Origin of the sequence: Proteus vulgaris (assembly GCF_023100685.1) — a bacterium.
Taxonomy (GTDB): Bacteria; Pseudomonadota; Gammaproteobacteria; order Enterobacterales; family Enterobacteriaceae; genus Proteus.
This window is the reverse complement of sequence record NZ_CP090064.1, coordinates 3,859,379-3,974,721: the sequence shown is the minus strand read 5'-3', so window position 1 is coordinate 3,974,721 and position 115,343 is coordinate 3,859,379. Positions and strand designations below refer to the sequence as shown.

General features: G+C 36.8%; 101 protein-coding genes and 1 pseudogene (2 of these 102 running past the window's edge). 64 read left to right on the top strand and 38 right to left on the bottom strand.

The window, feature by feature from the left end; translation table 11 throughout:
* Nucleotides 1-1,421, top strand: partial view of a bifunctional isocitrate dehydrogenase kinase/phosphatase gene (gene aceK, locus LW139_RS18820; RefSeq protein WP_166539880.1) — the 3' portion only. The gene continues 301 nt to the left of window position 1, outside the view; the window shows 1,421 of its 1,722 coding nt (coding positions 302-1,722); its start codon lies off the left edge, out of view; the stop codon is at nucleotides 1,419-1,421.
* A 75-nt stretch (nucleotides 1,422-1,496) separates the two neighbouring features.
* Here aceK and LW139_RS18815 read toward each other — a convergent pair whose 3' ends face one another.
* From LW139_RS18815 to iclR, 3 genes are all read right to left on the bottom strand, one after another.
* The gene (locus tag LW139_RS18815) at nucleotides 1,497-2,138 is read right to left on the bottom strand and encodes a bifunctional 4-hydroxy-2-oxoglutarate aldolase/2-dehydro-3-deoxy-phosphogluconate aldolase (RefSeq protein WP_166539988.1); all 642 of its coding nucleotides are present in this window, start codon (nucleotides 2,136-2,138) and stop codon (nucleotides 1,497-1,499) included.
* 77 nt (nucleotides 2,139-2,215) lie between these two features.
* Complete coding sequence (gene edd / locus LW139_RS18810; RefSeq protein WP_247850379.1) at nucleotides 2,216-4,072, bottom strand: phosphogluconate dehydratase; 1,857 nt, start codon at nucleotides 4,070-4,072, stop codon at nucleotides 2,216-2,218.
* A 305-nt stretch (nucleotides 4,073-4,377) separates the two neighbouring features.
* On the bottom strand, nucleotides 4,378-5,214 hold the full coding sequence (gene iclR / locus LW139_RS18805) for a glyoxylate bypass operon transcriptional repressor IclR (RefSeq protein WP_166539882.1): 837 nt from the start codon (nucleotides 5,212-5,214) through the stop codon (nucleotides 4,378-4,380).
* A 253-nt stretch (nucleotides 5,215-5,467) separates the two neighbouring features.
* Between iclR and metH the strand changes: the two genes are divergently transcribed.
* Complete coding sequence (gene metH / locus LW139_RS18800) at nucleotides 5,468-9,145, top strand: methionine synthase (RefSeq protein WP_166539883.1); 3,678 nt, start codon at nucleotides 5,468-5,470, stop codon at nucleotides 9,143-9,145.
* A 133-nt stretch (nucleotides 9,146-9,278) separates the two neighbouring features.
* Nucleotides 9,279-9,857 carry a hypothetical protein gene (locus LW139_RS18795; protein ID WP_208105138.1) on the top strand — a complete coding sequence of 193 codons (579 nt, stop codon included), beginning with the start codon at nucleotides 9,279-9,281 and terminating at the stop codon, nucleotides 9,855-9,857.
* A gap of 45 nt (nucleotides 9,858-9,902) precedes the next feature.
* Here LW139_RS18795 and LW139_RS18790 read toward each other — a convergent pair whose 3' ends face one another.
* The gene (locus LW139_RS18790; RefSeq protein ID WP_247850378.1) at nucleotides 9,903-10,688 is read right to left on the bottom strand and encodes a hypothetical protein; all 786 of its coding nucleotides are present in this window, start codon (nucleotides 10,686-10,688) and stop codon (nucleotides 9,903-9,905) included.
* A 141-nt stretch (nucleotides 10,689-10,829) separates the two neighbouring features.
* Nucleotides 10,830-12,209, bottom strand: coding sequence for a lysine-sensitive aspartokinase 3 (gene lysC / locus LW139_RS18785; protein WP_166539885.1), 1,380 nt, complete (start codon nucleotides 12,207-12,209; stop codon nucleotides 10,830-10,832).
* Nucleotides 12,210-12,474: 265 nt separating this feature from the next.
* Between lysC and pgi the strand changes: the two genes are divergently transcribed.
* The 3 genes from pgi to ubiA all read left to right on the top strand — a co-directional run bounded on the left by pgi (nucleotide 12,475) and on the right by ubiA (nucleotide 15,735).
* Entirely contained in the window at nucleotides 12,475-14,121 is a 1,647-nt protein-coding gene (gene pgi / locus LW139_RS18780; RefSeq protein ID WP_247850377.1) for a glucose-6-phosphate isomerase, read from the top strand.
* Between the two features lie 221 nt (nucleotides 14,122-14,342).
* Complete coding sequence (gene ubiC / locus LW139_RS18775; protein ID WP_166539990.1) at nucleotides 14,343-14,852, top strand: chorismate lyase; 510 nt, start codon at nucleotides 14,343-14,345, stop codon at nucleotides 14,850-14,852.
* Between the two features lie 28 nt (nucleotides 14,853-14,880).
* A complete protein-coding gene (gene ubiA, locus LW139_RS18770) occupies nucleotides 14,881-15,735 on the top strand; it encodes a 4-hydroxybenzoate octaprenyltransferase (RefSeq protein WP_109408451.1) in 855 nt (284 codons plus the stop codon).
* Nucleotides 15,736-15,837: 102 nt separating this feature from the next.
* Here ubiA and plsB read toward each other — a convergent pair whose 3' ends face one another.
* Nucleotides 15,838-18,321 carry a glycerol-3-phosphate 1-O-acyltransferase PlsB gene (gene plsB, locus LW139_RS18765; RefSeq protein ID WP_227336119.1) on the bottom strand — a complete coding sequence of 828 codons (2,484 nt, stop codon included), beginning with the start codon at nucleotides 18,319-18,321 and terminating at the stop codon, nucleotides 15,838-15,840.
* 130 nt (nucleotides 18,322-18,451) lie between these two features.
* On the opposite strand from plsB, the gene LW139_RS18760 reads away from it, so the two are divergent.
* The 4 genes and pseudogenes from LW139_RS18760 to LW139_RS18745 all read left to right on the top strand — a co-directional run bounded on the left by LW139_RS18760 (nucleotide 18,452) and on the right by LW139_RS18745 (nucleotide 20,268).
* Nucleotides 18,452-18,823 (top strand): diacylglycerol kinase, encoded by a 372-nt coding sequence (locus tag LW139_RS18760; protein ID WP_006536373.1) that lies wholly within the window; start codon nucleotides 18,452-18,454, stop codon nucleotides 18,821-18,823.
* 127 nt (nucleotides 18,824-18,950) lie between these two features.
* Nucleotides 18,951-19,562 (top strand): transcriptional repressor LexA, encoded by a 612-nt coding sequence (lexA, locus tag LW139_RS18755; RefSeq protein ID WP_072070935.1) that lies wholly within the window; start codon nucleotides 18,951-18,953, stop codon nucleotides 19,560-19,562.
* A 160-nt stretch (nucleotides 19,563-19,722) separates the two neighbouring features.
* Complete coding sequence (locus tag LW139_RS18750; RefSeq protein ID WP_247850376.1) at nucleotides 19,723-19,977, top strand: type II toxin-antitoxin system RelB/DinJ family antitoxin; 255 nt, start codon at nucleotides 19,723-19,725, stop codon at nucleotides 19,975-19,977.
* 85 nt (nucleotides 19,978-20,062) lie between these two features.
* Nucleotides 20,063-20,268, top strand: a pseudogene (locus LW139_RS18745) (type II toxin-antitoxin system RelE family toxin).
* A 46-nt stretch (nucleotides 20,269-20,314) separates the two neighbouring features.
* On the opposite strand, the gene zur reads toward LW139_RS18745, so the two are convergent.
* Nucleotides 20,315-20,845 (bottom strand): zinc uptake transcriptional repressor Zur, encoded by a 531-nt coding sequence (gene zur / locus LW139_RS18740; RefSeq protein ID WP_166539889.1) that lies wholly within the window; start codon nucleotides 20,843-20,845, stop codon nucleotides 20,315-20,317.
* A gap of 342 nt (nucleotides 20,846-21,187) precedes the next feature.
* Complete coding sequence (ssb1, locus tag LW139_RS18735) at nucleotides 21,188-21,715, bottom strand: single-stranded DNA-binding protein SSB1 (RefSeq protein WP_088494417.1); 528 nt, start codon at nucleotides 21,713-21,715, stop codon at nucleotides 21,188-21,190.
* Between the two features lie 252 nt (nucleotides 21,716-21,967).
* Here ssb1 and uvrA point away from each other — a divergent pair, with 252 nt between their 5' ends.
* The 3 genes from uvrA (at nucleotide 21,968) to LW139_RS18720 (ending at nucleotide 28,214) form a co-directional block, all read left to right on the top strand.
* Entirely contained in the window at nucleotides 21,968-24,802 is a 2,835-nt protein-coding gene (gene uvrA, locus LW139_RS18730) for an excinuclease ABC subunit UvrA (protein ID WP_109408444.1), read from the top strand.
* 666 nt (nucleotides 24,803-25,468) lie between these two features.
* Complete coding sequence (locus tag LW139_RS18725; RefSeq protein ID WP_166539890.1) at nucleotides 25,469-26,800, top strand: amino acid permease; 1,332 nt, start codon at nucleotides 25,469-25,471, stop codon at nucleotides 26,798-26,800.
* Nucleotides 26,801-26,864: 64 nt separating this feature from the next.
* Nucleotides 26,865-28,214: a serine dehydratase subunit alpha family protein gene (locus tag LW139_RS18720; RefSeq protein WP_247850375.1), complete on the top strand. Its 1,350-nt coding sequence runs from the start codon at nucleotides 26,865-26,867 to the stop codon at nucleotides 28,212-28,214.
* A 104-nt stretch (nucleotides 28,215-28,318) separates the two neighbouring features.
* Here the strand turns inward: LW139_RS18720 and LW139_RS18715 are convergent, their stop codons facing one another.
* Genes LW139_RS18715 through dnaB form a run of 3 tightly spaced genes read right to left on the bottom strand, consistent with a single transcriptional unit; the run spans nucleotide 28,319 to nucleotide 32,110 of the window.
* Nucleotides 28,319-29,515 carry an aromatic amino acid transaminase gene (locus LW139_RS18715; protein ID WP_247850374.1) on the bottom strand — a complete coding sequence of 399 codons (1,197 nt, stop codon included), beginning with the start codon at nucleotides 29,513-29,515 and terminating at the stop codon, nucleotides 28,319-28,321.
* 53 nt (nucleotides 29,516-29,568) lie between these two features.
* Entirely contained in the window at nucleotides 29,569-30,660 is a 1,092-nt protein-coding gene (gene alr / locus LW139_RS18710) for an alanine racemase (protein WP_109408441.1), read from the bottom strand.
* A gap of 40 nt (nucleotides 30,661-30,700) precedes the next feature.
* Entirely contained in the window at nucleotides 30,701-32,110 is a 1,410-nt protein-coding gene (dnaB, locus tag LW139_RS18705) for a replicative DNA helicase (RefSeq protein ID WP_166539893.1), read from the bottom strand.
* A 210-nt stretch (nucleotides 32,111-32,320) separates the two neighbouring features.
* On the opposite strand from dnaB, the gene LW139_RS18700 reads away from it, so the two are divergent.
* On the top strand, nucleotides 32,321-33,304 hold the full coding sequence (locus LW139_RS18700) for a quinone oxidoreductase (RefSeq protein ID WP_166539894.1): 984 nt from the start codon (nucleotides 32,321-32,323) through the stop codon (nucleotides 33,302-33,304).
* Between the two features lie 67 nt (nucleotides 33,305-33,371).
* Here LW139_RS18700 and dusA read toward each other — a convergent pair whose 3' ends face one another.
* Nucleotides 33,372-34,406 (bottom strand): tRNA dihydrouridine(20/20a) synthase DusA, encoded by a 1,035-nt coding sequence (gene dusA / locus LW139_RS18695; RefSeq protein WP_247850373.1) that lies wholly within the window; start codon nucleotides 34,404-34,406, stop codon nucleotides 33,372-33,374.
* Between the two features lie 363 nt (nucleotides 34,407-34,769).
* Here dusA and cbrC point away from each other — a divergent pair, with 363 nt between their 5' ends.
* From cbrC to LW139_RS18565, 26 genes are all read left to right on the top strand, one after another.
* Complete coding sequence (gene cbrC / locus LW139_RS18690) at nucleotides 34,770-35,360, top strand: PF03691 family colicin E2 tolerance protein CbrC (RefSeq protein WP_166539896.1); 591 nt, start codon at nucleotides 34,770-34,772, stop codon at nucleotides 35,358-35,360.
* Between the two features lie 169 nt (nucleotides 35,361-35,529).
* Entirely contained in the window at nucleotides 35,530-36,816 is a 1,287-nt protein-coding gene (locus LW139_RS18685; protein WP_166539897.1) for a S8 family serine peptidase, read from the top strand.
* A 520-nt stretch (nucleotides 36,817-37,336) separates the two neighbouring features.
* On the top strand, nucleotides 37,337-38,452 hold the full coding sequence (gene potA, locus LW139_RS18680) for a spermidine/putrescine ABC transporter ATP-binding protein PotA (protein ID WP_109408434.1): 1,116 nt from the start codon (nucleotides 37,337-37,339) through the stop codon (nucleotides 38,450-38,452).
* Entirely contained in the window at nucleotides 38,436-39,296 is an 861-nt protein-coding gene (potB, locus tag LW139_RS18675) for a spermidine/putrescine ABC transporter permease PotB (RefSeq protein ID WP_109408433.1), read from the top strand. Before potA ends, potB begins: the two co-directional genes overlap by 17 nt.
* Complete coding sequence (gene potC, locus LW139_RS18670; protein WP_247850372.1) at nucleotides 39,293-40,072, top strand: spermidine/putrescine ABC transporter permease PotC; 780 nt, start codon at nucleotides 39,293-39,295, stop codon at nucleotides 40,070-40,072. Before potB ends, potC begins: the two co-directional genes overlap by 4 nt.
* A 114-nt stretch (nucleotides 40,073-40,186) precedes the next feature.
* Nucleotides 40,187-41,230, top strand: coding sequence for a spermidine/putrescine ABC transporter substrate-binding protein PotD (gene potD, locus LW139_RS18665; protein ID WP_227336115.1), 1,044 nt, complete (start codon nucleotides 40,187-40,189; stop codon nucleotides 41,228-41,230).
* 160 nt (nucleotides 41,231-41,390) lie between these two features.
* A complete protein-coding gene (gene yddG / locus LW139_RS18660) occupies nucleotides 41,391-42,305 on the top strand; it encodes an aromatic amino acid DMT transporter YddG (protein WP_166539899.1) in 915 nt (304 codons plus the stop codon).
* 229 nt (nucleotides 42,306-42,534) lie between these two features.
* Nucleotides 42,535-43,809 (top strand): bifunctional O-acetylhomoserine aminocarboxypropyltransferase/cysteine synthase, encoded by a 1,275-nt coding sequence (locus LW139_RS18655; protein WP_109408466.1) that lies wholly within the window; start codon nucleotides 42,535-42,537, stop codon nucleotides 43,807-43,809.
* A gap of 121 nt (nucleotides 43,810-43,930) precedes the next feature.
* On the top strand, nucleotides 43,931-44,419 hold the full coding sequence (locus LW139_RS18650) for a hypothetical protein (RefSeq protein ID WP_247850371.1): 489 nt from the start codon (nucleotides 43,931-43,933) through the stop codon (nucleotides 44,417-44,419).
* Nucleotides 44,420-44,723: 304 nt separating this feature from the next.
* Complete coding sequence (locus LW139_RS18645) at nucleotides 44,724-45,311, top strand: TetR/AcrR family transcriptional regulator (RefSeq protein ID WP_088494441.1); 588 nt, start codon at nucleotides 44,724-44,726, stop codon at nucleotides 45,309-45,311.
* A 26-nt stretch (nucleotides 45,312-45,337) separates the two neighbouring features.
* Nucleotides 45,338-46,195 carry a transcriptional regulator gene (locus LW139_RS18640; protein WP_166539901.1) on the top strand — a complete coding sequence of 286 codons (858 nt, stop codon included), beginning with the start codon at nucleotides 45,338-45,340 and terminating at the stop codon, nucleotides 46,193-46,195.
* Complete coding sequence (locus LW139_RS18635) at nucleotides 46,195-46,713, top strand: FidL-like protein (protein WP_166539902.1); 519 nt, start codon at nucleotides 46,195-46,197, stop codon at nucleotides 46,711-46,713. The genes LW139_RS18640 and LW139_RS18635 overlap by 1 nt, the downstream gene beginning before the upstream one ends.
* A 760-nt stretch (nucleotides 46,714-47,473) precedes the next feature.
* Nucleotides 47,474-47,752, top strand: a complete 279-nt coding sequence (locus tag LW139_RS18630) for a BMC domain-containing protein (protein WP_004249182.1) — start codon at nucleotides 47,474-47,476, stop codon at nucleotides 47,750-47,752.
* 20 nt (nucleotides 47,753-47,772) lie between these two features.
* Entirely contained in the window at nucleotides 47,773-48,057 is a 285-nt protein-coding gene (locus LW139_RS18625) for a BMC domain-containing protein (RefSeq protein WP_006536329.1), read from the top strand.
* 14 nt (nucleotides 48,058-48,071) lie between these two features.
* Nucleotides 48,072-48,350: a BMC domain-containing protein gene (locus LW139_RS18620; RefSeq protein WP_006536328.1), complete on the top strand. Its 279-nt coding sequence runs from the start codon at nucleotides 48,072-48,074 to the stop codon at nucleotides 48,348-48,350.
* Between the two features lie 73 nt (nucleotides 48,351-48,423).
* Nucleotides 48,424-50,091 (top strand): acetaldehyde dehydrogenase (acetylating), encoded by a 1,668-nt coding sequence (locus LW139_RS18615; RefSeq protein ID WP_109408428.1) that lies wholly within the window; start codon nucleotides 48,424-48,426, stop codon nucleotides 50,089-50,091.
* A gap of 26 nt (nucleotides 50,092-50,117) precedes the next feature.
* Complete coding sequence (locus LW139_RS18610) at nucleotides 50,118-50,381, top strand: EutN/CcmL family microcompartment protein (RefSeq protein WP_036934514.1); 264 nt, start codon at nucleotides 50,118-50,120, stop codon at nucleotides 50,379-50,381.
* Nucleotides 50,382-50,388: 7 nt separating this feature from the next.
* Nucleotides 50,389-51,537, top strand: coding sequence for a 1-propanol dehydrogenase PduQ (locus LW139_RS18605; RefSeq protein ID WP_166539904.1), 1,149 nt, complete (start codon nucleotides 50,389-50,391; stop codon nucleotides 51,535-51,537).
* Between the two features lie 56 nt (nucleotides 51,538-51,593).
* On the top strand, nucleotides 51,594-55,022 hold the full coding sequence (cutC, locus tag LW139_RS18600; RefSeq protein ID WP_166539905.1) for a choline trimethylamine-lyase: 3,429 nt from the start codon (nucleotides 51,594-51,596) through the stop codon (nucleotides 55,020-55,022).
* Nucleotides 55,023-55,122: 100 nt separating this feature from the next.
* The gene (gene cutD / locus LW139_RS18595; protein WP_109408425.1) at nucleotides 55,123-56,073 is read left to right on the top strand and encodes a choline TMA-lyase-activating enzyme; all 951 of its coding nucleotides are present in this window, start codon (nucleotides 55,123-55,125) and stop codon (nucleotides 56,071-56,073) included.
* 13 nt (nucleotides 56,074-56,086) lie between these two features.
* The gene (locus tag LW139_RS18590; RefSeq protein WP_166539906.1) at nucleotides 56,087-56,590 is read left to right on the top strand and encodes a BMC domain-containing protein; all 504 of its coding nucleotides are present in this window, start codon (nucleotides 56,087-56,089) and stop codon (nucleotides 56,588-56,590) included.
* A complete protein-coding gene (locus tag LW139_RS18585) occupies nucleotides 56,590-57,234 on the top strand; it encodes a phosphate propanoyltransferase (protein ID WP_247850370.1) in 645 nt (214 codons plus the stop codon). The genes LW139_RS18590 and LW139_RS18585 overlap by 1 nt, the downstream gene beginning before the upstream one ends.
* A gap of 17 nt (nucleotides 57,235-57,251) precedes the next feature.
* Nucleotides 57,252-57,950 carry a hypothetical protein gene (locus LW139_RS18580; RefSeq protein WP_247850369.1) on the top strand — a complete coding sequence of 233 codons (699 nt, stop codon included), beginning with the start codon at nucleotides 57,252-57,254 and terminating at the stop codon, nucleotides 57,948-57,950.
* Nucleotides 57,951-57,985: 35 nt separating this feature from the next.
* Nucleotides 57,986-58,402, top strand: coding sequence for a DMT family transporter (locus LW139_RS18575; RefSeq protein WP_166539909.1), 417 nt, complete (start codon nucleotides 57,986-57,988; stop codon nucleotides 58,400-58,402).
* 83 nt (nucleotides 58,403-58,485) lie between these two features.
* Complete coding sequence (locus tag LW139_RS18570; RefSeq protein WP_004245856.1) at nucleotides 58,486-58,812, top strand: DMT family transporter; 327 nt, start codon at nucleotides 58,486-58,488, stop codon at nucleotides 58,810-58,812.
* Between the two features lie 203 nt (nucleotides 58,813-59,015).
* Nucleotides 59,016-60,344 carry a protein-tyrosine phosphatase family protein gene (locus LW139_RS18565; protein WP_247850368.1) on the top strand — a complete coding sequence of 443 codons (1,329 nt, stop codon included), beginning with the start codon at nucleotides 59,016-59,018 and terminating at the stop codon, nucleotides 60,342-60,344.
* A 71-nt stretch (nucleotides 60,345-60,415) separates the two neighbouring features.
* Here the strand turns inward: LW139_RS18565 and LW139_RS18560 are convergent, their stop codons facing one another.
* The 5 genes from LW139_RS18560 to LW139_RS18540 form a co-directional block, all read right to left on the bottom strand.
* Complete coding sequence (locus LW139_RS18560) at nucleotides 60,416-60,715, bottom strand: helix-turn-helix domain-containing protein (RefSeq protein ID WP_166539911.1); 300 nt, start codon at nucleotides 60,713-60,715, stop codon at nucleotides 60,416-60,418.
* Nucleotides 60,687-61,061: a type II toxin-antitoxin system RelE/ParE family toxin gene (locus LW139_RS18555; RefSeq protein WP_247850367.1), complete on the bottom strand. Its 375-nt coding sequence runs from the start codon at nucleotides 61,059-61,061 to the stop codon at nucleotides 60,687-60,689. Before LW139_RS18555 ends, LW139_RS18560 begins: the two co-directional genes overlap by 29 nt.
* Before the next feature lie 181 nt (nucleotides 61,062-61,242).
* Entirely contained in the window at nucleotides 61,243-64,320 is a 3,078-nt protein-coding gene (locus tag LW139_RS18550) for a MexW/MexI family multidrug efflux RND transporter permease subunit (protein ID WP_247850366.1), read from the bottom strand.
* Between the two features lie 12 nt (nucleotides 64,321-64,332).
* Entirely contained in the window at nucleotides 64,333-65,439 is a 1,107-nt protein-coding gene (locus LW139_RS18545; protein ID WP_166539914.1) for an efflux RND transporter periplasmic adaptor subunit, read from the bottom strand.
* A 45-nt stretch (nucleotides 65,440-65,484) separates the two neighbouring features.
* Nucleotides 65,485-65,907, bottom strand: coding sequence for a DoxX family protein (locus LW139_RS18540; RefSeq protein WP_166539915.1), 423 nt, complete (start codon nucleotides 65,905-65,907; stop codon nucleotides 65,485-65,487).
* A 110-nt stretch (nucleotides 65,908-66,017) separates the two neighbouring features.
* Between LW139_RS18540 and soxR the strand changes: the two genes are divergently transcribed.
* On the top strand, nucleotides 66,018-66,467 hold the full coding sequence (gene soxR, locus LW139_RS18535; protein ID WP_088494455.1) for a redox-sensitive transcriptional activator SoxR: 450 nt from the start codon (nucleotides 66,018-66,020) through the stop codon (nucleotides 66,465-66,467).
* Here soxR and LW139_RS18530 read toward each other — a convergent pair whose 3' ends face one another.
* Genes LW139_RS18530 through LW139_RS18500 form a run of 7 tightly spaced genes read right to left on the bottom strand, consistent with a single transcriptional unit; the run spans nucleotide 66,468 to nucleotide 70,565 of the window.
* Nucleotides 66,468-66,905: a hypothetical protein gene (locus LW139_RS18530; RefSeq protein WP_166539916.1), complete on the bottom strand. Its 438-nt coding sequence runs from the start codon at nucleotides 66,903-66,905 to the stop codon at nucleotides 66,468-66,470. It abuts the gene before it with no gap.
* Nucleotides 66,895-67,566, bottom strand: coding sequence for a type III secretion protein (locus LW139_RS18525; RefSeq protein WP_166539917.1), 672 nt, complete (start codon nucleotides 67,564-67,566; stop codon nucleotides 66,895-66,897). The genes LW139_RS18530 and LW139_RS18525 overlap by 11 nt, the downstream gene beginning before the upstream one ends.
* Entirely contained in the window at nucleotides 67,547-68,104 is a 558-nt protein-coding gene (locus tag LW139_RS18520) for a type III secretion protein (protein WP_247850365.1), read from the bottom strand. The genes LW139_RS18525 and LW139_RS18520 overlap by 20 nt, the downstream gene beginning before the upstream one ends.
* The gene (sctJ, locus tag LW139_RS18515; RefSeq protein WP_166539919.1) at nucleotides 68,082-68,855 is read right to left on the bottom strand and encodes a type III secretion system inner membrane ring lipoprotein SctJ; all 774 of its coding nucleotides are present in this window, start codon (nucleotides 68,853-68,855) and stop codon (nucleotides 68,082-68,084) included. Before sctJ ends, LW139_RS18520 begins: the two co-directional genes overlap by 23 nt.
* A 2-nt stretch (nucleotides 68,856-68,857) precedes the next feature.
* Nucleotides 68,858-69,145, bottom strand: a complete 288-nt coding sequence (sctI, locus tag LW139_RS18510) for a type III secretion system inner rod subunit SctI (protein ID WP_247850364.1) — start codon at nucleotides 69,143-69,145, stop codon at nucleotides 68,858-68,860.
* Between the two features lie 21 nt (nucleotides 69,146-69,166).
* A complete protein-coding gene (gene sctF, locus LW139_RS18505; RefSeq protein ID WP_109408410.1) occupies nucleotides 69,167-69,433 on the bottom strand; it encodes a type III secretion system needle filament subunit SctF in 267 nt (88 codons plus the stop codon).
* Between the two features lie 49 nt (nucleotides 69,434-69,482).
* Nucleotides 69,483-70,565, bottom strand: coding sequence for a hypothetical protein (locus LW139_RS18500; RefSeq protein WP_247850363.1), 1,083 nt, complete (start codon nucleotides 70,563-70,565; stop codon nucleotides 69,483-69,485).
* A 279-nt stretch (nucleotides 70,566-70,844) separates the two neighbouring features.
* Between LW139_RS18500 and LW139_RS18495 the strand changes: the two genes are divergently transcribed.
* From LW139_RS18495 to LW139_RS18415, 17 genes are all read left to right on the top strand, one after another.
* On the top strand, nucleotides 70,845-71,600 hold the full coding sequence (locus LW139_RS18495) for a helix-turn-helix domain-containing protein (protein WP_166539922.1): 756 nt from the start codon (nucleotides 70,845-70,847) through the stop codon (nucleotides 71,598-71,600).
* Nucleotides 71,584-73,302 carry a type III secretion system outer membrane ring subunit SctC gene (gene sctC, locus LW139_RS18490; RefSeq protein WP_166539923.1) on the top strand — a complete coding sequence of 573 codons (1,719 nt, stop codon included), beginning with the start codon at nucleotides 71,584-71,586 and terminating at the stop codon, nucleotides 73,300-73,302. The genes LW139_RS18495 and sctC overlap by 17 nt, the downstream gene beginning before the upstream one ends.
* Before the next feature lie 4 nt (nucleotides 73,303-73,306).
* A complete protein-coding gene (sctW, locus tag LW139_RS18485) occupies nucleotides 73,307-74,395 on the top strand; it encodes a type III secretion system gatekeeper subunit SctW (protein WP_247850362.1) in 1,089 nt (362 codons plus the stop codon).
* A gap of 22 nt (nucleotides 74,396-74,417) precedes the next feature.
* Nucleotides 74,418-76,511, top strand: a complete 2,094-nt coding sequence (locus tag LW139_RS18480) for an EscV/YscV/HrcV family type III secretion system export apparatus protein (protein ID WP_247850361.1) — start codon at nucleotides 74,418-74,420, stop codon at nucleotides 76,509-76,511.
* A 9-nt stretch (nucleotides 76,512-76,520) separates the two neighbouring features.
* Complete coding sequence (locus LW139_RS18475) at nucleotides 76,521-76,934, top strand: type III secretion protein (RefSeq protein ID WP_166539926.1); 414 nt, start codon at nucleotides 76,521-76,523, stop codon at nucleotides 76,932-76,934.
* 2 nt (nucleotides 76,935-76,936) lie between these two features.
* Nucleotides 76,937-78,238, top strand: coding sequence for a type III secretion system ATPase SctN (sctN, locus tag LW139_RS18470; protein ID WP_247850360.1), 1,302 nt, complete (start codon nucleotides 76,937-76,939; stop codon nucleotides 78,236-78,238).
* Entirely contained in the window at nucleotides 78,222-78,683 is a 462-nt protein-coding gene (locus tag LW139_RS18465; protein WP_247850359.1) for a type III secretion protein, read from the top strand. The genes sctN and LW139_RS18465 overlap by 17 nt, the downstream gene beginning before the upstream one ends.
* Nucleotides 78,664-79,554, top strand: coding sequence for a hypothetical protein (locus LW139_RS18460; protein WP_166539929.1), 891 nt, complete (start codon nucleotides 78,664-78,666; stop codon nucleotides 79,552-79,554). The genes LW139_RS18465 and LW139_RS18460 overlap by 20 nt, the downstream gene beginning before the upstream one ends.
* The gene (locus LW139_RS18455) at nucleotides 79,551-80,477 is read left to right on the top strand and encodes a FliM/FliN family flagellar motor switch protein (RefSeq protein ID WP_247850358.1); all 927 of its coding nucleotides are present in this window, start codon (nucleotides 79,551-79,553) and stop codon (nucleotides 80,475-80,477) included. The genes LW139_RS18460 and LW139_RS18455 overlap by 4 nt, the downstream gene beginning before the upstream one ends.
* Before the next feature lie 3 nt (nucleotides 80,478-80,480).
* Nucleotides 80,481-81,140, top strand: a complete 660-nt coding sequence (locus LW139_RS18450; RefSeq protein WP_166539931.1) for an EscR/YscR/HrcR family type III secretion system export apparatus protein — start codon at nucleotides 80,481-80,483, stop codon at nucleotides 81,138-81,140.
* Nucleotides 81,140-81,394 carry a type III secretion system export apparatus subunit SctS gene (gene sctS, locus LW139_RS18445; protein ID WP_166539932.1) on the top strand — a complete coding sequence of 85 codons (255 nt, stop codon included), beginning with the start codon at nucleotides 81,140-81,142 and terminating at the stop codon, nucleotides 81,392-81,394. Before LW139_RS18450 ends, sctS begins: the two co-directional genes overlap by 1 nt.
* Nucleotides 81,395-81,397: 3 nt before the next feature.
* On the top strand, nucleotides 81,398-82,171 hold the full coding sequence (sctT, locus tag LW139_RS18440) for a type III secretion system export apparatus subunit SctT (protein ID WP_166539933.1): 774 nt from the start codon (nucleotides 81,398-81,400) through the stop codon (nucleotides 82,169-82,171).
* On the top strand, nucleotides 82,164-83,219 hold the full coding sequence (locus tag LW139_RS18435) for an EscU/YscU/HrcU family type III secretion system export apparatus switch protein (RefSeq protein ID WP_247850357.1): 1,056 nt from the start codon (nucleotides 82,164-82,166) through the stop codon (nucleotides 83,217-83,219). The genes sctT and LW139_RS18435 overlap by 8 nt, the downstream gene beginning before the upstream one ends.
* 134 nt (nucleotides 83,220-83,353) lie before the next feature.
* Nucleotides 83,354-83,869, top strand: coding sequence for a SycD/LcrH family type III secretion system chaperone (locus LW139_RS18430; protein ID WP_166539935.1), 516 nt, complete (start codon nucleotides 83,354-83,356; stop codon nucleotides 83,867-83,869).
* Nucleotides 83,862-85,967: a type III secretion system translocon subunit SctE gene (gene sctE, locus LW139_RS18425; RefSeq protein WP_166539936.1), complete on the top strand. Its 2,106-nt coding sequence runs from the start codon at nucleotides 83,862-83,864 to the stop codon at nucleotides 85,965-85,967. The genes LW139_RS18430 and sctE overlap by 8 nt, the downstream gene beginning before the upstream one ends.
* Nucleotides 85,968-85,983: 16 nt before the next feature.
* Nucleotides 85,984-86,832 (top strand): type III secretion protein, encoded by an 849-nt coding sequence (locus LW139_RS18420; RefSeq protein WP_166539937.1) that lies wholly within the window; start codon nucleotides 85,984-85,986, stop codon nucleotides 86,830-86,832.
* Between the two features lie 2 nt (nucleotides 86,833-86,834).
* Nucleotides 86,835-87,893 (top strand): IpaD/SipD/SspD family type III secretion system needle tip protein, encoded by a 1,059-nt coding sequence (locus tag LW139_RS18415; RefSeq protein ID WP_166539938.1) that lies wholly within the window; start codon nucleotides 86,835-86,837, stop codon nucleotides 87,891-87,893.
* A 102-nt stretch (nucleotides 87,894-87,995) separates the two neighbouring features.
* On the opposite strand, the gene LW139_RS18410 is transcribed toward LW139_RS18415, so the two are convergent.
* The 6 genes from LW139_RS18410 to LW139_RS18385 all read right to left on the bottom strand — a co-directional run bounded on the left by LW139_RS18410 (nucleotide 87,996) and on the right by LW139_RS18385 (nucleotide 94,691).
* On the bottom strand, nucleotides 87,996-89,942 hold the full coding sequence (locus tag LW139_RS18410; RefSeq protein WP_247851237.1) for a TonB-dependent receptor plug domain-containing protein: 1,947 nt from the start codon (nucleotides 89,940-89,942) through the stop codon (nucleotides 87,996-87,998).
* Nucleotides 89,943-90,211: 269 nt separating this feature from the next.
* Nucleotides 90,212-91,066 carry a ModD protein gene (modD, locus tag LW139_RS18405; protein ID WP_166539939.1) on the bottom strand — a complete coding sequence of 285 codons (855 nt, stop codon included), beginning with the start codon at nucleotides 91,064-91,066 and terminating at the stop codon, nucleotides 90,212-90,214.
* The gene (locus tag LW139_RS18400; RefSeq protein WP_166539940.1) at nucleotides 91,063-91,887 is read right to left on the bottom strand and encodes a class I SAM-dependent methyltransferase; all 825 of its coding nucleotides are present in this window, start codon (nucleotides 91,885-91,887) and stop codon (nucleotides 91,063-91,065) included. Before LW139_RS18400 ends, modD begins: the two co-directional genes overlap by 4 nt.
* Nucleotides 91,874-92,668 carry an ABC transporter ATP-binding protein gene (locus tag LW139_RS18395; RefSeq protein ID WP_166539941.1) on the bottom strand — a complete coding sequence of 265 codons (795 nt, stop codon included), beginning with the start codon at nucleotides 92,666-92,668 and terminating at the stop codon, nucleotides 91,874-91,876. Before LW139_RS18395 ends, LW139_RS18400 begins: the two co-directional genes overlap by 14 nt.
* Nucleotides 92,665-93,663, bottom strand: coding sequence for a FecCD family ABC transporter permease (locus LW139_RS18390; RefSeq protein ID WP_166539942.1), 999 nt, complete (start codon nucleotides 93,661-93,663; stop codon nucleotides 92,665-92,667). The genes LW139_RS18395 and LW139_RS18390 overlap by 4 nt, the downstream gene beginning before the upstream one ends.
* Entirely contained in the window at nucleotides 93,660-94,691 is a 1,032-nt protein-coding gene (locus LW139_RS18385) for an iron ABC transporter substrate-binding protein (protein ID WP_166539943.1), read from the bottom strand. Before LW139_RS18385 ends, LW139_RS18390 begins: the two co-directional genes overlap by 4 nt.
* 231 nt (nucleotides 94,692-94,922) lie before the next feature.
* On the opposite strand from LW139_RS18385, the gene gntR reads away from it, so the two are divergent.
* From gntR to LW139_RS18365, 4 genes are all read left to right on the top strand, one after another.
* Nucleotides 94,923-95,918 (top strand): gluconate operon transcriptional repressor GntR, encoded by a 996-nt coding sequence (gene gntR, locus LW139_RS18380; RefSeq protein ID WP_109408387.1) that lies wholly within the window; start codon nucleotides 94,923-94,925, stop codon nucleotides 95,916-95,918.
* A 289-nt stretch (nucleotides 95,919-96,207) separates the two neighbouring features.
* A complete protein-coding gene (gntK, locus tag LW139_RS18375) occupies nucleotides 96,208-96,762 on the top strand; it encodes a gluconokinase (protein ID WP_166539944.1) in 555 nt (184 codons plus the stop codon).
* Nucleotides 96,759-98,096 carry a gluconate transporter gene (gene gntU / locus LW139_RS18370; RefSeq protein ID WP_088494488.1) on the top strand — a complete coding sequence of 446 codons (1,338 nt, stop codon included), beginning with the start codon at nucleotides 96,759-96,761 and terminating at the stop codon, nucleotides 98,094-98,096. Before gntK ends, gntU begins: the two co-directional genes overlap by 4 nt.
* 150 nt (nucleotides 98,097-98,246) lie before the next feature.
* Complete coding sequence (locus LW139_RS18365) at nucleotides 98,247-99,185, top strand: methyl-accepting chemotaxis protein (protein ID WP_166539945.1); 939 nt, start codon at nucleotides 98,247-98,249, stop codon at nucleotides 99,183-99,185.
* Nucleotides 99,186-99,251: 66 nt separating this feature from the next.
* Here LW139_RS18365 and LW139_RS18360 read toward each other — a convergent pair whose 3' ends face one another.
* From LW139_RS18360 to LW139_RS18330, 7 genes are all read right to left on the bottom strand, one after another.
* The gene (locus tag LW139_RS18360) at nucleotides 99,252-100,484 is read right to left on the bottom strand and encodes an SGNH/GDSL hydrolase family protein (RefSeq protein ID WP_109408384.1); all 1,233 of its coding nucleotides are present in this window, start codon (nucleotides 100,482-100,484) and stop codon (nucleotides 99,252-99,254) included.
* Nucleotides 100,459-101,661, bottom strand: a complete 1,203-nt coding sequence (locus tag LW139_RS18355) for an SGNH/GDSL hydrolase family protein (protein ID WP_166539946.1) — start codon at nucleotides 101,659-101,661, stop codon at nucleotides 100,459-100,461. The genes LW139_RS18360 and LW139_RS18355 overlap by 26 nt, the downstream gene beginning before the upstream one ends.
* Nucleotides 101,648-103,066 carry an MBOAT family O-acyltransferase gene (locus LW139_RS18350; protein ID WP_166539947.1) on the bottom strand — a complete coding sequence of 473 codons (1,419 nt, stop codon included), beginning with the start codon at nucleotides 103,064-103,066 and terminating at the stop codon, nucleotides 101,648-101,650. The genes LW139_RS18355 and LW139_RS18350 overlap by 14 nt, the downstream gene beginning before the upstream one ends.
* Before the next feature lie 163 nt (nucleotides 103,067-103,229).
* Nucleotides 103,230-104,024 (bottom strand): protein bax, encoded by a 795-nt coding sequence (locus tag LW139_RS18345; protein ID WP_109408381.1) that lies wholly within the window; start codon nucleotides 104,022-104,024, stop codon nucleotides 103,230-103,232.
* Between the two features lie 275 nt (nucleotides 104,025-104,299).
* Nucleotides 104,300-105,454 carry a DUF4056 domain-containing protein gene (locus tag LW139_RS18340; protein ID WP_247850356.1) on the bottom strand — a complete coding sequence of 385 codons (1,155 nt, stop codon included), beginning with the start codon at nucleotides 105,452-105,454 and terminating at the stop codon, nucleotides 104,300-104,302.
* Nucleotides 105,454-106,596, bottom strand: coding sequence for a BamA/TamA family outer membrane protein (locus tag LW139_RS18335; RefSeq protein ID WP_166539949.1), 1,143 nt, complete (start codon nucleotides 106,594-106,596; stop codon nucleotides 105,454-105,456). The genes LW139_RS18340 and LW139_RS18335 overlap by 1 nt, the downstream gene beginning before the upstream one ends.
* On the bottom strand, nucleotides 106,596-107,594 hold the full coding sequence (locus LW139_RS18330) for a hypothetical protein (protein ID WP_166539950.1): 999 nt from the start codon (nucleotides 107,592-107,594) through the stop codon (nucleotides 106,596-106,598). Before LW139_RS18330 ends, LW139_RS18335 begins: the two co-directional genes overlap by 1 nt.
* Before the next feature lie 356 nt (nucleotides 107,595-107,950).
* On the opposite strand from LW139_RS18330, the gene LW139_RS18325 reads away from it, so the two are divergent.
* Nucleotides 107,951-108,406 carry a regulatory protein RecX gene (locus tag LW139_RS18325; RefSeq protein WP_109408377.1) on the top strand — a complete coding sequence of 152 codons (456 nt, stop codon included), beginning with the start codon at nucleotides 107,951-107,953 and terminating at the stop codon, nucleotides 108,404-108,406.
* 4 nt (nucleotides 108,407-108,410) lie between these two features.
* Here LW139_RS18325 and LW139_RS18320 read toward each other — a convergent pair whose 3' ends face one another.
* Nucleotides 108,411-109,283 (bottom strand): LysR family transcriptional regulator, encoded by an 873-nt coding sequence (locus LW139_RS18320; protein ID WP_166539951.1) that lies wholly within the window; start codon nucleotides 109,281-109,283, stop codon nucleotides 108,411-108,413.
* Nucleotides 109,284-109,702: 419 nt separating this feature from the next.
* Here LW139_RS18320 and LW139_RS18315 point away from each other — a divergent pair, with 419 nt between their 5' ends.
* Nucleotides 109,703-115,343: the 5' portion of a neuraminidase-like domain-containing protein gene (locus LW139_RS18315; protein WP_247850355.1), read on the top strand. 1,226 nt of this gene lie beyond the right edge of the window; the window shows 5,641 of its 6,867 coding nt (coding positions 1-5,641); its start codon is at nucleotides 109,703-109,705; the stop codon falls past the right edge of the window.

Genomic DNA, 115,343 nt, shown 5'->3' with positions numbered 1-115,343 from the left:
TTAATTCCGTTTATTGTCGTCTGTTTCACCATCGTGAATTGAATAAAAGAAATCTTTTTGTTTTTTCATCACAACCGGCTTATCGCTTTACGCAAGCCCCTCGACCATTATCAAAGCAGTTTGTTATTCAAAGTGATTTACCGACATTACTGCAAGACATCTTATCGCGCTTACCTTTACGGTTGCCGTGGCAAAATAAGCAACGAGATATTAATTCAATCTGTAATGTGCTAAATGCCCAGTTTTCTTCTTTGCAGTTACGTAATGCGGTATTTCATATTGCAAATGAACTCTTTTATCGAAATAAAGCTGCGTGGCTAATAGGTAAAATTGTTATTGATAATCAATATATTCCGTTTCTATTACCTATTCATAATATTGAACAACAATTGTTGATTGATACTTGTTTGATAACCGCAGATGAAGCCAGTATTGTCTTTGGTTTTGCCCGTTCTTATTTTATGGTTTATGCGCCATTTCCTGCGGCATTAGTTGCATGGTTAAGAGATATATTACCAGGGAAATCTATCGCTGAGCTTTATATGTCTATTGGATGTCAAAAACACGGTAAAACAGAATACTACCGCGAATACCTTGCTTTTATGAATTTTTCATCGGAGCAATTTATCGAAGCACCAGGAGTAAAAGGTATGGTGATGTTGGTGTTTACGTTACCAACGTATGATCGTGTTTTTAAAGTGATCAAAGATAAATTTGCGCCACAAAAAACGATCACCGCTGAGCGTGTAAAAGAGTGCTATCAATTAGTTAAAGAGCACGATCGTGTAGGTCGAATGGCAGATACTCAAGAATTTGAGAATTTTGTGGTCGATAAAAAAAGAATTAGCCCTGAGTTAATGGCTGTCTTTGAACAGGAGATCCCAAATAAATTGGAAGATCTTGGCGATAAGCTACTGATCCGCCATCTTTATATGGAACGCAGAATGACGCCTCTCAATATCTATATGGCGCAATGTAATGATAATCAACTCAAAGCTGTCGTCGAAGACTATGGCCAAGCATTAAAAGAACTTATCGCGGCGAATATTTTTCCTGGTGACATGTTATTTAAAAACTTTGGAGTGACTCGTCATCATCGTGTCATTTTCTATGATTATGATGAAATTAGCTATATTACAGATATGAATTTTCGGGCGATCCCTCCGGCCCGCTATCCTGAAGATGAATTAGCCAGTGAACCTTGGTATAGCGTTGCGCTTAATGATGTTTTTCCAGAAGAATTTCGTTATTTTTTATGCAGTGATAAACAAGTCTGTCGTTATTTTGAGGCTCAACATCATGATCTTTTATCACCAGAATATTGGCAACAACAACAGCAAAGAATTAAAGTAGGGTATATTGAGGATGTTTACGCTTATGCCCAAACTAAGCGATTTGCTTATCGTGATCAGTCAGGATAAAAAAGGTTAAAAACAAAGATAGGCATAAAGGGGATACCTATCTTTATTGAGCTAAATATGTTTTTATTGCAAAAATTAGCGCTGAGCGCCAGCAACGGCTTCTCTAGCTAATTCAGTAATACGCTGGAAATCACCAGCTTTAACCGCATCATTAGGCACTAACCAAGAGCCACCAATACAAAGTACGCTTTCTAGCGCCAGATAATTACGGTAATTATCTGGTGAAATACCTCCGGTTGGACAGAAGCGAACTTTTGAGAATGGTCCTGCAATTGCTTTTAATGCCTTAACACCCCCGTTGGCTTCAGCAGGGAAAAACTTAAATTCATTTAAGCCATAACTCATACCGAGCATTAGCTCAGAAACTGTTGAAATACCAGGAATTAAAGGGATCGTTCCAGCTACTGCAGCTTTGAGTAGCGCTTCTGTTAACCCAGGGCTAATAGCAAATTGAGCGCCTGCTTCAGTAACTTGTGCTAACTGTTGTGGATTAATCACGGTTCCTGCACCCACAATGGCTTCTGGGACTTCTTTCGCAATACGGCGAATAGCTTCAATAGCGCAATCTGTACGTAATGTGACTTCTAAAACTTTTACGCCACCTGCAACTAATGCTCTGGCAACAGGTACAGCTTCATCAATATGATTAATAACAATAACAGGAACGACAGGCCCTGATTTTAGTACAGACTCTGCACTTGTATTCCAATGATTCATCATTTGTATTTCCTAATTAGAAAATGGTGAGCAAATGAATTAAATCTGCTCTTCGTTAGGCATTAGACTTGTTGCTATTAAAAATCAATACAACAAGCACCTTGTTCAGCTCCGGATAAATGACGACGCAAATTCACAAATAGTTCACGGCCACAGCCTATGTCGTTCGCACTTAAATCAGGCATCTTGTCTTGGCGAGCATTGAGCGTTTGTTCATCAACAAGGAGTGTTAACTCACCTGTTTTACCATTAACACGAATGATATCACCATCGTGCACTTTGGATAATAAACCACCATTAATAGCTTCAGGAGTGACATGAATTGCGGCAGGTACTTTACCAGATGCGCCTGAAAGTCGGCCATCGGTAACTAATGCTACTTTGTAGCCTTTATCCATTAACACCCCTAGTGGTGGCATTAATTTATGTAATTCTGGCATACCGTTGGCTTGTGGCCCTTGATAACGCACAACCACAACACAATCTTTATTTAGCTCACCGGCTTCAAATTTAGCGGCAATATCATGTTGGCTATTAAACACCACTGCAGGGGCTTCGATAATTTTATTTTCATCAGGTACGGCTGAAGTTTTCATTACAGCTCTGCCTAAATTACCTTGCATCACTTGTGTACCACCATGTGATGAGAATGGTGTATTGATATCAGCAATGACATCTTTATCTAAAGAGCTTGTTGTACCTTCGCGCCAATCAAGTTTACCCTCATTTAACCAAGGTTCTAAGGTATAACGCTCAATGCCAAATCCTGCAACAGTATTAACATCACGATGAATTAAGCCTTTTTTCAGTAGTTCGCGAATAATCAGTGCGATACCCCCTGCTGCTTGAAACTGGTTGATATCGGCAGGGCCATTAGGATAAATACGAGCAATCAGTGGCACAACTTGTGAAAGTTCAGAGAAATCATCCCAATTAATGATAATGCCAGCCGCGCGTGCCATTGCAACTAAGTGCATTGTTAGGTTAGTTGATCCACCCGTTGTTAATAGAGCAATAATGCCGTTTACAATGACCTTCTCGTCAACTAATTGACCGATAGGGAGGTAATTACCTGAGTTTTCAGTAAGGCGTACTATTTGGTTAGCCGCTGCATCCGTCAATGCATCACGCAAGGGGGTATCTGGATGAACAAAAGAAGCACCGGGTAAATGTAACCCCATCATTTCCATGACCATCTGATTTGAGTTCGCTGTACCGTAAAAGGTGCAGGTGCCAATACTATGGTAAGACGCTGCTTCGGCTTCTAACAATGCATGACGATCCACTTTACCTTCAGCATAAAGTTGGCGAATACGCACTTTTTCTTTATTGGGTAAACCACTCGTCATTGGGCCAGCAGGAACAAAAATAGCAGGAAGATGACCAAAAGAGAGTGCTGCCATTGTCAGTCCAGGAACAATTTTATCGCAGATCCCTAAATAGAGTGCACCATCAAACATATTATGAGATAAACCGACAGCCGCTGACATCGCAATCACATCCCGACTCAGGAGTGATAGTTCCATCCCATCTTGACCTTGAGTTACACCATCACACATAGCAGGAACACCACCTGCAACTTGCCCTACGGCACCAACAGCATGTAATGCCTTTTTAATTTTCTGGGGATAATTTTCATACGGCTGATGAGCTGACAACATATCATTGTAAGCAGTGATAATGGCAATATCATTATGAACCATATTTTTCAGGCGATTTTTATCATCAGCCTGACAAGCAGCGAAACCATGAGCCAAATTACCGCAAGCTAATTGAGCACGATGTACTGTTTGGCTTTTTGCAGCTTCGATTTTTTTCAGATAAGCACGACGAGTCAATTGTGAGCGAACAATAATGCGCTCTGTTACCTGTTTTATAGTCTCGTTAAGCGGAACAAAGTCGTTCTGAATTGGGTTATGGTTTTTAGGGTTCATAATGATGCTTCCTTTATTCACACAGGGTGATGAGCGTTACTATCGGCTATGAATAGAGCGTATTTTAATTTAGCTATAGTATTTGTTACCGGTAACATTGTTACGGGTAACAAGAAGAGTTGCAATACTCTTAATGCGTCTTAAACAACATCTGTGATCAACATCAATTTTTTTAGGTGATAAATAACAGTTTTTTAATATTTAACGAATATAAAGCCGAAACTCTGCCTTTTTAAAAAGCTGAATCGGTTTAATTAGGGAGTTCCTTCCTCATTGTTTGGTAACGAGGAAGGTGAAAGATAGGATCAGCTTTTTATACCACCATATTCACGGCTAATTTGTTTTGCGGCTTTGATAACCATAGCGCCTAATTCAGTGATACGTGAATCAGTCATTCTAGAAACAGGGCCTGAAAGTGAAATTGCAGCAAAAGGCTGGTGGTGTTCATCATAAATACAAGCACCAATACAGCGTAAGCCTAAAGCATGCTCTTCATCATCGAAAGAAAAACCTTGTTTACGAGCTTGATCCAAATTTTCTTTTAAAGAAGAAGGGAGTGTTCTGGTGTGAGGTGTATAGGCCATTAAGCCTTTTTTCTGGAGTAGCGGTAGCAATTTATTTTCTGGCAACGTCGAAAGAAATGCTTTACCAGCACCTGAAGCATGCATCGGTAATTTACCACCAATAGGAGCCGACATTCTCATTAGTGCATTACATTGCACTTGATCGACAATCACGGCATCAAATTCAATTTGGTCAAGAATAGCCAGATTGACGGTTTCACCAGAATCTTCCATCAACTGGCGCAAAATAGGATGCACCATTACTAAAAGATTACGAGTTTGCAGAAAGCTACTGCCAACAATAAAGGCGTGTGTACCAACAACCCACAATCCTAAATCTCCAACTTGACGGACAAAACCATGTTGCTGAAGTGTCGTGAGTAAACGGTGTGTTGTGGAATTAGGCAATCCAGCTTGAAAGGCGAGATCTGTTAGGGCGATACCCCCCGGAGATTCGGAAATATATTCCAATAATGTCAGTCCACGGCTTAATGACTGAACGGGGCCTCCTTGTGCAGTACTTTGAGTGGCAGTTGTTTTCGTCTTACGCGCTTTTTTATTTGTAGGGGAAACTGTCATGCATACACTCCAGAAATGCTATCCATATTAATATCTATTATGAACTATCTCGCATAATAAAACTCCTCCGATCACTGCATTTTTCAAAACAAAGTGTGTGATAAGAAATATTTATTAAAAGCATTTATTACTGAGTGAAAATCTCTCATCTTCGTCTTAGAAATCTTTCTAAAAAGATATGGTAGGATAAAAAAACAACGAAAGAAAAATAAAGAAATAAAAATAAAAACATTCTCGATTAAGAGGAAGTAACGTGGCAAACATAAAACAACAACTGGTAGAAGCATTAGAAAAACGTATCTTAGTACTTGATGGTGCAATGGGTACAATGATCCAGCAATATCAACTGACAGAAGCTGATTATCGAGGTGAGCGTTTTGCTAATTGGGGTTGTGATGTTAAAGGAAATAATGACCTTTTAGTGTTAACACAACCCCAGATTATTGCAGATATACATGATGCTTATTTTCAAGCGGGTGCTGATATTGTTGAAACCAATACCTTTAACTCAACGTCCATTGCGATGGCTGATTATCAGATGGAGTCGCTCTGTTTTGAGTTGAATGAAGAAGCTGCAAAATTAGCAAAAATCTGTGCAGATAAATGGAGTGCTTTAACACCTGATAAACCACGTTATGTTGCTGGTGTTTTAGGACCAACAAATAGAACGGCGTCCATATCTCCTGATGTTAATGATCCTGCATTTCGTAATGTTTCATTTGATAAGCTGGTGGATGCTTATCGAGAAGCGATTCGAGGACTAATTAAAGGCGGTGTCGATTTAATTATGGTCGAAACTATTTTCGACACATTAAATGCGAAAGCCGCTATTTTTGCGATTAAATGTGAATTTGAAGCGCTAAATATTGAATTACCTGTGATGATCTCAGGCACCATTACAGATGCTTCAGGAAGAACTTTAACGGGGCAAACAACAGAAGCGTTCTACCACTCATTACGTCATGCTGATGCACTCTCATTTGGTTTAAACTGTGCGTTAGGCCCTAAAGAATTACGCCAATATATTCAAACACTTTCGCAAATTTCTGAAGCCTATGTCAGCGCTCACCCTAATGCGGGTTTACCTAACGCATTTGGAGGTTATGACTTAGATGCTCAAGAAATGGCTGAGCAAATTAAAGAGTGGGCGCAAGCTGGTTTTCTCAATATTGTGGGGGGATGTTGTGGAACAACACCTGCACATATTCTTGCAATTTCACAAGCAGTAGAAGGTATCGCACCAAGAGTATTACCGACTCTTAAGAAAGCGTGTCGCCTTTCAGGTTTAGAGCCTTTAGCGATTGATGAGAACTCATTGTTTGTAAATGTGGGGGAACGAACTAACGTAACAGGCTCGGCGAAATTTAAGCGCTTGATAAAAGAAGGCAATTACCAAGAAGCATTGGATGTTGCACGTCAGCAAGTTGAGAATGGTGCTCAAATCATCGATATCAACATGGATGAAGGCATGCTAGATGCGGTTGAAGCCATGACACGTTTTCTCAATCTTATTGCTGGTGAGCCTGATATTGCCAAGGTTCCGGTGATGATCGACTCTTCAAAATGGGAAGTAATCGAAGAGGGATTAAAGTGTATCCAAGGCAAAGGAATTGTTAACTCAATTTCAATGAAAGAGGGAGAAACACCTTTTCTTGAACATGCTAAATTAGTGCGTAAATATGGTGCCGCTGTCGTTGTTATGGCGTTTGATGAAGTGGGGCAAGCGGATACTCGAGAGCGTAAAATCGAAATCTGTCGTCGAGCTTATCAGTTATTAACAGAGCAAGCCGGTTTTCCTCCTGAAGATATTATTTTTGATCCTAATATTTTTGCAGTCGCGACAGGCATTGCTGAACATAATAATTATGCTGTTGATTTTATTGAGGTCTGTGCAGATATTAAATCTCAATTACCTTATGCTTTAATATCTGGCGGGGTGTCTAACGTTTCATTCTCATTCCGGGGTAACGATCCTGTTCGTGAAGCTATTCACTCTGTTTTTCTTTATTACGCCGTAAAAAATGGCATGGATATGGGGATTGTGAATGCAGGGCAACTTGCTATTTACGACTCATTGCCAGATGAACTGCGTAATGCGGTTGAAGACGTTATTTTAAATCGCCATGAAGAAAGCACAGATAATCTATTAGCATTGGCAGAGCGTTATCGTGGAACGAAAAATGATGAACAAAACCATCAACTTGCTGAATGGCGTCAATGGGATGTAGAAAAACGCTTAGAGTACGCCTTAGTTAAAGGGATCACTGAATTTATTGTTGAAGATACGGAAGCTTGTCGTCAACAAGCATCAAGCCCAATTGAAGTTATTGAAGGACCATTGATGAATGGTATGAATACAGTGGGTGATTTGTTTGGCGAAGGGAAAATGTTTTTACCTCAAGTAGTGAAATCAGCAAGGGTGATGAAACAAGCCGTTGCTTATCTTGAACCCTATATTCAAGCAACAAAACAAGCAGGTACTTCCGCAGGTAAAATTTTACTCGCTACTGTAAAAGGGGATGTTCACGATATTGGTAAAAATATTGTCGGAGTTGTTTTGCAGTGTAATAACTATGAGATTATCGATCTGGGGGTAATGGTACCTTGCGATAAGATCCTGCAAACGGCGATTGATGAAAAAGTTGATATTATTGGTCTTTCAGGTCTGATTACTCCGTCACTTGATGAAATGGTGAATGTGGCTAAAGAGATGGAAAGGCGAGGTTTTTCGTTACCATTAATGATTGGTGGTGCAACAACGTCTAAAGCCCATACAGCTGTAAAAATAGAACCAAATTATAGTCATCCTACTGTTTACGTGCAGAATGCATCACGTACGGTCGGTGTTGTTGCAGCTCTATTATCTGAAACACAAAAAGCGGATTTTGTTGCAAAAACACGGCGCGAATATGAAGTCGTACGCCAGCAATACGCTAGAAAAAAACCACGTACACCACCGGTCGCTTTAGACATTGCGCGATCCAATGCACTTAAAATTGATTGGCAAAATTACACGCCACCCAAACCGAACCAACTTGGTGTGCAAGAAATTACTGCAAGCATTGATGTGCTACGTGAATATATCGACTGGACGCCTTTCTTTATGACGTGGTCTTTAGCAGGTAAATATCCTCGTATTTTAGAAGATGACGTGGTCGGTGAAGAAGCGAAACGGGTATTCGCTGATGCGAACGCGATGCTGGATAAGCTAAGTCATGAAAACTTACTCACGCCTAAAGGTATTATGGGGATCTTTCCTGCTAATCGTTTGGGTGATGATATTGTTATTTATCAAGATGAAAGCCGACAACATGAGTTATTGCACAGTTGCCATTTGCGCCAGCAAACAGAGAAAAAAGAGTTTCCTAACTACTGTTTAGCCGATTTTATTGCGCCAGTGGAAAGTGGTGTTCCTGATTATTTCGGTGCTTTTGCTGTAACTGGAGGGCTAGAAGAAGACACGCTCGCCAATGCGTATGATAATGCCCATGATGATTACAATAAAATTATGGTGAAAGCGTTATCGGATCGTCTTGCTGAAGCTTTTGCAGAATATCTTCACCAACAAGTGAGAACAAAAATTTGGGGCTATAGCCCTGATGAAAATCTCTCTAATGACGAACTTATTCGAGAGAAATATCAAGGAACGCGACCTGCGCCGGGATATCCTGCTTGTCCTGAGCACACAGAAAAAGCGAAAATTTGGCAATTACTTGATGTTGAAAATCGCATTGGGATGAAACTAACAGATGCTTATGCCATGTGGCCTGGTGCTTCAGTATCGGGTTGGTATTTTAGTCATCCTGAAAGTAAATATTTCGCGGTTGCTCAAATTCAAAAAGATCAGGTTGAAGATTACGCAAAACGTCGAGGAATGAGTATAAGAGAAGTTGAGCGTTGGTTAGCGCCTAATTTAGGATATGAATCTTAGTTTGTTTTTATTTTTAGATCTCAATAATGTAATAAATAGTGAGGGGATAGTAATATCCCCTTGTTATTTTCACTAGTCGATCCCATTAAAGATGTTTAAGCTGTAAACCTGTATCAGAAAAAAGGACATTACAATGAACTATACTTTGTACCTTCAGAAAACCCCACCTGCTGGCGCTGAAGTGCCATTTCCTTCTTTGGCAAAAGGAAATTATCCATTAAGTGAAGTTTTAATTAATGCTTTTTTAAATCTGATGCAATTAACAGGAAGTTTAGATACAGAGGCAATTTTAGACGAAAAAGTATTTGATAATATTTGGCTAAAAGCAGAAATGACGCCTGCACGAATCGAAGAAGTGGGGGATTATCTTTATCATAAAATTCCTACTACTCCAGAGCCTGTTGAAGAAGAAATTGTGTTATTTAAGCAGGCGATGAAAGAAGAAGAAGCGTTATTAGCCAAAGAGAGTGAGAAAGAAGGCAATATTCCTATTTGTAAATTTGCCACTAATGATGGTTGGATTGTGACACCTAAAGAGTGCGAAATAATTGCAGCTACACTTACCGCTAAATTGCTGGAAGATAACCGAGTTTTCGTTGAAAAAATTGCAAATATGTCACATCTTGCTCATCGTTCTTTAGAAATTGCTTTAATTGATTTTGGTAAGTTTAATCAATTTGCTAAGAAATATGGTGGTTATCGGGTTTATTAATTTATTAGAAGCTAGGCTTCTAGAAAAAGAAGCCTAGATTAAATATTAAAATTTAAGATAAGTAGTATTTATTTTTTCTATGCATTCTTTATGATTTGTTATTAATTCTAATATTTTATTATGATCTTTTAATTTGTCACTATTTTCTAATATAGATATATAATTTAAAGTAATTGTACATAGTTCATCAATGGCTTTATTTAAATTTTCATTATACTTCTTGGCTTTACTTGTTTCTTCTTCAATTTTCATTCCTATTTTTTTTTGTGATGTATTGTATTTAATTAAGCTTGAGAGAATTGTATTTTGGTCATCATATTCATTTATTTTCTTTTCGAGTTCTGGTGTTTCATCTAGTTTGTCTTTAAGGTTTTGAAAATAACTATCTAGAACTTTTATTGTTTTTTTTATTTTGGTGTGATTTTCTATGATTTTATCAGATAGTTTCATAAATTCCTTTGTAAGCTGAATTTCTTTATTTGTAGTATTTATGTCTATTCTTTTTAATATATCTGAATAAAGGCTAATAGCTGAATGGTCTTTTTTCTTTTCTCTATGATGTATATCAATCATAGAGGAAAGGCTATCCTTATCGACTAATTCTAGATTGTATATGGCATCTATGTTTTTAGAAATAGGACGCTTATCTTCTATATATTTTAAAAGAGAGAGCGTGGTATCGAGAGGAATATTCAGCGTAACTGAATTATTGTGCAAAGAATTAATTTCTTTTTTTATATCTGTAAGAATACGAGTATGAGGCTTATTAGTGCTAATTTTATTACTTATAATTTCACTTATACTCATGCTGCTATTACTGACTTTATGCATTTTTTAATACTCCATTAATAGAATTAGGCTTTGATTCTAATTATTATTAAATGAAGTTCTTTAAAGCTTGCACCTTTTCAGCAATAAAGGTTGAATTTTGAGAGAGATAAAAATTTTATCTCTCTTTTCAATGTGAATGTGTTAAAACAAAGTATCATGCAATTTACGCACAATATTATCCGCATCTTTGCCATCAACTAATAAACATAAATTATGAGTACTTGCACCGTGGCTAATCATACGAATATTGTAATTTTCTAATGTGCCGAAAATCTTAATACCTAAACCATTTACCTGTGAAAGAGAGTTACCAATCACGGCAACTAACGCCAGATCTTCTTCTACTTCAACACGGCATAATGCAGAAAGCTCGGTTAATAAGGCATTTGTTAATAAACTGCCTGATGAATTTGTTGTACCTGTTGTATCAAGGGTTAAAGCAATACTGACTTCAGATGTTGTTATCACATCAACCGAAATATGATGGCGCGATAAAATGGTGAAAATTTCAGCCAAGAAACCACGCGCATGAAGCATTTTCAGGCTATGTAACGTGAGCAATGTTTGCTTTCTACGCAGTGCAATCGCACGGAATACAGGTGGATTTTCTGTTTGTGCACAAACTAACGTACCGCCTTCTTCGGGCGCTTTACTTGAGCCAACAAATACCGGAATGCCACTACGAACAGCAGGCAATAATGTAGCGGGGTGTAATATTTTAGCGCCAAAGGTTGCCATCTCTGCCGCTTCATCAAAGGCGATTTGATCAATACGATGCGCCTCTGGCACTATTCTTGGATCAGTGCTGTAAATGCCTGGTACATCCGTCCAGATATCTACACGAGACATTCCTAGTGCTTCACCAATCAATGCAGCCGTATAGTCGCTACCACCACGACCTAGAGTTGTGGTTCTACCTTTTGGCTCTTGACCAATAAAGCCTTGTGTGACAATAACTGTTTCATCTAGACGAGGCTGAAGAAGGCTTTGTGTGAGTTCGGTTAATTGCACCATATCAGGCTCAGCGTGACAAAATAGATCGTTCGTTTTCATCACTTTTCTGACATCAAACCAATCCGCTTGTATGCCATTTTCACGCAGTAACTCAACGAAAAGTAAGGTTGACATTAATTCACCATGACTTACAAGTTCGTCTGTTAATGCATCAGAAGTAGCTAACGTGGCCGCTTCAGAGAGCATCTCAATATTTTCAAGCAGGCGGTTTATTTCTTGGGAAATAATTTCTGGCTGAGAGAGTTGATTGATAATCGCGTACTCAATATCGCGGACTTGTGAAAGTAAAGCTTCTCGTTGTGAAGGCTCAGTGCCTGCTGCAAGTTCAATCAGTAGATTAGTGACTCCTGCAGATGCGGAAAGAACGACGACACGAACTGACTTTTGTTTCAGGATAATATCTGCACATTTTTCCATTGCTGAATAGTTAGCAACACTCGTGCCACCAAATTTAGCGATAGTGTATGGTGATGATGAAGATGAAGGCGTAGCAGTATTATCAGTCATTGTCGTATTCCTTTAGGCAAAAATGAGATGTTGGACACAATTAGGAATATCGGTTATTAAGTAGAGAGTCAATGCAGAGTGAAGAATAATCAATTTAATTAATAATCAGCACCACATTATCGGTTTTACCTATGTAAGTAATTAGTACTAGATTTGTTGATTGGTTTTGACCAATATCATCAAATGAGAAAGAATTGACTGTAACTATTAAATGTCAGGCTACAATCTGAGAATATTGGATTGTAATCTTAAGAGAGTATTGTGAATGAAAAATGTAAACCCAACTCAAACCCTAGCTTGGAAGGCATTAGAAAACCATTTTTCGGTTATCAAAGATACCGATATGAAAACGCTTTTTGCTCAGGAACCATCACGCTTTGAGCAATTTTCAAAAGTATTTTCAGACCAAATTCTAGTGGATTTTTCAAAAAACCGTATTACGAAAGAAACATTAGATAAATTGCAGGCTTTAGCGAAGGAATGTGACGTAGAAGGTGCGATAAATAGCATGTTTACGGGTGAAAAAATCAACCGTACTGAAGATCGTGCTGTATTGCATACTGCATTACGTAATCGTAGCAATACTCCTGTCATCGTTGATGGCAAAGATGTTATGCCAGAAGTTAACGCAGTACTGAATAAAATGAAAAAATTCAGTGAACGTATTATTAGTGGTGAATGGAAAGGTTATACAGGCAAAGCAATCACTGATGTTGTAAATATTGGTATCGGTGGGTCCGATCTCGGCCCTTATATGGTAACAGAAGCATTACGCCCATATAAAAACCACCTTACTATGCATTTCGTTTCGAATGTCGATGGTACTCATATTGCCGAAACACTAAAAAAATGTGATCCCGAAACTACATTATTCTTAATTGCGTCAAAAACATTCACGACACAAGAGACCATGACAAATGCGCATTCAGCAAGAGATTGGTTCTTAGCATCAGCGAAAGAGAGTGTTTTTGTCGCTAAACATTTCGTCGCGTTATCTACGAATAGCACTGAAGTTGAAAAATTTGGTATTGATACTGCCAATATGTTTGAGTTCTGGGACTGGGTTGGCGGTCGTTATTCATTATGGTCAGCAATTGGTTTATCTATCGCGTTATCTGTTGGTTATGACAACTTTGAGCAATTATTGGAAGGTGCTCATGCTATGGATAACCACTTTAGAACCACTGATGCTGAAAATAACATCCCAACAATCCTTGCACTGATTGGCATTTGGTATAACAATTTTTTTGGCACAGAAACTGAAGCGATTCTGCCATACGATCAGTACATGCATCGTTTTGCTGCTTACTTCCAACAAGGTAATATGGAATCAAATGGTAAGTATATTGATCGCGATGGAAATAAAGTCAATTACCAAACGGGACCTATTATTTGGGGTGAACCAGGTACAAATGGCCAACATGCGTTTTATCAACTGATCCATCAAGGTACAAAAATTATCCCTTGTGATTTTATTGCACCTGCAATTAGTCATAATCCATTATCAGATCACCATGCAAAATTGATGTCTAATTTCTTTGCTCAAACAGAAGCGCTCGCTTTTGGTAAAATTCGTGAGCAAGTTGATGCTGAATTTGCGGCAGCAGGAAAAGATCCTAAAACCATGGGATATGTTGCACCTTTCAAAGTATTCGAAGGTAATCGCCCAACTAACTCTATTCTGTTAAAAGAAATTACGCCTTATTCATTAGGTGCATTGATTGCAATGTATGAACATAAGATCTTTGTACAAGGTGTTATTTTCAATATCTTCACGTTTGACCAATGGGGTGTTGAATTAGGTAAACAGCTGGCTAACCGCATTCTTCCTGAATTAAAAGGTAAGGAAAGTGTTAACAGCCATGATAGCTCAACAAATAACCTGATTAATCGTTACAAAGCATGGCGTTAATCGAATAAATTGAATATAAGTAGTCGGTTAGATACAAAGGAGGTTTTTATGGCCTCCTTTATTTTTTGAATGCTTCGTGCTCAATCTGATTTTCTTTTAACGCTTTTTTAGATTATTTATGCGAAATGTTATCAGCTTTTAACTTCCCTTAGTCACATCATGATATCCTTATGTATCATGACTCACACAAGCTAGGATCATCAACGCGTGATGATGAAATAATGTTCAAAAAATCAATAATTACCCCTGCTCCTATCCATTGGTTGCCCAGTGAGGAACATGAAAATATTAAAGAAAGTACATTAAGTTGGTTAATGGAATTAGGCTCAATGACGCGACGCTTTGAACAGCATTGTCAAAAAGTTACAGTGATGCCTTATCAAGAAGGATTTGTTGAGATTATTGAGCCTGCTGATGAAAAAGCATGTTTACCTGAAAGTCAGCGTTATTGGTTAAGAGAAGTGGTATTGTGTGGTGATAATGTTCCTTGGTTATTAGGGCGAACATTAGTACCAGAAGAGACACTGACAGGTGAAGATAGAAAACTGGTCAATTTAAGAACCGTTCCTCTTGGACGTTATCTGTTTCAGGAAACAACCTTAAGCCGTGATTTCATTCATATCGGGCAACAAAATGGATATTGGCTACGCCGTTCTCGTTTCCAGCTTTCAGATAAACCTTTATTATTAACCGAGGTGTTTCTACCTGCATCACCAGTGTATGAGAAGTAATTAGGGGGAGCTAAAATTGGAGGGAAGTATGACGCACAATAAATGGCAGGCATATAGCCGTTTAATGCGTATAGATAAACCTATCGGAGCGCTATTATTACTTTGGCCAACTTATTGGGCTTTATGGATTGCGGCTAAAGGTTTTCCTGATTGGCATATTCTGATTGTCTTTACTATTGGCGTGTTCTCTATGCGTGCCGCTGGGTGTGTAATAAACGACTTTGCTGACAGAAAAATTGACGGCAGCGTTGAACGAACTAAAAATCGACCATTACCTAGTGGGGCTGTGACAGAAAAAGAGAGTAAAATTTTATTTATTGTATTGGTTATCTTGTCATTTGGATTAGTACTTACACTCAATACGATGACAATTTGGCTCTCTGTGGCAGGACTTGCACTAGCATGGTTCTACCCCTTTGTTAAACGCTTTAGTAGTCTACCTCAGCTTATTTTAGGTATGGCCTTTGGGTGGTCAATTCCAATGGGTTTTGCTGCTGTTTCTGAAAGCTTACCATTAGTATGTTGGCTATTATTTCTTGTTAATATTGTCTGGTCGGTGATTTACGATACCCAATATGCGATGGTTGACCGCAATGATGATATAAAGATTGGCGTAAAATCTACTGCTATTTTGTTTGGTCGTTATGACAAAATTATTATCGGTATTTTACAACTGATGATGTTGGCGCTACTCGTGGGTATTGGTGTTCTGCTGAACATGAAAGGTATCTATTATTGGTCGATATTACTCATTACCGCGCTCTTTATCTATCAACAAAAACTGATTGCAGAGCGTGAAAGAGCACCTTGTTTTCAAGCTTTTATGAATAATAATTATGTTGGTTTCGTTTTATTTGCGGGTATTTTATTTAGTTATTTTTAAGATAAATAAGCGCTGAAGTATTCTCTATCATTGAGTAGAAACAAAAAGGGATAAGCAATGCGCTTATCCCTTTTCTATTGCGGTCATGGCGTTATTTACTGATTATTCATCAGCTTTAGGCTCATTTTTTTCATTCATTATCTGTGCTGAATTGTTATCTTCAGTGACACCGACACTCTCAATGGTTAAGCGAATTTCTGGTGACATTAATTTTGCAATCACTTGGTAAAGGGCTGATGCATCTGCTTTTAGGATATCTTCGTTATCGTTGAGATAGCCTTCTTCACGCAGTGTTGAAACTAAGGTAGAGAATACTGCTTTATCAAAAAACTCAGGTGCGTTGATGCCATGTAATACAGAAAGACGTTGTGCCAAGATACGGCTCTCTTTTTCCAATAATGCACGACTAATTTCAGGAGCAAAATTGAGTAAAGACAGCGTAATGCCATAACGTTGTAATGTTTCTCTGACACTAGCCGCTAAAAGCTGTAATGGACGAATACGAGCAGGATTAATGCGTAGTAAGCCATCACTATCACAACAGATTAGACGCTGACGACAAAGTTCTGCGATCAAGGTATTAATGACTTCAGGTAGCTCTTCTTTCTCATAGCGAATAAATAACTCTGCTTTAATTAGAGGGAAGATTAATTCAACCTGTTTCATTAAATCATCACGATGGATTTTTTCATGATGCAAGATGATGCTAGCAATTAACGATGGAGTAATCATTAAATGGATCGTGTTATTACGGTAATAAGTCATTAATACCGCGCTTTCACGAGGAAGCACCACAATATCACCCAAACTATCTTTTTCGACTAAGAATTTATCTGATTGCAGAGCGTGTTCTAATAACGCCTCAGCATTTTTATCAGACACAATCATGTCAGTCGAATAAGGCACATTACGTAATAATTGCAGATAACAATCGACTTGCTCTAACAGCTGTTCTCTAGTGAGTGCTCGCTGACGTGATGCTAACAGTGCCGTTGAGACCAAGTTAATTGCATTAATTGAGGCTGCATTATTGATATGAACCATAATATTGTCAGCTAATGCGCTTACAGCTGGATTTAACCAACTTGGGCGTTGTGGCTCAATGGGATCAATATCATCACGCCACTGTGGAACCGCTTGATTTAAGTACTGTGCAACAGAGATAGGTTCACCAAAGTTAACATAGCCTTGGCCAAGATTACGTAATTTACGTAAACCCCTCACCATCTGCATAAAACCTTCTTTCTCTTTTGTTGCGCCACGTAATTCTTTGGCGTAGGTTGCCACTTCCATAACGTGCTCATACCCAATATAAATAGGAACAACAGAGATAGGGCGTGTTTCACCACGTAACATTGCTTGTACTGTCATTGAAAGTGTTCCTGTTTTAGGATCTAACAATCGACCTGTACGTGAGCGTCCACCTTCAACGAAATATTCAATAGAGTAGCCTCGTGTAAATAGCTCACCTAAATATTCACGGAAAATGGTGGAGTACAGCTTGTTACCTTTAAAGGTTCTTCGGATAAAGAAAGCCCCTAAACGGCGGAAAATTGGACCTGCTGGCCAGAAATTAAGGTTAATACCCGCGGCTATATGTGGAGGAACTAAGCCTTGATGATAAAGCACATAAGAAAGCAGTAGGTAGTCCATGTGGCTACGGTGGCAAGGTACATAAACAATCTCATGTCCATCTTGTGCGAGCTTACGTACACGTTCGGCATTATAGACGTTGATACCTTGATAGAGCTTATTCCATGTCCAACTTAATACGCGGTCACTAATACGCACAGCTTCATATGAGAAATTAGCTGCGATTTCTTCCATGATATCAGTAGCATTTTTGCGCGCTTTATCCAGTGAGATTTTTTTCGCTTTTGATTCATCTTCAATTGCTTTTTCAATGGCTTTCGATGAAAGCAATTTATTGAAGAGGTCTTGACGTGCTGGTAATTTTGGGCCAACAGCGGCTAAACGCTGGCGAGAAAAATGAATACGCGCAACGCGTGCGAGTTTTCGGGCTATACTGGTGTCAGTACCGTGTTCGTTCGCCATTTCACGCATTGATACCGTGGGTGAAAAACGAACAAAGCTATCACGACCTAACCAGAGGATAGCGATAAATTTTTGGATACCATTAAGCACACGTAAATGTGGTACGCCATTATGACCTTCACGGCCAGGAGAGCGACCAAACATCACGGAAACCGGTAACATCTCGATATCAAGGTGTGGATTATTACGATGAGCATCAAGATAAGCGTGGAATGTTTTCACGGAATCTTTACGAGGATCGGGCGAGTAGTAACGGAATACTCTTGGGCCGTCATCAATAAAGACATACGCAGGGAGCTTCGTACCGCCTATCTCAATAGGTTGCAGTGGATCAGGCAATCCTAAAGATAAACATTGCTGTCTTAATGTCAGTAAGTCTGCCTTTGAATGATAAGGCAGCACATAAAGGAAAGATCGCGACGTATCCAACCCTAACTCAGTGATAGGATCAGTCGGAACTCGTTTACTTTTTACCAGTAATTTTAGTGGTAAATTCAATGTGTTATAATATAGTTTACGCCAAGCTGACATAAATAGTTGTAGCCTCTTATTAGCAATACTTCGAAAGCATAACAGAAAGTCTTTCGTAGATCTGTGGTGCTGTGACAATATTAATAGAGAAAAGTGGCAAAATAATCGTTTGTTTTCGATAGAGTTTATTATGGCTAATCAAAATAAAGGTCTTACCCGAATCATCAAAGCTGGTGGCTATTCATACAAGGGCATTCGTGCCGCTTGGATTAATGAAGCTGCTTTTAGACAAGAAGCAATTGTGACCTTGGTTGCAATTATCCTTTCATTTTTCATCGATGTCAGTGGTCTAGAGCGCATTTTACTCATTGGTTCCGTTGTATTGGTTGTGATCTTGGAACTGGTAAATAGTGCAATAGAAGCGGTTGTCGATCGAATTGGATCTGAATACCACGAATTATCAGGACGTGCAAAAGATATGGGTTCTGCTGCCGTTCTCATTGCTATTATATTGGGATTATTTACTTGGGTAACCATTCTTTGGGGACATTTCTTCGCATAAAGTTAAAAAATTCGATTTTTGTCGAAAAATAATCTAAAGATGCGTGTTTTATATTCATTTAAGGTTTCAAATCGTCATATACCTGTATATACTCACAGTCTGACTGTATAAACAAACAGGGGGCGGAATGAAAGCATTAACTGCAAGGCAGCAGCAGGTTTACGATTTGGTTCGTGATCACATTTCGCAAACGGGTATGCCACCAACACGGGCTGAAATAGCTTCCCAACTTGGGTTTCGCTCACCAAATGCGGCAGAAGAGCACTTAAAAGCTCTTGCTCGTAAAGGCGTGATAGAAATTATCTCTGGTGCATCTAGAGGTATCCGTTTGCTGATGGAAGAAGAGCCAGAAGGACTGCCATTAATTGGGCGAGTTGCTGCTGGTGAACCACTTTTAGCACAAGAGCATATTGAAAGCCATTATCAAGTTGACCCAATGCTATTTAAACCAAGTGCAGATTTTTTATTGCGCGTTAATGGTATGTCGATGAAAGATATCGGTATTATGGATGGCGACTTACTTGCTGTGCATAAAACACAAGATGTTCATAACGGGCAAGTGATTGTGGCACGTATTGAAGATGAAGTGACAGTAAAACGCTTTAAGAAAAGTGGTAATAAAATTGAACTTCATGCAGAAAACCCAGAGTTTTCACCTATCATCGTCGATTTACGCGAACAAAGCTTTACTGTGGAAGGTTTAGCAGTAGGGGTTATTCGTAACGGCGAATGGCTGTAATTTGTACCAAAGTAAGTCAATACAACTTATTTTAAAAAGATGCAGATGATGTGTAAAAACACAAAATCATCTGCATTTTTTATTTCTAATTTGTATAAAAAAACACCACCGCACTACAAATGTAATAACAATATGATGTGTTTTAATTGCGGAGGTGCTTATGACAACGATACAAGTTAGAGTAGACAATGAGCTCAAAAAAGAAGCTTATCAAGTATTTGAAAAAATGAACCTGTCTCCTTCAGATGCCATAAGATTATTTCTACGTTATGTTTCTGAAAATGAAAAATTACCTTTCTCAGAAGTTTCTGTCGTTGTTGGGGAGCTGGATGAAGATGGGGATATTTTAGCTGTTGTACGTGAACGTTTGAAAAAACCAAGTAAACGTATAAAAGTTAATATTGATGATCTTTAATATTGAGTTTGATAAGCGTGCCTTGAAAGAATGGCAGAAACTCGATCAAAGCATTAAATAGCAGTTTAAAAAGAAATTAAAAAAATTGCAGGAAAACCCTTATATCCTTATATAGAGTCAGCTCGCTTAAAAGGTGATCTCACGGGTTGCTATAAGATTAAATTACGAGCATCTGGTTTTCGATTGGTTTACCAAGTTATTGATTCTGAAGTTGTGATTTTAGTTATTGCTGTTGGTAAGCGAGAAGAGAGTAAAGCTTATTCATTAGCTAAAGTGAGAATTCAAAAGTAGAACACGTATTAGCCAGCATTTAGCTGGCTTTTTGTATTTTATAAGCTCAGCGTGGCTTATAGTCACCAGTTTTTTTCTGCTTAAGATTATCATCCATACTGTGGTCATGATGACAACCTTCAGGGTGTGTACACTCTTGAGCTTCGTAGCACAGTGAACACAATCCATGAATTTCGATGACGCTATGTCGTAAATGAAATCCACTCTCTTTTGCTAGTAATGAAATCGCATCTTCGATTTTATGACTATTTTTTTCTGTGACAGATAAGCAACGGTCACAAATTAGCATGACTGACGTATGTTCAACATCATCAAAATGATGACAAAGTACATAACTGTTGGTGGATTCTATTTTATGGATAAATCCTTGCTCAAGTAAAAATTCTAACCCGCGATAGACTGTTGGTGGTTTGGCTTGTGGCTCAACTTGGCGTAATAAATCCAATAAATCATATGCGCTGATAGCAGAAGGTTGCTGCATTATCAGACGTAATACTGCCAGACGTTGTGAAGTCAGGCGAACACCTCGTTTCTGGCAGATCTTTTCTGCCTGAGCGAGCAATTTCTCTTCATTCATGGGGATAAGATGCTCTCAGACGTTGTTAATAACACAGATCCTATCATATTTTTCAAGAGTAAACCTTTGTGTAAAGTGGGGTTTTATGAAAATAACTGTGGTATTACGCTCTTTTTTTAAAGAGAACTGTTGTTAGATAAAAGAACATGTTTTCTTTCAATAATATAAAGAAAGTGTCTTTGAAGAGAGATAAGCACATAACAATTTACTGCGTAAAGCGAATTTATTCTATGTAAACAAGTTGGCTTACATGGGGATATAGCTTTTTGATCATTAGCAACAAAAAACCCAGCCTAAGCTGGGTTAATTTTTTAGATGGTTTTAAATAATTTGTTCTGAACCTTAGAATGGAATGTCGTCATCAAAATCCATTGGTGGTTCATTGTTTGGTGCAGGTGCTGCTGCGGGTTGTTGTGCTGGGCGAGATTGCGCACCACCGCTAAATTGTTGTGATGCTTGTGGCTGTTGTGGTTGGCCCCAACCGCCTTGACCACCTTGTGAAGGTGCGCCATCTTGACCACCACGGCCACCTAACATCTGCATTGAGCCACCGATGTTAACGACAACTTCAGTGCTATATCTGTCTTGACCACTTTGGTCTTGCCATTTACGTGTTTGTAATTGACCTTCGATATACACTTGTGAACCTTTACGCAGATATTCGCCTGCAATTTCAGCTAATTTGCCGAAAATTACCACACGGTGCCACTCGGTTTTTTCTTTCATTTCACCGGTTTGTTTATCGCGCCAGCTTTCTGATGTTGCCAGTGTTAGGTTGGCAACTGCACCGCCACTTGGCATATAACGGATTTCTGGATCCTGCCCTAAATTACCGATAAGAATAACTTTGTTTACGCCTCTGCTCGCCATGTGAGGTACTCCTGCGAAAGTAAATTTTTTGAAATCATAAGCGAATAAGTTTATCACGTACGCTAAAATTTGAATATGACGTGTGATGAATTTCTCAATTGTGAACATTGTCGATATTTTTTTGTCTCAAAATGACAGGTTTACATCATCATTCAATTTCACTATATATACTGTATATCCATTCAGTTAACTTTGTGTCATAATTATCCGATTATTTCTTTTTCGGCGACTCTCTCAATCCGGGATATATTCATGGATAAAATCGAAGTACGGGGCGCTCGCACCCATAATCTAAAAAATATCAATTTGGTCATTCCTCGCGATAAACTTATTGTTATTACGGGACTTTCAGGCTCAGGTAAATCCTCTTTAGCCTTTGATACGCTTTATGCAGAAGGACAACGACGTTATGTTGAATCACTTTCTGCTTATGCTCGTCAGTTTCTTTCGTTAATGGAAAAACCTGATGTTGATCACATTGAAGGTTTATCTCCCGCTATTTCGATTGAACAAAAATCTACATCACATAACCCACGTTCAACGGTGGGAACAATTACCGAAATACACGATTACCTACGTCTCTTATTTGCGCGCGTTGGTGAACCTCGTTGCCCTGATCATGATATTCCATTAGCCGCACAAACGGTCAGTCAAATGGTTGATAATGTGCTTGAACAGCCTGAAGGTAAGCGTTTAATGCTGTTAGCACCAGTGGTGAAAGAGCGTAAAGGTGAGCACATTAAGCTACTGAATAATCTTGCAGCTCAAGGTTATATTCGCGCGCGTATTGACGGTGAAGTGTGCGATCTTTCTGATCCACCAACATTAGAATTACAGAAAAAACATACCATTGAAGTGGTAATTGACCGTTTTAAAGTACGTGACGATCTCGCTCAACGTCTAGCGGAATCTTTTGAAACCGCGTTAGAACTTTCAGGTGGTACTGCCGTTATCTCTGATATGGATGATAACAATGCAGAAGACATTATTTTTTCTGCGAATTTCGCGTGTCCTGTTTGTGGCTACAGCATGAGCGAGTTAGAACCTCGTTTATTCTCTTTTAACAACCCTGCAGGAGCTTGTCCAACCTGTGATGGTTTAGGTGTGCAGCAATTTTTCGATCCCGATTTAGTGATCCAAAATCGAGAGATCTCTCTTGCTGGTGGTGCGATTAAAGGATGGGATCGTCGTAATTTCTACTATTTCCAGATGCTACGTTCACTGAGTGAACATTATCATTTTGATGTTGAAGCACCGTTTGATTCCTTGCCAGATAATATCCAAAAAATAGTTTTGACTGGCTCAGGTAAAGAAAATATTGAATTTAAATACACTAACGACCGAGGCGATGTTGTTGTTCGTCATCATCCTTTTGAAGGTGTACTAAATAATATGGAACGCCGTTACCGCGAGACAGAATCAAGCGCGGTGCGTGAAGAACTTTCTAAGTACATTAGTAACCGTCCTTGTGCATCATGTGGTGGTACGCGTTTACGTCGTGAAGCTCGCCATGTGTATGTTGAAAATACAACATTGCCTGAAATTGCAGATTACAGCATTGGTCATGCCATGACCTTTTTCCAAAACTTAAAGCTCAGTGGGCAGAGAGCGAAGATTGCAGAAAAAGTGTTAAAAGAAATTGGCGATCGACTGAAGTTTTTGGTCAATGTTGGCTTAAATTACCTCACACTTTCTCGTTCAGCTGAAACATTATCTGGTGGTGAAGCACAGCGTATTCGCTTGGCGAGCCAAATTGGTGCTGGGTTAGTGGGCGTTATGTATGTATTAGATGAGCCTTCTATTGGATTACATCAACGAGATAACGATCGCCTACTTGAAACATTGATCCACTTACGTAATTTAGGTAATACCGTGATCGTTGTTGAGCATGATGAAGATGCTATCCGTGCAGCAGATCATGTTATCGATATTGGCCCTGGTGCAGGTGTTCATGGTGGTGAGATTGTTGCTCAGGGGACACTTGAAGATATCATTAATAATCCGAACTCATTAACAGGTAAGTTTTTAAGTGGTGAGCGCCGTATCGCTATTCCAGAGCAGCGTGTTCCGGTTGATCGAGAAAAAATGCTGACCATTCTTGGTGCAAAAGGTAATAACTTAAAAAATGTAAATCTGAAATTACCAGTAGGTTTATTTACCTGTATTACGGGGGTATCAGGTTCAGGCAAATCAACGCTTATCAATGATACGTTATTCCCTATTGCGCAACGCCAATTAAATGGTGCCACAACTATTGTGCCTGCACCTTATTTAGATGTTGAAGGTTTAGAGTATTTCGATAAAGTTATTGATATTAACCAAAGTCCAATTGGCCGAACTCCTCGTTCAAATCCCGCAACCTATACTGGTGTTTTTACACCTATTCGTGAGTTATTTGCGGGGGTTCCTGAATCTCGTACTCGTGGTTATACGCCAGGTCGTTTCAGTTTCAACGTAAAAGGTGGGCGCTGCGAAGCTTGCCAAGGTGATGGTGTATTAAAAGTTGAAATGCACTTTTTACCGGATGTTTATGTTCCTTGTGATCAATGTAAAGGTCAGCGCTATAACCGTGAAACTCTTGAAATTAAATACAAAGGGAAAAATATTCACGAAGCCTTGGATATGACTATCGAAGAGGCAAGAGAGTTTTTTGATGCTGTTCCTGCGCTGGCTCGTAAGTTACAAACATTGATTGATGTTGGGTTGTCTTATATTCGTTTGGGGCAATCAGCGACCACATTATCAGGTGGTGAGGCACAACGGGTTAAGTTAGCGAAAGAGTTGTCAAAACGTGGCACAGGGCAGACACTCTATATTTTAGATGAACCCACAACAGGACTTCACTTTGCTGATATTGAGTTACTGCTTGAAGTTCTTCATCAGTTACGTGATCAAGGTAATACGATTGTGGTGATTGAACACAATCTTGATGTGATCAAGACTGCAGACTGGATTGTCGATCTTGGCCCTGAAGGCGGAAGTGGTGGTGGTCAAATTTTAGTGTCAGGCACACCAGAGCAAGTTGCGGAATTTGAAGGCTCACATACCGCAAGATTCTTAAAGCCAATCCTAGAGCGTGGTTATTAGTACTAGGCTGTTTATTCCATTATAATCTAAGCGCTACAGATAATAAACTCTTTATTGTTTGTAGCGCTTTTCTTCTAGAAAAGTAAATCTATCATAAATGATAGAATTTAATTCTATTGAAAAAAGTATTCTCTTTTCACCATTCACTTCCTTATATATTTTTATATTATTAATTCTCATTTTTATAAAAAAATAGATTAAATAGTTATTCATGCTGTTTTGTAACGTAATTTTAACCAAATACGATACAACAAAGCTAAATAGAAAAGATTATCATAGTATATCGTGATAGACAGCACAGTTTATTTGGTGATTTGTTTCAATTGTTATACTTGACTATTATTGTATAACAATAAGTGTTTTGCTTTATTAATCAAATGGTTGTGTGTTTCTTGGGGTTACAATAGAGGGAAGGTTATTATTTACTATGCTCTTTGAACAGATAATCCTACTTTTCTCCTTCAGGGAGAATTATTTTCCAAATCATTTCAGGCTATCACGATTTATAACAACTTTTTTCTCCGTAATATTCCCTATCATTTACCCATAATAAATAACGCCTGCAAAGAATAAGGTTATTTTGATATCGCAACGTTAGATAGAGCTTTTTTACCCCCAAAATTCGTTTTGCTATTAACAATTACAATATAAAAAGTGAGTACTAATATGGAAACGGCTTCCTCAAAAACAGAGACCACAAGCTATCCCGCAACTAGTGCTGGCGCTCGCCGCGCAGGTATGACTGAACAAGAATGGCGTGCGGCTATTAAATTCGACGGCAATGATGTGGGCTGGGTTATCATGAGTATCGGTATGGCTATCGGTGCAGGTATTGTATTTTTACCTGTGCAGGTAGGCCTGATGGGATTATGGGTTTTCCTATTATCTTCGATCATTGGTTATCCAGCTATGTACCTTTTTCAACGCTTATTTATTAATACGTTGGCTGAATCTCCAGAGTGTAAAGACTATCCAAGCGTTATTACCGGCTATCTCGGTAAAAACTGGGGTATTTTATTAGGTGCACTCTACTTTGTGATGTTAGTTATTTGGATGTTTGTTTATTCAACAGCAATCACTAATGACAGTGCTTCTTACTTACAAACATTTGGTGTTACTGAAGGTTTGCTATCAGAAAATCCATTTTATGGTTTGATCCTGATTTGTGCCTTAGTCGCTATCTCTTCTCGTGGTGAACAATTACTGTTTAAAGTATCAAGCTTTATGGTACTGACTAAACTGTTTGTTGTTGCAGCATTAGGGATCTCCATGATTGGTATGTGGCATCTTTATAATGTGGGCGCATTACCACCAGCAGGACGTTTAATTAAAGAAGCTATTATCACTTTACCTTTTACACTGACTTCAATTCTGTTTATCCAAACATTAAGCCCAATGGTTATCTCTTACCGTGGTCGTAATAAAAACCGTGAAGTTGCTCGTCATAAAGCGTTACGTGCAATGAACATCGCTTTCGGTGTGTTGTTCTGTACTGTTTTCTTCTATGCAATCTCATTCACATTAGCAATGGGCCATGATGAAGCCGTTAAAGCCTACGAACAAAATATCTCAGCATTAGCGATTGCGGCGAAATTCTTCCCTGGCGGTTGGGTAACAGTTGTTAGCGTTATGCTCAATATTTTTGCCGTAATGACTGCATTCTTTGGTGTTTATTTAGGTTTCCGTGAAGCGACACAAGGGATTGTGATGAATATTCTGCAACGTTATATCCCTACTGAAAAGATTAACCAAAAATGGGTACAAAACGGCATCATGATTTTCGCCGTACTACTAGCATGGGCAGCCATCATCCTTAATGCGCCAGTATTGAGCTTCACTTCAATTTGTAGCCCAATCTTCGGTATGGTGGGTTGTCTTATCCCTGCATACTTAGTGTACAAAGTACCTATGTTACACAAATACAAAGGTGCGTCACTATACCTGATTATCTTTACCGGTTTACTGCTCGTTATCTCTCCGTTCTTGGCATTCTCATAGTCGCCAACTTCGGTTCTAGTTAGACGTTGTTGTAAAAAACTAAATTAATCCAAGGTGTTAGATTATGAGCAAGAACAAGAATTCTCATTTATGGTCACAGTTCGTTCGCCAGTTACGTGAAGGTGTTAAACCTGCAGTGGGTTGTACAGAGCCAATTTCATTAGCACTGGCAGCGGCAAAAGCAACCGCACTTTTAGGCGAGCCAGTTGTTCGTGTTGAGGCTTGGGTTTCACCAAACTTAATGAAAAATGGAATGGGCGTAACCGTACCTGGAACGGGAATGGCTGGGCTTCCTATTGCAGCCGCACTGGGTGCTACGGGTGGCGATCCTGATGCAGGACTGGAAGTCTTGCTAAAGGCTTCCACGGAAGCAGTTGCTCAAGCTAAAACACTGGTTGCTGAAGGTAAAGTCACTGTTGGTGTGAAAGCACCATGTGAAGATGTTCTTTATTCTGAAGCAAAAGTGTATGGTCAATCTGGTTATGCCATTGTCAGTATTGCAAGAGAGCATACACATGTTGTTCGTTGTGAATGTAATGGTGACGTTGTTTTTGAGGAAGATAAAACAGCGTTTGCCAATAATTGTGAATGTACTGATGAAAAACCTTTTACTGATGTTTGTGCCGAAGATATCTATAACTTCGCACTTAATGTGCCTGTGAATGAAATTGAGTTTATGCTCAATGCTGCCCATTTAAACGGTGCATTATCAGAAGAAGGGCTAAAAAACACCTATGGATTAGCAATTGGCCGTACATTAATTCTGCAACAAGAAAAAGGTTTGTTAGGTAAAGATTTACTTAATGAAATCATGATCAGAGCATCAGCTGCTTCTGATGCTCGCATGGGTGGTGCGGTATTACCTGCAATGAGTAACTCAGGCTCAGGTAATCAAGGGATCGCGGCAACATTACCAGTTATGGTTGTTGCTGAATTTATCCATGCTGATGATGAAACTTTATTGCGTGCGTTAGTTTTATCACACTTAATGGCGATTTATGTCCATAGCCATTTTCCACCGCTTTCTGCTCTTTGTGCTGCAACCACAGCTTCAATGGGGGCAGCGGCAGGAATGGCATGGTTACTGACTAAAGATTTCACCACAGTGAGTATGTCTATCAACAGTATGATTGGTGATATCAGTGGCATTATCTGTGATGGCGCATCAAATAGCTGTGCAATGAAAGTATCGAGTAGTGCAGCGAGTGCTTATAAAGCCGTATTAATGGCGATGCAAAATCAAAGTGTTGCGGGTACTGATGGTATTGTCAGCGATGATGTTGATAGCTCAATTGCAAACCTTTGTGCATTAGCCAGTCGCGCAATGCAATATACGGATATTCAAATTATTGAGATTATGGAAGAAAAAGCACGCCGTAATGCTGGGGAAAAGAAACAGGCTGTCAATATATAAAAGGTCAAAACCTAAAATGACAGTGAAAGTTATGATGTAGTAAAAAGAAATACCTGCTTATGAGAATAGGCAGGTATTTTTTATCACAAAAGAGTGTGAGTAATTTAAATACTTACAGCTGCAAAAGCTTGGGCGATGCGCTGAACATTACCTGTATTGACACCAGCCATACAAACACGACCTGTACCAACAAGATAAATACCAAACTCTTCTCTTAATCTATCAACTTGTGCTTGTGTAAAACCGGTATAACTAAACATGCCACGTTGTGTTAATAAGTGATCAAAGTTCTTTTCGGGTAATGCTACTCTCAAGGCATTAACTAAAGTGACTCTCATCTCTTTAATACGATCACGCATATGTGCCACTTCTTTTTGCCATTGTGCTGTTAGCACTTGGTCTGAGAGCACTTTATTAACAATTTGTGCGCCGTAATTTGCTGGGCTTGAATAGATGCGACGTACACCTGCTTTTAGTTGACCTAACACATGTTCGCATTCAGTGGCATTATTACAAACAATGGATAAACCGCCCGCACGTTCACCGTAGATCCCAAAGATTTTTGAAAACGAATTACTGATAAGTATCGGTAATCCTGCTTTCGCCATAGTACGAATAGCATAAGCATCATCATCTAAGTTTTCAGCAAATCCTTGATAAGCAATATCTAAAAATGGAATTGCTTGGCGAGATTTTAATACTTCGGTAACTTGATCCCATTGATCTTTAGTCAGATCGGAGCCTGTTGGGTTATGGCAACAAGGATGCATCAATACAATGCTTTTTTCAGGCAGTTTTTTAAAGCAATCTAATAGTGCTTCAAATTTTACGCCTTTGGTTTCAGGATCAAAGTAAGGGTAGTCATTCACTTTGAAACCTGAACCAGCAAAAATAGAACGATGATTATCCCAAGTTGGATCACTTATCCACACTTCTGATCCTGGGAAATAGCGATGCAGAAAATCAGCACCCACTTTTAATGCACCTGATCCACCTAATGTTTGGATTGTGGCAATTTTTTTTTCTGCAATTAGAGGATTATCTGCACCGAAAAGAAGATCTTGAATTTCGCTACGATAAGGCGCTAGCCCTTCCATTGGTAAATAAAGTGTTGCTGTGGGTGTCATGGCATTGAGTTGCTGGCGTGCAACTGACACTGTTCCTAAAATAGGGGTTTTGCCTTCTTCATCATAATAAAGACCGATGCTTAAATTAATTTTATCCTGACGCAGGTCTTTGTTATAAACATCCATCAATGAGAGAATGGGATCTCCCGGAAACGCTTCAACCTGTTGAAACACGGCTTCTTCTCCAATCACTTTTAGTGTGTCATAGGGATACAATATCGTGTGTATTATTGTTCGTCTAGGTATTCCATGATGACGCGCGAGGTTAATTTTGTAATCAACTCATAGGCGCTAATACCACTATATTTGGCAATTTCTTCTACGGGCAGCACATCTCCCCATAAAATAGCTTCATCACCAACACTATCAATCAATTCAGTCCCCAAATCGACGCTGATCATATCCATCGAAACACGACCCACAATAGGCACTTTTCGACCATTAATCCACACAGGAGTACCTGACGGCGCACTGCGAGGATAGCCATCACCATAACCAATGGCGATAACTCCAAGATAAGTGTCTTTTTCACTTACCCATGTGCCACCATAACCAACTGGTTCACCCGCTTTATGTTTACGAACGGCGATCAGACTTGTTTTCAGTGTCATTGCCGGGGTTAAACCAAAGTCTTTGCCCGTTCTTTCATCACCAGTCGGAGAGATGCCATAAGTGATAATGCCAGGGCGAACCCATTGATAATGAACTTGAGGCCAAAATAAAATACCAGCAGAAGCTGCGATAGACTTATCACCGGCTTTATCTTGAATGAAATCTTGAAATAGTGAGATTTGTTTTTGTGTTGCTTCAGGAACATCAGGTTCATCAGCGCGACTAAAATGGCTCACAATATTGACAGGTTGTTGTACATTCTTGCAGGCAGAAAGTCGTAAATAAAAAGCTTGTGCATCTTCAGGGCGTATACCTAAACGGTGCATACCAGTATCGATTTTCATCCATACTTTTACGGGTTCATCTAAATTGGCTTGTTCTAAAGCTTCCAATTGCTCTTGGCTGTGAACAACGGTTTCAATATGGTTGACGACCAAAATAGGTAAATCAGCAATATCAAAAAAACCTTCTAATAAGAGGATGGGTTTTACAACTCCCCCACTTCGTAAGGTTAATGCCTCACCAATACGTGCAACACCAAAACAATCAGCATTATCCATTAAGGTATACGCTGTTTCTAATAACCCATGACCATAAGCGTTTGCTTTCACGACAGCTATCAGGTGGCTATGTGGGGCATAGTCTCTCACATGCTGAAAATTGTGACGCAGAGCGCGGCGATCTATCACTGCGGTTGCCGCTTTCATATTATTTCAATACTTCCTCTAATTAAATCAAGGTTAGTGATTATTCATCGTCGTAAGCAGGGCCAGCATAGCTATCAAAGCGCGACCATTGACCGTTAAAGGTAAGTCTGACTGTACCAATTGGACCATTACGTTGTTTACCGATGATAATTTCTGCAACACCTTTTAAATCACTACTTTCGTGATAAACCTCGTCACGATAAATAAACATGATAAGGTCAGCATCCTGCTCGATAGAGCCCGATTCACGTAAGTCGGAGTTAACAGGGCGCTTATCAGCACGTTGTTCCAAACTACGGTTTAACTGTGATAGTGCAACCACGGGAACTTGCAGTTCTTTAGCTAATGCTTTTAATGAACGCGAAATTTCAGCAATTTCTAATGTTCTATTTTCAGATAATGAAGGTACTCTCATTAGCTGTAGGTAGTCAATCATGATAAGGCTTAAACCGCCATGTTCACGATAAATTCGACGAGCGCGAGAGCGCACTTCCGTTGGTGTTAAACCCGATGAGTCATCAATATACATATTACGTTTTTCAAGCAAGATACCCATGGTGCTTGAAATACGCGCCCAATCCTCATCATCAAGCTGGCCTGTACGAATTTTTGTCTGATCGACACGAGATAATGATGCCAACATACGCATCATAATTTGGTTACCAGGCATCTCTAAACTAAAGATAAGTACGGGTTTTTCTTCTGTCATTGCCGCATTTTCACATAAGTTCATGGCAAATGTGGTTTTACCCATCGAAGGACGTGCCGCGACAATAATTAAATCTGATTTTTGTAATCCTGCGGTTTTTTTATCAAGATCTTGATAACCACTTGAAACCCCGGTGACACCATCGTGAGGTTTCTGATAGAGCTGTTCTATTTTTTCAACAGTTTCTTCTAAAATTGCCTCTATTGCTTTCGGGCCTTCATCTTTGTTGGCACGAGTTTCAGCAATTTGGAACACTCTTGATTCAGCAAAATCGAGAAGATCTTCACTGGTGCGTCCTTGAGGATCAAAACCGGCATCCGCGATCTCGTTGGCAACTTTTATCATATCGCGAACAACCGCACGTTCTCGGACAATATCGGCATAAGCGTTGATGTTCGCCGCACTTGGCGTATTTTTAGAAAGTTCTGCTAAATAAGCAAAACCGCCAACACTGTCTAACTCGGCATTTTGCTCTAATGCTTCTGATAGTGTAATTAGGTCAATAGGTTTACCTAATTCCAGCAAGCGTTGCATTTGCGAGAAAATAGTACGATGAGGTCGGCTATAAAAATCTTCTGAGGTAACACGCTCAGAAACATTATCCCAACGTTCATTATCTATCATCAGACCGCCTAACACGGACTGTTCTGCTTCCAGCGAATGGGGAGGTAGCTTTAATCCCTCCATTTGTCGGTCTTTGATATCAGACATCAGTTTGTCAGTGGTCTTATTTCTGGCCATAAATCCTGCATAAAATCGAAAAAGTGTCAGTCAGTGTATGAGAGCGAGTTGATCTTCCCTGTTTATTTTTACAGCAAAAAAAGATCAATTCGTTCTAGTATACGCTAACCCAATTATCTGTGCCTTGTAGAAATAGCTATCCTTTGTCATTATCTCTAAAGGTCTTTTGCGCTCGTTTATTTAACCTCTCATCCTACAAAGGAGATAGTAATGGCTAAACGTATTCAATTTGCAACTCATGGCGATGCAGATGTTCTTGAGTTAGCAACATTTACACCTGCTCCTCTTGGTGATCACGAAGTTCAGGTTGCCAATAAGGCAATTGGTATTAACTATATTGATACTTATGTGCGTAGTGGGTTATATCCTGTAAGCCAATTTCCAAGCGGATTAGGCACTGAAGCTGCGGGCATTATTATCAAAACAGGCGCTAAAGTGACTTCACTAAAAGAAGGGGACCGAGTTGTGTACGCTCAATCTCCGCTAGGGGCTTATAGCGATACGCATAATGTACCAGAAAATAAAGTGGCGCGTCTGCCTGATAATATCTCATTTGAACAAGCCGCAGCTTCTTTTCTAAAAGGATTAACGGTTTATTATCTTTTCAATGAGACCTATAAATTACAAGCGGGTGAAACCTTTTTATTCCACGCAGCAGCTGGTGGCGTTGGTTTAATTGCAAGTCAATGGGCTAAAGCCATTGGTGCAAAAATGATAGGTACAGCAGGCAGTGATGCAAAGGTTGCTAGAGCAAAAGCCGCTGGTGCATGGGAAGTGATTAACTACCAAACAGAATCAATAGTTGAACGTGTATTAGCGTTGACTAATAATCGAAAAGTGCCAGTTGTTTATGATTCTGTTGGTAAAGCGACTTGGTTAGACTCGTTAGACTGTTTGCAACATCGAGGTTTAATGGTGAGTTTTGGTAACGCATCAGGTGCAGTAACGGGTGTTGATTTAGGTATTCTGAATAAAAAAGGTTCTTTATATGTGACGCGCCCATCCATTTCGGGTTATATCACAACACGCGAAGAGCTAGATGCTGCAAGTGACGCGCTATTTGCATTAATTGGTAGCGGTAAAATTGATGTCAGTGTGCCAGATAATCAGAAATTTGCATTAGCGGATGCAAAAGAAGCACATTGTTATCTTGAAAGCCGACAATCTCAAGGTTCAAGCCTACTTATTCCTTAATTATTGTTTGTAAGATTTAAAACCTGTTTAAAATAATTTAGACAGGTTTTAAATATTTATTTTTTAATTATTTTTCAGTCACAAATTTAAGGGCATTTTCTAATACAGATAAATCAGCACCTTGCTTATGAGCATTTTCACTTAAATGACGACGCCATTGTCTAGCGCCTGGAATTCCTTGGAAAATCCCCAACATATGACGAGTCACATGTCCTAAATAAGTACCTTGTGAGAGTTCTTTTTCAATATAAGGATACATTGCTTTTACGGCAGCAACTGCATCAGCAATAGGCAATTGATTATCAAAAAGTTCATGATCAACATGCGCTAAGATTGACGGGTTTTGATAAGCCTCACGGCCAACCATAACACCATCCATATATTTTAAGTGTTCCTTAGCTTCTTCTAACGATTTAATTCCGCCATTAATCGCCATGGTGAGATGCGAGAAATCACGTTTTAATTGATAAACACGGGGATAATCTAAAGGAGGAACTTCACGGTTTTCCTTTGGACTTAAACCTGATAGCCATGCTTTACGAGCATGAATTATAAAAGTATCGCAATTATTATCGCGACTAACAGTATCAATAAAGTCACATAAAAATTCGTAGCTATCTTGGTCATCGATCCCAATGCGCGTTTTTACTGTGACAGGGATATCAACCACATCACGCATCGCTTTCACACAATCTGCGACGAGTTGTGTATCTCCCATTAAACAAGCACCGAATCGCCCATTTTGTACGCGATCTGAAGGACAACCTACATTTAAATTAATTTCATCATAGCCACGCTCTTGTGCCAATTTTGCACATTGCGCTAAAGCTTGAGGATCGCTTCCGCCCAATTGTAATGAAACGGGATGTTCTTCTTCACTGTATTTTAGATAGTCGCCTTTACCATGAATAATGGCACCTGTTGTGACCATTTCAGTATAAAGCAACGTATTTTTACTTAATTGACGAAAGAAATAACGACAATGACGATCAGTCCAGTCGAGCATTGGCGCAACAGAGAAGCGGTTTAGTGGGTAATTGCCTTGAATTCCCTGTGTTTGCTTGTTTTCTAGTGTTTTATCAGTTGGTGTGTTTTCGTGCATTATAACCCATTTTAGTGTAATTTCTTGTTATCAGGACACCAGTGAGAACACCAAATTTTGGTGTCTTGCTGAGAGTGAGAGAGGATTTCTATTTAGTTAATCTTCTTTGAGTTAGCTTAATTATATAAAGAAAGAAATAATTGTCTCTATCTTATTTAACTGTTGTTGGTTGCCTTACTGAATAAAATCATCAACCCTTTTAGGTAACGCTTTCATTTAGTGAGAGTTATATTTTTCACCAGACTCGTGAGAACCCAAAATATCATCATGATCAAGCATGGATCGTAGAGAAGCAATGCGATAAATTTCTTTATTCTTATGATTTCGAAAATGAATAGCAAAAAAATAAAATAGGAAAATATAATGCCAACAGAAAAAAAAGCATTACCTTATTTCAAATATCATCCTGAACCGATAAAAACAGGTGCTTTTATTACAGATGATACCGTTATATGTGATTGTTGTGGAAAGGAAACGGATATCTATTATGGTAGCCCTTTCTACTCAGAAGGAGATATTGATGCACTATGCCCGTGGTGTATTGCTGATGGTTCTGCAAGTGAAAAGTTTGATGGTGAATTTCAAGATATTGCAAGCATTGAAGGCGGAGAAATTCTCTATGACGAAGAAGGGGAGTATTGTGGTTCTACTTTACCTCCTATAGATAAAAACAAACTCGATGAATTAACAAAACGAACGCCTGGTTATCATGGCTGGCAACAAGAATATTGGTTAGTACATTGCGATGAACCTTGTGCCTTTATTGATTATGTAGAATGGGACGATATCAAAGATAAATTAGAACAATTTGCTTCTTTAGAACAAGATATTCAAGACATTGGTTTTGAACTTTCTGATTTATCAGAGCGTTTATGGGATGATGGTGGATGCCAAGGTTATTTATTTAAATGTTGTTGTTGTGAAAAGTTACGTCTACATATTGATTTTAGTTAATAAACATCATTCAAATAATATTAAGTCTATTTAAGTCTATTTTTATTAGAGGATAGGCTTGATATTTTTTTATAAAACACTCTATTTATATTATCTCTATTAAAAATGGAAATAGTCACTGCTCAATATTTTACGCTATAAAGCAAAAATAAAAAGAGGAGCATTGAATATGAACATTAAAAGAAAAATCCTTATAAAATTTAAAAATCCTGATTATGATAATAAAAATCTGTCATGTCCTACTTTCCATGAAAAGCATCGTTCTTTATTATCTGATATATCCTTGGTTCCTGTTATTTCTTCTATCCATCAATTACCTCCTAAAAATAATATTAATTCTATTTCAATAAGCTTTAATGACTTAAACAAATACTATTACATTAAATTACCGGATAATAATCAATATTCATTAGAGAATGTCATCAAAATATTAAAACAGCATCCTGATATTGAATATGTGCAATCTGTACCGATACAACCCATTGAACCTCCTAATATTACACCTGATTTTACTCAGTATCAGCAATATTTAGATGATCCAGAAAGAACAGCCAATATTAATAAGATTATAGGATTGGGGATTTTAGGTGCATGGAAACAAGAAGCATATGGCCAAGGTATACAAGTTGCCGATATTGAATGGGATTTCAATCTATCTCATCATGATTTATCAACTGATAATATTACACCATTACTCCCTTTTAATGAAAAAACGAGTCAGGCAGATCACGGTACTGCGGTTGCAGGATTAATAATGGGAAAAAAAGATGGTAAAGGGATCACTGGGCTAGCGTATAAACTCGATATGTTTTATGCCATCTCTGAATTAACTTGTGGACGTATTGATGCGATCATCGCGAGTAAACGCATACTACATGCTGGTGATATTGTTTTATATGAAATGCAGACAATCTGCGAGCATCAAGCTTATGTCCCCGCTGATTATGAAATGCATATTTGGGAAGCGACACGCGCACTAACAGATGCCGGTATTATTGTGATTATGGCTGCTGGTAATGGTGGTGTTGATCTTGATTTACCTGCTTATGAAAGTTACCGCCAACGTCATGACAACAATTCCATACGTGTTGGCGCTGGTTCACCTTATACATTAAATCGCTTACCTTTTTCAACGCATGGTTCACCCATTCATGTACAAGCATGGGGTGAAGATGTTGCAACAGCAGGTTATGGTGATCTCTTTCGAAGTGATGATAATCATACTTATACCGCCAGTTTTAGTGGAACTTCGTCTGCCAGTGCATTGGTGGCGGGGGCTGCTGCCATGATCCAATCCTGGTATAAAGGCAATACAAATAGAGTGTTAACACCAGTACAAATGCGTGATTTATTAATTAGAACAGGTACTTTCCCATTATTAAAGGACAAGATTGGTCCATTACCCAATGTAAATAATGCAATTTTATACTTAAAAAAATTAATAAAATATCATTGAAAAAACAGTTATCGACAAAACACCTTCTACTGTTTGGGAGGTGTTTTCTAATAAATATCATAATGATTAATAAAAACTTTTATTAGAACTACGTGGGTTTTAGAGCCGTTATCATGCTTTAGTTGTCGAAAAAAAGCATTGAACCAGTCAATATCCTTTTCTGTTTTTATAGAAAAATAGGCCAATTAGCTGACTTATAATAGAAAAATTATTTAATCATAAATTTAGTCGATTTATAATATTTATATAGATAAGTAGCATTCTGATTTTATTAATTTTTTACTAGAAAACAAAAAAGCCTGATTTATGAGGAAAAACTTAAATATGAATAGTTTTTCACTGTTTATGCGCCTTTTTGCTTTCAATTTCGCGCCACTGCGTTTATCATTTTCCGCTTGTACTATACATACGGCGTTGCTGGTTTTGGGCTTCTGTGGAGCATAATGCTCCGGCAGCTCACACAGTCTTTTCCAGTGGCGGTTCTATCTGCATTATTCTTCGGGATAGAGTATTACCTTAAATGACTGAGAAAACATCTCTGACACCAGTTGTCGAATTAAAATCCTTAAGTAAAGGTTTCGACGGAAAACAAATTATTTCCCGCCTCGATCTCACTATCAACCATGGCGAGTTTTTAACCATCCTTGGTCCTTCGGGCTGTGGTAAGACGACGGTTTTGCGTTTAATTGCGGGTTTAGAAGACGTTGACGATGGGCAAATAATTCTTGATGGGCAAGATATTACGGATATCCCAGCAGAACAACGTTTTGTAAATACGGTTTTCCAAAGTTACGCACTTTTCCCTCATATGACTGTTTTTGAAAACGTCGCATTTGGTCTACGCATGCAAAAAACGCCTGCTGAAGAGATTAATGTTCGCGTTGAAGAAGCCTTGCGTATGGTGCAACTTGAAGATTTCGCCCAACGTCGTCCTGCACACCTTTCTGGTGGACAACAACAACGTGTTGCGATTGCGCGTGCTGTTGTGAATAAACCAAAGGTCTTATTGCTTGATGAATCATTATCTGCACTGGATTACAAATTACGTAAACAGATGCAAAATGAATTAAAAGCCTTACAACGTAAATTAGGAATAACCTTTATTTTCGTGACTCATGACCAAGAAGAGGCGCTGACTATGTCAGACCGGATCGTGGTGATGCGTGAAGGGCGTATTGAGCAAGATGGGACACCACGTGAAATTTATGAAGAGCCAACAAACCTGTTTGTTGCGCAATTTATAGGTGAAATTAATATCTTTGATGCGCGTGTTCTTCATCGTATTGATGAGGCGCGTATTCGTGCCGATGTTGAAGGTCATGAATGTGATATTTATACCTCATTGCCTGTAACTCAAAATCAGCAACTCAAAGTATTGCTTCGACCTGAAGATCTTCGTGTTGAAGAAATTCATGATCTTGAAAACCTTCCTGGTCTGATTGGTTATGTTCGTGAACGTAACTATAAAGGCATGACGCTAGATTCTGTTGTTGAAATGGAAAATGGCAAGGTGGTGATGGTCAGTGAGTTCTTTAATGAAGATGATCCAGATGTTGATCACTCGTTAGACCAAAAAATTGCAGTGACTTGGGTTGAAAGCTGGGAGGTCGTGCTGGCAGATGAAGAAAACACGTAAACTATTTCAAAACATCGTAATTACCGGTGTTGTGGGTTGGTTGATGGTGTTCGTCTTCTTGCCGAATATCATGATCATTGCGACCAGTTTTTTAACGCGTGATGATGCTAACCTTGTCGAGATGGTCTTTACACTCGATAACTACTATCGCTTATTTGATCCTATGTATGCAGAAGTATTATTGCATTCAATCAATATGGCGGTGGTAGCAACATTAGCTTGTTTATTATTAGGTTATCCTTTTGCTTATTTCCTTGCAAAAATGCCTAAGAAAATACAGCCATTAATGTTGTTTTTATTGATTGTGCCTTTTTGGACAAACTCGCTTATTCGTATTTATGGATTAAAGATATTCCTAAGTACTAAAGGTTATTTTAACGAGTTTCTGTTGTGGATTGGGATTATTGATAAACCACTCAGGATTATTTATACCCCAGAGGCCGTTGTACTGGGACTGGTTTATATTTTATTACCTTTTATGGTACTACCGTTATATTCCAGCATTGAAAAGTTAGATAAACCTTGCTTAGAAGCAGCGCGCGATTTGGGTGCTAATAAATTTCAGACCTTTATCCGTATTATTATTCCATTAACGATGCCGGGTATTATTGCGGGTTGTTTGCTCGTAATGTTACCTGCCATGGGCTTATTCTTTGTTGCTGATTTAATGGGGGGGGCGAAGAATTTATTAATTGGTAACGTAATAAAAAGCCAATTCTTAAATATTCGTGATTGGCCTTTCGGTGCGGCAACCAGTATTTGCTTAACATTGGTGATGGGATTAATGCTGTTTGTGTATTACCGAGCCGTGAAGCTACTGCATAAGAAGGTAGAAATAGAATGATAGGACGGTTATTGCGTGGTGGATTTATGTCCATTATTTACGCGTATCTTTATATCCCGATTATCATTCTGATAGTTAACTCTTTTAACTCATCGCGTTTCGGGATTAATTGGAAAGGATTTACCACAAATTGGTACGCCATTTTATTTAATAATGACAGCCTGCTTCAAGCGGCTGGACATTCATTAACGATGGCGGTCACTTCTGCAACATTTGCGACATTGATTGGCTCATTAGCGGCGGTTGCACTCTATCGCTACCGTTTTCGTGGCAAAAAATTTGTCGGTGGTATGTTGTTTGTTGTCATGATGTCACCTGATATTGTAATGGCAATTTCATTACTTGTGCTGTTTATGATCCTTGGTGTTTCATTGGGATTTTGGTCGCTTTTATTTTCACATATTACATTTTGCTTACCTTTTGTTGTAGTAACGGTGTACTCACGATTAAGTGGATTTGATGTGAAAATGTTGGAGGCTGCCAAAGATTTAGGCGCGGGTGAATTTACTATTTTACGTAAAATCATTATGCCATTAGCCATGCCAGCAGTGGCTTCAGGTTGGTTATTAAGCTTTACGTTATCCATGGATGACGTGGTGGTTTCTTCTTTTGTGACGGGACCAAGCTATGAGATTTTACCATTGAAAATATACTCAATGGTGAAAGTTGGGGTTTCACCTGAGGTGAATGCGCTTGCAACCATCCTTTTAGGTCTATCCTTAGTATTAGTGTTAATTAGTCAGTTAATCTTAAGAGACCGAACTGGCAAAGCATAATGACATGTATTAGTGCGAGTTTCTCGCACTTTTTGGGGTCTTGATGACCAATCTGTTGGAGGTAGGCTAGCTGCCTATTTGATATTAACGCATCAACCACTGAAGGAAACATAAATGAAAAAGTGGTCCTCTGTACTTGCTGCCAGCGTAATGGCATTAAGTATCGGCACAGCATCGGCTGATGATGGTAAGACATTATATTTCTACAACTGGACGGAGTATGTGCCGCCTGGTTTGCTTGAACAGTTTACGAAAGAAACTGGGATTAAGGTGATTTATTCCACCTATGAATCCAATGAGAGCATGTATACCAAGTTAAAGACCTATAAAGAAGGTGCTTATGATTTGGTGGTTCCTTCCACTTATTTTATTTCTAAAATGAGCCATGAAGGAATGCTGCAAAAAATCGACAAATCAAAATTAACGCATTTTGATAATCTCGATCCTAGCTTATTACATAAGTCATTCGACCCAGAAAATGATTATTCCATCCCTTATATTTGGGGTGCGACCGCTATTGGTATTAATAGTGATGAAGTTGATGTGAGTAGCATTACTTCATGGGCTGATTTATGGAAACCTGAATATAAAGATAGTTTGTTATTAACGGATGATGCTCGTGAAGTTTTCCAAATAGCATTATTAAAACTAGGTTATTCAGGCAACACGACCGATCCTAAAGAGATAGAAGAAGCCTACAAAGAGCTACAGAAGCTGATGCCAAATGTGTTGGCTTTCAACTCAGATAACCCAGCTAATCCTTATATGCAAGGGGAAGTTAATTTAGGGATGATTTGGAATGGCTCTGCATTTATTGCTCGTGATGCTGGTGCGCCGATTGAAATGGTGTGGCCAAAAGAGGGCGGTATTTTCTGGATGGATAGCTTAGCTATTCCTGCTAATGCTAAGAATGTCGAAGGAGCTCATAAACTTATCGATTTCTTATTACGCCCAGAAATAGCAGCCAAAGTGGCGGAAAATATTGGTTATCCGACACCAAATCTAGCCGCACAAAAATTACTGCCAAATGTGATCACTAAAGATAATTCTCTTTATCCAACAGAAGAGATTATTAACAAAGGTGAATGGCAAAATGATGTGGGTGATGCAACCGTATTATACGAAAGCTATTACCAAAAATTAAAAGCTGGACGCTAATCGCGTTTGAGTATAGTTCTGAGCCACCTTTAAGGTGGCTTTTTTATGGTGAAAAAAACGCATTTTTATTTAAGGATATAAGTTGAATTTATTTGTTGAAAGCGTAAAGGTAATTAACACTTTTTATTAGTGAGTGAATAAACTTAATTGAAGGCACAAAATGATATCTAGCGCATCAAAAGGGACGTTATATGGCATCGTTGCTATTTTTCTTTGGAGCACTATTGTTGGTTTAATTCGTAATATCAGTGAATATTTTGGCCCTGTTGGAGGTGCCGCACTGATTTATACCACAGGAACCGTGTTTCTTATTTTGATCTTAGGTGTACCTAAACTATCACTTTTTCCTAAACGTTATCTTTTTTGGGGAGCGCTATTATTTGTTACTTATGAAGTGTGTTTATCCTTGGCATTAGGATTTGCAACAGATAGAACACAAGCCATAGAGTTAGGAATGGTGAATTATTTATGGCCTAGTTTTACCTTAGCGCTAGCTGTCATAGTTAATAAACAGCGATTCTCTATTTTACTGATCGTAGGATTATTATGTTCATTTAGTGGATTAGTCTGGGTTGTTAGTGGGGATAATCCTCTAACTATCGAAGGCTTATGGAAAAATATCCAAAGCAATCCATTAAGCTATATATTGGCGTTTTCAGGTGCCATTTTATGGGCGTTTTATAGCAATTTAACTCGTCTTATTTCTGGTGGGAATAATGGTATTGTGCCTTTTTTCTTATTAACGTCACTTGCGTTATGGGGGCAATACCTATTTTCAACGCCAGTTGAATGGATTATTAATACAAAAAGTATCACGCTTTTGTTAATCACGGGTGCAGCAATTGGGCTTGCTAATGCAGCATGGACAATCGGTATGATCAGAGGCAATGTGACTTTGTTAGCCACACTTTCCTATTTTACCCCTGTTATTTCTACTGCATTTTCCTCAATATTATTGTCTACCGCACTTTCTTTCTCATTTTGGCAGGGTGTAATGATGGTAACTGGTGGCTCTTTAATTTGCTGGTTAGCGACTCGTCAAAAAAAGATAAAAGTGATAAAAACAATAAAATAGAGAGAAAAACAAGATCCTTAACTCAAATATCACAGTGAAAAGCGGCGTTTTGCATTATTGGCGGTATGGTACTTTGGTCGTATTAATCTAAGTTGAAATTTTTTCACTATACGACAGAGACGATATGCGCTTATTTATATGACTTATATACTAAGAATGCTTACTTTGATTTAAGTTATTTAAAATATAAGTAATACGATAAGAACAAATGCAACAAAAAGGGATTGCTATGAAACTTGAGACACTTTCTGTTCACGCCGGTTATTCACCTGATCCAACTACAAAAGCGGTAGCTGTACCTATTTACCAAACCACATCTTACGCATTTGATGATACACAGCATGGTGCGGATCTCTTCGACTTAAAAGTACCTGGTAATATTTATACCCGCATAATGAATCCAACCAACGACGTATTAGAAAAACGAGTTGCAGCATTAGAAGGCGGGATCGCAGCAGTTGCAGTAGCATCGGGTATGGCTGCTATTACTTACGCTATTCAAACCATTGCCCAAGTGGGTGACAATATTGTTTCTGTCGCTAAACTTTATGGTGGTACTTATAATTTAATGGCGCACACTTTCCCTCGTATTGGTATTGAAGCGCGTTTTGCTCCCCATGATGATATTGCTGCATTAGAAGCATTAATTGACGATAAAACAAAAGCGGTATTTTGTGAAACCATCACAAATCCAAGTGGAAATATTGTAGATATTCAAGCATTGGCTGATGTTGCTCACCGTCATGGTGTACCTTTAATTGTTGATAATACGGTTGCAACACCTTATTTGTGTCGTCCTTTTGAACATGGCGCAGATATTATTATTCACTCGTTAACTAAATATATTGGCGGTCACGGTAATTCAATTGGTGGTATTGTTGTTGACTCTGGTAAATTCCCTTGGGCAGAACACAAAACACGTTTTGAAATATTAAATACGCCAGATGTTTCTTATCACGGAGTAAATTATGTTGAGCATTTTGGTGCGGCTGCCTATATTGCTCGTTGTCGTGTTGCTCCTTTGCGTGGAACGGGGGCTGCACTATCCCCCTTTAATGCATTTTTGATCTTACAAGGCTTAGAAACACTGGCACTGCGTATGGATCGTCATACTGAAAATGCGCAGAAAGTGGCAGAATATCTGCAAAATCATCCTCAAGTGGTATGGGTTAAATACGCAGGTTTAAGCAATCATCCTGAACATGATTTAGCGGTACGTTATATGACGGGTAAACCAGCAGGTATCCTCTCTTTTGGGATCAAAGGTGGTGCAGAAGCTGGCGCTAGATTTATTGATGCATTACAACTAATTGTTCGCCTTGTAAATATTGGTGATGCAAAATCATTAGCATGTCATCCAGCATCAACCACACATCGCCAATTAAACGATGAAGAATTAGAACGAGCAGGTGTTTCACGAGATTTGATTCGTTTATCCATTGGTATTGAACATATAGACGATATTCTTGCAGATTTAGAACAGGCATTAAAAGCCAGCATTTAATTGATTTTTATTAATAAGAAACCACTGTTAAATGACGGTGGTTTTTTTATATTTAAAATATAATGTTTATTAATAATACTCATTCTAAAAATTAACTTTATTAGTTCATAGGGAGTATTTAATGAATATTATCGATTCTGTTAGAACGTCGTTTTCACAAATAAAAGCAACAATAGATAATCTAGATTTAAAAAATAAAATTACGGATTTTTTTTATTACTTTAGTTCAAGTATAACAGGATTATTTAATAATAATGTTGAATACCGGTATCCTGTTGTAGTACGTCATATTTGTAATAGCATCTTTAATGATCCAAACTATTCAACATATGAAATGCTAAGAGAAAGTTTTCTTAATATTCAGAATGAAAAAAAATTAGCAATAAATAATAAATTTAACAAAGATGAACCTAAATATGAAGAGGTTAATAATATTTTTATTGATAATGGCGTTAGAGACAAAAAAACAAGTGATACGGTTACTCAGAGTGAAGAAAAGAAAGAGCATATTTATGATAAAAAAGATTTTAAAAGAAAAGGATCTTATTTGGATGAAATAATGAATCAGACAATTGACGAAATAAAGACTAATTTTTCTTCGATAAAATAGTTCTTATTAAAATAAAGGAATTAATAAATATTGATTTCTTTATTTTTGTCTAAGCTATCATTTTTAATAAAAAACTAGATCCACATTTGTTTTTTTGATAAAAATCAAACTTATATTATTTTATTTTTTTTAGTTTATTACTTAGATCAATTTTATAAAATAATTTTAATTTTTTAAATCAATTTTAATTGAAAATAAAGGAATGTGAAGTCAACTGCATTATTTACATATAATAAGCATCAGTCGAAATCAGATTGATTTTGATCAATAAGGAACATACCGACTGGTCGGTATTATCCTATGCATGAATACGACTGCACATCACCGAAAAAAAGATCCTATCCGAGTTCAAGAGCAATTATTGGAAGCGGCAAGTGTTATTGTGGCTAATGAGGGAATAGCCTCTCTTTCTTTAAATGCTGTAGCAAAAGAAGCGGGTGTAAGTAAAGGTGGGTTACTTCATCATTTCCCTGGGAAATTAGAATTAGTGCAGGCAGTGTTTAAGCGGTTATTAGGAATTATGGATAGCCGAATTGCAGTTATTATGGAAAATGATCCTATTGAAGCAGGGCGTTTTTCTCGCGCATATTTAACTTATATTTCTGATTTAAAACAGTCAGACGAAAGCCGTCAATTAGCCATACTGTCTTTAGCTATGCCAAACGAGCCTATTATGCGTAAATGCTGGCGAGATTGGATGCTAGACCATTTAGCCAAAGGCGATAAATTAGATAATAGTTATTTAGGTACTTTAATTCGTTATGCCGCAGATGGTCTTTGGTTATCTGAATTAACAGAAGGCCCTACTATCTCACAAGAGGAGCGTAGCGCATTAGTCGAAAGATTATCTGAAATGACATTTGACTATATGGCAAACACAGCAAATCAGTAATTTTAATCAGGATGAATGAGGGCACAATGAAATACAAAATAAATGCCTTAATTTATTACGACGCAACGGATGGCGCGATATCATTAGAAAAAGACAGTGTTGATACACATCTTTCTATTACCGCAAATGCGTTACTTTTTTATTTTATTCAGCACCCTGGAGTAGTTAATCGCGATGAAGTATTAAAACGTGTTTGGGATGATAATGGGTTAGTTTCATCAAACAGTAATTTAAACCAATATTTGAGTTTATTACGAAAGACATTTCGCCATTATGGTATTGAAAATATCATTGTTACCATTGCGAAAGGACGATTAGAGTTTAATCCAGATATTTCTGTTGAGTTAATTGATGACTCAACGCTATTGCCTTTAACTCAAATAAATGAAAAAGCGCTTTCTTTAGCTGAAGATGAAAATAAAACAGCAGAGGAAACAACGTCTTTATCTTCAGTTGCCGATCAAACTCCATTAAATATAACACAAACAGAAGTAACACAAAAAAAACAAAAAACAGAAATTTGTTGGTATTTAGCCAGCATTGGTTTTTTATTCGGTGCGGTATTTCTTGCTGTGATCATCTTTTTTAACCAACATCAATCAAAGCCAATTTCACTAACACCATTAACACACAATGATTGTGAATTACTTTCTAATGAAGCCATGATTAATACTGCGGTAAGTGATAATTATGTTCGCAATTTTGATGCGGTAAGAAAGAAGCTTAATTTACAGTGTGTAAAAGGTGAGCGATTTGTTTTCTTTTATGGTGATAAATTACAAACAAATGGATTAGGGCGGGTATTTTTAGCACATTGTGCAAAGAACGAAGATAACCCATTTAGTTATTGCGATAATTACTTTTACTATTCTTGGAAATACTAATGAAAATCTCAGGGAAACTTTTATGTTTTTTATCGGCCCTGATTTTTATCTTGGTCGCCACTTATGCAGCAACAAGATTATTAACGATTAAAAATGAAGGTGTCATGGTTTGCTCAACCAAAGGCATTATGCGTTTTGAAAATATGGAAGATGAAAATGTAAATGGTAATATTCATTTTTCATTTGGTGCCAATGGTAAAGGATCGATTGTTGTTGAAGGCTATACCACCTCAAAACCAGGATGGTTGTATTTACAACGTTATGTGAAATTTGATTATACGACCAAGCGTGTTTCACCGACAGAACGTCACTATTTTGTTAGCCAATGGGATGCTAGTGCATCATCAATTGATGAATCCCCAGATGTTATTTTTGATTATTTTATGCGCGAAATGTCAGATAGTCATGATGGGTTATTTATTAATGCACAAAAGCTTAATGAGAAAACCTTACTATTAAGTTCGCTTAATTCACCTCTCTATATTTGTACCTTAAAACCAGGTAGTAAATTTGATTAACTGATCCTAATTATCTGATCTTGTTTTTATTATAAGGTGGTACATCTGTTTCCACCTTTTCTGTATTCTAAGAGCTAATTTATTACGCTCCATTCTTTTTCGTATATTCACTGTTATTGTGTGATTACTTTCCCTCTTTTACCTTCCTTTGTTGTACAGACTGAAAACTTTCCTTAAACAAGCATAAATGCTTAGTCGTAGGTTTGTGCCTTTCCAGTAAACGCTACTTTTCTCATTTTATTATTCGTGTAGGCCTCGTGTATAGGTATTAGATAAAACGTGACCCTTTCCACTTTTTTATACCTGTTGTAAGGGTTTAGATTAAATAAATACATTATCAATAAAAAAATAGCACGATTTGTATATAGACTTGATTTAGCCTTTTTCAATTATTGATCTTACGTTGAATTATCAGTGATATTCCGCACATCTTTCCCATCGATATGTACTGGCTTTTTGCACCTTTTAAACATCCTCCTAACAAAGTTTATTTGTCTGTTTTTTAATCTATTTTTTGTGGGGGCTAATAAATTTATAACGATGAAAAAAGTAAATAAACAGCATGGTTAAATAAATAGAGAGATAAAAAACACTAAATATCAGAGTTAAATTCTATATGTATCACCATTGTGGATTTATATTTTGTTTTGTTTTTTGCGCGTTATAGTGATTTTGAAACCAAAGTCTGCGTTTAAAAAATCACCACGCAGACACAATGGGCAAACGTAAACCGTTAAACGGCTTCTCGGAGGAAATGAAAATGGGTGATGCATTAGGTCTGATTGAAACCAAAGGTCTGGTGGCATGTATTGAAGCCGCTGACGCTATGTGTAAAGCCGCGAACGTTGAACTTATTGGCTATGAAAATGTGGGTTCAGGTCTCGTGACTGCGATGGTGAAAGGCGACGTAGGCGCAGTGAAAGCTGCTGTGGATTCAGGTGTGGAGTCAGCACAACGCGTGGGTGAAGTTGTTACATCGCTCGTGATTGCTCGTCCTCACAATGACATCAACAAGATTGTTATCAAACACAAGGCATAGTTTTTGCCTTAGGAGAACGTATGGGTGATGCATTAGGACTTATTGAAACTCAAGGGCTGGTGGCTTGTATTGAAGCTGCAGACGCGATGTGTAAAGCGGCAAATGTTGAGTTAATCGGCTACGAAAATGTGGGTTCAGGTTTAGTGACTGCAATGGTGAAAGGTGATGTCGGTGCCGTTAAAGCCGCTGTGGAATCTGGCTTAGAAGCTGCTCAACGTGTTGGTACTGTTGTGACTTCATTAGTCATCGCTCGTCCACATAACGATATTCAAAAAATCGTTGCCCAGTACAAAGTGACTGAATAACGAAGGAAATAAATATGAAAGAAGCACTAGGTCTAGTTGAAACCAAAGGTCTTGTCGCTTGCATTGAAGCTGCTGATGCAATGTGCAAAGCAGCCAATGTTGAACTGATTGGTTATGAAAACGTCGGTTCAGGTTTAGTGACAGCAATGGTGAAAGGCGATGTCGGTGCAGTAAATGCAGCGGTTGAGTCAGGTGTTGAAGCGGCAAAACGTATCGGCACCGTGGTGACTTCTCGTGTTATTGCAAGACCGCATAACGATATCGAGAAAATCGCACAACAGCATAAAGCCTAATTATTCAGGCGTGCTGTAAAGCAAAGAAATAAGTTATTCAGCTAAATTTTTTAACTCCTGTATGGGGGAAGACATGGTTGCATTAGATAAAGATTTGCAATCCAGACAACTGGCTCGTGAGCTAGTTCGTAACGCGAAAAATGCACAACTTGTTTATGCTAAATTTTCGCAGGAAAAAATCGACAGTATCGTAAAACACATTGCGTTTGAAGCAGCTCGTCACGCAGAAGAGCTGGCAAAAATGGCAAACGAAGAGACAGGCTTTGGTAAGTGGGAAGACAAAGTTCTGAAAAATACCTTCGCGTCATTGCGTGTGTATGAACATATGAAAGACATGAAGACCGTTGGCATTATCAATGACGATAAAGTGAAAAAAGTCATGGATGTTGGCGTGCCTTTAGGTGTTATCACGGCGTTAGTGCCTTCAACTAACCCAACATCAACCATTATCTATAAAACCCTAATTGCACTGAAAGCGGGTAATGCGATTATTTTCTCTCCGCATCCAAATGCAAAACAGTGCAGTTTCCGTGCGTTAGAAATTGTTAAAAAAGCCGCTTTAGAGGCTGGAGCACCAGCAGGTATTGTTGATGGTGTGACATTACTGACACTGGAAGCGACAAAAGAATTAATGCACAGCAAAGATGTGTCATTAATTTTAGCTACTGGTGGCGAAGGTATGGTGCGTGCTGCTTATGCATCAGGTACGCCAACCATCAGTGGTGGCCCAGGTAATGGCCCTGCCTTTATTGAACGCAGTGCAGATATCAAAAAAGCAGTGAGCGATATCATCACCAGTAAAACATTCGACAATGGCGTTATCTGTGCATCAGAGCAATCCATTATCGTTGAACGTTGTATTTATAACGAAGTTCACCGTGAGCTATTAGCGCAAGGTGCTTACTTTATGAATGACGAAGAAGCAACCAAAGTGGCTTCAATGTTGCTGCGTGCTAACGGCACAATTAACCCAGCCGTTGTGGGTAAAGATGCGATTTATTTAAGTCAGCGTGCAGGTTTTAGTGTGCCAGCAAATACGCGTGTATTAATCGCATTACAAGATACCGTTTCACCTAAAAATCCGTATTCACGCGAAAAACTATGCCCAATCTTAGGGATGTATATCGAAGAAGATTGGAAATCAGCGTGCGATCGTGTGGTGCAATTACTGACTAATGAAGGCTTAGGTCATACCTTAGTTATTCATACCAAAAATGAAGATGTTATTCGTCAGTTTTCTCTAGAAAAACCGGTTAACCGTATTCTGATTAATACCCCAGCGGCATTAGGTGGCATCGGTGCAACCACTAATATTACTCCAGCGTTAACCTTAGGCTGTGGGGCTGTAGGTGGCGGTTCTAGCTCTGACAATGTCGGCCCAATGAATTTACTGAATATTCGTAAAGTGGGTTATGGCGTGCGTACCGTCGAAGAGTTAAAACAACCTTGTCCTTTAGCACAAGAAGCTGCTCAACCTGCTGTTTCTGCTTGCTCTGTTTCCAGTGCAAATCACCAGACCAGCATTCTTGATGATGATCGTTTTCGTTCACCTTCTTTAACGCCTGTTCATGCTGAGTGTGCAACTGCACAACGTCAAACTGAAGGTGATGATCGCTTTGGTGCGTCTCCTTATGCAACAACGGTAAGTGCTTGCGCGCAACAAGTGATTGAACAAGGTGATATTACTGAAGAAAACGTGGAACGCATTATCAAGGAAGTTCTCGGACGTCTGAGTAAGTAACTCATTGATATAAGGCGATATAAACCATGATCCTCGCAAAGGTAATCGGACACGTAGTAGCGACACAAAAAAGCCCAGAACTTAAAGGCAGCAATTTATTAATGATTGCCACTTTAGATGATGAGCTTAAGCCACTGAAAAACAAAACTTATGTGGCAGTGGATAGTGTAGGTGCAGGTATCAACGATGTTGTGTTGGCTGAAGAATACTTTGCACTGAACAAAGAACGTTACAAAGCGATGTCAGTGGTTGCCATTGTTGAGAAGGTTTATCGGGACAGTAAGGAGTAATAACGACATGAGTGAGTTTCTGATAAAACCCAAAATTCAGTTTGGCACCAATGCACTGAATTTTCTCTCTGGGTTAACTGCCCGCCGCGCATTTGTGGTGACAGATAAAGCAATGGTGAAGTTTGGCTTTGCAAATAAAGTTACCGATAAATTATTGCAACGGGGTATCGAGTTCCAAGTTTACGATGATGTTGCGTCAGATCCTGATATTTCAGCCATTGTGAGTGGTATGAAAATCATGGATGCCCATTATCCAGATTTGGTTATCGCACTCGGTGGTGGGTCGGTGATTGATGCCGCGAAAGCCGTTATGTACTCCCTCTGGCATACCCGTAAAGAGAGCAACAGAACAAAACCACAATTTATTGCGATCCCAACCACCAGTGGTACAGGTTCGGAAGTGACCTCATTTTCAGTGATTAAGTCACGCAGTGAAAAATTGGTCTTGGTTGATGAGTTTATGTTGCCTGATGTCGCCATTCTCGATCCTGAGTTGGTGAAGTCTGTACCGCCAGCAATTACTGCTGATACGGGAATGGATGTGCTTTGCCATGCACTAGAAGCATATGTTTCTAAAGCTGCTTCTGATTTTTCTGATGCAATGGCAGAGAAAGCCGTCAAGTTAGTGTTTAGCCATCTTATTGATTGCCATCATCAAGGTGACAACTTACTTGCCCGTGAAAAAATGCATAACGCATCTTGCATTGCAGGAATGGCATTTACTAACGCCTCGCTGGGTATTACACACAGTCTTGCTCACGCATTAGGCGGTGTATTTCACGTTCCTCACGGTAGAGCAAATGCGTTATTGATGACGCATGTTATTGCTTTTAATGCGAATTTTCATGGTGATTGTAATAGCGAAGCAGCCAAGCGTTACGCCTATCTTGCTCAAAGCCTAGGACTTCCGGCTAATACGGTAAGAGAAGGGGTCACCAGTTTAATCGTCGCTATTAATGTATTGAAAGATGAAATGGGTATGCCGAAGAGTATTCGCGATACCGGTGTCAGTGAAGCGGACTTTTATGCCCGTTTAACGGAAATGGTCGGACAGGCTTTACGAGATAGCTGTACGCCGACAAATCCGCGTGACGTAAACACACACCAATTAGAAACATTGTATCGTCAGGCATTTGCCGGTGTATCACACAGTTAATGCTCAACCGAATTAATACCGATTAGGTCAAGTAAAGAACATCAGGAGAGCCTCACATGGGCAAATATTCTTTGACGCCACGCGTAAAAATGCTGGCAGAACGTTTAGTTTCACGTAATAGCTCCATCAGCACAGAGCGTGCAACCATTTTTGATTCATTAGACAACAGCATTGCAGGTGTGCCCCAAGCGATTAAACCTGCGCAACGTTTTTATGAATTTATTCGTCATTTTCCAAGCTACATTGCACAAGATGAATTGATTATCGGCAGTCAATCATCAACACCACGTGGCGCGATTTTCCACACTGAAGAAGAAGTGCGTAGCGACTCTATCTACCGTTTCTTAAGTATTAACAATAGCGTTGCATCACCTGATTACATGCTGGTGGTAAACCAAGGTTTCTTAGCAATTAAAGCTCAGCTTGAAGACAGAATTAGAAGCATTGGTAGTGCCGTAAATCGTAGCAGTATGGATGAAGCTAATTACTGTAAATCAGCTATTTATGCATGTGATGCAGCGCTATATTTTGCACAAATTCTATCTGCAAAAGCAGAGAATTTAGCTGCAATGGAAGGTAACCCATACCGTAAAGCAGAATTATTAGATAGCGCTGCGGTATTACGAAAAGTACCAGCAAAACCAGCAGAAACCTTTAAAGAAGCAGTTCAAGTTTTCTATTTACTGCAATTAGTCTTACATCTGGAAAATGGCAGTTATGCCATCAATCCAATGGGATTTGATAAAGCACTTTATCCATTCTATCAACGTGATCTCGACCAAGGTCGTTTAACACAAGCACAGGCTTATGAAATCGTTGAAAGTGTTTGGCTGAAATTAGCAGAGCTTTCCGAAGTACGTGCGACCAAAGAAGTTGATGGCTATCCAATGTTTGATGCCATGACTCAGGGTGTTGATATTAACGATCCCCGAGTAAGCATCAACGAATTATCAGAAATGTTGCTATCAGCGCGCGCGAATTTGTCAACATTACACAGTTCACTGCAAGTGCGTTTATACAACGGTCGTATGAATTCACAGCCACAATATGCTGCACCTTCAGCAAGTGTTGTTGCACCAACGGCAGACGCGAGCGAATTCAAAGTGATGGAAGGTTTAACACCTCGCTTACAACGTTTACGTAACCGTTATTTAGAAGCACGTCCAAGCGTTTCTATCTACAGAGCATTAGCATTTACTGAGATTGCTCGTAATAATCCAGGTTTACCACCGATTTTACTACGTGCAAAAGCATTCCGTCGTGCTTGTGAAACCGCACCTATTTTAATTCAAGATGAAGAGCTGATTGTTGGACACCCTTGTGGAAAACCGCGTGCTGGCGCTTTCTCTCCTGATATCGCATGGCGTTGGGTTCGTGATGAACTCGATACTATGAGCACGCGTCCACAAGATCCATTCCAAATTTCAGAAGAAGACAAAAAAGTTATTCGTGAAGAGATTGTTCCATTCTGGGAAGGGCGCTCTCTGGATGAGATCTGTGAAGCTCAATATCGCGAAGCAGGTGTGTGGGAATTTAGTGGTGAAACCTTTGTGAGTGATCTTTCTTATCACCAAATCAATGGTGGTGGCGATACTTGCCCAGGTTATGACGTTCTGTTATTCACCAAAGGTATGAACGGTATTAAAGCCGATGCGCAAGCTAAATTAGCTGAATTAAGCATGGAAAATCCAGCTGATATTGACCGTATCTACTTCTATAAAGCCTCTATTGAAAGCTGTGAAGGTGTGATTGCTTATGCACATCGCATTGCAGAACATGCACGTGAATTAGCATCAAAAGAGAGCAATCCTCAACGTCGTGAAGAGCTACTGACGATTGCTCAAGTCAACGAAAATGTACCCGCAAATCCACCAAAAACACTGCAAGAAGCCTTGCAAAGTATTTGGACAGTCGAGTCATTGTTTGAAGTTGAAGAAAACCAAACGGGTCTTTCTTTAGGTCGCTTAGACCAATACTGCTTCCCAATGTATGAAAACGACATCAAATCAGGGCGTTTAACTCGTGAGCAAGCACTGGAAATGATGCAAGCCTTTATCATCAAATGTGCTGAATTAATGTGGATGTCGAGTGAGTTAGGTGCGAAATATTTTGCTGGTTATCAACCATTTATCAACTTAACCATCGGTGGACAAAAACGTACAGGTGGCGATGCGTGTAATGATTTAACGTACCTAATTATGGATGCTGTACGTTTTGTAAAAGTGTATCAACCATCATTAGCATGTCGTATTCATAACCAATCACCACAGCAATACATGGAAAAAATTGTTGATGTGGTTAAAGCCGGTATGGGCTTCCCTGCATGTCACTTCGATGATTCTCATATCAAGATGATGTTGCGTAAAGGCTTCGATTTTGAAGATGCGCGTGACTACTGCTTGATGGGGTGTGTTGAACCACAAAAATCAGGCCGTATTTATCAATGGACATCAACAGGTTATACCCAATGGCCTATCGCGATTGAGTTTGTATTAAACCGCGGTCGTATGGTGCTGTTTGATAGCTATCAAGGTCTAGATACAGGTGATTTACGTGACCTGCGTACTTATGAAGATTTCGATCGCGCTGTAAAAGAGCAAGTAGCGCATATCGTTCGTTTATCGGCAATTGGTACTGTGATCAGCCAACGTGTTCACCGTGATATTGCACCAAAACCATTAATGTCTTTACTGGTTGAAGGCTGTATGGAACAAGGTAAAGATGTGACCGCAGGTGGTGCAATGGTGAACCATGGCCCAGGTCTGATCTTCTCCGGTTTAGCGACTTATGTGGACTCAATGGCCGCTATTCGTAAATTAGTTTATGAAGATAAAAAATACACGTTAGAACAAATTCGTGACGGTCTATTGGCGAATTTTGAAGGCCAAGAAGAGTTATTACGTGACTGCTTGAACGCACCGAAATTTGGTAACGATGATGATGTTGTTGACCAATATGCGTTGGATATAACGGAATGGACTGAGCGTGAATGTCGTAAATATAAGATGCTCTACTCCACATTCAGTCATGGCACGTTGTCTATCTCTAACAATACGCCAATTGGCGAATTAACCGCAGCTACACCAAATGGTCGTTTGGCATGGAAACCATTATCAGATGGTATCAGCCCAACCCAAGGTGCGGATAAACATGGCCCAACAGCGATTATTAAATCAATCAGTAAAATGAATGTTGAAACCATGAATATCGGAATGGTTCATAACTTCAAATTCCTGAAAGGATTGTTAGATACCAATGAAGGCCGCCAAGGTTTAATTACCTTATTAAGAACGGCTTCCATTTTAGGTAATGGCCAGATGCAATTTAGCTATGTCGATAATGAAGTACTGAAAAAAGCGCAATTAGAGCCTGAAAAATACCGTGACTTAATTGTCCGTGTTGCTGGCTACAGTGCTTACTTCGTTGAATTATGTAAAGAAGTTCAGGATGAAATTATCAGTCGTACTGTGATTGAGAAATTCTAATTACAGCCATAGGGATGGCGCAGGCTATCCCTTTTAATCGACAAGACAAGATTTAAATTTATCGAACAGGGATGTTTGATGCAGATTTGGAGGCGTAAAGATGGAGACGGCAGCAGAAATAAGAGGGCGGATATTTAATATCCAAAAATACTCTATTTATGATGGTGATGGTATTCGTACTCTCGTTTTCTTAAAAGGCTGTAATATCCGCTGCCCTTGGTGTTCCAATCCAGAAGGTCTCAGCAGTCAATTTCAAGTGATGTACTCTCACGACAAGTGTGTGGATTGCGGTAAATGCGTCGATGTTTGTCCTGCGGGTGTGCATTACATGACAACCAATGAAAATGGTAAGCAAGTTCACCGTGTTGATCGTGGCGTTGATTGCATCGGCTGCCGTAAATGTGAAGAGGTCTGTATTTCAGATGCTCTTGATATTATGGGAAAAGATGTTTCTGTTTCTGAACTAATGAAAATCATCATGCAAGATTATGACTTTTACATCTCTTCAGGGGGTGGTGTCACAATCGGGGGCGGTGAAATGAGTCTACAAACTGATTTCGCGGTTGCGCTTTTACGAGAATGTAAAAAGATGATGATCAATACCGCAGTGGAGACGCAAGCGACCACTAACGTGGCGAATTATGAAAAATTAGCGGAAGTCGTTGATCAATTTCTGATTGATATCAAACACATTGATACTACTCAGCATAAAGCGTTGTTTGGCGTTGGTAATGAAAATGTCCGTCGTAATTTAGAACGTTTAATGGATCTCGGTGCCAATGTGGTTATTCGTATGCCATTAGTTAGAGGTTATAACGACTCTTATGATGCAATTACAGGAGCAATTAATTACGCGATGGAGCTATCAAAACGCGGCAATATTCAGCGTATTGATATTCTTCCGTATCATCAATTTGGGCGTAATAAATACGAAAAATTGGAAATGATCTACCCAATAAAAACCGATCCTAGTTATACACCAGAAGAGTTAGACAGTTTAGAAGCCTTCTTTAAGAAATTTGATTTCGATATCCGTCTTGTCCGTCACTAAGTAGGAGAGAAAGATGAACAGTTTAGGTGTGATTGAAACACGAGGATTAACCGCAGCCATTCAAGCGGCTGATGCGGCTTGTAAAGCGGCAAACGTGGAAATTATAGGATACCGAAAAGTAGGATCTGGGTTGGTATCAATTTGTTTTCAAGGCGAGATCAGTGCAGTAAGGACTGCGGTTGATCATGGTGTTGATGTGGTTAGCCAAAAAGAGCTAGTGATTGGTTCATTAGTTATTGCAAGGCCAGAACCAAGTGTTATCACCAAATTACTAACCATAAAAAGTAAGAAAAAAGCACCGGTTGTTACTGAAAAAAAGCCAGAAATTGCTCTTGAAACAGTCGTTGAAACAATCGTTGAAGCCCCGGTTAAAAACGAAGTTGAGAAGCTAGAGGCCACAAAAGCCGTTGCAGATTTACAGGCTCAAAATATTGCTGCTGAAACTAAAGCTACAACAGACAAAGTACAAAGCAGTAAGAAAGAGATCAAACCAGAAGGCCGTAAAGGTAAAAAATAATGATTAATCAACAACTCATGGGAAAAATCCTCTCTCGTTTGCCTGCACATGGCGTGGTGTCGGGAGGAACTCAAGGAATGGCAATCCCTGTTGGTATTTCTAATCGACATGTGCATCTTTCACAACAAGATGTTGAAGCATTATTTGGCAAAGGTTATCAACTCACTCCGTTTAAAGATCTTAAACAACCGGGTCAGTTTGCAGCAAAAGAGTGTGTGATTGTTGTGGGATCTAAAGGCTCGATCAGTAAAGTTCGTGTTTTAGGACCAGTTCGTCCGCAAAGCCAATTAGAAATTTCAAAAGCTGACTGTTTTGCATTAGGTATAAAAGCACCAGTACGTGAATCGGGTGATTTAGTTGGTTCTGGCAATGCTGTTTTAATGGGGCCAGCGGGTCATGTTGAATTAAAAGAACAAGTCATTTGCGCACAACGCCATATTCATATGAGCGAAATTGACGCCAGAATGTTAAACGTCATCAATGGACAAAAGGTACATGTAAAAACAGAAGGTGAGCGTAGCCTGATTTTTGATGAAGTCGTTGTTCGTGTTAGTGAAAAGTTTGCCCTTGAGTTTCATATAGATACTGATGAAGCTAATGCTGCTGGGCTTCGTAACAACGATAGCGTATTTATTGTCAGCTAAGACAATGAGGTGACGTAATGGACAATCAGTTAATTGAAAGGATTGTTGCTGAAATAGAAAAAAGAATGAAAAAGTCGGTATTGTTAGCACTTACCCCTGCACCGGGATACCAAGATGAAATCTGTCAACGTATCAACACTTTTTCTGATATTCGATTTTCTCTTTTTGTCACAACACAGGCACAAGTCAGTCATGATTTGTCGAAATGGCGTCATCTAGGGGAAATACATAATGCGAGTGAGTTCGATTGCCAGCAGTTATCGACTTACCATGCACTGTTTGTTCCTTATTTTGATAAAAAGCTGGTGGGTGAAATTATTAACGGGTTATTTATAAGTGAAGAAGGAAAGCTAATTCATTCTGCACTTGCTCAAAATATTCCTGTCATTGCATTACCTTATTTTTGCCAACCAGAAAGTGAATTAAATGAGATTTTAGGTTTAAATAAAAATAAAGAGTACAACCTGCTTATTCAGGAAAATATTAATAGATTAAAGTTATTAGGTGTTTCTTTTTATTCCATCAATGAAATAGAAACTCACTTGATTGATAATAATCATAATAAAGAAACTGAATGTTACCCTGAAATCAAAAAAGAAAATAATAATCGCTATATTACTTTAAATGAAGTAATGAATAAGCCTGGAGAATACTGTTTATCACAAGGTAAATTGACAGATTCTGCTATTGAATATTTAAAAAGCTTAAAAAATTAATATTAAACTATATCTGATAACTCAGGAGTCTTATTATGTCACCAAAAGCTAAATCATGGCTTTGGATGCTGGCGGTTATTATTTCAGAAACCTCAGCAACCTCTACCTTAAAAATGTTTGATAATAGTGAAGGTACAACTAAAACATTATTATTATGCTTAATTGTTGTTCTTTATGTTATTTGTTATTACTCATTATCGCGTGCAGTGAAAAATATTCCAGTTGGTTTAGCTTATGCAACATGGTCTGGTACAGGTATATTAGTGGTTTCTTCTTTAGGTATGTTGTTTTATGGTCAACATCCTGATACTGCGGCAATGATAGGTATGGCTGTTATTGCCAGTGGTATTGTGATTATGAATCTCTTCTCCAAAATGGGATCAGAAGAAGAGGAAGAAGAAACAACTGAAACTCCTAATATTAAACAGACTGCATCGCCAGTTAATAAATAAATCTATTTCTTAATAAATCTATTTTTTAATAAAACTATTTTTTGATAAATAAGTGTTTATTAAAATAAATAAGGATAACAATTATGTTTACCGGATTCTTATGGCTGGCGCTGTCTATCGGTTCTGAAATCACAGGCACGTCTATGATCAAAAAAACAAATGGCTTTAGTAAATTAGCGCCTTCTGTTTTAGTTATTGCTGCTTACTGTATTTGTTATTTTGCCTTGACGCGTGCAATGGGATATATCCCTGTGGGTGTAGCGTATTCACTGTGGTGTGGTTTTGGTATTGTGGGTGTGACGTTAGTTGCGATGATTTTATATAAACAAAAACCAGATTTACCAGCTATATTCTCGATGGCATTGATTATCTCTGGTGGGATAATTATGAATACATTTTCTACAATGTAAGCTAACTTCATCAATTAGATAGTGATTTTACCTTTTTAACTTAAATGCCGATATATTATTAAACTGTATCGGCATTTTTATGTTTTTTGTATTTCTTAAAATGAACATTAGCTATAAAAAGATGTTTTTTTTATATTTAAAAATTTAAGTGAATATAACATTTGGAGGTTTTTATTTAAATGTAAATTATAAAAGGGTCAAATATGTTTTCAATCGTAAATTTTTTTAGCCGCCCAAATGTTGAGAAAATAAATAGAGATTTAGAAACGAAGTATGTTAAGAAAGAGAATGTCGCTCATAATAGTATTAGTCATATTAGGAACACCAACCAACAGTTGCATACACCTAATTTAGCACCAAGAACGATGATAGGGGGATCTCCTAAATTAAATAACACTACTAAAATTCAACAAATATATAATCAACCAAGTAGTATTGCTAATCTGTCTGCTTTACCGCCTAAGAGCGTTAAAGTGAATAATCTGCCTGCTTTACCGCCTAAGGGCGTTAAAGTGAATAATCCGCCAAACTTACCACCTAGAGAATTAAGAAATACTACACAGGGTTTGAGTACACAAGTACCTATTCAGACAAAATCATTCAGTATCTTAAAACCGGCAGCTTATATTTTTGATGAGAAAGGTAATCGTAACATAGCGAATTCTTCGGATTTTTTAACGGCTGTAAACAGTAAACTAAAAAGTGATGCCCCAGATATAGTGAATATTTTAAATACGTGTAAGATATTATTTAATAATTTAATTTCAAATAATTATTTATCTTCTCGATATGAAAAAATAGATAATTCTAGGTTTGGGATGAATTTATGTAATGAAAATATATTAAAATATAATAATGAAAAACTACCCGCTAATATAATTAGCGGTACTCAAGATAACTCTTTAAGGGTTGCTTCGCAATACCCTAAAAATGATGTAAAAAACATGGCTAATTATTTAAATTCTCTAATAGAAAATAAAATTGAGACTGTTTATATTCTTGCATCAGATGATGATATTAAAAATAAAATTAAAAATGTAAAATATTTCGAGAGTAACAGTAGTTATAATGATGTAAATGTAAAAAGTCAGACCTCTAAAGAAAATATAATCGTTAAAGATGAAGACTATATATTGAACTATACAATTTATCCTAAGATAGTAAACTCCTCGCAGGGAACTCAAAAAATAAATTTTGTTCATATTCCTAATTGGAAAGATCATACTGAAGTAGATGCAACTCAATTAGAAATGACACTTTTTTCTATAAAAGAAAAAATAAAGCCGTCTGCTAATTCAAATAGTTTAGTTCACTGTCTTGGTGGTATTGGAAGAACGATAGAAATGCTTCTCGTTGAAAGAATGATGAATATGTCACCTGATGAAAAAAACAAAACAAGTTTAGAAGAAATGGTGCATGAGATAAGAGAAAAAAGAACACCATTAGCACTATATGAAATTAGACAACTTGCAGAATTAACAGCATTTGCTTTAGCAAACGGTATTTCATTATTAAAAAATAACTCCCATTAATAAATAAAATTCCCATTGTATTCACAATGGGAATTGGTTTTACGATATTACTCTTTGTTATCTCTTTAAATTTAAAGATGGAAAACACGATCTTCACCAGTAGGTAATTCAATCGTTAAGCTAAGTTTACCGCCTAAAGCTTCAACATAGCGTTTTAATGTTGCTAGTTTTAGATCGTTACCTCTTTGCTCTATTTGGGTAATCGCAGGTTGAGAAATTCCTAAATGGGTAGCAAGTTCTCTTTGCGAAATATTTAACTCTTCTCTTAAGATTTGCAGCCCTGTTTCTAGTATCAATTCATCAGCCATTTTTTTTATGCGTTCTTGGCTATCAGGAGAACGTTCAGCGATAGCTTGTTGAAGTGTTTTCATTGCCTTCTCTTATTGATAAAAGATATGAGGTAAATTCTCGATCCGCTATATGGATCATCGTTTGGTAAAATTTCTTATTGTTAGCTTTATTTCCTGCACATAGCACAATGGCTCTTCTAGTTGGATCAAACGCAAAAAATATTCGTATAGGTTTTCCTGTGTGTTGTATTCGAAGCTCTTTCATATTCGGATATTTTGAACCTTTGATGTTATCAGCATATGGCCTTGGTAACCTAGGCCCATAAACCTCTAAATTCTGTAAGGCCGCTAAAACGCGTTCTTGTAACTCGATGTTTTGTTCTAATAACCAAGAATCGAAATTATTTGTAAAGAATACATTCCACACAGCTCACCTAATATAAGTTATAACTTATTTACAGGATGATAAGCTACAGCTTATATTTTAATGCTCGTCAGAGTAGCAAGGTAGTGTTTATTTTTCAAAGCATTCCCATTAATAAATAAAATCCCCATTGTATTCACAATGGGGATTGGTTTTACGATATTACTTTTTGTTATTTTTAGTTTTATTGCTCACTGACTTGCTGTAACTGCTTTTGACGCTCAGTTTGAGCGCTGATTTGATGGTTTCGAGCCAAGAAACTATACATCGTTGGTAACACAAACAGAGTAAACAGTGTGCCGACTAACATGCCTGACACAATAATCAGCCCTAATCCATAGCGACTATTCGCCCCAGCACCACTGGCAAATAAAAGAGGAATAAGCCCAATAACCATTGCTGCCGTGGTCATTAAGACAGGACGTAAGCGGATTTTTGCTGCTTCAATAATGGCATCTCGACGGTTTAGATTTTTATGAATTTGTAATTCATTAGCGAATTCCACCATTAAAATACCGTGCTTACTGATAAGCCCTATTAGTGTGACTAAACCAATTTGAGTGTAGATATTTAGCGTTACCATGCCTAAAGCGAGAGGGACTAATGCGCCACAAATTGATAGCGGTACAGTAATTAAGATAATCAAAGGATCGACCAAACTTTCATACTGTGCAGCTAACACTAAGTAAATAATGATAAGTGCGGCAATAAAAGCAAAGACTAACGTATTTCCTTCTTGAGTAAATTGGCGAGAATCAGATTGCCAATCATGGCTAAAACCTGCAGGTAATGAATTAGCCACGGTTTCAAGAAAAGCGACCGCTTGCCCCATTGTTACACCGGGTGCGGGGATCGCTTGGAAAATAGCTGCATTTTGTTGATTAAACTGTGTCAGTTTATTGGGTTCAACTTGAGTCGTAATATTCACAACGGTTGATAATGGGATCAAAACATTATCTTGAGTACGAATATAGTGCCCCGCAAGAGCTGCAGGCGTTAAACGTTGGTGACGTACACTTTGTGGGATCACATCATAAGAGCGGCCATCCATACCAAAACGATTAATATAGTGTTCACCCACTAATAGTGAGAGTGATTCACCAATATCTTGCATACGAATGCCTAAACTATTGGCTTTAGCTCGATCTATGGCAACTTGAACAACGGGATTGTTGTAATCTAAATCGCTATCTACCACGACAAATAAACCGCTTTCTCTTGCTTGTTGTTTTATTTGTTCCATTGTTTCAAACAAAACGGGGTAACCTAATGGGCTACGTAGCACCATTTGTACAGGTAATCCACCCACTGAGCCGGGTAGAGAGGCTAATTGGAAAGCAAAAATACTGGTACCTTCCACATTGTTGACGCGATTTTGTAAATCAGCTTGGATTTGATCTGCGTTGCGATCACGTAAATCCCAACCATCAAAGTTAATACCACCAAAGCTGGCTGAAGGCCCATCTGTACCGTTAATTATCCATGTACTGTCTGTTTCAGGTAGACTCATATAAATTTCATCAAGCTTCTGATTAAAGCGTTCAGCATAGGCAAGGTTTGCATGTTGTGGCGCTTTTACAGCAGTTAAAACGCTCGCCTGATCTTCTGAAGGTGCTAGCTCTTGTTTTGTCTGGCTATATAAAAACGGTAAGCTGACAAACACGGCTAAGGCAAAAACAACGGTTAACCAGCGATTAGCTAAAGAAAAATTAAGCACGTAACCATAATAATGAGCCAGTTTATCGAAAACAAACTCAGCCATTTTAGCCATTTTGCCTTCATTTTCTTTTGGTTTTAGCATTAATGAGCTCATCACGGGGGATAAAGTTAATGCCACAATACCGGATACAATCACACTACCTGCCAGCGTTATGGCAAATTCTTTAAATAATGCGCCTGTTAATCCAGCCATTAAACCAATCGGAGCATAAACAGCGGCTAAAGTGATCGTCATGGCAATTACAGGACCGGCAACTTCTCTCGCCCCCACTAAAGCGGCTTGAACAGGCGATAAACCCTCTTCAATATGGCGATGCACATTTTCAACAACGACTATTGCATCATCTACGACAAGTCCAATGGCTAAAACCATTGCTAGCAAGGTGAGCAAGTTAATACTAAAGCCAAAGGCAAGCATTAATCCGGCAGCACCTAGCATCGATAACGGAATGGCAAGTACAGGAATAAGAACAGAACGGAACGATCCCAAACAGAGATAAATAACCGCAATAACGATTAAAATCGCTTCAATTAAGGTTTGTACTACTTGGTTAATAGAGGCTTTGATAAAACGTGAGGTTTCAAATGCCAGTTCTACATCGACACTAGGGGGTAAGGTTTTTTGAATATCAACAAGATGATCTCTAATACCATCAACAATCACGAGTGGGTTGCCTGTTGGTGTCGGGAATAAACCTAAAAATACGGCTTTTTTACCATTCATAATACCACTGGTTTCAGTGGCCGCAGCACCTAATTCGACAGTACCGACATCACGCAAACGTACAAGATTATTGCCATCATTAATGATAACCATGTCTTTAAATTCTTCGACATTAGTGAGGTCAGTATTGACATAAACGTTGGCAATTACAAACTCGCCTTCTACTTTACCTGGGGCAGCTTGATAGTTATTACGGCGTACTGCATTTGCGACATCGCTTGCCGTTAAGTTACGACCAGCCAGTTTGTCTGCATCTAACCACAAGCGCATGGCCAATTGTTGACCACCAAATACTTGCACTTTAGCAACGCCATTAATGGATGAAAACATCGGCTCAACAACGCGAGAAAGGTAGTCTGTGAGTTCGGGAATAGAAAGCTGTTCACTTGAGAAACCCACATAAGCTACCGCTGTAGATTCTCCTGATGAAAGTTCGATCACCGGATCATAAGCTTGTTCTGGCAGCTTATAACGAACTTGATTTACCTTCGCCATTACTTGCGTCAAAGCTTGAGTTGGATCGCGGTTTAACTCCATTCTGACGGTAACTAAGCTTTTACCTTGTACTGAAGATGAAGAAATATAATCAACTCCCTCAACAGAGGAAACCGCTTGTGTAATTGGTTGGGTAACAAATCCCTGCATCAATTCAGACGAAGCACCAGGATAATCTGTTGCAATCGTAATTGTTGAGTTTTGTAACATAGGGTATTGACGAACTGGCAGTTTACTGAACGCAAATGCGCCCAGTAACAGGATCAATGTGCTAACAACTAATGCCAAAACAGGTCGCCGAACAAAAATATCGGTAAACTTCATTATTAACTCCCGTTATGGTTTTGTTGTCGCTGATTGAGCTAGTGTTAATGTATCTTGCTCAATAGGTTCAATTGAGATGCCATCACTTAATTTAATTTGGCCAGATGAGACAATTTGATCACCAAGGGATAAGCCTTCTTTTATCTCAATCATGCCGTTGTAGCGCAATCCAACTTTCACAGAGACACGCTTAGCGATAAGGTTTTTTTGATTGTCAGATTGCGCTACAAACACGGTATCTCCATAGGCAGTATAAGTAACTGCCGTTTCTGGTACGGTTAATACCATAGGACTATCTGGAGAAGTAACTTGTACACGAGCAAACATGCCCGCTTTTAATTTGTTATCGGTATTAGGTAAAACAGCTTGTACTTGTACAGTACGAGATGGACCAATAAGAGGATCGACGGCATTAATAGAGCCTGTAAATACCATCTCTGGATAAGCATCGACCTCAATATTGATGGGCTGTTTTGCGGAAATTTTGGGAGCAGCTTGCTCATCAAGTGAGAAATTCAGTTTTAAATGACTCGCATCGACTAAAGATGCAACACGTTCACCCGCATTGAGATACTGTCCTTCATGAACAAGTTTTATTCCAACAATGCCATCAAAAGGTGCTTTTATTGCTTTCTGTGCAATTCGCGCTTTCACTTCACGAATGGATGCGGCGATCATATCGCGCTCAGATAATGTACTGTCTAATTGCGCAGCGGCTGCGACATTTTTACTATAAAGCTGTTTTGTGCGGGAGTAGAGTTTATCCGCGTTAGTTAATTGTGCTTGTAAACGCAATAATTCCGCTTGTTCAGGTTCATCATTTAATTTAGCTAAAACTTGACCGGCTTTAACCGTTTGTCCTGAATCAAAATTAATCACAGCAATTCGACCATTGGTTTCAGCGGCTAAATAGACTTGGCGTGCGGCTTCTAATTCCCCAACACCTTGCATATTGTTTGGTAATTTTGATGATTGTACGGTTGCTAATGCCACTTTAGTAGGAGGGTAAGCAAATTGCTGTGATGAATCCTCATCAGATGACGTAGTTGCATAAACCGCAGCTCCTGCACTGAGTAAAAAGAGTGAAGCACATACAGTAAGAGTAAGTTTCTTATTCATATTATTGTTGATCTCATAGTGACTGTTTTTCTATTTTTTATGGTTTTATGCGTTAGCTTTTTTCCATAACGCTCTGAAATGACTTGCCATGGCTGTGGTCATTAACCCGCCAATAACGGCTAGATGCTCTATTGCAAAAAACATCGACAGCATGGCTTTATCTCCCGTCATATCCCAAAAGGTATGAACAATCACAATAGTTAAAAATAAAAAGACAGCTAAAGCGCCAGCACCTAGCCATAGATAGCGATCGAAAAGCACTAAAAGTGAGCCACAAAATAAGACGATCGCAGTGGCAATATTAAAAAACCAATCAGGTTCCAATCCCGCAGCGCGCATTTCCGCCAAACTATTCTCGTAATCAAAGACTTTGGCAAAGCCAGAAGAAAGAAATAAAACAAGAATAAGTAATCTAGCGATAAACCATAAAGAATGGCTTTCGAGAATACGTGCAACTGAACTTGGCATTCATCTGACCTCAACAATCTTAAAAAACAAAAACCAGCATCCCACTGGCTTGACTTAATTTGAGGAGAGGACTATAAAACCTCAAGTTAAGTTGAGGTCAAGAGGAAAAGATGGAAAAAGAGAAAATAGATTTCAATAGAGCACTTACAGTAGGTGAAGTGGCAAAACGTAGTGGTGTTGCTATTTCAACACTTCATTTTTATGAAGAAAAAGGGTTAATTGAGAGTTATCGAAGTGCAGGTAATCAGCGGCGTTACCCACCGGTTGTATTGCGTTATGTGGCAATTATCAAGGCGGCTCAAAGTACGGGAATTCCGTTAAAAGAAATTCAAGAAATATTGGGAAAATATCCGCCAAATAGTAAATTAACAGCAGAACAATGGCACGAAATATCAACGGATTGGAAAGTGCGACTAGATGAACGCATTCGTCGTCTTAAACGATTACGTAACGGGCTTGACCACTGTATTGGCTGTGGTTGTCTATCATTGAGTGATTGTCCGTTGCGCAATCCTGATGATATTTTAGGTGAAAAGGGTGCAGGGCCTCAGATCCTATAATCAAAATGAAAACGATGTACTATCTGGTTTGAAAAATCCCTCATAAGTATCTTGGTTGTCTGTCATTCCCAATAATTCGAGGGTAATCTGATGATAAAAACCTTGATAAGAGAGAAATGAAACCAAGGCCTGATTAATTTCATCTTGGTTTTCTGTGTGTTCTAAAGCACTTTGTTGACGTGCATACATTAAGATGGCTCGTTGGCGATTTTCTTTAATTGTTTGGTTATCTCTATTTTTAACTTCATACTGTACTAAAAAATGAAGAATATCTTTTGCATTGTTAAGATTGAGATTTTGCAACTGTTGATAAAAATCTTGGTTAAGAGAGGCTTGTAAGGGATCCTCTTTTTTTGTCATTAATGCTGATGATGGACGATGAGATGTCGCTTTTGCATTATTAATTTGATGAGTAATATATTGAGGATCAATTTTCATCGTGAGTACCTTTATCTACTGTGTTTTCATCAAACTCTTGTATATAAGCCAATAATCGCATTTTCACTTCTTGAGAAAACAGCATATGATTTTTCTCGCAATAGTATTGATGGAACTGTTTTTTCAGATCTTGAGTGAATAAAGGGGGATCAAAAAAAACAACGTGTGATCCTGAATTGATAGAAAGTGTAGATTCATTATGAAAGATCAATTCAACGTCTTGGCCATTAAGTAATTCTTCCACATAAGAACGCAGTGTTTTCGGGATCTCTAATGTTAATTTAGTATCTGTTGGTACTGTGGTGATCAGATGTTTTGTTAGTTCTATTTGCATTTGTGGTGATTGAAAATAGTGGGCAATTTCTTGAACAATTAATTCTCTTTGTTGTATTTCGTGACGACATAATTCGGTGTGATATTGTGTACATAGCGTCAGGATATCGCCTAATAATACCTGTAACCCTTCAGCATAAGCCTGTTTTTTATTTTCAACAGATTGTAATTCTTGTTTTTTCTCAAGTTCAATCAGCCGTTTCTTTATCTTTTTATGTGTTATTTGCTCTATTCTACGAATATTGTCTAATTGTCGTAGATAGCGAGAACGAATAAGCACACCCTCACAGGTATAACTCAAAAGAGTTTCAGGCAGGGATCGCAACATAATTCAGTACCAAAAGGAAAATAGAATGTGATAAATGCAGTTTTGCAGGCAACGTAATTCGCTTTTTTTCTTTGGGGAAGCAGAGTACAAAGCGTTGTGCTAACGCATTGGATATCGAAGAAATAAAATCTAATAAGAGTTGATAGCCGATATGTTGAGGTTCTCCGAGCATGTCATCTATTTTTTCTTCAGCAAATAAAATCGGTTTTAGAGAAAGAAATGCACGTAATGTAGGGGATAATTGATAGTAATTATCAACCTGTAAAAGAGCTGATGATGAGAAAAGATATCCTAAAAAAAGCGCACATTGAGGCAAGTGTGACCATTGCGTAACCAGTTTATTTGCTACAGGATCATTCTCAAGATCAAAATCGATTTCGGTTTTGAGATGGTATTGTTGAATAAGTTGACGGTTTGAAAGCTTTTGCCAAATGAGATCGTCATTGGGTGTTACTAATTGATAATAATCTTGATGGATATATTGTAATGGTTCATACATCACGATAGATATCCGCTCAAATTGCTGAAGAGTGAGCATGGTTTTGCTTTTCCTCTCGCAATATTGTTTTTTCTCGACGATGCTTTATTAGCAGCACAACGGAAATAATAATGATACTGATTGATATCAGCGCAATTAACCAGCCATATTGAAAGAAAATTGAATGATTTTCATCGGGAATAACTAAGTTGGGCTTCGTGAGTTTATTTATATTTCTTGAGTAAAGTAACACAGTAATATTATTTATGCTCATATCACTAAATGCGTTGTTAATAAAAGCACGGATATCTTCACTAAGTTGGTCACTATCCAATGTATTTTCCTCATAAAAAATTAACACAGAGGCATGAGGAGCAGGAGTTCCCCGTTCTGATAATGAAAGGGGATAACTGATATGAACCCTTGCATCAATAATATGGTCAATTGTGATTAAGGATTGTTCCAAGCGTTGCTCAAGTGCAGAAATCAGCCGTGCTTTTTCTGCCTGAGGTGAGGATACCAATGCATCAGAAGGAAATATTTGTGTCACTTCAATACGTGCATTGGTTGGTAGTTGATATTGTTCTAAAATTTGTACTGCAATGGCAAAATCTTCTTTTTTAACTGTAATATCGAATAAACCTTTACCCAGCGCGATTTGGGTTGTCGTAATGTGATGTTTTTGCAATACCGCCTGTACTTGTGTTGTTTGGCGTTGATTAAGGCCCGTCAAAAGTGATTGGTCTTTACAACCCGAAAGCAATGGAAATAGACAAAATAATAGCGCGCATAATAAAGACTTAGCTCTCATTACTATTGTGCCTTTAATAATGTTTCGACAACATTTAATGATTTTCTGACCAATGTGCTGGCGAGATTCATCGTAATGGTGTAATCATTGAGCGTTGTTTGAAGTTGGGTATAACTTTGAACATCCGTCAATTGACTGAGTGTAGAAAGTTTTTCTTGTATCTGTTGTTCATATCGCAAACTATCCGCAATACTTTTTGTCGTTATGGACGCCAATGTATTGTGGCTTAATTCATCAGATGTATCAGATAAAGTGGATAAATTAATAGATGTGATGGGCGTAATTGCCATAGGTACTCCATAAATAAAAGGTTAGCGCATATTACCAATAATGCTCATGGCAAGATCTTTTACGACTTTAATGGATGTTGATTGAGCATTTCGCGTTATATTATATTCCGCAAGTTTGGCCTGATAATCTGCTAATGCCGCAGCATTAGACGTATCCATTTTTAATGCCTCTAAGGCTTTCTTTAAAGCCTCGCTTTGGTTTTTTACGGGGTTTTGAAAATAGTCATCAATATTTTGAATTGAGCTTGCATCTTCAGTATTCGCATTCCCTGTTGGGCTAGTTGACATAATATCGTTCTCTTAAAGTATTAAAGTGTCATTATCAAAAGTGAGATTTTTATCCATTAGGAAAATAAAGGTGTTTATTATCAATAAAGATATAGCCTTTACTTTCTTGTAGCATGGTTTTATTTTGTAATTCAGATTTACCTATATTCTCTTGGTAAAATATAAATTTTCTACCAAAAAAGGATGTTTGTTTTTTTATAAATTGATTTAGCGTTGATTTATCTTGATAAGATAAGTTGCTATTAAATATTAATACAAGCCTATTTTTATCTTTCTTTATTTCATAGTCAGATTTTTGAATAAAAGAAATTTTATTGATTTCATTGATTAAATTATTCATAGAAAGTGAAATAACCTCAGGGTAACAATTTTCTGGAAATTGATGATGAATAGCATTTATCTCCTTTTCTTTTTCAATTTCATTTTGATAAATAAATATTAATTTTGGTTTTTCTTTATTTGATAAAATCAAGTGATTGATTTTATGCTGTCTGGATATTAGTGAGTTTTTAATTTTATTAATATTAACATAAATATATTCACCTTCTCTATTTTCTGTTTTTATCCATTCCGGTACTGAATCATCATAGAGGCAGAGATGATTGTTTTCTCCCTTGTAATTAAGAGGCGATAACTGAATCGGTATATCAACTGTTCCATCAATAAATTTATTATCTTTTAATAAGTAATATAAAATAAACAAACTGAGTATTAAAGTAAAAATGAAAATAAAAACAGTAGAATAAGTTTTTACCTTCATTTTATTTAAACTAAAATTCAATTCGTTAATGTTTATATTATCTGATTTGCTAATCAATAAGATTGGAATATCATTTAAATAAATGGGATTATCTAATGTTAATTTTTCTGTTTTTATTTTCCCTAACTTATTATTATTTATAGTAAATAAATTACCATTGTCATTTTTTTGATCAAGTTTAATATCAATATTTACATTTGAGAAATCATCATCAAAAGGAATGTATAAATTGATTTTATTTTTATGTTCACTATTTTCTCTATTTTCACCGTTATATAACAAAATGGAATAGTGATGAGATGAAAGTGATGTTTTTGTGCCTTTTAATGGCCCGTTTAAAATATAAAGATAATAAAAAATATAATTGCTCATAAATAACTTTGTTTATTAATATTTCCCGTGAATAGGTTTGGATAATAATTTAATTAATCTTATTTGTTTTTAAAATAAGGTTTATTATTTTACAGTTTAAGTGTTTTTTAATAAAAATATCTTGTAAAATTTAAACTAATCTGGATGATTGTACATATTTATCACTAATTATTAATGTTATTATATCTAAAGTGCTGTAAATCATAATGCATAAATAATATTTCGGTATTAATGTTATTACCGTTATTTTTGTTTTTTTATAATTTTTAAGGTTCTATTATGTTAATAAATGATATAAAGATAAATGGTGACAATGATATATTGATGGGTGATTCTTTATTCTATTGCATTCCTTTGAGTGATGGTTCGCCGATAAAAATATATGAAAATAAAATCGTAAAGATAGTACAGGGTAAGGCATTTGTTTATAATGCGAAAAATGAGAATATTGTTTTTCAATCTGAACCACATACTTGGAAAATAGAAAAACGTTCTTTTTTTATATGTGCTCGATTATTGGCTTTTATTGATTATGCGCGTGATTTTTCAAAAATGACAGCTATTGGAACTGAATTTGATATTAATCAGAAGATTTTTCATATAGAAAATAGCGAAGGAACACTAGAGCATATTTTAATTAGTGAAGCATTAAAAGAGAATAGCCAATTAGAACCACTTTTTGTGACGATAAGACATAGTGAAAGTTATTGGCTTATTTTGCACCTTATTAGTTATTTAGATGAGAAAAAAAGCAATATTGCACAAATAGGGGAACGCTATGGCGTATCTGGTACGCATTTTAGGCGTTTATGCAAACGCTATTTGGGGAACTGCGGTAAAAGCCAATTACGTTCATGGCGTGCTGCTTCATCGATTTTAACAACGCTTTCAACGGATGAATCATTAACACAAATCGCCGTTGATAATGGATTTAGTTCTGCATCACATTTCTCTAATGAAATTAAAACATTATTTGGTATTACTCCAACGGAATTTCGCCGAATTGGTCGTTTTCTTTATGAATATAAAAAATAAAGTCTGTTTTATTATTGGGATACTTCTTTGTTGTAGTTTGCCTTTATCTGTCAAAGCAGAAGAAGAGCAAATTATTTATACACATCAAAGTAAAAAACCCGATATGTTTATTGCTGTTGATACCCGTATCGAGCAGTTTTTCTTTGTTTTATCAGATAAATTCAATAAGCCCTTTATTTTAAGTCAGGCTGTTAAGAAAAAAAGGATCACCGGTAATTTTTCATTGGCTTCGCCTCAAGAGGCATTTGAGTCGATGGTTCGCCGTATGTCATTACTTTATTTTAATGATGGTGAAGCAATTTATGTGTATGACAATACTGAAATTGAGCAAGCATTATTTCAAGTAAGAAATATTAGTATTTATGAGCTCAAGGAATATCTGCAAGATGTTGGTTTGTACGACCTACGTTTTCCATTACGAGCAGGAAAAGATAAACGTACTTTTTATTTATCTGGGCCACCTATTTATCTTAAGTTAGCGAGAGCCGCTGCAGATTATCTTGATAATGTTGCGGCAGAAAAACAGCAACAAACAATGAATAATCAAGTTCCCACGGGGAGCTCTCGTTATGGAGAGGAATTTGTGCAGATATTTGCACTAAAAAATACCTTTGTTCAAGATCGTAGCTATTCATTACGTGATGAAAAAATTGTACTACCAGGTATTACGACAGTATTACAGCAGCTATTTCATTCACAAACACAAGAAATGAATGGAGCGTCGCGAAATAGAGAGCAACAGAATACATATTCCGCATCTTTAAATACGAATAGTAGTAATGGCGAAAGTGAAGAGGCGTCTTATTCGACAACACCTATTGTCACTCAAATGGGACAATATCATGTTGAGTTAGTACCGTTGCCTGCATCAAATAGCTTATTAGTTAAAACTAGTCGGGAAGGTTTAGCATTAGTCCATTCATTAATTACTCAGCTTGATAAGCCTAAAAGGCAAGTTGAGCTTTCACTATGGATCATAGATATTTCGAAAAGTAAGGCAGATAGCTTAGGGATTGATTGGAGTGCGCGTTTTGACTCCGGCAATCACGCCTTTTCATTTAATACATCGAGTTTAACACCAGCATCGGGTTTTAGTTTTCTCAGTAAAATTAAAGCATTAAGTGATGATGGTGATGCAAAAATGGTATCAAGACCCATCTTGTTAACTCAGGAAAATACTCCTGCAATTTTTGATAATAATACGACTTTTTATACTCAAATTAAGGGGGAAAGAGTTGCAACATTAGAATCAACAACATTTGGCACAATGATGAGTGTATTACCTCGTATTGGTAGCTCTAATAAAGAGATTGAAATGATCATCAACTTGGAAGATGGCGCAGAAAAAAAAGAAGATTCAAGTAAAGATAATGAACGTCTACCTACGATTAATCGTACTAATATTAGTACCGTAGCAAGAGTTTCAGAAGGTGGAAGTTTGCTTATTGGTGGATATACACGAGAAGATAATGTAAATGCGGAATCTAAAATTCCAGTCCTCAGTGCGATCCCATTATTGGGCAAACTATTTACATATAAATCAGATAACAATAAAAAGATGGTACGTATTTTTATGTTACAGCCACGTTTATTGGGAAGCACTGACAGTGATATCTCACAATCATTAAGTGATGATCCTTTTCAACCGATGAATAAAAAAACGACACAGGCATTGCAACAACTTCAGAATTTTATGAGGTAATGCCATGGTTACGCCAATTAAATCGACGATCCCGATTCAAATTGCAATAAAAGAAAATAAAGTTAATCATGAAAATAGAAGTGATAACGAATATAAGCAGCCTAAAATTTCAGAGAGACAGAACTATCAAAACCAATTGATGGAAATTGCTGATGATATGTCGATGGTTGCCTCGCAATTTTCACAACGCTATGGAAAAGGATTAGATAAAAAAGCAGAACGAGGAAACAATACTTTATATATTACAGAGGAAGGTGCAGATCAAAAATTAGATAAAGTATTAAAAATGTTTAAAAAATCAGATCAAAGCTTACAGGACTTATTGGCTTATTTACGACAGATGTTTCCTGACGATAGTGATTTGATTATGGTTTTACGGGAATTAATTAGAAAGAAAAAATTAGGTGCGCAATTAGATGCTGAGATAGAAAATGAAATTGTGCGTATGCTTGAAGGAGAAAATGCAAAAAATATTCGTGCGGGGATTAATGTCGCTTTAAAAGCAAAAATATTTGGTAAATTATTATTACTTAATCCCTCTGTATTACGAGATCTTTATCGTAGCTATCTTGATTTAGATTTAGAGCCAATTTATTTCTTTCAGTTTTTAATAGAAGAATATGATATTGAACGATGTACGGCTATTTTTACCTTTTTGGCACAAGGTTTGTTATATGATATGCAATCTTTGATGCCGAGCTGCTCACAAAGTTCAGAGTTTGGTTTGCTGTTAGAAAGAGTCAATAAATTAAGAGCAATATATAGTTTTATTTCATTAGGAATGGATCTTTTTAAAGAAAAAGAATTACAGCATATATTATCAGAAAAACAGCTTTATCAATTGTTCTATCATGGTATGACAATACCCGATGAAATGAATATCTATTTGTTGGGTTTATTATCCAAAGAATGTTCAAGTTTATTAATAACGGTAAAGATGCGATTTTTACAAATAATAAGAACACTATTTAATAGATATCCAGAATGCTTGTATTTATCTAATGAAAATAGAATCTCTTGCCAAAAAATAATACAAACTATTATGGATAAGTATATTCATATGGAAAAATTCGAATTAAGAAAAAACAAATAATTATTTTTAATGGATATTAATAATGATATATAAATTTCTTTTCTCGATAAGAAATCGCCCAGAACTTATTGTGTTGTCAGTGATAATTTTAGTTATTTTAATGTTAATTATGCCATTGCCTACCTATTTGGTTGATTTTCTTATAGGTCTTAATATCACGATTGCATTATTGATATTGATGAGTTCTTTTTATGTCACTCGAATATTAAACTTTATGACGTTTCCCGCATTACTTTTGATTACAACGTTATTTCGTTTAGCTCTATCAATTAGTACTAGCCGACTTATCTTATTGGATGCCGATGCTGGAGAAATTATTACCTCTTTTGGTGAGTTCGTTATTGGAGAAAATTTAGTTGTTGGTTTTGTGGTCTTCTCTATCGTGACAGTAGTGCAATTTCTTGTTATTACAAAAGGTTCTGAACGAGTTGCCGAAGTCGCTGCACGTTTTTCTCTTGATGGTATGCCGGGTAAACAAATGAGCATTGATGCGGATTTGAAATCAGGCATCATTAATAATGATGAAGTTAAAATTAGGCGGAAGGAATTAGGGCAAGAAAGTCAGCTTTATGGATCATTTGATGGTGCAATGAAATTTATTAAAGGCGATGCTATTGCCGGCATTGTGATTATTTTTGTTAATTTAATTGGTGGAATGTCTGTTGGTATGGCGCAAATGGGGATGTCACTTTCTCAAGCGTTGCAAACTTATACATTATTAACCATTGGTGATGGTTTAGTAGCACAAATTCCCGCTTTATTAATTTCAATTAGTGCTGGATTCATTGTGACACGAGTCGGAGATGAAAATAAAAACTTAGGCTCAAGTATTATGAATGAGCTGTTATCTCAAGACTTCGCACTCTTAATCACTGCATTGCTTGCTTTTGCTATTGGTTTTTTACCTGGCTTTCCAACGCCCGTCTTTATTATTTTATCTACGATTATTGGATGTTATTTTTTCAAAAAAAACATTTGGGATAAAAAAAAGAAAACTTCTGAGAATAGTGATGCTCCTCATCATGAAGAAGGTGATGAGAAAAAAGGTATTATGTCTAATCTTTTTTCTGGAAAAAAAGAACAAGAAGAAGAAAACCAATTAGCAACAGAAACAATTTCTTTATCGCAAGCAGAAACACAGCCACTAATCGTAACGCTTTCAGTGAAAAAGAAAAGTTATCTAACAAAAAAGGTCTTTGATAAATGGTTAAAGAAAGAATTTATATTACAATATGGGGTATTACTTCCCGATATCTTAATTTATTATTCTGATACTATTGATAAAGATAAAGTCATCATTTTAATTAATGAAGTTAAAGCGGATGAGTTTTATTGTTCTTTTCCTCTTATTAATATAGAAGCACCGACAGATGAATTCTTTTCTTTAGGGTTAAAATATATTGAGTTAGAATGTAAGGGAGTAAAAACTTATTGGACTGATGAAGATAATAAATCGTTATTAATGAAACTTAATTTTGAACTTATAAGTTCAGAAGATTATTTTTATCAAAAATTTTCCAATTTAATTACAGCAAATATTGTGGAGTTTTTAGGTATACAAGAAACAAAAGATATACTAGATAAAGTAGAGGAAAAATCACCAGAATTAATGAAAGAATGCTATCGGCAAATTTCTATTCAAAGGATCAATGAAGTTTTACAGAGATTAGTGCAAGAAAAAATACCAATAAGAAATATTAAAACGATTATTGGTGGATTAGTTCAATGGGGTGGAAAAGAAAAAGATCCTATTTTGCTCACTGAACATATTCGAACATTACTCTCTCGTTATATAAGTGGTTTTTTTTCTAAAAATAGTCAGCTCAATGTTGTTATATTATCTAATGAAATTGAAGTAATTATTCGTGATGGAATTAGGCAAACATCATCAGGGACATTTTTAAATTTAGAACCTGCGGAGCTTGATGTTATTTTAGAAAAAATAACCATTGCACTTGATGAAATAAAATACATTCAAAATTATGTTTTATTAACTGCAATTGATATAAGACGATTTGTAAGAAAATTACTAGAAACACAGTTCTCACAACTATCTGTTTTATCATACGATGAAATATCATCAGATATTGAAATAAATGTTTTACAAACTATTTAGAGGAATAATATGTCATTTGATCTTGCACAATTACTTATAGATGCTATGAACGTTATTGGTCGAACAGACCTTTTTTCTGGAGGGCACTCTATTGATAACCATTCAACTATTACGATTAGCTTAGGCGATATGCCTGATATTAATTTATTAATTGTTGATAATGTTCCTATGATTTGGTCGGTATTACGTGAATATGATGAAAATCAATTAAAACAAAATAGCGCAGAAATTATATTAAGTCATGTGAACTCAGAAACAGAAAGCTTTTATCCAGGCCAACCAGCGTTAGTTAAAGTTGAAAATGATTTAGAGTTACGCGCTTCTTTTATGCCAATAGCCTTGCAAAATGGCGAAACAATGGCAAAAGCGATAGATGAATTTTTTCAAGCCATGAATCGAACTAATCAGCAATTTATTAATTAGTTATGGCTAACGCGTTTTCTCCTTTTCGTTATGCAGCACACCCAATTCGGATACAAGGTAATATTCTTGAGGTGATGTTGCGTAATGTTTTTATTGGTGAAATTTGCCAAATTAGAAAAAGCATAGAAAATAGCATGCCAATTGGTGAAGCTATTGTTATTGGATTTCGCCACGGAATAACAATATTGAGTATGATGGGCAACTCTCAAGGCTATTCTTTGCAAATTATCGTAGAGCCAACAGGTGAGGCTTTCTCTGTTGCTCTAAATCATCGTGTATTAGGTAGCATGATTGATATTAAAGGGCATTGTTTATTACGATTTGACGGTAAAGACTTATCAGAAGATTTACCTTCTAAATTATACCCTGTTCATGCGCAGCCTCCCGCATATCATGAACGATTACCTATCACAACATTATTTCAATCAGGAGTTCGTGCAATAGATGGATTATTAAGTTGTGGTTTAGGACAACGAATGGGAATATTTGCCAGTGCAGGAACAGGAAAAACAATGTTGCTGAATATGATTATTCGTTTTTCTCAAGCAGATGTATTTGTCATCGGATTAATTGGTGAACGAGGCCGAGAAGTTACCGAATTTGTCGAAGAATTAAAACAAGATAGTCGGTGTAATAAGGTCGTATTGATTTGTTCAACCTCAGAAAAACCTGCGGTTGATCGTTGTAATGCGGCATTAGTGGCGACTACAGTTGCTGAATATTTTCGTGAACAAGGTAAACATGTTGTTTTATTTATTGATTCAATAACACGCTATTGCAGGGCGTTACGAGATGTCGCGTTAACAGCAGGCGAATTACCAGTCCGTAAAGGCTATCCTGCTTCAGTTTTTGATACATTGCCCGCCATTCTAGAAAGACCTGGTGTGACAAAACGAGGGTCTATTACTGCATTTTACACCGTCTTATTAGAAAGTGATGATGAACCTGATGCAATAGGTGAAGAGGTTCGCTCTATCGTTGATGGTCATATTTACCTTTCACGAAAAATAGCCGCATCAGGTCATTATCCTGCTATCGATATTTTAGCGAGTGTGAGTCGCCTTTTTCAGCAAATTACAGATGAACGACAACAACAGGCAGGATTAAAAATAAGACAAATTTTAATGCGATTACAGGATATTAAACTGTTACAAGAATTTGGTGAATACCGTATTGGGGATAATGCATTAAATGATGAAGCTGTGAATAAACAATCTAAAGTTGAAAAATTTTTAATGCAGTCATTTAAAGAAAAAGCAGAATTTCAGCAAACATTAGAAAAATTGTATGAGATTGCCAATTAAACAACAAGCTATCATTGATTTATTAGTTAAGCGACAAAGAAAAATTGAAAAAAAACAGTATCAATATGAAAGACTATTAGTTGAGGCGGAAAATAAAAGACAAGAACAAAAGAAATTAATGGAATTATTGAAAAATGAAATACCCAATTATGAAAAAATAGGTATTTATTCCATTATTTCTTTTTATCATCAAAGAAGAAAAAAAGCGATTGTCTTATCTTCATTGAATTTATGTCAAACTCAGCTTAAAGAAATAATTATTCAACAAGAAAAATTGAAAGAAGAAAAAAAAGAACTTAAAAAAGAATATATTATTACAATAAAAAAACAGAAGAAAATGCAACGCTATTTTGATAGAAAGCAGAAAAAATTACAGGTATATCTAGAACGTTTAGAACAATATGATATACAGGAGATCGCTTTGTATGACAACGATATTATCTAATAATGTAAAAATAAACAACATAATTCCTAGTGATGAATGTAATTTTGATGAAATGGTTTTATATCAATGTCAAAAGTTTTTTCCTAAAGATAAACAGAAATTAGAAATGAAATTAGAAACATTTCTAAAATTAAATAAATCTAATGTGTTTTTAAATGAAAAAAACAAGGATTTAGAAATATTATCAGATATTGAAGAGAGAGAAGAGAGAGAAGAGAGTGAAGGACTATTCCTGATGAATAGAAATATATTATTTTTTCTTTCCAATAGAATAGAAGAAAAAACATCTGATAAATCAATTATTAAAGCATTGATTATAAGAGCAAGTGAAATTAAAAAAACAAAACAAAATCTTGAAGTAAAGAATATCATCATTAATGATGACTTGTTAAATAAAAAAAATAATATTAAAGATAATGTTAGTAAAAAAAATGAGATAAACGATGTATTTAATAGTGAAATAAAGAATACACATAAAGTTGATACGGAAAATAATACTAATTCTGCACAATTATCTGAAAAAGTAGAATTTGTGCAACAACCTCAAATAGAGGTCAAAACGGTGAATAAATCGCCACTTGAAGTGCCTTGTTGGCGAATATTACATACAAAACAATCCACCGAAAAAAATGATATTACTTATGTTTTTAAGAAGTGGGGAAACGAACATCATCAAATAAAAATTCTTTTTTTTATGAAACATCAGATGCAATTTATTGCCTCTACAGGACGTGTTTACCAAACTTCTCTGGATAATTTAAATCAATATCAAGGCAGAGCAATATTGTCGTTAGAAAATAGCTCAGAAAATGAATATGACTATATTACTTCAATTGATGCAGATCCTAAAAAGAAGGATGGTGATTTATGAATACATCATTATTAGCATGTATAAAAGATAATGATGATAATACCATGCGATGTTTTTCTGCCTCATTTCAATCATATTCAGTAGATAAAAGAGATTATTATTTTTCTATCTATGGGGAAAATTCACTTGGTTTCTTTAATGGATTAATGTCTGTTAATTGCGTTATGGATAGGCTTTATCCTGAAAAAAAGATTGATTGGGAATTGGTTCCTTCCTCTTATTTGTGTTCTCTTTTTATTCGAAATTATACTCAGATTTTACTTTCATTTTCATCAATACCTTTTTTATTGCGTGTAGAGGATATTTATTTAGGTCAATCAGTAAATGGTGCCTATCCCAAAATTAGCAGTGATCTTGGTGATGTTTTTATTCATGAAATAAAAGGGCATTTTCAATGGATAGCGCTATCTAATAATAAGTTAGGAGTTATAGGCGATTTTTGTTTAGGAACGAGCCAGCTTTCTCTTTCATTATTAAAAAATATATTACTTGGTGATTTATTACTTATAGAAAAAATATCATCTAATTTATTTTTAGGTGAGAAAAAATGGATTAAATTTGAGTGGAATGGGGAAAATAGTGTGCAGCTATTAAATGAGAATGAATCAAAAGTATTAGACAGTAATGAACAAAACAAATCAGCACATGAAATAGAGAGTCAACCTTTTACTACTGATGAAGAGAAAAGATTAGCCCCCATCGGTAATATTCCTGTCACTGTTTCTTTTATTTTAGCCAGTAAAACACTATTAATTGAAGAAATAGAAAATTTGAAATCAGGGCAACATATCATGCTGCCTGAAGAAGCACATCAACAAATTATTTTAAAAGTAAATGGCCTTTCTATTGCTCAAGGAGAATTGATTAGGGTCGGTGATCGTTTAGCTGTTGAGATCCAACGTTCTTTTTCACATAACGAGTAAATAATGGAAAGCTCTACAACATTGATATTAACGCTTGCCTTGGCAACACTTGCGCCTTTTATTATTGCCGCAGGTACGTGTTATCTTAAATTTTCGATAGTGCTTGTTATGACGCGTAATGCTTTGGGTGTACAACAGGTACCTTCTAATATGGTTCTAAATGCAGTTGCGTTAATGATGGCATTATTTGTTATGACGCCAATGACTAAAAATAGCTATCAATATCTTGTGAATAATCCTATTAATTTAGGAGAGCCAGGATCATTAGAACGTTTTTCTGATGAAGCATTAGGTGAATATAAGCATTATTTATACCGATATTCAGAACCAGAATTATTAGATTTCTTTGATAAAGCTCAAGGGTATCGACCAGACAGCATAGACGACGATGAACAAATTGAAAGCTCACTATTTTCTTTATTACCTGCTTATGCGTTAAGCGAGATAAAATCGGCATTTATTATTGGATTTTACCTTTATCTACCTTTTATTGTGATTGATTTGATCGTTTCTTGTATTTTGCTGGCATTAGGAATGATGATGATGAGCCCGATTACACTTTCTGTCCCTTTAAAGTTAATTTTATTTATTGCAATGGATGGCTGGACATTATTATCAAAGGGACTGATAAATCAATACCTTGATTTGATGGTGGTAAAATAATGGATATGGTTTATGCCGCTAATAAGGCAATCTATCTCATTATTTTATTATCAGCAGCACCTATTGCCGTTGCCACTTTTGTTGGATTAATTATTGGATTATTACAGACAATTACACAAATACAAGAACAAACATTACCTTTTGGAATTAAGTTAGTGTGTGTTTTTGTTTGTTTATTAATGACAATGGGGTGGATGGGGGAAAAATTATTGATCTATGCAAAAGAAATGTTAGCGATAGGATTCGCTGGATAAAATATGTTAATAATCTTCGAATATTTTAAAGTTTATCTTATTGATATCTTTTTTCTTATGGCACGTTTACTTCCTGCATTTATGTTTATTCCTTTTTTAAATAGTAGAATTCTTAATAGCCAATTTTTAAAATATGTTATTATTTTCTATGTTGCATTGGGTATAAAAGTCAGTATTCCCATTTCAGATGATATTAGAGATAACGGGGTTATTATTCTAATTAGTGAAATTATTATTGGCCTTTTTATCGGATTGTTACTTGCAACGCCATTTTGGATAGCCTCGGCATTTGGTGAATTTGTAGATAATCAAAGAGGGGCTAGTATTGGTGATACTATTAATCCTACAACAGGTATTGAATCTTCAGAATTTGCTTCGCTAACGGGATTATTTTGTGTTGCTTATTTTCTGCAGTTTGGTGGTTTAGTAACATTAATGACAGTCTTAAAAGATAGTTATAGTGTTTTTCCTGTTGGCTATTTTAATCAAAATATTGGTTATTCACTAATAGGAAAATGGTTGACCGATATAGTACGAGTGGCTATTGTTTTGGTTTCACCTGTATTAGTTTTGATGTTTCTTAGTGAAGTAGCATTAGGTGTTTATTCCCTTTTCTGTCCTCAGTTGAATGCATTTTCACTCTCTTTATGTATTAAGGGCATTATTGCTTTTTCTGCACTTCTGCTTTTTTTTACTTCAGCAATGACAAATGAATTATCAGGGTTTTTTAATTATCAGTATTTCCATACTCTCTTTATGAGTTTTTATTATGGCTGAAAAAACAGAAAAACCGACACAAAAGAAATTAGATGATTCAGCTAAAAAGGGGCAAACATTTAAAAATAAAGAGTTAACTTCAGGTGTGATTTATATTATTGGCATTATCTATCTTTTTCACCGAGTTAATTTTACAGAATTTATTGAATTTTACCAATCTATTTTATTAAATCCAACACATATTAATTTAGAAAGTTATATTAAAATAATATCAAAGCTATTTTTTAATATTATTATACCTTTATTGATTATTACTGCTTTCGTGGGTATTACTATCTCATTGTTTAAGTCTCGATTTAAAATAGCAACTGAAGCATTAAAAATAGATTTAAATCATATCAATCCAATCTCTGGTTTTAAGAAGATATTTAGTTTAAGAACAATAAAGGATTTCATAAAAACATTACTTTTTATTATCGTTTTTTTAGTGGTTTGTTTTGTTTTTATGGTAATAAATAGCCAAGAGATATTTTTACTTTATCGCTCTAATTTAAATATTGTAGTAGAAAAATGGTGCTCTGTTGTTGTCGATTTTGTTTTTATTTTCTTTATTCTTTCATTACCACTTCTTACTTTAAATATTATTGCTGATTTCTTCCTTTTCATGAAAGATATGATGATGGAAAAACATGAAATAAAACAAGAAAATAAGAATATGGAAGGAGATCCTGAAATAAAATCAAAACGCAAATATTTACACCAAGAGTTACTTGATGAGCCAATGAAAAAAGTGATTAGAGATTCTTCTGCTGTAATTGTTAATCCGACTCATATTGCTGTGGGAATTTACTTTGATCCTGATAATAATATTATGCCATTAGTTTCGTTGAAGTGTGAAAATGCAAAAGCACTGGCTGTAAAAACATATGCGAAAAAAGTAGGCACACCAATAGTTCGATATCCAGAATTGGCTCGAAAGCTATATCATAAATATCATCTTTTTGACGTTATGATCGATACTGATCTTCTTGATATTATGGATCTCCTAATTTGGCTAAAAAGAGTTGAATTAGATGGTAGATTAAGAGAAGAAATGGACTATAGATAGAAAAATACATTTATCTTATTTAAATAAATAGTATTTATTTTTATAAATAATAACGTTTGTTTTATTAAAGCTATTTTATAACCATTATTTTATGATTTTGTTAATTATTCATCCTTGATGAAAGGATTAACATCATGTCACTATATGAAAAGATGTCAGAAAAAGAACTTGATCAATTAGCAAGTTACATTGTTTCCATTGTCCAAAATGGTAAGACTATTAAAGATGAAGGCACAATTCCAGAAGGATTTATGGAAGGAATTTATTCATTTGCTTACGATTTCTACCAAAAAGGAAAGTTGGATGAAGCCGAAGCTATTTTCAAATTTTTATGTCTTTATGATTTTTATAATGTTGATTATATCATGGGACTTGCTGCAGTTAAGCAATTAAAAAAACAGTATCAAGCCGCCATAGATCTTTATGCTTTAGCTTATTTAAATGCAAATAATGATTATAGGCCTATGTTTTATGCTGGGCAATGTAATTTATCTTTAGGCGAAAAAGAGAAAGCAAAATATTGTTTTCATCAAGTATCGTTAAATATAAAAGATCCTATCATAAAAGAGAAAGCAGAGATTTATTTAACATCTTTAAAAGATATCCCTTTGGTCGTCATTAATGAAAATAAAGGAGATGAAAATGAGTGATACTATTGTTAATGGTTTAATATCTAATCGTTTAGTCTCATTAAAAATGGACGAAAAGGATCAGATTGTTGAGAACTTGACGAAAAAAGAAAATACAGTCAATGACAGTAACAAGAAAATTATTTCTTCATATTTTATAAAAAAAAATGAAAACATTTCAGTACCTATATTAAGGCCACCTGAAGAGCAGGAAAATGTAAATTCTAATATAGATATAAAACCTGAAGTAGGTGATTCATCTCAAAATAAATCAAGAAGAATAGAAAGGAGTAGTCAAGAGAAAAAAAAAGAAAATAATTATTTGGATTTACAATTAAAGTATCAAGGAATAATTAATGATGGTATTTTAAACTCTATTAAAGACACAGATAAATTCGAAGATTTTTTACATCAATTTGATTATTTAGAAAAGAAAATAGCAGGATTGGTTGAAGATTATAAATCTATTTTAGGTGATGTAAAAAAATACCAAGATGCCAATGTTGATTATTGGATGGCAGTATATAACTCTATACAAGAAAAAGGATTAAAAACAGAAAGTGAGGTATGCAAATATTTAAATAATAAAAATATTCCAAAAGAGATTGTTAATGATCTTATCCATAAAAAATTTAATAATAAATCTGAAATGGAAGATTATTTAATAGGGAAATATCCTGCTTTAAATCTTCCCAATGATATATCTAAAAATAAGCTATATGATCTTGATGATTTACACAGTGATATATTGGATTTTTTTAAGGAAATATCAAATATAGCTCCCCATGTCTCGATGAGTGACGAAAAATTAAAATCAATCTCAACAAATTTTAATCATCTTAAGAATATTATTGATAATAAGAGTGATGATCTTCTTACTAAGAAAATGCAAAGTGCAAAAAAGGCTTATATTGACCTGACTTTGACCCAGAGTCATATAGAACTTGAAATAGCCTCTCGCTCTTTATCAGGTTTGGCATTACTTACTTTTTTACTTGCTAAAGTTAGAGAGCTAACAATGAAAGTAATGCTACAACGTTCTGAAAATGAGCAAAAGCTTTTTGAAGAAATGCAAAAAGTAACAGAAAAATCATTGAGAGATAAGGTTGATGATCAAAAAGTAAAAATTAAAAAACAAGAAGAAATTCAATATTGGGCAGGAATTAGTTTAAAGATTTTAGGTGGTTTTCTCGCTATTTTTGCCGGTATTGCGGCTGTTTTTACAGCTGGCGCCTCTTTAGCATTAATGGCCGTGGCTGTAACACTTTTAGTTGCAGATGTAGCATTAACAGTCGCTGATGAGATTTATCAGGCCATTCATGGTGAATCTTTTATGGATGAAATAATGGCACCTGTTTCAGAAGCCATTATGAAAGTGATTGATAAAATGGTTGATGCTTTAATGGATATGTTTGAAGTTTTTTTAGACACGCTTAAAAATTTAGGTCTTGTCGATAAAATTGATGATATTAAAAAAGAAATATATGACAAAATGAAAATGGCACTAAAAATTTTTATTACCATTATTTTATTTGTTGCTGCTATAGCATTAACATTTGTTGCGGGGCCAGCAATTAATGGCATAACCAATGCAGCGAAAAAAATATTCAATGAGCAAATTAAACAGACATTAAAAAAAGTATTAAATGATTGTCTTGAGAAAATGCTCGGTAATATGATTAAAGAAATAATTATGCAAGCAATGGAAGAAATATTGAAAGCAATAAATAAAGCGATTACAAAAATTACCGACAATGTATTATTGCAAAAAATAACTACTATATTAAATAAAGTTAGCCATATGATAACAGAAGATATGTCAGAAAAAGCGGTGAATACAATTCATCGAATAGCTGTAAGTGCTAAATTATTAAATTCAGTTACATCCAATACTATTAACATTTATAGCAATATAATATCAGCCGATATTATGAGATCAGTTGCTGATAGTAAAAAGTTAAATGCAATTCTAGATTTAATTCAGAAGTTTATGGATAAAATCATGGAAGAATATAGTGATAATATGGATACAATTACGGAAATATTAAAAAATATGAGTGATAGCTACTCTATAAGTAGTAAAGTTAAATCTAACATAGCGAAAAGAATCTCTGCTTAATAAAAAGGAATATAAAATGGATATGAAAATTGATAATCATAACTTTTTAAATACTCTTTTTAATAAAGATGTATCAAATATTAGGAATGAAAATGAAATAGAGAATATTGAAGGGCTAAAAACACCCAATAAAACATCTTCAGAATATCTCACTAGAATTAGCTTTAGCAAAGATAACATAAGAATAAATGAAAATAAGCCTTTATTAAAAGGGCCGGAATATAATCACAGTAAAATGAAATCATTTTTGGATGAATTGGAGTTATCAAAGTCTAATTTAAGAGAAAATACGGTTATAAAAGTAGGTGAGTTTAATTTTTTATCAGATGATATGATGGCGTTAATTAATCTTTTTATTAATTATTACAAAGCAATGATTGAAAAGTTCGAAAGATCTAGAGAGCTTGGAAATATGTTAATGAGTATAGAGATAATATTAGCCGATAGTTCAAAAAATATTTTAAATAAAAAAGCAGATATGGTTGTAGCTGCTTCAGTAACTGGTGCAGGGCTTTCATTAGGCTTAAATATTGGTGGTGCGTCTATGTCTATTTTTGGTATGGGAAAAGGATTAGTCACTGGAAATACTAACCAGACAATATTAAAAGGAAATACGTTAACGAATATTGCACCTTCATTGAGTGGGATAGCGGAACAACCTATGCAAGCTGAGGCAATCCGTATTGAAGCTGAAGTAAAAGGAAATGATGCCGCAACTTCCGTTGCAGGACAATTAGTTAATAATAATAATGAACTACAGCGAAATGAGGCCGATATTATCAAAGCACTTTTACAAGGTATCGAAACTATTATTCGTGCAACACAAGATGTTGCATCTACAATAGGTTCAAATTTAAAAGGTTAATTATGATTAATAATTTGGGATCTTATCATTTACCTAATGAAGAAAATATTTATTCTCAATATTTAACTAAAAAAAAAGTGGATAAAGATCAACTTAATAATATAGTAAAAAATATTGAACGCAATGAGGATTATTTAGCGAGCAAAAAATTAATCAAAGATTTTGATGTGTCATTCGTTGATAATCCAAATTCAAAAAAAATCGCTTATAGTTTATCTAAATATGTTGAAAATCAAAAATATAATTCTAGTAGATTAGAAAGTAAAGATATTTTATCATCTATATCTAAAATAGAAACAGCAGAAGACTTAGGTAATAATGATAAAAATAAATTTATTGATTCATTAAGTGATCTTTTTGATGATATTAAATCGACGATTAATACAGGTAAGGCAGATTATTTAGATGTATTAAAAGATCTTTTTTCAAATTATATGGATTTTGTGAGTGCAATAAGAACGTTATTATCTAAATTGAGTGAAGCGACTAAAGCCGCTAAAAAAGAAGGCCGTATTAATATTCATCTTGAAGATTTTTATAATGAACTACAAGATTTAAAAAATAAGTATAGTGGTAAGCCACTATTAAGCTTAGATTTATTTTTTAAGAAAGATAAGGAAGGGCGTTACTACCGTGAAATAAAAGGAGAGAAAATTTTCTATGATAATAAAGATGATATTAACAGAGCAATGAAGGCCTTAGGAAATTTGTTGAATGGAATAAAAGGTGTAAAAGTGATTAAAGGTAATGGTGAAGGTAGTGACCATTATTTGGATCCTTATCTTGAGTTTTGGTTCAATGTACAAATTGATTTTACTGATCTTGAAAGCTTGTTAAAATCTTTAAAAGATAAAGGATTGGGATCACAAGATATTTTACAGACAGAGTTTGATCTATTAAAAAAGATGTTAGATTCATTTGAGAAAAAACTAAATAACAATCTTGATGAGTTTTCTAAAAAATACAGCACTGCAAATAGTAATTATGATAATTTTGTTAAAATAGTTAGTAGTACAATGAATACATTACTAGAAATGGCAAAAGGATTTCTACGTTTCTAAGGTTATATTGAGTAATATTATGGAAGATAAGATTTTTTACGAATAAAAGAGAGCTGATATATGATAGATATCAGCTCTTTTTTTTATAAATAATAATTTAAATTAAAATTTATATTCAATACCTAGCCAGTAATTACGGCCATCTTCCATATAACCTTGAGTATATTCATAAGACTTATCAAAAAGGTTATTTACAGAAGCATTAGCAGAAACTCCATACCCAAAATCATAATCTAAACGAAGGTCAGTTTTTGCATAACCTGCCAGTTTGTCATTTTCATCAATGCGGTTATAGGTCCAACTTTGTGCTTCTTCCATAATGGTAAAGCGAACCTGTTCAACAGGAATAAATGTCATCCACATATAGGCTTTATGTTTTGGTAAACCTTCAACATGTGCTACTTGTTTAGGATCGCTATGGATATAGCTGTAATTTAAGCCTAGCTCTAACCAATCTGTCACATTACCTTTAGTACCTAAATCAAGCCCAACATAGTCAACACGCCCACTATTTTGGTTTTGGAAGAATGCATTGCCACCACGATAAACGGTGTGTGCCATAATTGCATCACTGACACGGTTATAGTAAATACTGGTTTGGTAACCCCATTTATCCGTAATATGTCCTTCATAAGTTAAGTCGAAAGATAATGCGCGTTCAGGATCTAAATCTGGATTGATGATCCCTTTAGAGCCATCTTTGGGTTTTTCACTTGTGTAACGTTCTTTTTGTGTAGGGAAGCGGCTACGATCAGACACAGAGAAACGTACAGCATCATCATTGGCTAATGAATATTTTGCCATCATTTCCCAGTTAAAGGCTGTTTGTTTGTTATCATCAGCGCCTTTGTCAGTCTCAACGCTATCTCGCCAGTCATAGCTAATTGCACCCACTAAATCGAGATCATTAGTGGCAGCCCATTGATATTCAGTTGCTAAAGACCATGTTCTGTCTTTATAACGCATCCAATCACCATTTTTCTCTTTTTGAGAACGGTGAACGTCATCTTTCCAGTGAGCAGCGAAAGAGAGCAGATCATTTTCACGGGTATCGATACCTAATTGTAATGCAGCACCTGTACTGTAGTCGTCATAGTGACTGTAATCAGGTGTATCACCTTTTTTAGGGTACATATAAAGGGTATTTTCAAATTTATCGTGATAAGCACGGCTTTGTAATTTGATACCATCAGTAATTTGAGTAATACCGCTATAGTAATAGCTTTCTTTGTTGTAATCCGGCCATGCCCAATATTTAAATTTACCTTTACCCAATGTTGATGGTGGACTATTTTTTTCACCGTCTTGTTTTACATAAGTTAGGGTATATTCGTCAGAAGCACGTGGTGTCCAACCCACTTTGATCATGCCACGTTTATCATCTGTTGCTGAATTATCACGACGTCCATGAGTTCCCGCAGCCACATTATTTTCATCAGCACCAGGAATTGGAGTAAAGCGTTGTTTTAATTGGCTACCACTGATTTGAATAAAGCCTAAATCATTACGCGCACCTAAGCGTGCACTCATATTGTGTGCATAATCAGCACCACGAGCAAAACCTTGAGAATAAGCAATGCTTCCTTCTAATGGCTTTTTCGGCGTCGCAGTAGTGATATTAATTGCACCACCCATTAAGTTAGGGCCTTGCAGTAATGAGGTATAGCCTTTGTTGACTTCAATGCTTGCCAGATCGTTTGTGGTAAAACGAGCCAAGTCTAAGTTACCATCATAAGGAACATAAGTCGGGATACCATCAAAGAATACAGGTACTTGACGGCTATCAAAACCACGTACTTTAATGGTGTACTCATTACGGTTACCCGATTTTTGCATTACAACACCAGGTAATGTTGCAATGGCTTGCGCCGCATTGACCTTATTTTGTTCAAGCATTTGTTCTTGCGTTAATATATCTGGGTTTGCTGCAATTGGGCTACTCCATACGGTTAATAAGTCGGGAGTAGATTGCCCATAATTGGTGTCAGCAAAAGCAATACTGGGTAATAGAGCTAGAGATAAACAGCAGCATAGAGGTTTTAATTTCATCATTCCAATCTCAGTTCACAATCTATATATAATTTTTTATATAACGATATGCGTAAAAATAAATGAACAAAAAGAGCACTGACATCTGTTAGCGCTCGGTTTTTTTATAAAATAAAGCAACAAATTCATATAAAAGAAGCTCAGCAAAGATGTTCCTCTATGCCATTACAACCATTTCCTTGTTATAACTTCTTTTACATTCAGTAGATGTTGTCTTTATTTATTATTGATTAAATATGTAAATACTCACTTACTTATAAGTTGTTATTTTAATTTAATCTTTTTGGGTAAAGACGAACTTTAATATCCGTCGGTGGTGCATAATAAGGCGCAGATGTCACCAGTAAATTGATGCCTGTCTGTGCATATTTTTCAATTGTGTTTAAGTTAATACCACCTGCCAAGGAAAGATGGCAATGAGGTGCAATGTGAGGTATTTCTTGTTGTAGCTGTGCGATATCTTCAATAGAGAACTTATCGAGCTGTAAAATATCAGGTTGTGCTTTTAACGCTTCTCTTGCTTGTTCAATATCATCAGCTTCTACAACAATGCATTTTTCAGGTGCAGCTTGGCGTAACTGTTTAACATGTTGTGCCCAATTATCAGGCTCTGATAAAAATCGACGATGGTTAGCAAAGAGCAAAATAGTTTCGGAACAACCTTGGCGATGAATGACACCACCGCCCGCCAGTACAGCTTGGGTCGCCAGTAATTTAGTATTAGGGATATTTTTACGTGTACACGCAATTTGCCCTTTAGGTTGATAGCGGTGATAAATATCTAGCATTCTTGCCATATAATCACTCACGCCACAACTCCACTCAAGGACGTTTTGTACCACTTTCCAGCCTTGATGTAGTGCATCAGCACGGCCTTCTGCCGTGATTAAGCAATCACCTGCATTAGCAAAATCGCCATCTTGTTGATGTGCGATTACTCTTAATCCTAATTTTTCCAATAAGCGACAACCTAAAGTGATCCCACTGACGCAACCCGCTTCACGGCGTGTAAAGGTCATGGTGCCTAGTTGATCACCAATATTCAGCGCTCGGCTGGTGAGGTCGCCATATTGGATATCTTCCATCAACAAATTATCAAGAAAAGCATCAGGATAATAAATCATAGGTTCAGCTCACTTTCAGGAACGACATCCCAAGAAACCATTGCCCAATCACGAGTTGGCGAAATCAGTGAAACACCTTTTTCAATACTTTCATGATAGTAATTTGTTAGGCGTACAATTTCGTCTTCGCTTAAAGGTCCTACAGAGAAATTAATACCCTCAATAAATTGCTCAAGGCTATTGAAATTGCTTTGGCAATTACGGCTACGGATATAATCCACTTTAGGGTGAATACCCATTTGGTTTAGCATATTCACAGCATAAATGTACGTTGGAAGCGTAGGAACCTCACGACCTAGTAAGCGAATAATGCGTTGATCAACAAAGGTTGGCGAAACGGTGTGAGTGGTATAAACACGTAATTTGGCTTGGCGATTTAGTTTTAATAGTGCTGCTTGTAAATCCATGACCAATGTTGAACGTGAAGCGACAGCAATATCACAACGAGGAAGCTCATCCCAGCTATCTTCCCATGAGCACGTTATAAATTCTGCGTGGTTGATGCCTGCTTGTTCGGCTCTGCGTTTAGCGACTGCTAACATTCCTGTACTGTAATCAATACCGATGGTTTTTTTGAATTTATCTGCCACATGAATGCTGATAGAGCCAGGACCGCAGCCTACATCTAAGAGAGTTTCAGCACCAGTGAAATCCATCATTTCACGAAATTTTATTAAATAGGGATCGTTAGGATTGGCACAGGTTTCTGCCATTTTTTCAGCACGTTTATCCCAATGCTCAGGCTCTTTTTTGGTTCTTTCTGCCTGTACCATATGGTTTTTATAAAGTTCAGCAAAATCTGTGGTTTCAATTGTGTTCATATTCTTGCCTATGGTCATTTTTATTATCAGAGTAGGCGTGAAAATGCGCCTGAATATCTGTTGGTTGTACACCATAAAGGTGCGCTAAATTATCGGGTGTCAGCAAAATGTCAGGTCTATCTTGCAAAACGGGCACATGAGGTGTCAGCAAAATGACATCATCTGCCAAAGAAGCGGCATGTTGAGGGTGATGTGTGGACATAAAAACACTGATCCCTAATGCTTTTAATGCTTTAACTTGGGTAAGCAGTTTGATTTGATTACCAAAATCAAGGCTTGCTGCGGGTTCATCCATAATCAACAATTTGGGTTGTTGCACTAAAGCGCGTGCAATTAATACCATCTGTTTTTCACCGCCACTTAAGGTATCAAAAGTTCGGTGAGCAAGATGAGAAAGCGAGAGCATTTCTAAGGTTTCCATTGCCATCGTTTTATCTTGTGAGCTAGGCATCGAAAAAAAGGAGAGATGCGCACCTCGCCCCATTACAACCATATCAATAACATTGAAAGAAAAGGGGATATGTGTTGCTTGAGGTACATATGCCACCACTTTGGCTAGTTCTGTTGGTGACCACTCACTTAGTATTTTACCCGCAATATTAATCTCACCATCAATACAAGGTATCAGACCCAATAGCGTTCGCATTAGCGTTGTTTTACCACAACCATTAGCGCCTAATAAGCAGATGATTTGCCCTTGTTTGATGTGAAATGAGAGATCTTTAATTAAGGTTTTGCCTTTATAACCAATGGCGAGTTGCTTTGCATTAGCAATGATCATGTGCCTTTCCTCGTTCTCAGTAACAACATTAAGAAGAATGGCGCACCAATGGCGGAGGTTAAAATGCCTAAAGGGAGTTCAATATTGGCAATTGTGCGGGCTAATGTGTCAGTGATTAATAACATAATAGCGCCAACAAGCAAGGAAACTGGGAACTGTTGACTGAAGTTAGCGCCCACTAACAGTCTTGCAATGTGGGGAACAATTAAACCTAACCAACCAATAATACCCGCAATAGAAACTGCACTTGCAGTTATTAATGTCGCAGACAAAATAAAGACAAGTCGGGTTACTTCGACGTTTAAACCTAATGCTCTGGCTTCTTCATCAGATAAACTGAGAATATTCATACGCCAGCGTAATAAAATGAGTGGAATAAATCCGACTAACATTAAAGGTGCAACGGAAATTAAATCAGAAGCGGTAATAGTCGAAAGACCGCCTAAGAGCCAAAAGGTGATTGAAGGCAATTGAGTGTAAGGATCAGCAAGGATTTTCATTAATGAAATTGCGGAGCCACATAATGCACTAATAGCAATACCAACCAACACAAGGGAGAGTACTGGATCGTGTTGTTTTGCGAGCCTCGCAATAAAGTAGACTAGAGCAACCGTTGCTAAACCGCCCGCAAAAGCGAAAAGTTGAATTGACAACATGGATTGCCCAAGAAAAATACCTAATACAGCTCCTACGCCTGCACCTGATGAAACTCCAAGAATATCAGGTGATACTAAAGGGTTACGAAACATGCCTTGATAAGCCGCACCCGCAATCGCCAATCCTCCACCAATTAAAATTGCCGCCAGAACACGGGGAAATCTTATTTGCCAAAAGACAGTTTCAGTGCGGTTATACTCTACATTGCCCGTTAATTTATTACTCACTAGAGTCCATAGCTCATTGGTAGTAAGTGAATACTTACCACTTGTGATCGCAATTAACGCAACAATGGAGAATAACGCAAATAAAAGCGTGATGCGTACTGATTGACTCATGAATACCCCAATAATTGCTGACATTGTTCAGCACTTAATTGCGTATGGTAAAAATGAGCAAAGTAATTTTGCAGATCTTGAGCAGCTTGTTTTTCTATTCGAGCGTCAAAATGGCTTTGTAAGCGACGCATCCCCATTAAACGGTTGATACCCGGAGGACCATCTAACCAACCAAATGGTAAGCCTTTAAACAGTAGTACTTTGTTGTTTTTAACTGCTTGAATGCTTTTCCATACAGAATCTTGCATAATTTGCTGATAGGCATTTTCATCTTGTGTGATGATAATTTCAGGATCCCACATCAACAGTTGTTCTGGTGAAACATCCGTTAACCCAGTGAAATTAGGAATATCTACCACATTTTCAAAGCCTAATGTTTCAATAGCTTCGGTATGAATAGAGCTTCTTGCGCCTGTTTGTAATCCTTTCGCTCCACGAGCAAGGTAAAAACGAGGGTTTGTTTTTTGTGTAGAAGCAAACAAGGCGGCATCACTAAGATATTGCTCTGCAATTAGCGCTAATGTTTCTGCTCTTTCTGTAACCCCTAATAAAGCGCCTGTTTGACGCAATTGGGCAGGACTATCTTTTAATGTGCCATCAATTAACACATAAGGCACACCCGTTTGATCGGAAACGCGTTTCGCTAATGAGCGATAGGTTTCATCTACATTTCCACTATCAATAATGACATCGGGTTCTAACGTTAGTAAGGCTTCTAAAGAGAGGGTACTTCCTCGTCCTGATAATCGCCCTAAACGGGGTAATTTACGTAAATCCTCTGCAAATAAAGGGCTTTTCTCTAAGTTAAGGGATGAGAAACCTAATAGTTTTTCAGGGGCTAATGCGAGCAATAATTGATCGGTCGGAGGTCCTGCACTGATCACGCGATGGATCGCGGTTGATGCCGGAACGTGACCAAATTGTGCTGCAATACGCGAGGTTATCGCGGCTCTTACCGAATGCGGAAGTGCAGATAATGTCGCAATTGTTGTGAGGTAAGTTAGAAATTGTCGTCTACGGATCGCCATAAGTTCACACTGTTTATTGTTTTATATTGATATCGTTGTTTCATTTATTATACAGCGAAGAATACTATATTTCCTTTGGCTTAAGTCAAGGGATCATCAGTCAAAATCAAATCTAAGCACACATCTGAAAAACTTTATTCGAAATAGTGTATAACCTAGGGCTATAATCAGCGTTCTTGGAAAATTAAAGCGCGTATTAATACGAGTGTTTTTGGATAGTTGCGATATAAAATGAAGAAAAAACGCCCATCATTACAGGATGTAGCTTCGCGAGTTGGTGTTACCAAAATGACAGTGAGTCGTTTTTTGCGTAACCCAGAACAGGTCTCTGAAGCTTTACGAGAAAAAATTGCGCGCGAGTTAGACAGTCTTAATTATATTCCTAATCGCGCCCCTGATATTTTATCTAATTCTACCAGTCATGCGATTGGGGTATTGCTACCTTCTTTAACTAACCAAGTTTTTGCTGAAGTTATTCGTGGTATTGAATCAGTGACCGATAAATACGGTTATCAAACCATGTTAGCGCACTACGGATATCGTGCTGAAAAAGAAGAAGAACGCCTACTTTCATTGCTCTCTTATAATATTGATGGGCTTATTCTTGCAGAAAGAACACACACGCCAAAAACAATAAAAATGCTAGAAACAGCAGGCATTCCTGTGGTGGAAATCATGGATAGCGTTTCACCTTGTTTTGACTCTGCCGTGGGATTAGACAACATTGATGCATCACAACAGATGGTCAGTGAAATGATCAAGCGCGGTTGTAAGCGTGTTATTTATCTTGGTGCAAGACAGGATGAGCGTACTCTAATGCGTTTAAACGGGTACGAGAAAGCGATGCAAAATGCAGGCTTACCGACAGGCAGTGTAATGACACCGAAAAGTTCGTCGTATTCTTTAGGTGCTGAATTATTACATGCAGCACGTAAACAATACCCTGATTTAGACGGGCTTTATTGTACCAATGATGATATCGCTATTGGTGCTGTTTTTGAGTGCCAGCGCTTAGGTATTTCAGTGCCTAATGATATCGCCATCTCTGGTTTTCATGGACATGACGTAGGGCAAGTAATGACACCTCGTCTGGCGAGTATCTTTACTCCGCGTGATGAAATGGGACAACAAGCGGCAGATTTATTGCTTAAGCGTATGAAAGGCAAAATTGCTCGAGGACAAGTTATTGATGTTGGTTTTCGCATTATTACAGGTGAAAGCATATAATAATTTAAGTTATTGATAATATTTGAATTTATCATTTAATAACCCTATTGTTATGAAATAATTAACAGTAGGGTTTTTTATTGAGCCTTAAATAAATATCGAGTTGCTTCTCCAATATTTTGTTGTCAGTTTGTAGATCATCTTACTTTCATTTGAGAGTCGCCTCACATTTTCACTTCTTAGTTGATTTTCGTTGTTGTATTTACCTTACCACTTCGGATATGTTACCCGTAACAGTTACGGGTAACATTACAAAAAAGACTTAATATCTGCCTTAAAGGAGCATTCTATGAACGATACCCAATCCCTACACCATGTTTTCATCTTAATGGGGGTATCAGGCAGTGGTAAATCTGCGGTCGCAAGTGGTGTGGCACAACGTACAGGTGCCGCATTTTTAGACGGTGATTTCCTACACCCTCGCTCAAATATTACTAAAATGGCATCAGGCCATGCTTTAAATGATGAAGATCGCAAACCTTGGTTACAAGCACTCAATGATGCTGCTTTTGCGATGCAAAGAACTAATAGCGTATCGCTAATTGTCTGTTCTGCATTGAAAAAACAGTATCGTGATATGTTAAGAGACGGCAATCAATGCCTGCACTTTTTATATTTAAAAGGTGACTATGAGCTGATTGAAAGCCGCTTAAAAGCACGTAAAGGGCACTTCTTTAAACCTCAAATGTTAGTGACTCAATTTGAAACCTTAGAAGAGCCAACCAACGCTGAAAATGATGTGTATGAAATTGATATTTCAATGCCACTTGATGATGTAATTGAAAGTGCAATCAATAAAATAAATTCAGTGACACAAGGGGCTTTTGAAGGGGAAACAGTATGAGTACATTAACGCTTGTGCTAACTGCGGTTGGCTCGGTTCTATTATTACTCTTTTTCGTTATGTATGCGCGTTTGCATGCATTTATTGCATTGATGATTGTTGCTATCGGCGCAGGTATTTTCTCTGGAATGCCTCTTGAAAAAATCACGCAAACTATGCAAAACGGAATGGGCGGAACATTAGGTTTCCTTTCTATCGTGGTCGCACTGGGTGCAATGTTCGGTAAAGTGCTACACGAAACTGGGGCATTAGACCAAATCGCAGTTCGATTATTAAAATATTTTGGTGAGAAACGAGCTAACTACGCATTGGGTATTGCTGGCTTAATTTGTGCTCTACCTCTGTTCTTTGATGTCGCCGTTGTCTTGTTAATTGGTGTTGTATTTGCTGTTGCTCGCCGTACTGGTGGCAATGTGGTAAAAATGGCGATCCCTCTGTTTGCGGGTGTTGCAGGTGCTGCCGCCTTCTTATTACCAGGGCCAACACCAATGTTATTAGCTGACCAAATGAATGCTGATTTTGGTTGGATGATCTTAATTGGTTTATGTGCAGCTATTCCGGGCATGTTATTAGCAGGTCCTATCTTCGGTAACTTTATCAGCCGTTACGTTACCTTAGAATTACCAAAAGATTTGTCTGAACCAAGTTTAGGCCAAAACAAAATGCCTTCTTTTGGTTTCAGTCTTGCACTGGTGTTATTACCTTTAGTGTTAGTGGGATGCAAAACTATTGGTGCGCGTTTCGTTGAGAAAGGTTCAGAGCTGTACAACATCCTTGAATTTGTTGGTCATCCATTTATTGCGATTCTTGTGGCTTGTTTAGTGGCTATTTACGGTCTTGCGATCCGTCGTGGTATGAGCAAAGAAAAAGTAATGGAAATCTGTTCTGCAGCAATCCAACCTGCGGGGATCATCTTACTGGTTACTGGCGCGGGTGGTGTCTTTAAACAAGTACTTGTAGATTCAGGTGTTGGCCCTGCATTAGGTAATGCTTTAATTGGTGCTGGTATGCCAATTGCGGTGGCGTGTTTTATTCTTGCTGGTGCAGTGCGTGTTATTCAAGGCTCTGCAACGGTTGCTTGTTTAACCGCAGTTGGTTTAGTTTTACCCGTTATCAATGAGTTGGGTTACAGTGGCGCTCAAATGGCGGCATTATCAGTGTGTATCGCTGGTGGCTCTATTATTCTTAGCCACGTTAATGACTCAGGTTTCTGGTTATTTGGTAAATTTACTGGTGCTACAGAAGCACAAACCTTAAAAACATGGTCTTTAATGGAGACTATTCTTGGCACAACAGGTGCAGTTATAGGCATGATCTTCTTCGCTTTTCTTTAATATCTAATCTTTATTTTCACATTATTTAGCGCGTCTTTTGACGCGTTTTTTTTCATTACAATAAATGACTATCAAATGTGACAGAAAATACCAAATTTCTCATTAACCTATAGGCTCTTTATTCGGTGGGCACACTAGGGTTGTCATATTATGGTTGACTATAATTCGCTTTTTATTAAACACACTGATTGCAATATTCACACAATCACGCTTATTCGAAATTCCATCTTAATATCCAGCAATAAGCTACAAGACAAGCTTAATCTGCTTGAGGAAATGGAACATCTCTTTAGTGAAATGTTAGATAATTCCCAGTCATTAGCTCAATTTTTAAATGAAATTGATGCGCATTTTACACATAGCAGAGAAGAGATAGACAATTTTTCAGGCTGGTTAAAAAAAATCAAAGATAGCGCCTGCAATATTGATAGGCTTTCAAATCAGGCTAATATTTTATCGATAAATTCAGCGATTGAAGCTGGTCATATCGGCCGTGAAGGTGCAGGTTTTGCCGTATTAGCTCAAGAGATGAAAAAGTTATCCTTAGAAATTCAGCAACAAGCCTCTTCTATTGCCACCATTAATAATAATTTAGATGCTCGCTTTACTCTTATTAAAGAAGTCACAGAAAAAAACCGAGAACATGTACAACAAGTTAAACAATTGGTTGTAGAAGGCCACCAGAACTTGGTGTCATTATCAGAACAAGCAGGTGACCTAAAACATCTTTTTACGTTTATTGCGATGGAACAGTTTTTTAATACCATCAAACTGGATCATGTTTTATGGAAAGAAGCTATCTACATCCACTTACTTAATCATGATGATGAAAACAGTGTTAATCAGCATACAGAGTGCCGATTAGGAAAATGGTATTATCAAGGAGATGGTCGGAAATTCGCAAATACTGAGGCTTTTCGTCGCCTAGAAGAACCCCATAAGTTAGTGCATGAATGTGGTCGTTTAGCGCTGAGCGCCAATATAGAGGGCAATCAAGAGGCGGTAACTCGGTATATCGAACATATGGAACAAGCCAGTGTTGATGTTATCAAGTATGTGGATGCTTTATTAAATCTCATTGATGAGTGATTAATCCATTCAATGAGAAAAGTAAAAAGGAGCAATAAGCTCCTTTTGGTATCTTGAAAGACTGAATTAGCTTTTGTTCATTAAGGTATTCAATTGACTATACAGCGTATTAGCACTGCTCTCATACCCTTCACGAGAAAGATGCACACCATCAGGCCTTGCTAAATCATACAACGCCCAAGCTTTTATCGAGCATTCTCCCCCCATATAGTCACGCCAATCCCAAAATAGTGTTTTCTCTTGTTGAGCCACTTCTTTTTGTATCCTGACAATATCGCTGAGCCATTGAGGCTGTTGTGAACGGCAATCAGGGGCTTCTTTATTTTTAACTGAATCAGACGGCCCAATTAATAAGATAGCGCTATTCGGTGCTTGTTGGCGAATTTGACGAATTTTATCTGTCAGTTGTTGGCGATAGGCATTCAAATCGAAGGTATCATTAAAGGCTTCATTGGTACCATAAGCTAAAATGACCATATCGGGATTTAGCTGGCCCAATGTTTCTGTCCATTGCGTACCCCATCTATCCATCATATTGATTGTGGCGCCATTAATACCTAATGAGGAGAGCATGACACCAGGTTGTTGGTTGGTGATCAGCCAACCTCCTAATTTAACTGGCTGGCTTTTACTAACCGTTATACTGACTGGAAAAGTTATCGTTGTTGGATTTGAAAACTGCCATTTACCTTGAGTTTGCGATAATGAAAGGACTTTGCTTGTTGATGACTGTACATTTACTTGTGCTGTAGTTGGCGTTTTATAGAGCGCCTGTAACTGATAACGTTGCTGAGTTACTGGGTTTTCAGATAACTGTAATTTAGCCCATTTAGCTTGTGGTTCACTAATAAACCCACCTAATGGGAAATCAGGATCGCTATCTTTTCTGCTTGAAAGTAGTGTCCATGCTTTTTTATCACTTTGGTATTGTACGTTTGCAATACGTTGCCCAGCGATATTAGTCGGAGGAATAAAACCAATACCGCCATTACCGTAATCGGCTTGAAAACGTTCACGCAACTTACCACTGAAAAAATCAGCCGCAGTATGAGAATCCCCTAACTGAACAATGTGCACTGTTTGACGGCCTTGTTGTAACTTTTTAACAAAGCTTGAAAAGTGAGGATCGTGGTAGTTGTAGAGCTGTCTTGAACCATCAGCAGGTAATACTGTGGGGGTAGGTAACTTCACTGTTTTTTCAGTGTCTTGGTTACAAGCAACTAAGAGTGAAACCAAAGCCAGTATAATTGAGCTACTGACTAAAGTTTTACGCTCAAGGATGTGCGTTAATTGTTTCATTTACAATAACCGTGTTTTTATCTTTTACATCATCGACTGCATTATCTTCTTTTGTTTCTTCTTGAAGATGAATACGTGAAAATACCTGTTGAGCAATAATTTGCTGACCTTTTAAGCTAAAATGAATACCATCACCAGCTCTTAACTTAACACGGCTGCTACCATCACCCATATAATCAGAATAAATATCTTTCTCATATTTAAACATATCATTGACGGAAAGGTAAATTTCACCCATTTTCTCAGCTTCTTCTCGGTAAAGTTTATCAAGGTATGCCATACCTTCAGATAACTTCTGCTTGCGCATATTGGGTGGCCCCACCCAAATAACCGTGACATTATTTTGTCTGGCATTTTCTATAATACCTGCAATGCGCGCTCGATAAGTTGATTCCCATGCTTCACTAGCAAATTTTAAGTAACGCCCACCACCATCAGGTGGCATATCCCAAGGATCGTTAGGGCCTAAAAAGACCACTAGTAATTTAATGCTGTCATCACTGGCTAAACGTGTGGCGATAGTTTGTGGCCAATTGAAAAAGCGCGGATAAGCAAGCCCTGTACTTTGTTTACTTAAATCAATACTGCTGATGTTGTAATCCGTTTGCAGTTGACGTTTAAGTAACGGTGCGACACCTTGCATCATTGAGTCACCCGCAAATAGGACTTTATCTTTTGGTGATAAGATAATTTCTGTTTTTTGAACGATAGGTTTTAAGGCTTCTAATGCCGCATCGGAGACGTCAGTAACAGAATGGTAAGGTAATCTTCCCATTGTTTGCTTACGCTCTAATAATTGCGGAAAGCGTTGCGTTAGTTGAGATGCAGGTCGCGTATATCCATTAAAGAAGTGCAAGCCAACGGCAAAACCTTCAGGAAGTTGCTCTGGTGTGGAGGTTTGTACAATAGGTTTTGCCTGATTATCAGGATGGTGAACCTGTAGATAATCGCCATAGCTTGCTATTGCAACAAATACACCATCACGCAGTTGTCCCCCCACTTCCCAAGCGTAATAATGAGAAAGCCCCGACCAAGGTGCAGGGCGATGATATTGTTGTTGCCAAAAGCGCTCTAGTGATGTTTGGTTTAGCCAAATCAGCAAAAGGGTACTCAACAGCACCATTAAGGTAACTTTTGCTGTCTTTTTTAGGTTTGAGCAGAAATCAAAAGCTGGCATAAATAAATCCTGGCACCCCATCTGGAGACAACATAAAAATAATTGTGAGGATCAACGCAAGTGGTAGAGGATAAACATACCACGGCACTCTTTTCTCAAGACGAGCCACTATATCTCTTAAGGTCACAAAGCAAGGATAAAGCAAGAACAGTCCCCAGAACATAAAGAGCGTTAAACCTTCAGCTTGTAATGATGCCCAAGCGCCTGTACTAAAGAGTTGTTGTATTAACACAAACGCATCACCTACAGTTTGACTGCGGAAAAATATCCACGCAAAGCAAACAAAGTGGAAAGTGATTATCCATGACAACAACATATTTAATGACGATAACGCGCTCGGTGGGGCATTTTTCTTCACAGGAAAGAGGCGGTGTTTAATATTTAATAGCACCACACCAATCCCATGAATAGCACCCCAAATAATAAAGGTCATGGCAGCGCCATGCCATAATCCAGAAATCACCATCGCGGCAAAGGCATTAAAGTTCTGCCTAATCACGCCTTTACGATTCCCCCCTAAAGGAATATAGACGTAATCACGAATAAAGGTAGATAAACTGATGTGCCAGCGACGCCAGAAATCGGCTAAGTTTATCGCTAAATAAGGGGCATTAAAGTTACGAGGCACGACAAAGCCCAGTAATAACGCAATACCAGTGACAAGATTGGTGTAACCTGAGAAATTGAAATAGATATGCCATGCGTAGGCATAAACTGCCGCCAGCACTTGTCCGCTTTGCGCTAAATCGGGTGCATTAAAGACCGGATCAACATAGTTTGTTGAAAACCAACCACTCAACCAAAAGAGTTTTGCGATAGCCAACACAATCAGCATAATCGCCCCTTTGTAATCAATGATTTTTCGGGTTGGAGCCTGAATTTGCGGAAGAAATTCTTTAGCACGATTAATTGGGCCAGCTACGATGCTTGGGAAAAAGCATAGATAAAGCACCACATCCAAAAACGGTGCTTTGGGGATCTCTTTTCGACAAACAGAAACCACATAACTTACCGAGTGGAATATATAGAATGAAAGCCCTAATGGCGCAAGTAATTCAATCAGCGGTAACTCAATGCTGAGTCCCCATTGTTGGAATGCTTGTGTCAGCGTTTCTTGGAAAAAGGAGTAATATTTAAAGGCAGTAAAGTAGACACCCACCAATAACCCTAATAGCCAATATATGACTTTAGAAGAGGTGTACTTGGTTAATATATTTGCCAGTAAATAAATTAACAGTGTATAGCTTAATAAGATAATCGCAGGACGATAATCTACATTAAAGAGAAAAGCATAACTGACTGTAATCAGTAGAATATTTTGGATCTTAACGTGCTTTTGGAAGAGCCAGTATAGAATAAAAAAGCTAACAAAGGCTCCGAGAAACTCGAATGAAAAAAAATTCATAAATGGCTCTAAGGGTGTGATTTAAAAGTCATACCAAACGTGTTACCCCATATATTATGAATTCTAAGCTGGCTTTCAATCAAAAGATTATCTTGTGATAAATAAAAGCCACTTTTCTCTAGAAAGAAAAGTGGCTTTTTGCCAGATGAAAGCCTGTTAAGGCTTAACTATCTTGTTTCGACTGTAACTGAACTTGAGTGATCAGTTTTTTATTTGAGTCGAACATTTCGGTCAGATAATCGTTATAACTTGAACCCAATTCTGAGTAACCTTTCAAGTCAGTGATTAACTGGCGAGAGTCGAGTTGTTGCTGCGTCATTCTTTGCTGTGCTCTTGAGGAGCGCAATGAATTATAGGCGCGGTGCGTATTGAGATTACGCATATAAGCAATCACTGAGCCTTCAATATCAGGGTAGGCTGCATAGCCTTTGGTTTTCCCTGGAACGTTATTGCAAGACTGACTCCCACATCGCATACCGAATAGATTGTTATTTTGTTGTGCCAACTTTGATGTTCCCCAGCCAGATTCTGTAGCGGCTTGCGTTGCGACAAAGTGTGTCGGAATAATATCAACGCGAGTCAGTAACGAATCCCAATTTACTTTTTTAGGGCTGGTACATGTGACGCCATAGTATTGACAGATTTCACGCAGTTTTTTTAAATCTGCGCTGCCCCAGTGCTGGGCTTTACGTTGAGCAGTTAACCACTCACGATCTCTCATTATCTTATTATTAACATTGTCAATAATAGGAACTATGACATTTAAAAACGCTTTCTTACGCTGTGTTCCCGAAGGGTATCTTTTCAAATCTGGCAACGGTGTTGACGTGCTTTTGAAAGAATACGCCTGCAGTATCTGGGAACTGCTGGTACTGGTTGAAGCAAAACTTACACCAGTAAATAGTAGTGAAATCAAGAAAGCGAAGACGGCACTTGTCCTCATCAATTGAGAGGGCATTGCTTCTCCTCGTTTAACTGGATAAAAATCGAACGAATACTAGCAAATTACTTTTTTCATAGCTACAAAATATCACCTCACATTAGGATAACTACGAGTGATTTGTTAAATAAATGTATAAGGTTTACTGGAAGGCCTCGTTTTATAATCGCTTTTCTTCTTTAACAAAAAATGCTTTTTTGATGTAAACTTAAATTTATCTTATGTAAAAAGCCATGACTTAACCCAAATTTAGTAAAATTAAGGGTTTTTAATGTGTCAATTTTGTTTATTATTTAGTCAATTTTTGTTGTTTTTGGTCTAATTTTATTATCAATTTCACGCGCTTTTTCTGTTAAATCAGTAAAATCCGCCTCATGCCAATAGGTTTTTGGATGAGGTAAACTTGCCATTTTCGTTGTCGGCCAAAGCTGAAATTCTGCTAATTGTTCTAAAACGTAACCAGAATAAGCACTAGGTAATGTGAGGTAATGTGGAGATGCTGTTTCCTCAAAAGGTAACACCGGATACCGCTTGTCCGAGATGTGATAATCACGCATTAAAACTAAAAATTTGTCAGGAACACGTTGTTGACTATCCCACCATTGTCCATCAATCACATCAAACCACTGCTGTGTTAATTGACGAGGTTGAGCTTCTAATTGGTAGAGTGCGGAAGGAATAATGCCCTGCATCGATTGATTATAGTGCTCAAGGCTGGTGGCATGACCCTTTAAAATAAGTGTAAGAGAAAGCCTTGCTCCAATTAAATTGGAATAGAGATCTTCAGGTGAAAATGCAGAGATACCTTCAGAGAATCCCGGCACAGAACGAAAACCATACCATTGTGCAATTTCATGCCATACCGCAAGACGATAACCGAGGTGTGCAGCAAGATAAGCACTTAAGGTATAGCGTTCTGTTTCATCTTTAGGTGGGGTAAAAGCATTAAAGTGTATTTTACGTTGTGCCAGTTCATTGCTTAGCGTTAGCGTCCACTCTTGACCTAACTTTGGATAGATATGGCTAAAGAGGTAGTAAGTGTAATCTGCGGTATCACGAATATGGGCGATATCAAGGAATCCTCCTTTATGAGAGTAAATTAAACCTGATTTTTCACTTCCTAAACCTAATACGGCAGCCGCACCCAGCCAAAAGCTATCGTTATAGCGATGGTTACCTAATGTCGAAGCTTCAACTACATTATCAATACGATAAAAAGGAACGGGTATTTCAAACGCTTTGACTTTTAAGTTATAACCAAAAGCACAACAAGGCCTTAAGCCATTAGGTGCTGTTAGCGGTTCAGGTATTTGCCAAAGCTGTGTTGCTTCTTCATGGGTAACACTATCAAGATTGGCATGCAGAGATTTTACAGGGGTGACTTGAGTGCAACCTGCAATAAATAAGAAGAAGACAATGGTGTTGATAAAAAGAAACCGCTTAAACATCAAAATGCTTCACCTACTTGAAAATAGAATCCTGTACTTTCTTTACCTATGCCAAAATCGAGACGTACATTCATACGTGGTTTAAATTCAAAACGATAACCCACACCAACACTAGGTAGCCAATGGCTTTTGCCTAAATCACGTGCTTGGTCGCTTAACGTACCACCGCCCATCCAAAGAGCAATGCCATGTCGCCAATTGAGCTTTTGACGGTACTCTACTTGGGTTGAAAAGACATGATTATCTTGATATCGCCCTTCATAATAGCCTCGCATTTGGTGCCCATTGCTCAATTTAGACAATTGGCTCCAAGGCACATCACCCGATGTGAAACGGGCATAATTATCAAATGCCAATACCGCAGTATCACTTAAGGGATAATAGTAGTTATATTGTATCTGTGTCGCATTAAAGCGGTTATTACTGCCAGTATCCGATGAATAATGGGTATAACTGATATCAAAAGCCTGCCCTCGATAAGCGTTTGGTAAAAAATCGCGACTATCGTAAGTAAAGCGAGCAGTTATTCCTGAGCTAGTTGAACGCAAAGGTAAATCACGTGCATTCATATAGGCTTTAAAGGGATTATCAGGGGCAGCAGCTTGTAGACTAGAATAATCCCACCCTAATCCTATATAAGTGTTTTTGGTAATTTGACGCAGTAACGTGGGCGTTAGACGCAATTCTTGAGAGCGAAATTCGCCGAAATGATCTTTTACACGTCCTTCGTGATAACCCTCTCCCCAATAATTGGTAGGAACATTATTTAATGTTCCTGTGAGATAAAAGCGCCACGTATCATCCATTAGGTAAGTGTAGTTGCTAAAGGTCATACCAAAAGCACCGGTTGATGAGCCAAAACCGCTTAACGAGAGAGACGAGATTTTACTATCAGGACGACTATCCGCTTGATAAAGACCAACAAGCGCAATGCCTACACCCAATTCTAGCTCTGGCGTATAAAATGGGCCCGGTAATACACCCCAGTCGATAGTTTTACTGCGATCGAAGTTATTTTCTCCCCCTAATTCAACTAGCCATTGGTCTATTTGTTGTCTATCGGGAAAGAGTTGAGCTTGTGCTGTGTGTGAAGTAAATAGGCTGGCAAATGCCAGCCCAAAAATAAAAGGGTATTTAACCATTAAAAACGGAACTCACCTGAAATAAGGAAGCTATTACGATTATTAAAACCTACTTCAGTGATCACATTAAAGTTACGTGTCACTTCTAAACGCGCCCCAAGAGTTTGGTTCCATTTATGGGCAAGATGCTGTTCAACATCAAATTTGATATTACCCATAAATGAAGAACCGAGACCCATTAAATCATCTAACCCATCAGGTAAATCTAGTCTGCTGACATCTCCCCTAAAACGTTGAGTAATATCTTGGTACATTGCACCTGTCCAGACTTGTAGTTTGGTATTGCCTTGACCCGAAATTAGTGGTGAGAAAATAAATTCATAGCCCACTCTAGGGGTGATAACTAAGGCTTTAATATCACCGTCTAAAATATCAAGGTTTGTTTTGGTATAGTTTAAATCGAAGGTGCCAAAAAACTGGTTATAGCCACCCGCTAAGGTAAAGCCACCACCATAAGACTTGCCCTCATAATTTAATTTAAAAGGAACATTTTCAACAGAAGGTTCAGTTGCATCAGCAAAGTAAACGGAGTTTAATTGTGCAACAGATGTACCCTTTGTTTTTCCATAAATCCCATACACATTCATAAAAGGAAAAACCCAAGTATCCAGTTTTAACATATGGGATTCGTTGTTACTGCGAGTGTGGCCAACATCAATGTCAACAAGGCCAAGAAGAGCCTGACCTATTGGAGTACTGGAGCTAAAACCAATTTTATCTACAACTACATCTTGTCGTAGATTCATATAGTTATAACCAATACCAAAAGGCTCTGGAATATCATAACCGCGGGCGCGAGCTTCATCGCCCCAAATGGGTAAAACACGAGATTGGCTTGCTGGGGTACGTGTATCTAGCGAACCTTCATTATTTAATGCTGTGCCACCAGATTGGCTCACACTTAGAGAGAGCAGAGGACGATCACTGTCCGCATAAGAAAAACTCGTGGCAAGAAGGGAGGCGGTCAATACCACCTTATTTAAATTGGAAAAGTTCATACATAACCCACAAAAAATTAAAAAAGTAAGTAGTAAAAGAGTAGCCGGAAATTTTAATCTTTTTCTAATAGGTGGTCACCAGCTATAAGTGCGATATACAGTAATAGATGCTTATATTTTGCGTTTTTAAAGGATTATTAAGGGTTTATTAAATAAAAAACCCTATTTTTTCTAAGCTAACCTTAATAAAAGTAGTCGATTTCAATTATAAAAGAGAATGATAATTCTTCTTTTAATTATTACTAATATATTAATTTCCCTATTATTGATGAAATTAACAGCAAAATAAGCTATTTCGGTGATAACGCGTTATGATAATAGTCGTTTTATATGGACTTTTTTAATAAAGGAACGTTATGACCTATCAAGAGCTTTATCAATACGCAATTTTTATGCTGTCTCGTCGTGATTACAGTACAAGAGAACTACAACGTCGAATCGAACGCCGAATTCGCGAAACTGAAAAAGACTCACCGACTGCCCCTGAATGTTTGCCTCAAGTAATCGAACGCTTACTTGAAAGTCAGTACCTTGATGACAATCGAACTATTTATAGTTTTTTTCGTAGTTATTTAAATAAATCCTATGGGCCGTTACGTATTCGCCAAGAATTACGCCTAAAAGGATTTCCCAGCGAAATTATTGAACGTGTATTAGAAGAAACAGACACTGATTGGTACGCACTTTGCCAAGAGGTCAAAGAGAAAAAATTTGGTACAGACAATCCTAAGGACTATAAAGAGAAAGCGAAACAAATCCGTTATCTGCAATATCGCGGCTTTACCTCTGATTATATCAATGCGCTGTTTTAATTGATTAGCGTAGTGTCATTGCGATATCAGCTAATTTTTTATCATTATTCTTTTTAAAATAGACTTTTTGATGTAAGAAAATATCAAAAGGAAATGGTGAGCGAATAAATTGTACCTCATCATTTGTGATCGTTGAAATATAATGAATATTTTCAGGCATAAAGCAATAACCAGCTCCTTCATCAATACATTGCAATACATCAGCCATTTCTGTTAAACCTAAAGTATGATATTGGTAACCCTGTTTTTTTAATCTATCTAAAATTGTTGAAAATATCGGATTATGCAAAGAACTGTTTCTTTGTATTAATGTTTCTTTAGCAAAGAATGTTTTGGTATCGGAATGTTTTTCAAAGAGTTTTTTATTTACTAATAAGCCGACTTTTTGTGTGCATAGATTAATCGTATTAATGTTTTTATGAGAATAGTCAAATTCAAGAGAGGAAATAACAAGATCAAACTCTTTATCAAAAAGTTCTTCATTAATATCATCAATATAACCATCTTCTAAAGACAACTTGTATTGATCATTTTTTTGTCTTATTTCCAATAGTTTTGTTTTCAAATCAGGATAATAAAGCCCATCTAACTTAATTGAAAGCAATGTCTTATCTTCATTTAAATCTAAGATCTGAGTTTCAATTTTTCTAATTTTTTTATAATAGGGATATAGTCGTTCATACAGTGTTTTTCCTGCCGGAGTAAGTTCCATTCCATTTTTTGAACGTTTAATCAATGATTTACCTATTTGGTTTTCAAGTTCATTAATACCATGACGTAACGCAGATGGGGTGACATTAATTTTTTCTGCTGCTTTTACTAGACTTTGGTAAGTCGCAACAGCAAAGAATTGATTTATTTTTCGTGAGAAAAACATGCAGGTGTTCTCCACAGAGACATATTAATTGAAATTAATAATCTGCTTGAATGAGATTTTTACATTGATATTTGTCAATAATATTTTTAGAGCGACTAAAAGTGAAAAATTATCGAAGATAAATTAAAAAAATAACTTTGACGACTAAAGTTGATAATAAATAAGAGCATTTTTCACAAAAAATAAAATCAAATGATTGATTTTTTATTATTACTTTATTTTATTTATTGCTTATGTCTGTTTTTTTAATATATTTTTTTATTAAAAATCACGGACAGCCTATAAAGTATAAAAAAACTCAAGATCACATTATAAAAAACTCAATTTTCATTTTTAATTTTCTTGATATTTTAATTTTCGAGATGAAAAGGCGATGTAATTATCTCTATTTTTAATAAACTTATATTAGGAAATATTTAATGAAAAACATTAATACGCTTTTAACGAAAATGAAATCTTCCACTTCGGAAATTATTACATTAAAGGAATTAGCCCCATTATCACTGCATGAAATACGTGCATTAAGTGATGAAAAATTAACGTGGGATGAAGCAAAAATATTATATACACAAGCACAAGAAGCCGAAAAAATTAATAAACTTAATGAAGCTCATTATTTAGCGCGTAATAATCCTCAAGTACAAAATGCGGTCGCGTTAGGTATTCAACCACAATCAGCACAAAGCCGCGCATTAGGTGATTGGATCCCTGAAAGAGGCAATATTTTTGTCGATGATAAATCTGTGGCTTCTATGTTTTCACCCGCGGGGTATTTAACAGAACTTTATCGTGAAGCAAAAGTATTACATGCTGAAAGTTCGGTTTATCATCTTGATAAACGCCGTCCCGATTTAGCGCAATTAGTGCTTTCACAAGAAAATATGGATAAAGAAGTTTCCACACTTACTTTATCTAATCAAATTCTAACCAGAGCACTACAAAATAAATTAGGTGGTGGTAAAGATTTATTTCGTGAATTAGCGACTAACCGTTTAACTGGTGGCACACCTTATCACCAACCTTATGAAACCATTCGCCAAGCAATTTTACTTCAAGATAAAAATCTTGAAGGTTTAATGTCTGCGGTTGATGTGACAAGAACCTTAGATTCAGCACTACTGGCTTCTATTCAAGCTGATATTTCCCCTGAGCTTTATAATATTTTAGTCGAAGATGTTGATAAAGATACCGATACACTATTTAAGAAAAATTTTGGCTCTACTAACAGTGATATTCTAAATAGCACTCATTTTTTAGCGAAATATTATAATATTGAACAGAAAGATGCTCAATTTGTTATTAAAGCGTTTAATAAAAAAGGGAAGTTATCTAATAAAGAATTTTTAAATTTAAATAAAATCATTCGCTTATATAAAGCTACAGACATGCCATTGTCTTCTTTGATTACTGCAATTCAATCTAAAAATATGCAATTAAATATTGATAAAGAAGTATTAAGCAATATTTTTCATTTGCAAGTAATGATGAATACTTACCCTATTACAGTGGAACAAGCGATTGTGCTTAATGGTGGATTAATTTCAAAAACATCATTAGGTAATACACTATCACAATTTGATCAATTATTTAATCATCCGCCACTTAATGGTAACACTTTTACAGATGATGGTTATCATTTCCCTCTAGATAATGCAAATGAAGCTACTAGTATTATTCGTTTAAATACTTTAAAGCGTGCATTTGATGTTAATGATGTTGAACTTGTTATGTTATGGCGGTTAGCAATATCTTATAATAGCGAATTTGATTGCTCATTAAAAAGCCTTTCTTTACTTTACCGTACGAGCTTATTAGCACAAATTTATGGTTTATCGGTTAATGAGTTAGTATTGCTTATTAATATTTTACCAAAACCATTCAATGGAACGATTCAATCTCATGATAGTTCTGATGATATGGGTAATTTAATTCATACTCTTAATGATGTCATTAACTTTGCTAAAAAAGAAAAGTGGACGATAAGTGAATTATTTTTAATTTGTTCATCAAAATTTGAGTCTGAATTTAGCTCTGAACTTGAAGTGTTAATCAATAATTTAAAAGAAATATTAAAAAATACACCAACAGATTATGCAGAACAATTCTCAGCCATTTCTTCATTTATTGCTGCTGAAATGGGTATTGACTCTATTGAAAAATCAAATTCAATATTACAATGGGTTGATCTAGAAGCAGGTAATAAATATCTAAATGAGATATTGCCAATAATTATTAAAGATACTTTAACTCAACAAGATAAAGTAGATATTGCACTATTCTTTAATCGACTTAAAAAAACCACCTTGGTTTCCAATAAAGTGGGATTAAATAAGTATGAATTAGAATTTATTAGTGTAAAACAAGAATATCTTTATCCTAAAGAAAAGCATGTTTTAACCATTGATAAAATAAAGCATATTACTTATTTTCATCACTTTATTTCCCAATGTGGCAATATGGCGAATGAGTTTTTAACTGGACTTAAAAACCAGTCATTAACGACTGAAAAAATGACCTCTATTTTAAATATTGATGAAACAACGCTTAATCAAGCCTTAGTATTAACGCCAACCAAAGAATTAAAAGATTTTCAAAATATTACTATTTTGATTCAATATTTAGAGTTATCTAAAACACTGGGTATTTCACCTAAAGATTTTAAATTGTTAATTGATTTAAAATACACTGAAAATAATGATGTCGCGGGAAATTATGATAAGTGGGATAGGTTAAGCCAAATTATGCAGGCGAATTTAAACAGTGAAAAAACGGCACAGCTTACTCAAATTAAGGATGTGAAAGAAGCGGCAGTATTAACCCATTATTATGCCAGTCAAAGTAGAAATCCATCGTTAATCAGTCGTGATGATGTGTATCACCATTTATTAATTGATAATCAAGTTTCTGCTGAAATTATGACAACACCGATTGCACAAGCGATTGCCAATATTCAATTTTATATTAATAACTGCTTGTCAGGTGATGAAAAAGATGTTGATAAGAATGTAAAAGGCCGTACTTTTTTTGCTCAGTGGGATGAATTTAATAAACGTTATAGCACTTGGGCAGGTGTTTCTAAATTAGTTTATTATCCAGAAAACTATGTTGACCCAACGATGCGTATTGGGCAAACCAAAATGATGGATACCCTATTACAGTCTATTAGCCAAAATAGTGTTAATCGCGATACGGTAGAAGATGCCTTTAAAACCTATTTAACTTCATTTGAGCAAATTGCTAATTTAGAAGTGATTAGTGGATATCATGATAGCGTAACACTGGATGATGGCATTACCTATTTTATTGGCCGTAATCCTGCTGATCAAATGAGCTATTATTGGCGTAGCGCTGATCATAGTAAAATTAAAGATGGCAAAATGGCAGCCAACGCGTGGACAGAGTGGACTAAAATTGAAAATGGTTTAAATCCGTATAATGGTTTAATTCGCCCTGTTATTTTTAATAGTCGTTTATATATTGCTTGGGTTGAACGACTTGAAAAGGCCAAAAATGAAACGGCGGAAAAAATTGAAAAAGAAATTAAATATAGCTTAAAACTTTCTCATATTCGTTATGATGGTTCTTGGAGTTCGCCTATTACTTATGAAATATGGGATAGTTTAGACAAACTGAATAAACTCAACTTCTATCTCAGTTATAGTGATGAGTTTGATAAAGTTATGATTGTGTTTTATAAAATGTCAGAAACATACTCAGCTGAAAAAGATGAATTCAAGATTTACTATATTGATAATGAATTGAATTTTGCCAAAGGAACTTCAAGTGAAATTGAAAGTGTTTATATTAATGCAAAAAATGAATTCGATATATTAGATGATTCAAAAGGAATTCGTGTTAAAGTTATAAACAATCATTTTATTAAAAGAGATAAAACGAATTATACTATTTCACGTGAACCTAATTCTAATATTACAGTTAAAGAGTCTGAACTAGCATCATTACAAGGTAGTTTAATTAATGATGCTAAAATTGAATTAAATAATAATCGCATAACGTGTTTGTTTTCTGCTGCTATTAAATGTGAAATTAAAAAAACAATTGAAGCTGATGATTATGTAAAACAACACGTGGCAAAAATACTGTCATATCATAATGATTCTAATGATGAATTTGAAGATATTTATTATGCTAGGGTTAATATAGGTAAATGTGAGGATGGTTATTGGGAAAATATACATAATGAAGAGACGGATTTTGCTTTGTATTTTATTGTTGATTTGAAATCAAGAAATTTTTATTTTTATTTTATTTATAAAGGTAATGAATACAAAGTGGATCTCGACTTTACTCGTAAAGTTATGAATTCTTATGCTCCATTGATTGGTGTTTTTAATATGGTTGATAAAGATGGTGATGCCATTAACCTAATGAACGGCTCTATTGAGGAAAATGGATATTTCTCTATGAGTATAGATGATCATTTTTATGATCTAATAAAACAAAACAACTGTATGCTTGTTATGACATTTGAACTAGATGATGGTTTTTATGGTATTTATGGTAAAAGCACATTGGATAATTTACCAATTAAAAATTTTGATCCAATGTATAACAGTACAGCAAATAAGATCAGTGATATTGCAATTGAAATAAAATCTGCGGAAAACAATAAAGAATACAATATTAATAGTTGGAGTAATCATAGCCAAATTTATGGAGGTATAAATAGTTTCAATAATGTAGATGGTGCACTTAGTTTAGATATTCCTGTTAGTGAATTTACCAGAAATGGAAAAACAACGGTAACGGTAAATGTTAAGGTTAAAAATAAACAATCGGAGGTGTTATCAGAAAAGGCTTTTTCATTTGAAGTTAAGAGAACTATCGTTGCGGATACAGGAAGCGTTATTAAAGTAGAAACAAATTCAGCAATGGCTCAGTATATGTCAATGAGCATTACAAATAAGCCAATGCTTGTGCGTTTAAATACTTTATTTGCCCGTCAATTGGTTAAACGTGCCAATAAAGGTATTGATACTATTTTAACCTTAGATACTCAGCGTTTACCTGAACCTGCATTAGAGGGTAATACGGACGACACCATGGATTTTAATGGTGCCAATGCACTCTATTTTTGGGAGCTGTTCTATTATACCCCAATGATGGTTGCTAATGTGATGCTGGAAGGACATAACTATGATGAAGCTGGTCGCTGGTTACGTTATGTATTTAGTCCTAATGGCTATATAGAAAATGGGACTTATTCTGATCGCGTGTGGAATTCACAACCCCTTTTAACTGATACGGATTGGGATAAAGTTCAACTCGATTCAACCGATCCGGATGCCGTTGCGCAAACAGATCCGATGCACTATAAGTTAGCGACCTTTATGAAGTGCTTGGATATTCTTATGGAGCGTGGTGATAGTGCTTACCGTGTATTAGAACGTGACACCTTAAATGAAGCCAAAATGTGGTATATGCAAGCGCTGAAATTACTGGGTGATGAAACTGAGCTGTTAGGTGATAACGTTTGGTTAACCCCTAAATTAACTGAGGCAGCAACAAAAACGAAACAATCAACACGCGTAATCAAGAAAGAAAATGAAGAAGCGGCATCACCACGTACTGCAAATTCATTAACTGCGCTCTTTTTACCGCAAATTAATGAGAAGTTAGCGCAGTATCGCGACACGTTAAAAGTGCGTCTGTTTAATTTACGTCACAATTTATCAATTGATGGGCAACCTCTGTCGTTAGCGATTTACGCTACACCGGCAGATCCTAAAGCATTACAAAATGCAGCCGTGAATCAATCTCAAGGTGGCAGTACATTGCCAAATGTCGTGATGCCAACACAGCGCTTCCCTGTGATTTTAAATAGTGCTAAATCGATGGTTAGTCAGTTAATGCAGTTTGGTAGTTCATTATTTAGCATTACAGAACGCCAAGACGCACAAGCATTGTCAGAATTATTCACTACGCAAGGTGGCGAAATTATTCTGCAAAATATGAAGTATCAGACGAAGAGTATTGAAGAATTTATCTATAACGAGAAAGCATTAAAAGCGTTACGCGTTGGGGCACAAAATCGACTTG

What these genes read in the sequence shown, in the direction of transcription:
- dusA (WP_247850373.1), bottom strand. Translation starts at nt 34,406, where the DNA reads ATGCACGAAAACACACCAACTGATAAAACACTAGAAAACAAGCAAACA.
- LW139_RS18720 (WP_247850375.1), top strand. Translation starts at nt 26,865, where the DNA reads ATGAGCAAGAACAAGAATTCTCATTTATGGTCACAGTTCGTTCGCCAG.
- LW139_RS18565 (WP_247850368.1), top strand. Translation starts at nt 59,016, where the DNA reads ATGTTTTCAATCGTAAATTTTTTTAGCCGCCCAAATGTTGAGAAAATA.
- gntK (WP_166539944.1), top strand. Translation starts at nt 96,208, where the DNA reads ATGAACGATACCCAATCCCTACACCATGTTTTCATCTTAATGGGGGTA.
- edd (WP_247850379.1), bottom strand. Translation starts at nt 4,072, where the DNA reads ATGAACCCTAAAAACCATAACCCAATTCAGAACGACTTTGTTCCGCTT.
- LW139_RS18385 (WP_166539943.1), bottom strand. Translation starts at nt 94,691, where the DNA reads ATGGCGATCCGTAGACGACAATTTCTAACTTACCTCACAACAATTGCG.
- sctE (WP_166539936.1), top strand. Translation starts at nt 83,862, where the DNA reads ATGAGTGATACTATTGTTAATGGTTTAATATCTAATCGTTTAGTCTCA.
- LW139_RS18365 (WP_166539945.1), top strand. Translation starts at nt 98,247, where the DNA reads ATGGTTGACTATAATTCGCTTTTTATTAAACACACTGATTGCAATATT.
- LW139_RS18560 (WP_166539911.1), bottom strand. Translation starts at nt 60,715, where the DNA reads ATGAAAACACTTCAACAAGCTATCGCTGAACGTTCTCCTGATAGCCAA.
- pgi (WP_247850377.1), top strand. Translation starts at nt 12,475, where the DNA reads ATGAAAAATGTAAACCCAACTCAAACCCTAGCTTGGAAGGCATTAGAA.
- LW139_RS18415 (WP_166539938.1), top strand. Translation starts at nt 86,835, where the DNA reads ATGATTAATAATTTGGGATCTTATCATTTACCTAATGAAGAAAATATT.
- LW139_RS18335 (WP_166539949.1), bottom strand. Translation starts at nt 106,596, where the DNA reads ATGGTTAAATACCCTTTTATTTTTGGGCTGGCATTTGCCAGCCTATTT.
- zur (WP_166539889.1), bottom strand. Translation starts at nt 20,845, where the DNA reads ATGAATGAAGAGAAATTGCTCGCTCAGGCAGAAAAGATCTGCCAGAAA.
- LW139_RS18350 (WP_166539947.1), bottom strand. Translation starts at nt 103,066, where the DNA reads ATGAATTTTTTTTCATTCGAGTTTCTCGGAGCCTTTGTTAGCTTTTTT.
- LW139_RS18345 (WP_109408381.1), bottom strand. Translation starts at nt 104,024, where the DNA reads ATGCCCTCTCAATTGATGAGGACAAGTGCCGTCTTCGCTTTCTTGATT.
- LW139_RS18320 (WP_166539951.1), bottom strand. Translation starts at nt 109,283, where the DNA reads ATGTTTTTCTCACGAAAAATAAATCAATTCTTTGCTGTTGCGACTTAC.
- LW139_RS18390 (WP_166539942.1), bottom strand. Translation starts at nt 93,663, where the DNA reads ATGAGTCAATCAGTACGCATCACGCTTTTATTTGCGTTATTCTCCATT.
- LW139_RS18795 (WP_208105138.1), top strand. Translation starts at nt 9,279, where the DNA reads ATGAACTATACTTTGTACCTTCAGAAAACCCCACCTGCTGGCGCTGAA.
- LW139_RS18685 (WP_166539897.1), top strand. Translation starts at nt 35,530, where the DNA reads ATGAACATTAAAAGAAAAATCCTTATAAAATTTAAAAATCCTGATTAT.
- LW139_RS18760 (WP_006536373.1), top strand. Translation starts at nt 18,452, where the DNA reads ATGGCTAATCAAAATAAAGGTCTTACCCGAATCATCAAAGCTGGTGGC.
- sctF (WP_109408410.1), bottom strand. Translation starts at nt 69,433, where the DNA reads ATGTCAACTAGCCCAACAGGGAATGCGAATACTGAAGATGCAAGCTCA.
- soxR (WP_088494455.1), top strand. Translation starts at nt 66,018, where the DNA reads ATGGAAAAAGAGAAAATAGATTTCAATAGAGCACTTACAGTAGGTGAA.
- sctS (WP_166539932.1), top strand. Translation starts at nt 81,140, where the DNA reads ATGGATATGGTTTATGCCGCTAATAAGGCAATCTATCTCATTATTTTA.
- ubiC (WP_166539990.1), top strand. Translation starts at nt 14,343, where the DNA reads ATGTTCAAAAAATCAATAATTACCCCTGCTCCTATCCATTGGTTGCCC.
- LW139_RS18580 (WP_247850369.1), top strand. Translation starts at nt 57,252, where the DNA reads ATGGACAATCAGTTAATTGAAAGGATTGTTGCTGAAATAGAAAAAAGA.
- sctI (WP_247850364.1), bottom strand. Translation starts at nt 69,145, where the DNA reads ATGGCAATTACGCCCATCACATCTATTAATTTATCCACTTTATCTGAT.
- sctJ (WP_166539919.1), bottom strand. Translation starts at nt 68,855, where the DNA reads ATGAGAGCTAAGTCTTTATTATGCGCGCTATTATTTTGTCTATTTCCA.
- modD (WP_166539939.1), bottom strand. Translation starts at nt 91,066, where the DNA reads ATGATTTATTATCCTGATGCTTTTCTTGATAATTTGTTGATGGAAGAT.
- gntR (WP_109408387.1), top strand. Translation starts at nt 94,923, where the DNA reads ATGAAGAAAAAACGCCCATCATTACAGGATGTAGCTTCGCGAGTTGGT.
- LW139_RS18400 (WP_166539940.1), bottom strand. Translation starts at nt 91,887, where the DNA reads ATGAACACAATTGAAACCACAGATTTTGCTGAACTTTATAAAAACCAT.
- LW139_RS18495 (WP_166539922.1), top strand. Translation starts at nt 70,845, where the DNA reads ATGTTAATAAATGATATAAAGATAAATGGTGACAATGATATATTGATG.
- LW139_RS18590 (WP_166539906.1), top strand. Translation starts at nt 56,087, where the DNA reads ATGAACAGTTTAGGTGTGATTGAAACACGAGGATTAACCGCAGCCATT.
- LW139_RS18475 (WP_166539926.1), top strand. Translation starts at nt 76,521, where the DNA reads ATGTCATTTGATCTTGCACAATTACTTATAGATGCTATGAACGTTATT.
- dnaB (WP_166539893.1), bottom strand. Translation starts at nt 32,110, where the DNA reads ATGGCCAGAAATAAGACCACTGACAAACTGATGTCTGATATCAAAGAC.
- potC (WP_247850372.1), top strand. Translation starts at nt 39,293, where the DNA reads ATGATAGGACGGTTATTGCGTGGTGGATTTATGTCCATTATTTACGCG.
- LW139_RS18420 (WP_166539937.1), top strand. Translation starts at nt 85,984, where the DNA reads ATGGATATGAAAATTGATAATCATAACTTTTTAAATACTCTTTTTAAT.
- LW139_RS18700 (WP_166539894.1), top strand. Translation starts at nt 32,321, where the DNA reads ATGGCTAAACGTATTCAATTTGCAACTCATGGCGATGCAGATGTTCTT.
- sctW (WP_247850362.1), top strand. Translation starts at nt 73,307, where the DNA reads ATGGTTACGCCAATTAAATCGACGATCCCGATTCAAATTGCAATAAAA.
- LW139_RS18750 (WP_247850376.1), top strand. Translation starts at nt 19,723, where the DNA reads ATGACAACGATACAAGTTAGAGTAGACAATGAGCTCAAAAAAGAAGCT.
- LW139_RS18500 (WP_247850363.1), bottom strand. Translation starts at nt 70,565, where the DNA reads ATGAGCAATTATATTTTTTATTATCTTTATATTTTAAACGGGCCATTA.
- LW139_RS18355 (WP_166539946.1), bottom strand. Translation starts at nt 101,661, where the DNA reads ATGCCAGCTTTTGATTTCTGCTCAAACCTAAAAAAGACAGCAAAAGTT.
- LW139_RS18545 (WP_166539914.1), bottom strand. Translation starts at nt 65,439, where the DNA reads ATGAATAAGAAACTTACTCTTACTGTATGTGCTTCACTCTTTTTACTC.
- LW139_RS18655 (WP_109408466.1), top strand. Translation starts at nt 42,535, where the DNA reads ATGAAACTTGAGACACTTTCTGTTCACGCCGGTTATTCACCTGATCCA.
- LW139_RS18620 (WP_006536328.1), top strand. Translation starts at nt 48,072, where the DNA reads ATGAAAGAAGCACTAGGTCTAGTTGAAACCAAAGGTCTTGTCGCTTGC.
- lysC (WP_166539885.1), bottom strand. Translation starts at nt 12,209, where the DNA reads ATGACTGATAATACTGCTACGCCTTCATCTTCATCATCACCATACACT.
- LW139_RS18575 (WP_166539909.1), top strand. Translation starts at nt 57,986, where the DNA reads ATGTCACCAAAAGCTAAATCATGGCTTTGGATGCTGGCGGTTATTATT.
- LW139_RS18330 (WP_166539950.1), bottom strand. Translation starts at nt 107,594, where the DNA reads ATGAACTTTTCCAATTTAAATAAGGTGGTATTGACCGCCTCCCTTCTT.
- gntU (WP_088494488.1), top strand. Translation starts at nt 96,759, where the DNA reads ATGAGTACATTAACGCTTGTGCTAACTGCGGTTGGCTCGGTTCTATTA.
- LW139_RS18540 (WP_166539915.1), bottom strand. Translation starts at nt 65,907, where the DNA reads ATGCCAAGTTCAGTTGCACGTATTCTCGAAAGCCATTCTTTATGGTTT.
- LW139_RS18610 (WP_036934514.1), top strand. Translation starts at nt 50,118, where the DNA reads ATGATCCTCGCAAAGGTAATCGGACACGTAGTAGCGACACAAAAAAGC.
- lexA (WP_072070935.1), top strand. Translation starts at nt 18,951, where the DNA reads ATGAAAGCATTAACTGCAAGGCAGCAGCAGGTTTACGATTTGGTTCGT.
- sctC (WP_166539923.1), top strand. Translation starts at nt 71,584, where the DNA reads ATGAATATAAAAAATAAAGTCTGTTTTATTATTGGGATACTTCTTTGT.
- LW139_RS18525 (WP_166539917.1), bottom strand. Translation starts at nt 67,566, where the DNA reads ATGTTGCGATCCCTGCCTGAAACTCTTTTGAGTTATACCTGTGAGGGT.
- LW139_RS18650 (WP_247850371.1), top strand. Translation starts at nt 43,931, where the DNA reads ATGAATATTATCGATTCTGTTAGAACGTCGTTTTCACAAATAAAAGCA.
- LW139_RS18615 (WP_109408428.1), top strand. Translation starts at nt 48,424, where the DNA reads ATGGTTGCATTAGATAAAGATTTGCAATCCAGACAACTGGCTCGTGAG.
- LW139_RS18630 (WP_004249182.1), top strand. Translation starts at nt 47,474, where the DNA reads ATGGGTGATGCATTAGGTCTGATTGAAACCAAAGGTCTGGTGGCATGT.
- LW139_RS18605 (WP_166539904.1), top strand. Translation starts at nt 50,389, where the DNA reads ATGAGTGAGTTTCTGATAAAACCCAAAATTCAGTTTGGCACCAATGCA.
- LW139_RS18340 (WP_247850356.1), bottom strand. Translation starts at nt 105,454, where the DNA reads ATGTTTAAGCGGTTTCTTTTTATCAACACCATTGTCTTCTTCTTATTT.
- ssb1 (WP_088494417.1), bottom strand. Translation starts at nt 21,715, where the DNA reads ATGGCGAGCAGAGGCGTAAACAAAGTTATTCTTATCGGTAATTTAGGG.
- LW139_RS18640 (WP_166539901.1), top strand. Translation starts at nt 45,338, where the DNA reads ATGAAATACAAAATAAATGCCTTAATTTATTACGACGCAACGGATGGC.
- plsB (WP_227336119.1), bottom strand. Translation starts at nt 18,321, where the DNA reads ATGTCAGCTTGGCGTAAACTATATTATAACACATTGAATTTACCACTA.
- LW139_RS18410 (WP_247851237.1), bottom strand. Translation starts at nt 89,942, where the DNA reads ATGAAATTAAAACCTCTATGCTGCTGTTTATCTCTAGCTCTATTACCC.
- LW139_RS18635 (WP_166539902.1), top strand. Translation starts at nt 46,195, where the DNA reads ATGAAAATCTCAGGGAAACTTTTATGTTTTTTATCGGCCCTGATTTTT.
- LW139_RS18585 (WP_247850370.1), top strand. Translation starts at nt 56,590, where the DNA reads ATGATTAATCAACAACTCATGGGAAAAATCCTCTCTCGTTTGCCTGCA.
- LW139_RS18625 (WP_006536329.1), top strand. Translation starts at nt 47,773, where the DNA reads ATGGGTGATGCATTAGGACTTATTGAAACTCAAGGGCTGGTGGCTTGT.
- iclR (WP_166539882.1), bottom strand. Translation starts at nt 5,214, where the DNA reads ATGACAGTTTCCCCTACAAATAAAAAAGCGCGTAAGACGAAAACAACT.
- LW139_RS18325 (WP_109408377.1), top strand. Translation starts at nt 107,951, where the DNA reads ATGACCTATCAAGAGCTTTATCAATACGCAATTTTTATGCTGTCTCGT.
- LW139_RS18815 (WP_166539988.1), bottom strand. Translation starts at nt 2,138, where the DNA reads ATGAATCATTGGAATACAAGTGCAGAGTCTGTACTAAAATCAGGGCCT.
- LW139_RS18480 (WP_247850361.1), top strand. Translation starts at nt 74,418, where the DNA reads ATGATATATAAATTTCTTTTCTCGATAAGAAATCGCCCAGAACTTATT.
- ubiA (WP_109408451.1), top strand. Translation starts at nt 14,881, where the DNA reads ATGACGCACAATAAATGGCAGGCATATAGCCGTTTAATGCGTATAGAT.
- LW139_RS18460 (WP_166539929.1), top strand. Translation starts at nt 78,664, where the DNA reads ATGACAACGATATTATCTAATAATGTAAAAATAAACAACATAATTCCT.
- potA (WP_109408434.1), top strand. Translation starts at nt 37,337, where the DNA reads ATGACTGAGAAAACATCTCTGACACCAGTTGTCGAATTAAAATCCTTA.
- sctT (WP_166539933.1), top strand. Translation starts at nt 81,398, where the DNA reads ATGTTAATAATCTTCGAATATTTTAAAGTTTATCTTATTGATATCTTT.
- uvrA (WP_109408444.1), top strand. Translation starts at nt 21,968, where the DNA reads ATGGATAAAATCGAAGTACGGGGCGCTCGCACCCATAATCTAAAAAAT.
- yddG (WP_166539899.1), top strand. Translation starts at nt 41,391, where the DNA reads ATGATATCTAGCGCATCAAAAGGGACGTTATATGGCATCGTTGCTATT.
- LW139_RS18465 (WP_247850359.1), top strand. Translation starts at nt 78,222, where the DNA reads ATGAGATTGCCAATTAAACAACAAGCTATCATTGATTTATTAGTTAAG.
- potB (WP_109408433.1), top strand. Translation starts at nt 38,436, where the DNA reads ATGAAGAAAACACGTAAACTATTTCAAAACATCGTAATTACCGGTGTT.
- LW139_RS18645 (WP_088494441.1), top strand. Translation starts at nt 44,724, where the DNA reads ATGAATACGACTGCACATCACCGAAAAAAAGATCCTATCCGAGTTCAA.
- cbrC (WP_166539896.1), top strand. Translation starts at nt 34,770, where the DNA reads ATGCCAACAGAAAAAAAAGCATTACCTTATTTCAAATATCATCCTGAA.
- sctN (WP_247850360.1), top strand. Translation starts at nt 76,937, where the DNA reads ATGGCTAACGCGTTTTCTCCTTTTCGTTATGCAGCACACCCAATTCGG.
- LW139_RS18360 (WP_109408384.1), bottom strand. Translation starts at nt 100,484, where the DNA reads ATGAAACAATTAACGCACATCCTTGAGCGTAAAACTTTAGTCAGTAGC.
- LW139_RS18435 (WP_247850357.1), top strand. Translation starts at nt 82,164, where the DNA reads ATGGCTGAAAAAACAGAAAAACCGACACAAAAGAAATTAGATGATTCA.
- alr (WP_109408441.1), bottom strand. Translation starts at nt 30,660, where the DNA reads ATGAAAGCGGCAACCGCAGTGATAGATCGCCGCGCTCTGCGTCACAAT.
- cutD (WP_109408425.1), top strand. Translation starts at nt 55,123, where the DNA reads ATGGAGACGGCAGCAGAAATAAGAGGGCGGATATTTAATATCCAAAAA.
- LW139_RS18550 (WP_247850366.1), bottom strand. Translation starts at nt 64,320, where the DNA reads ATGAAGTTTACCGATATTTTTGTTCGGCGACCTGTTTTGGCATTAGTT.
- potD (WP_227336115.1), top strand. Translation starts at nt 40,187, where the DNA reads ATGAAAAAGTGGTCCTCTGTACTTGCTGCCAGCGTAATGGCATTAAGT.
- LW139_RS18725 (WP_166539890.1), top strand. Translation starts at nt 25,469, where the DNA reads ATGGAAACGGCTTCCTCAAAAACAGAGACCACAAGCTATCCCGCAACT.
- cutC (WP_166539905.1), top strand. Translation starts at nt 51,594, where the DNA reads ATGGGCAAATATTCTTTGACGCCACGCGTAAAAATGCTGGCAGAACGT.
- LW139_RS18430 (WP_166539935.1), top strand. Translation starts at nt 83,354, where the DNA reads ATGTCACTATATGAAAAGATGTCAGAAAAAGAACTTGATCAATTAGCA.
- LW139_RS18790 (WP_247850378.1), bottom strand. Translation starts at nt 10,688, where the DNA reads ATGCATAAAGTCAGTAATAGCAGCATGAGTATAAGTGAAATTATAAGT.
- LW139_RS18520 (WP_247850365.1), bottom strand. Translation starts at nt 68,104, where the DNA reads ATGCTCACTCTTCAGCAATTTGAGCGGATATCTATCGTGATGTATGAA.
- LW139_RS18455 (WP_247850358.1), top strand. Translation starts at nt 79,551, where the DNA reads ATGAATACATCATTATTAGCATGTATAAAAGATAATGATGATAATACC.
- LW139_RS18570 (WP_004245856.1), top strand. Translation starts at nt 58,486, where the DNA reads ATGTTTACCGGATTCTTATGGCTGGCGCTGTCTATCGGTTCTGAAATC.
- LW139_RS18395 (WP_166539941.1), bottom strand. Translation starts at nt 92,668, where the DNA reads ATGATCATTGCTAATGCAAAGCAACTCGCCATTGGTTATAAAGGCAAA.
- LW139_RS18450 (WP_166539931.1), top strand. Translation starts at nt 80,481, where the DNA reads ATGGAAAGCTCTACAACATTGATATTAACGCTTGCCTTGGCAACACTT.
- LW139_RS18530 (WP_166539916.1), bottom strand. Translation starts at nt 66,905, where the DNA reads ATGAAAATTGATCCTCAATATATTACTCATCAAATTAATAATGCAAAA.